92 protein-coding genes and 1 riboswitch (1 of these 93 running past the window's edge) are annotated in these 115,343 nt (G+C 39.2%); of the genes, 69 read left to right on the forward strand and 23 right to left on the reverse strand.

The genetic code is table 11. The features are described 5' to 3' along the window. Positions 1-9 precede the first annotated feature (9 nt). The 14 genes from AKG98_RS17105 to AKG98_RS17170 all read left to right on the forward strand — a co-directional run bounded on the left by AKG98_RS17105 (position 10) and on the right by AKG98_RS17170 (position 11,338). Positions 10-768 carry a phage tail protein gene (locus AKG98_RS17105; protein WP_067048652.1) on the forward strand — a complete coding sequence of 253 codons (759 nt, stop codon included), beginning with the start codon at positions 10-12 and terminating at the stop codon, positions 766-768. A gap of 12 nt (positions 769-780) precedes the next feature. Continuing rightward, positions 781-1,560: a hypothetical protein gene (locus AKG98_RS22740; RefSeq protein ID WP_067048654.1), complete on the forward strand. Its 780-nt coding sequence runs from the start codon at positions 781-783 to the stop codon at positions 1,558-1,560. Positions 1,561-1,586: 26 nt separating this feature from the next. Further along, the gene (locus AKG98_RS17115) at positions 1,587-1,925 is read left to right on the forward strand and encodes a tail fiber assembly protein (protein WP_198155560.1); all 339 of its coding nucleotides are present in this window, start codon (positions 1,587-1,589) and stop codon (positions 1,923-1,925) included. Then, complete coding sequence (locus AKG98_RS17120) at positions 1,918-2,559, forward strand: hypothetical protein (RefSeq protein ID WP_067048657.1); 642 nt, start codon at positions 1,918-1,920, stop codon at positions 2,557-2,559. Before AKG98_RS17115 ends, AKG98_RS17120 begins: the two co-directional genes overlap by 8 nt. Further along, positions 2,556-3,038 (forward strand): hypothetical protein, encoded by a 483-nt coding sequence (locus AKG98_RS17125; RefSeq protein ID WP_067048660.1) that lies wholly within the window; start codon positions 2,556-2,558, stop codon positions 3,036-3,038. Before AKG98_RS17120 ends, AKG98_RS17125 begins: the two co-directional genes overlap by 4 nt. Positions 3,039-3,053: 15 nt before the next feature. Beyond that, entirely contained in the window at positions 3,054-3,779 is a 726-nt protein-coding gene (locus tag AKG98_RS17130; protein ID WP_067048663.1) for a hypothetical protein, read from the forward strand. Further along, positions 3,752-4,606 carry a hypothetical protein gene (locus AKG98_RS17135; protein ID WP_067048666.1) on the forward strand — a complete coding sequence of 285 codons (855 nt, stop codon included), beginning with the start codon at positions 3,752-3,754 and terminating at the stop codon, positions 4,604-4,606. Before AKG98_RS17130 ends, AKG98_RS17135 begins: the two co-directional genes overlap by 28 nt. Position 4,607: 1 nt before the next feature. After that, positions 4,608-4,805 carry a hypothetical protein gene (locus AKG98_RS17140; RefSeq protein WP_067048668.1) on the forward strand — a complete coding sequence of 66 codons (198 nt, stop codon included), beginning with the start codon at positions 4,608-4,610 and terminating at the stop codon, positions 4,803-4,805. A gap of 362 nt (positions 4,806-5,167) precedes the next feature. Continuing rightward, on the forward strand, positions 5,168-5,503 hold the full coding sequence (locus AKG98_RS17145; RefSeq protein WP_067048671.1) for an STAS domain-containing protein: 336 nt from the start codon (positions 5,168-5,170) through the stop codon (positions 5,501-5,503). A gap of 22 nt (positions 5,504-5,525) precedes the next feature. After that, a complete protein-coding gene (locus AKG98_RS17150; protein WP_067048674.1) occupies positions 5,526-6,659 on the forward strand; it encodes a hypothetical protein in 1,134 nt (377 codons plus the stop codon). Next, the gene (locus tag AKG98_RS17155; protein WP_067048677.1) at positions 6,656-8,752 is read left to right on the forward strand and encodes an SLBB domain-containing protein; all 2,097 of its coding nucleotides are present in this window, start codon (positions 6,656-6,658) and stop codon (positions 8,750-8,752) included. Before AKG98_RS17150 ends, AKG98_RS17155 begins: the two co-directional genes overlap by 4 nt. After that, entirely contained in the window at positions 8,749-9,468 is a 720-nt protein-coding gene (locus AKG98_RS17160; RefSeq protein ID WP_067048679.1) for a chromosome partitioning protein, read from the forward strand. The genes AKG98_RS17155 and AKG98_RS17160 overlap by 4 nt, the downstream gene beginning before the upstream one ends. After that, on the forward strand, positions 9,468-10,958 hold the full coding sequence (locus AKG98_RS17165; protein WP_067048682.1) for a SpoIIE family protein phosphatase: 1,491 nt from the start codon (positions 9,468-9,470) through the stop codon (positions 10,956-10,958). Before AKG98_RS17160 ends, AKG98_RS17165 begins: the two co-directional genes overlap by 1 nt. Before the next feature lie 35 nt (positions 10,959-10,993). After that, a complete protein-coding gene (locus AKG98_RS17170; protein WP_067048685.1) occupies positions 10,994-11,338 on the forward strand; it encodes an Hpt domain-containing protein in 345 nt (114 codons plus the stop codon). Here AKG98_RS17170 and yvcK read toward each other — a convergent pair. From yvcK to narQ, 4 genes are all read right to left on the reverse strand, one after another. Beyond that, a complete protein-coding gene (gene yvcK / locus AKG98_RS17175) occupies positions 11,310-12,221 on the reverse strand; it encodes a uridine diphosphate-N-acetylglucosamine-binding protein YvcK (RefSeq protein ID WP_067048688.1) in 912 nt (303 codons plus the stop codon). The two genes, AKG98_RS17170 and yvcK, sit on opposite strands and share 29 nt — an antisense overlap. A gap of 174 nt (positions 12,222-12,395) precedes the next feature. Continuing rightward, entirely contained in the window at positions 12,396-12,971 is a 576-nt protein-coding gene (locus tag AKG98_RS17180) for an LON peptidase substrate-binding domain-containing protein (protein WP_067048691.1), read from the reverse strand. 123 nt (positions 12,972-13,094) lie between these two features. Further along, entirely contained in the window at positions 13,095-13,742 is a 648-nt protein-coding gene (gene narL, locus AKG98_RS17185; protein ID WP_067048694.1) for a two-component system response regulator NarL, read from the reverse strand. Continuing rightward, on the reverse strand, positions 13,735-15,453 hold the full coding sequence (gene narQ, locus AKG98_RS17190) for a nitrate/nitrite two-component system sensor histidine kinase NarQ (RefSeq protein WP_067048697.1): 1,719 nt from the start codon (positions 15,451-15,453) through the stop codon (positions 13,735-13,737). Before narQ ends, narL begins: the two co-directional genes overlap by 8 nt. Before the next feature lie 157 nt (positions 15,454-15,610). Beyond that, a riboswitch (molybdenum cofactor riboswitch) is annotated at positions 15,611-15,757 on the forward strand. Here narQ and moaA point away from each other — a divergent pair. The 12 genes from moaA to moaE all read left to right on the forward strand — a co-directional run bounded on the left by moaA (position 15,745) and on the right by moaE (position 24,102). Next, on the forward strand, positions 15,745-16,722 hold the full coding sequence (moaA, locus tag AKG98_RS17195; RefSeq protein ID WP_067048700.1) for a GTP 3',8-cyclase MoaA: 978 nt from the start codon (positions 15,745-15,747) through the stop codon (positions 16,720-16,722). (Overlaps the previous riboswitch by 13 nt.) Positions 16,723-17,071: 349 nt before the next feature. Continuing rightward, positions 17,072-17,554 carry a ferredoxin-type protein NapF gene (gene napF, locus AKG98_RS17200; RefSeq protein WP_067048703.1) on the forward strand — a complete coding sequence of 161 codons (483 nt, stop codon included), beginning with the start codon at positions 17,072-17,074 and terminating at the stop codon, positions 17,552-17,554. A 45-nt stretch (positions 17,555-17,599) separates the two neighbouring features. After that, positions 17,600-17,872 (forward strand): chaperone NapD, encoded by a 273-nt coding sequence (locus AKG98_RS17205; protein WP_067048706.1) that lies wholly within the window; start codon positions 17,600-17,602, stop codon positions 17,870-17,872. After that, positions 17,869-20,355 carry a periplasmic nitrate reductase subunit alpha gene (gene napA, locus AKG98_RS17210; protein ID WP_067048709.1) on the forward strand — a complete coding sequence of 829 codons (2,487 nt, stop codon included), beginning with the start codon at positions 17,869-17,871 and terminating at the stop codon, positions 20,353-20,355. The genes AKG98_RS17205 and napA overlap by 4 nt, the downstream gene beginning before the upstream one ends. Positions 20,356-20,444: 89 nt before the next feature. Continuing rightward, complete coding sequence (locus AKG98_RS17215; protein ID WP_067048711.1) at positions 20,445-20,912, forward strand: nitrate reductase cytochrome c-type subunit; 468 nt, start codon at positions 20,445-20,447, stop codon at positions 20,910-20,912. A gap of 43 nt (positions 20,913-20,955) precedes the next feature. Next, on the forward strand, positions 20,956-21,528 hold the full coding sequence (locus AKG98_RS17220) for a NapC/NirT family cytochrome c (RefSeq protein ID WP_067048714.1): 573 nt from the start codon (positions 20,956-20,958) through the stop codon (positions 21,526-21,528). Positions 21,529-21,549: 21 nt separating this feature from the next. Beyond that, a complete protein-coding gene (locus tag AKG98_RS21995; protein ID WP_083544003.1) occupies positions 21,550-21,684 on the forward strand; it encodes a TIGR02808 family protein in 135 nt (44 codons plus the stop codon). 147 nt (positions 21,685-21,831) lie between these two features. After that, positions 21,832-22,344 carry an RNA methyltransferase gene (locus tag AKG98_RS17225; RefSeq protein ID WP_067048717.1) on the forward strand — a complete coding sequence of 171 codons (513 nt, stop codon included), beginning with the start codon at positions 21,832-21,834 and terminating at the stop codon, positions 22,342-22,344. 38 nt (positions 22,345-22,382) lie between these two features. Further along, positions 22,383-22,889 (forward strand): molybdenum cofactor biosynthesis protein B, encoded by a 507-nt coding sequence (moaB, locus tag AKG98_RS17230; protein ID WP_067048721.1) that lies wholly within the window; start codon positions 22,383-22,385, stop codon positions 22,887-22,889. 16 nt (positions 22,890-22,905) lie between these two features. Further along, positions 22,906-23,382, forward strand: a complete 477-nt coding sequence (gene moaC / locus AKG98_RS17235; protein ID WP_067048724.1) for a cyclic pyranopterin monophosphate synthase MoaC — start codon at positions 22,906-22,908, stop codon at positions 23,380-23,382. An 18-nt stretch (positions 23,383-23,400) separates the two neighbouring features. Continuing rightward, positions 23,401-23,646 carry a molybdopterin synthase sulfur carrier subunit gene (moaD, locus tag AKG98_RS17240; protein WP_067048727.1) on the forward strand — a complete coding sequence of 82 codons (246 nt, stop codon included), beginning with the start codon at positions 23,401-23,403 and terminating at the stop codon, positions 23,644-23,646. Next, positions 23,647-24,102 (forward strand): molybdopterin synthase catalytic subunit MoaE, encoded by a 456-nt coding sequence (gene moaE / locus AKG98_RS17245; protein ID WP_067048730.1) that lies wholly within the window; start codon positions 23,647-23,649, stop codon positions 24,100-24,102. 137 nt (positions 24,103-24,239) lie between these two features. Here moaE and AKG98_RS17250 read toward each other — a convergent pair whose 3' ends face one another. Further along, entirely contained in the window at positions 24,240-25,580 is a 1,341-nt protein-coding gene (locus tag AKG98_RS17250) for a DEAD/DEAH box helicase (RefSeq protein ID WP_067048733.1), read from the reverse strand. Between the two features lie 208 nt (positions 25,581-25,788). On the opposite strand from AKG98_RS17250, the gene AKG98_RS17255 reads away from it, so the two are divergent. From AKG98_RS17255 to AKG98_RS17265, 3 genes are all read left to right on the forward strand, one after another. Further along, positions 25,789-26,427 carry a deoxynucleoside kinase gene (locus AKG98_RS17255; RefSeq protein ID WP_067048736.1) on the forward strand — a complete coding sequence of 213 codons (639 nt, stop codon included), beginning with the start codon at positions 25,789-25,791 and terminating at the stop codon, positions 26,425-26,427. 135 nt (positions 26,428-26,562) lie between these two features. Continuing rightward, positions 26,563-28,296, forward strand: coding sequence for an autotransporter assembly complex family protein (locus AKG98_RS17260; RefSeq protein ID WP_067048740.1), 1,734 nt, complete (start codon positions 26,563-26,565; stop codon positions 28,294-28,296). Next, the gene (locus AKG98_RS17265) at positions 28,296-32,093 is read left to right on the forward strand and encodes a translocation/assembly module TamB domain-containing protein (protein ID WP_067048743.1); all 3,798 of its coding nucleotides are present in this window, start codon (positions 28,296-28,298) and stop codon (positions 32,091-32,093) included. Before AKG98_RS17260 ends, AKG98_RS17265 begins: the two co-directional genes overlap by 1 nt. Positions 32,094-32,161: 68 nt before the next feature. Here AKG98_RS17265 and cspD read toward each other — a convergent pair whose 3' ends face one another. Further along, positions 32,162-32,383, reverse strand: a complete 222-nt coding sequence (gene cspD, locus AKG98_RS17270; protein ID WP_045110286.1) for a cold shock domain-containing protein CspD — start codon at positions 32,381-32,383, stop codon at positions 32,162-32,164. A 262-nt stretch (positions 32,384-32,645) separates the two neighbouring features. Here cspD and clpS point away from each other — a divergent pair, with 262 nt between their 5' ends. The 3 genes from clpS to AKG98_RS17285 all read left to right on the forward strand — a co-directional run bounded on the left by clpS (position 32,646) and on the right by AKG98_RS17285 (position 35,738). After that, positions 32,646-32,960: an ATP-dependent Clp protease adapter ClpS gene (clpS, locus tag AKG98_RS17275; protein WP_067048746.1), complete on the forward strand. Its 315-nt coding sequence runs from the start codon at positions 32,646-32,648 to the stop codon at positions 32,958-32,960. A gap of 48 nt (positions 32,961-33,008) precedes the next feature. Further along, positions 33,009-35,285 carry an ATP-dependent Clp protease ATP-binding subunit ClpA gene (gene clpA, locus AKG98_RS17280; protein WP_067048749.1) on the forward strand — a complete coding sequence of 759 codons (2,277 nt, stop codon included), beginning with the start codon at positions 33,009-33,011 and terminating at the stop codon, positions 35,283-35,285. 87 nt (positions 35,286-35,372) lie between these two features. Then, complete coding sequence (locus tag AKG98_RS17285; RefSeq protein ID WP_067048752.1) at positions 35,373-35,738, forward strand: hypothetical protein; 366 nt, start codon at positions 35,373-35,375, stop codon at positions 35,736-35,738. 113 nt (positions 35,739-35,851) lie between these two features. Here the strand turns inward: AKG98_RS17285 and AKG98_RS17290 are convergent, their stop codons facing one another. Further along, entirely contained in the window at positions 35,852-36,700 is an 849-nt protein-coding gene (locus AKG98_RS17290; protein WP_067048755.1) for a S1 RNA-binding domain-containing protein, read from the reverse strand. Between the two features lie 261 nt (positions 36,701-36,961). On the opposite strand from AKG98_RS17290, the gene rluF reads away from it, so the two are divergent. Both rluF and AKG98_RS17300 read left to right on the forward strand, forming a co-directional pair. Continuing rightward, a complete protein-coding gene (gene rluF / locus AKG98_RS22745; RefSeq protein ID WP_067048757.1) occupies positions 36,962-38,182 on the forward strand; it encodes a 23S rRNA pseudouridine(2604) synthase RluF in 1,221 nt (406 codons plus the stop codon). Between the two features lie 8 nt (positions 38,183-38,190). Continuing rightward, positions 38,191-38,847: a hypothetical protein gene (locus AKG98_RS17300; RefSeq protein ID WP_067048760.1), complete on the forward strand. Its 657-nt coding sequence runs from the start codon at positions 38,191-38,193 to the stop codon at positions 38,845-38,847. 99 nt (positions 38,848-38,946) lie between these two features. Here AKG98_RS17300 and AKG98_RS17305 read toward each other — a convergent pair whose 3' ends face one another. Further along, entirely contained in the window at positions 38,947-39,999 is a 1,053-nt protein-coding gene (locus AKG98_RS17305; RefSeq protein WP_067048763.1) for a hypothetical protein, read from the reverse strand. Positions 40,000-40,002: 3 nt separating this feature from the next. After that, complete coding sequence (locus AKG98_RS17310; RefSeq protein ID WP_067048766.1) at positions 40,003-40,482, reverse strand: hypothetical protein; 480 nt, start codon at positions 40,480-40,482, stop codon at positions 40,003-40,005. Between the two features lie 95 nt (positions 40,483-40,577). Between AKG98_RS17310 and AKG98_RS17315 the strand changes: the two genes are divergently transcribed. Beyond that, positions 40,578-43,247, forward strand: a complete 2,670-nt coding sequence (locus tag AKG98_RS17315) for an ATP-binding protein (RefSeq protein WP_067048769.1) — start codon at positions 40,578-40,580, stop codon at positions 43,245-43,247. 7 nt (positions 43,248-43,254) lie between these two features. On the opposite strand, the gene AKG98_RS17320 is transcribed toward AKG98_RS17315, so the two are convergent. Further along, on the reverse strand, positions 43,255-44,043 hold the full coding sequence (locus AKG98_RS17320; protein WP_067048772.1) for a potassium channel family protein: 789 nt from the start codon (positions 44,041-44,043) through the stop codon (positions 43,255-43,257). Between the two features lie 125 nt (positions 44,044-44,168). Here AKG98_RS17320 and AKG98_RS17325 point away from each other — a divergent pair, with 125 nt between their 5' ends. After that, entirely contained in the window at positions 44,169-44,492 is a 324-nt protein-coding gene (locus AKG98_RS17325) for an NGG1p interacting factor NIF3 (protein WP_067048775.1), read from the forward strand. An 18-nt stretch (positions 44,493-44,510) separates the two neighbouring features. Here AKG98_RS17325 and AKG98_RS17330 read toward each other — a convergent pair whose 3' ends face one another. The 3 genes from AKG98_RS17330 to AKG98_RS17340 all read right to left on the reverse strand — a co-directional run bounded on the left by AKG98_RS17330 (position 44,511) and on the right by AKG98_RS17340 (position 47,429). Further along, entirely contained in the window at positions 44,511-45,248 is a 738-nt protein-coding gene (locus tag AKG98_RS17330) for a copper homeostasis protein CutC (protein WP_067048778.1), read from the reverse strand. A 120-nt stretch (positions 45,249-45,368) separates the two neighbouring features. Further along, positions 45,369-47,174, reverse strand: a complete 1,806-nt coding sequence (locus AKG98_RS17335) for a long-chain-acyl-CoA synthetase (protein WP_067048781.1) — start codon at positions 47,172-47,174, stop codon at positions 45,369-45,371. A 3-nt stretch (positions 47,175-47,177) separates the two neighbouring features. After that, positions 47,178-47,429, reverse strand: a complete 252-nt coding sequence (locus AKG98_RS17340) for a hypothetical protein (RefSeq protein WP_198155561.1) — start codon at positions 47,427-47,429, stop codon at positions 47,178-47,180. A gap of 249 nt (positions 47,430-47,678) precedes the next feature. Between AKG98_RS17340 and AKG98_RS17345 the strand changes: the two genes are divergently transcribed. Next, positions 47,679-48,683 (forward strand): AraC family transcriptional regulator, encoded by a 1,005-nt coding sequence (locus AKG98_RS17345; RefSeq protein ID WP_067048787.1) that lies wholly within the window; start codon positions 47,679-47,681, stop codon positions 48,681-48,683. A 77-nt stretch (positions 48,684-48,760) separates the two neighbouring features. On the opposite strand, the gene AKG98_RS17350 is transcribed toward AKG98_RS17345, so the two are convergent. Beyond that, positions 48,761-50,176 carry a 3-oxoacyl-ACP reductase gene (locus AKG98_RS17350; protein ID WP_067048790.1) on the reverse strand — a complete coding sequence of 472 codons (1,416 nt, stop codon included), beginning with the start codon at positions 50,174-50,176 and terminating at the stop codon, positions 48,761-48,763. Between the two features lie 359 nt (positions 50,177-50,535). Then, entirely contained in the window at positions 50,536-51,315 is a 780-nt protein-coding gene (locus AKG98_RS17355) for a thioredoxin domain-containing protein (RefSeq protein ID WP_067048795.1), read from the reverse strand. Between the two features lie 411 nt (positions 51,316-51,726). Here AKG98_RS17355 and AKG98_RS17360 point away from each other — a divergent pair, with 411 nt between their 5' ends. The 4 genes from AKG98_RS17360 to AKG98_RS17375 all read left to right on the forward strand — a co-directional run bounded on the left by AKG98_RS17360 (position 51,727) and on the right by AKG98_RS17375 (position 54,985). Continuing rightward, positions 51,727-52,245, forward strand: a complete 519-nt coding sequence (locus tag AKG98_RS17360; protein WP_067048798.1) for a GNAT family N-acetyltransferase — start codon at positions 51,727-51,729, stop codon at positions 52,243-52,245. A gap of 67 nt (positions 52,246-52,312) precedes the next feature. Then, the gene (locus AKG98_RS17365) at positions 52,313-52,840 is read left to right on the forward strand and encodes a GNAT family N-acetyltransferase (protein WP_067048801.1); all 528 of its coding nucleotides are present in this window, start codon (positions 52,313-52,315) and stop codon (positions 52,838-52,840) included. Between the two features lie 81 nt (positions 52,841-52,921). Further along, positions 52,922-53,308 (forward strand): DUF1090 domain-containing protein, encoded by a 387-nt coding sequence (locus AKG98_RS17370; RefSeq protein ID WP_067048804.1) that lies wholly within the window; start codon positions 52,922-52,924, stop codon positions 53,306-53,308. A gap of 396 nt (positions 53,309-53,704) precedes the next feature. Next, positions 53,705-54,985, forward strand: coding sequence for an acetyl-CoA C-acetyltransferase (locus tag AKG98_RS17375; protein ID WP_067048807.1), 1,281 nt, complete (start codon positions 53,705-53,707; stop codon positions 54,983-54,985). A 161-nt stretch (positions 54,986-55,146) separates the two neighbouring features. On the opposite strand, the gene AKG98_RS17380 is transcribed toward AKG98_RS17375, so the two are convergent. From AKG98_RS17380 to asnB, 3 genes are all read right to left on the reverse strand, one after another. Then, positions 55,147-56,448, reverse strand: coding sequence for an anaerobic C4-dicarboxylate transporter (locus AKG98_RS17380; RefSeq protein ID WP_067048810.1), 1,302 nt, complete (start codon positions 56,446-56,448; stop codon positions 55,147-55,149). Positions 56,449-56,786: 338 nt separating this feature from the next. After that, positions 56,787-57,893, reverse strand: coding sequence for a YjgN family protein (locus tag AKG98_RS17385; RefSeq protein ID WP_067048813.1), 1,107 nt, complete (start codon positions 57,891-57,893; stop codon positions 56,787-56,789). A 206-nt stretch (positions 57,894-58,099) separates the two neighbouring features. Continuing rightward, on the reverse strand, positions 58,100-59,767 hold the full coding sequence (asnB, locus tag AKG98_RS17390) for an asparagine synthase B (RefSeq protein WP_067048815.1): 1,668 nt from the start codon (positions 59,765-59,767) through the stop codon (positions 58,100-58,102). Between the two features lie 555 nt (positions 59,768-60,322). On the opposite strand from asnB, the gene lpxM reads away from it, so the two are divergent. The 9 genes from lpxM (at position 60,323) to AKG98_RS17435 (ending at position 84,659) form a co-directional block, all read left to right on the forward strand. Next, a complete protein-coding gene (lpxM, locus tag AKG98_RS17395) occupies positions 60,323-61,264 on the forward strand; it encodes a lauroyl-Kdo(2)-lipid IV(A) myristoyltransferase (RefSeq protein ID WP_067048817.1) in 942 nt (313 codons plus the stop codon). Between the two features lie 389 nt (positions 61,265-61,653). Further along, positions 61,654-63,066 (forward strand): pyruvate kinase PykF, encoded by a 1,413-nt coding sequence (pykF, locus tag AKG98_RS17400; RefSeq protein WP_067048818.1) that lies wholly within the window; start codon positions 61,654-61,656, stop codon positions 63,064-63,066. Between the two features lie 102 nt (positions 63,067-63,168). Continuing rightward, a complete protein-coding gene (locus tag AKG98_RS17405) occupies positions 63,169-64,005 on the forward strand; it encodes a patatin-like phospholipase family protein (RefSeq protein ID WP_067048820.1) in 837 nt (278 codons plus the stop codon). A 65-nt stretch (positions 64,006-64,070) separates the two neighbouring features. Next, positions 64,071-64,289, forward strand: coding sequence for a VF530 family DNA-binding protein (locus AKG98_RS17410; RefSeq protein ID WP_067048823.1), 219 nt, complete (start codon positions 64,071-64,073; stop codon positions 64,287-64,289). Positions 64,290-64,403: 114 nt separating this feature from the next. Next, the gene (locus tag AKG98_RS17415) at positions 64,404-64,805 is read left to right on the forward strand and encodes a thioesterase family protein (RefSeq protein ID WP_067048826.1); all 402 of its coding nucleotides are present in this window, start codon (positions 64,404-64,406) and stop codon (positions 64,803-64,805) included. Between the two features lie 782 nt (positions 64,806-65,587). Next, the gene (locus AKG98_RS17420; RefSeq protein WP_067048829.1) at positions 65,588-74,092 is read left to right on the forward strand and encodes a type I polyketide synthase; all 8,505 of its coding nucleotides are present in this window, start codon (positions 65,588-65,590) and stop codon (positions 74,090-74,092) included. Positions 74,093-74,260: 168 nt separating this feature from the next. Next, positions 74,261-76,870: a PfaB family protein gene (locus AKG98_RS17425; protein WP_067048832.1), complete on the forward strand. Its 2,610-nt coding sequence runs from the start codon at positions 74,261-74,263 to the stop codon at positions 76,868-76,870. Between the two features lie 83 nt (positions 76,871-76,953). Then, positions 76,954-82,833 carry a beta-ketoacyl synthase N-terminal-like domain-containing protein gene (locus tag AKG98_RS17430; RefSeq protein WP_067048835.1) on the forward strand — a complete coding sequence of 1,960 codons (5,880 nt, stop codon included), beginning with the start codon at positions 76,954-76,956 and terminating at the stop codon, positions 82,831-82,833. Between the two features lie 185 nt (positions 82,834-83,018). After that, on the forward strand, positions 83,019-84,659 hold the full coding sequence (locus AKG98_RS17435; RefSeq protein ID WP_067048838.1) for a PfaD family polyunsaturated fatty acid/polyketide biosynthesis protein: 1,641 nt from the start codon (positions 83,019-83,021) through the stop codon (positions 84,657-84,659). A gap of 249 nt (positions 84,660-84,908) precedes the next feature. Here AKG98_RS17435 and AKG98_RS22525 read toward each other — a convergent pair whose 3' ends face one another. Continuing rightward, positions 84,909-85,091, reverse strand: coding sequence for an Arm DNA-binding domain-containing protein (locus AKG98_RS22525; protein ID WP_198155562.1), 183 nt, complete (start codon positions 85,089-85,091; stop codon positions 84,909-84,911). A gap of 369 nt (positions 85,092-85,460) precedes the next feature. Here AKG98_RS22525 and AKG98_RS17440 point away from each other — a divergent pair, with 369 nt between their 5' ends. The 3 genes from AKG98_RS17440 to AKG98_RS17450 all read left to right on the forward strand — a co-directional run bounded on the left by AKG98_RS17440 (position 85,461) and on the right by AKG98_RS17450 (position 90,289). Beyond that, on the forward strand, positions 85,461-87,200 hold the full coding sequence (locus AKG98_RS17440; RefSeq protein ID WP_067048841.1) for a hypothetical protein: 1,740 nt from the start codon (positions 85,461-85,463) through the stop codon (positions 87,198-87,200). A gap of 367 nt (positions 87,201-87,567) precedes the next feature. Further along, a complete protein-coding gene (locus AKG98_RS17445; RefSeq protein WP_067048844.1) occupies positions 87,568-87,876 on the forward strand; it encodes a hypothetical protein in 309 nt (102 codons plus the stop codon). A 343-nt stretch (positions 87,877-88,219) separates the two neighbouring features. Then, the gene (locus AKG98_RS17450) at positions 88,220-90,289 is read left to right on the forward strand and encodes an alpha-amylase (RefSeq protein ID WP_067048847.1); all 2,070 of its coding nucleotides are present in this window, start codon (positions 88,220-88,222) and stop codon (positions 90,287-90,289) included. Here AKG98_RS17450 and AKG98_RS17455 read toward each other — a convergent pair. Both AKG98_RS17455 and AKG98_RS17460 read right to left on the reverse strand, forming a co-directional pair. Continuing rightward, positions 90,286-91,089: a PEP-CTERM sorting domain-containing protein gene (locus AKG98_RS17455; RefSeq protein ID WP_067048850.1), complete on the reverse strand. Its 804-nt coding sequence runs from the start codon at positions 91,087-91,089 to the stop codon at positions 90,286-90,288. The genes AKG98_RS17450 and AKG98_RS17455 overlap by 4 nt on opposite strands. A 1,051-nt stretch (positions 91,090-92,140) precedes the next feature. Further along, positions 92,141-93,118 carry a pyridoxal-phosphate dependent enzyme gene (locus AKG98_RS17460; RefSeq protein ID WP_067048853.1) on the reverse strand — a complete coding sequence of 326 codons (978 nt, stop codon included), beginning with the start codon at positions 93,116-93,118 and terminating at the stop codon, positions 92,141-92,143. A gap of 233 nt (positions 93,119-93,351) precedes the next feature. On the opposite strand from AKG98_RS17460, the gene AKG98_RS17465 reads away from it, so the two are divergent. Then, a complete protein-coding gene (locus AKG98_RS17465; protein ID WP_083544004.1) occupies positions 93,352-93,849 on the forward strand; it encodes a MarR family winged helix-turn-helix transcriptional regulator in 498 nt (165 codons plus the stop codon). 151 nt (positions 93,850-94,000) lie between these two features. Here AKG98_RS17465 and AKG98_RS17470 read toward each other — a convergent pair whose 3' ends face one another. Further along, positions 94,001-94,711 (reverse strand): SDR family oxidoreductase, encoded by a 711-nt coding sequence (locus tag AKG98_RS17470; RefSeq protein ID WP_067048858.1) that lies wholly within the window; start codon positions 94,709-94,711, stop codon positions 94,001-94,003. Positions 94,712-95,182: 471 nt separating this feature from the next. Here AKG98_RS17470 and AKG98_RS17475 point away from each other — a divergent pair, with 471 nt between their 5' ends. Beyond that, positions 95,183-95,698, forward strand: a complete 516-nt coding sequence (locus AKG98_RS17475; RefSeq protein WP_067048861.1) for a hypothetical protein — start codon at positions 95,183-95,185, stop codon at positions 95,696-95,698. A 180-nt stretch (positions 95,699-95,878) separates the two neighbouring features. Here the strand turns inward: AKG98_RS17475 and AKG98_RS17480 are convergent, their stop codons facing one another. Then, complete coding sequence (locus AKG98_RS17480; protein WP_067048864.1) at positions 95,879-97,813, reverse strand: serine/threonine-protein kinase; 1,935 nt, start codon at positions 97,811-97,813, stop codon at positions 95,879-95,881. 619 nt (positions 97,814-98,432) lie between these two features. Here AKG98_RS17480 and tagH point away from each other — a divergent pair. The 14 genes from tagH to tssF all read left to right on the forward strand — a co-directional run. After that, positions 98,433-99,686 (forward strand): type VI secretion system-associated FHA domain protein TagH, encoded by a 1,254-nt coding sequence (gene tagH, locus AKG98_RS17485; protein WP_067048867.1) that lies wholly within the window; start codon positions 98,433-98,435, stop codon positions 99,684-99,686. A gap of 55 nt (positions 99,687-99,741) precedes the next feature. Further along, positions 99,742-100,233 carry a type VI secretion system lipoprotein TssJ gene (gene tssJ, locus AKG98_RS17490; protein ID WP_067048870.1) on the forward strand — a complete coding sequence of 164 codons (492 nt, stop codon included), beginning with the start codon at positions 99,742-99,744 and terminating at the stop codon, positions 100,231-100,233. Between the two features lie 53 nt (positions 100,234-100,286). Next, positions 100,287-101,624: a type VI secretion system baseplate subunit TssK gene (gene tssK / locus AKG98_RS17495; RefSeq protein WP_067048873.1), complete on the forward strand. Its 1,338-nt coding sequence runs from the start codon at positions 100,287-100,289 to the stop codon at positions 101,622-101,624. A gap of 70 nt (positions 101,625-101,694) precedes the next feature. After that, entirely contained in the window at positions 101,695-103,047 is a 1,353-nt protein-coding gene (gene tssL, locus AKG98_RS17500) for a type VI secretion system protein TssL, long form (protein WP_067048875.1), read from the forward strand. A 6-nt stretch (positions 103,048-103,053) separates the two neighbouring features. After that, positions 103,054-106,602, forward strand: a complete 3,549-nt coding sequence (gene tssM / locus AKG98_RS17505) for a type VI secretion system membrane subunit TssM (RefSeq protein ID WP_067048878.1) — start codon at positions 103,054-103,056, stop codon at positions 106,600-106,602. Further along, complete coding sequence (gene tagF, locus AKG98_RS17510) at positions 106,584-107,339, forward strand: type VI secretion system-associated protein TagF (protein ID WP_083544005.1); 756 nt, start codon at positions 106,584-106,586, stop codon at positions 107,337-107,339. Before tssM ends, tagF begins: the two co-directional genes overlap by 19 nt. A 15-nt stretch (positions 107,340-107,354) precedes the next feature. Continuing rightward, on the forward strand, positions 107,355-108,140 hold the full coding sequence (locus AKG98_RS17515; protein WP_067048881.1) for a Stp1/IreP family PP2C-type Ser/Thr phosphatase: 786 nt from the start codon (positions 107,355-107,357) through the stop codon (positions 108,138-108,140). Positions 108,141-108,176: 36 nt separating this feature from the next. Beyond that, entirely contained in the window at positions 108,177-109,367 is a 1,191-nt protein-coding gene (gene tssA, locus AKG98_RS17520; RefSeq protein WP_067048884.1) for a type VI secretion system protein TssA, read from the forward strand. 72 nt (positions 109,368-109,439) lie between these two features. Beyond that, entirely contained in the window at positions 109,440-109,946 is a 507-nt protein-coding gene (tssB, locus tag AKG98_RS17525; RefSeq protein ID WP_067048887.1) for a type VI secretion system contractile sheath small subunit, read from the forward strand. Then, positions 109,946-111,433, forward strand: coding sequence for a type VI secretion system contractile sheath large subunit (tssC, locus tag AKG98_RS17530; protein ID WP_067048890.1), 1,488 nt, complete (start codon positions 109,946-109,948; stop codon positions 111,431-111,433). The genes tssB and tssC (AKG98_RS17530) overlap by 1 nt, the downstream gene beginning before the upstream one ends. Positions 111,434-111,509: 76 nt before the next feature. After that, the gene (gene tssC / locus AKG98_RS17535; protein WP_067048893.1) at positions 111,510-113,150 is read left to right on the forward strand and encodes a type VI secretion system contractile sheath large subunit; all 1,641 of its coding nucleotides are present in this window, start codon (positions 111,510-111,512) and stop codon (positions 113,148-113,150) included. Positions 113,151-113,203: 53 nt separating this feature from the next. After that, the gene (locus AKG98_RS17540; protein ID WP_067048896.1) at positions 113,204-114,052 is read left to right on the forward strand and encodes a type VI secretion system accessory protein TagJ; all 849 of its coding nucleotides are present in this window, start codon (positions 113,204-113,206) and stop codon (positions 114,050-114,052) included. After that, positions 114,052-114,543, forward strand: a complete 492-nt coding sequence (gene tssE, locus AKG98_RS17545; RefSeq protein WP_067048899.1) for a type VI secretion system baseplate subunit TssE — start codon at positions 114,052-114,054, stop codon at positions 114,541-114,543. Before AKG98_RS17540 ends, tssE begins: the two co-directional genes overlap by 1 nt. An 88-nt stretch (positions 114,544-114,631) precedes the next feature. Continuing rightward, on the forward strand, positions 114,632-115,343 hold the start of the coding sequence (tssF, locus tag AKG98_RS17550) for a type VI secretion system baseplate subunit TssF (protein WP_067048902.1). The gene runs 1,124 nt beyond the window's last position; only the first 712 of its 1,836 coding nucleotides appear in the window; the start codon lies at positions 114,632-114,634; the stop codon falls past the right edge of the window.

Raw genomic sequence — 115,343 nt, forward strand, 5'->3', positions numbered from 1 at the left:
TAAGTTTCTATGTCAGAACAACAGGTAACCGGCATTCTTACTAATGCTGGCAAGCAACATATTACAAACTGTGCACTAGCCAACTCGGGGCTAAATGTCTCAACGCTGGTGTTAGCGAATGTACCGAACTTAAGTGATAACGCAGAGCGTGATCCTAATATGACAATCCCAGCACAAGCTCAAATTGCCTATGAAACGGATGAATTACTCGATGGTTTCATTGATGAGCATACCGTGGCTTGGGCATGTGTATTAGACCAGGACGTTGGTGACTTTGATTATAACTGGATTGGCTTAGTGACCAGTAATGGCACCTTGCTAGCGCTTGATTATTTACCTCTGCAGCGTAAGCGTCAGGGCGTGAATAACGTACACAACCGCAGTTTTGTATTGAAGTTCGCTGCAGCCAAAGCCCTTGCACGTATCGATATTAAAGCCAGCAGTTGGATGTTTGATTACAGCCCAAGGCTAGACAGTATGCAACTGGCCATTGTCGCCAATGCTACAGCGCAAATTGACAACATGACGCGTCATTTAGGCTTAAAAGATGTCGTCACCAGCTTACGAAATACTATCGAACTGCAGCAAGTTCACATCGGAACTTTAGAGCAAGAAGGGCAAACACTGAAACAAACACAATCAGCAATGATAAATCAGCGTCAGGAACACGATGGTGAGATACAAACTTCACTTGCCAAAATGGCAACCGCACAGGTCAGTACTATGTACCGACAGGTAAAACATATTACATCGACTAATAACGAATAAAGGGGACAGAGCATGACAATAGAGCAGAACATTGCAGAACTCGTGCAAGCCAGCAATAACCTCACTGGGGTTGTTGATGGAAAAATACAAGAGATTGATCAGAAGGTTAAGCAAACGCAAGATAGCCTTAATGGCTGGAAAGGGTCGGTTCAAGCTAAAGATATTAATGGCCAAGCGCTGTATAAATCTGTGATTGATTTAACCGGACTGAGTTCAGACCGTTATTACCCTGTGTGGTGGCTTTTTCCCAATAATCGTGCGGGCGCCTCGTTCATTAATATTGTACGTAATTTTAGTGAAAATAGAAGTGATGAACCCTTTGGTCCAGGTGTTACGCATCTAGCTGGCTTAGATTTTTGCATGGAAGGGATTGATTATATGTGGGGGGGAGATGCGCAAAGTTTTGTTATTAAACGAATTGGACAAACGTACCGAAAAACAGTTCGTAACGCAGCTTTTGGTATTAGCTGTATTGCTCGGCCTGTATCAGGGAAATTCCCTTTATATTCAGGTGTATCTGATGGTTCAGTCGGACCGTGTCGAAAATTTAGCGGTTGTTATCTACGTGGTGGTTTAACTTACCATGTGATGAGTAGTATGAGTAACGCACCGAAGTATTCAAGAGAAGACAGTGAAGTGTCAATTTATTCAGCTGTCGCATCTACTTGGGAAATAAACTGGAAAGTCAAATCGTACCATAAAGATGATGAATTTCTGGGTCCCGAATATCCAGAGTGTCGCTTGCCATATTCTTACCACTACAACAAATTATTCGCGCCTAAAGATGCATAGTTAAAGACCGTCATTAAGGAATATATATGAACAGAGTAATAGATACGTTAGTTGATAAGTTGGGGCATGAATTAGTTAATGTACCTGCAGAGCTCAACGTATTAGTTGAAATGGGTTTTAGTGAAAACGAAGCTGTTGTACTTATCAACAGCGTAATAAGCGCTGAAAAATGGCTTGAGATAAGAATCAAACGTGACAAGTTAATTCGTGATACTGACTATCTTGTGCAACCTGATTATCCGTTATCCGATAGCCTTAAATCGGAGATAATTGTATATCGTCAAGCATTACGTGATATCCCACAATCAGTGGGCGATCCTGACGATGTCGTTTGGCCACAGAAACCAAATATAGAAAATGCATAGCATTAGCCTTGCTTCTCATCAAACCGCGACCCTTTGCACAACTGCAGAGGGCGGGGCCTTATTAGCCAACGCCATTAAGGATGAAAGCCGCCAGTTCAGACCAGCGGCTTTCAATGCCCTGGTCTTATGGGTTAGCAGTGATAGCCTAACCGATTTAGCTAAGCGCCTCACGCCGGTTAATGAATACTGTCCATTAGCTGGTTTTGTTGAATGCGAACGTTATGCAGCGAGTCTAGCAACATTAGATTCAGATAAACTCACTCGTCCTCAAGGGGCTGAACAATCAATTGAGTGGACGGTATTTAGTGATAAGCGGTCGATACCAGCGCTTAAGCTGCAATATAAGGCTGATTCATTAGCTCAGGTGAATGACCAGGGACAAGGTTTGATCAGTGATATTGATAGCGCATTAGCAGAATGTAAGCAGTTAAAAAATCTACGAGATACGCGTTTAACGGCAACTGAATTCACCCGCATTAACACCGGCTTAAATTGCACTAGCATCAGCGCCAATACAGCCAAAGGTTTAGCCGATAAGCTGCAAGGTCTTGGTGATGATAAAGCGTATTGGGCTTTTTGTGCGTTTGTAGGTAGCAGCCACGAACTTGAACCGATTAAGGAACTGTTTTTATGATAGCGCTCGATGGTTGGCAAGTACCAGGTTATGAAACCAAAATAAAATGCAGTTTCAAATTAGCCGGCGAAGATTTAAGTGGCTACGGCTCGTTTTCTATGTCATCCGATAACGGGGTTAAACCTGCCGTATTATCGGTCACTACCAAGATCCCCTTTAAAGATAAATCAGCGTTAGCCAAGTTAATATCCAAGGCTAAAGAGCTTGATGAACACGGCGCCAGAATCATCCGCACGGTGAATTGTGATGTAGCAGAATCATTCAAAGTACGTAAAACCAAGTTTGATGGTGAAATGAGCGCGACCGAAGATGAAGAAGTGAAGGCTTGGATTGTCAGTTTTAACTTACTTGAAGTTATGAGTAAGTCAGAACGCGAACAACTGCAGCTAGATGGCGAAGCCAGTAACAATACAACACTGCAAAGTACCGATGGCCATAATTCACTGCAGCAACAATTTGAAAATGTAGAGGGTCCCTAACTTAGGGGGAAAGCTATGGATAAAGAGATGGGTAAACCCGATTCGGCTCGATTAACCACCGTATTAACCATTGGTGGTGAACCTGTAGTTAATATTATTACCAACAGTGTCCAGCTTGATTTGTTTAGTCCTGGTCGCGCTAGTTTTGTTGTTACTTGTGAGCATGAACCGAAAGGCATCGTGGAGTTACACCTAGGCTATCGGGTCGATAAACTGCAGCCTTATTTCATGGGAGTCATTGAATCCAAGTATCAATCATCCGGTTGTTGGTATCTGACTTGTCGTGAATTACTCGGCGCGTTGTCACTGCCGGCTAACATGGCCATTCGTTTTGCGACGATGAAAGATGTGCTGGACCAACTCTCGCTGACTGGTCTTCAATTTATTTATCCAGATACAGGTTATCTCAATCAGCCGGTTCCGTGTTTTTATCATCAAGGCGATGGTATATCGGTATTACGTCAGTTGGGGAAAATATACCAGGTACCGGATTATATTTTTCAGCAACGGCCCGATGGCAAAATCTACGTGGGCAGCTGGCATGATTCAGGTTGGGCCAAGTCGGTCATCACTGATTTTTCAGAACACCCAATCAAACCAATCAGCTCGAGTAAAGGTGAGCTAATTGCGATCCCTAAGTTACGTCCAGGACTAAAACTTAATGGCCGTTACCTTACCGAAGTGACATTAACAGGAAATAAGCAGGTTATCAGATGGTCAAAAACGCTATACGCCGCTTAGTATTACGTTACTTTCCCGAATTAGGACAGCGTAAACACTTACCGCAATTGGCTAGAATAGAAAAAATTTATGATATGCCGGTTAATGGCGCCAGTGTAAGCAGTGCATTTCGTGCCTATAAAGCGGCTGATATTCAATTATTAGATGCTGTGACAGGTCAGCCCTTAGCAGTTCCTGTCTTTGAGCAAGTGAGTATTGCGTCAGGGCAGGGACATGAACATGGTTTGTTTGTCGAACCAACACCAGGCATGCAGTGCTTAATTCAATACATTGATGGTCTTGATTCATTGCCGGTGATCACGTCGCTGTTACCCTGGCATACTTTGGTACCCGATCATCGTTCAACCGATGTGAGTCTGCAGCAATCGCATCGCAGTAAATTAGTTGGTCGTAATGGCGATTGGCAGGTGCAGACCGATGGTGAAGTAAAACAGACCAGTCAGAAGTCGATAGTGGAAGCCCAAACCAGCGAGCAGAGTTACCACGAACGCAGTACCAAAGTCGCTACGCATGACATGAATAAAATAGACGGTAACCAGGTCAATGAAATTATGGGGGCGTTAAAAATACTCGTCGGTGAAAAGGCGATTATTACCTCGTTGGATAACCTGCTTTTAGGCAGTAACAAAGAAGTTAAAATACAAAGCGCAGAAGACATGCATTTCGATAGTACAAAATCACTGATCATTAAAGCCAAGAATATAACCGAAGATGCAGACACGATTAAGCTTAATGGCGGAAAAGGGGTGATCACTTGCGCCAGTATTTGCCCATTCACGGGTAAACCACACGTTGATGGCTCCACTACCGTTTTTGCAGGGAAATAATATGGCATCAAGTAAGAATGAACTTAAACAGTTTATAATCGAAGAATTTAAAGCACTAGGTTTTGTTACAGAGGGAGAATTCGCTATGGCTGAAAAATTAGCAACGGCCATTGCAAATGCTACAGTAAGAGAGCGAGTGAAGAATGCGAGCGTAACAATCACGTCGGGAAGTTCTGCTGGTACTTATAAAGTGGATTAAATGACGGCCAACTGGTGAGTATAACACAATGCATGTGGCTATATGCTAATTAGGGATAATTCAATAAATTATCCCTAATTAGCTAAAGAATAGATAAGTATTTGTAAATAAAAAGACCTCAATGAGGTCTTTTTATTAGCTTATTAACGTATATGTGGTCGATATGTGGTCACTTATAAATAATAATTCATTAAATTCAGATGCTTAAGTGTGATACTAAATCACCTTCGGGTGGTTTTTTTTATTTGTGCATTTTCTACTTTCTGAGTCTATATTTTTAGTATGAGGTAGAAAAATTAATGTTTTATGTACGTTAATATTATCCCTCAGGATTAACTTTGTATTCTTTAGGAGTATTAATAATGGAAATGTCACGGCCTCATGATGGAATAATTGTTTTGCAGGTAGTTCACGATCTCGACACCGAGCACGTTGTTAGTATTCAGCCGAAATTAGAAGCCTTAGTTGATGAATATACTGAAAATATTATTTTAGATTTTTCAAGTGTCCACTTTATCGATTCAACCGGTATTGGCGCGATTGTTTTTTTATTCAAAAGATTGACCTCACAACGACGAACTCTTTCTCTACTTAAAGTTTCAGGTCAACCTTACAAGTTGATGACGATGTTACGTGTAGAAAACGCTATCCCCTTTATTGAAAATATAACTGAATGTGACGCAAGTCGCTCGGCATAAGTACAAGGCCGTAAGGTATTAAATGAATAAATTAATGCTATGGATATCTATATGCGTTTCTTTTTCTGCTTGTACAAATTGGCCACGACAAGGCTATTTTGAAAATACGACTATACATACAGAGGAACGAGTCCAATTTAAACAACATTATTCGTATTTAAATTTGCATGTTTCAGTAGCTAACCTACGGGGTGCCAAAAAGTGTACACCAGCTTATGTTAAAGCGGTCGAAAATATTAACAGCCGTGTTGAAAAAGCAATTGCCGTGGAAGACCCGCAAGATATAAAAATTGAAATGGCTATTTTAGAACGTAATATAACGGATTTAATTGTTAATCTTAATCGAGTGAGTGCTAATACTAATTGCGCACAACCGCCACGTTCATTTACCTCAAATTTTGTTCACCCTTTAACTTACCAACTTGATCTCTTATTGTACTGTGCTCCACAATTTGAAGTAGATAGCGCTGTTTTAACTGCGCTATATAAAGTGTGCCTTCGTCAGATCAGCTTTTTACTGCTAGATAACCCCGATGTTGAGATTGAATATACTAAATACAAGTTGTTTGAAAGTAGGGGGAATCCAATAGGTGATGGTTCAAATATCAATTACAATCAAAGTCTCGTTTTTCATGATGTTAGTACAATCGTCGATGTAAATAATGAGTTTAAAGACACGTTAAATGATCGTGACGATGAAGATTATAATGACGACATGCGTAAATATTTGATCTTTGATCAAGTACCAAGTGTGAGTGTTCAACAATTATCTAAATTAGAATTTAACATAGAGCAAGAACATACTCCTGTACTTGTTCATGAAATTCAATCCTCCAATGATGTTAATCATGAGTCAAAATATAATCCCGAAGTTGAATATGCAACAAATTTAGATGATGTTGCATTACTTAATTTACGTACAGATGCGATTCTAAATTATGTCTCAGATCTTACAGCGAATGAACAAAAAAATAATGTTATTTATGAAGAACTCAGGCTTGGTGTCACACCACCAACCGCCCCTGTAATTACAACACTTATGTGGCTATCAGAGAGCAATAAAAAGGTTAACCATAAGGTAAAAGATTGGCGTTTCTTACTGACAGAAGGTGAACTGTTTAGTGATGCGAAATTACCGAAAGGACTCGCTTTATGAAAATGGTATTATTTTGTTTTGCTTTATTATTCACATCTCCTATCGCTTTAAGTGAAAGTGAATTCATTGATTCGGGTGATCAATTGTTTATTTTTATGCCTGGTGAGGAGGACTTTGAAAAACCATTTCAAGTTGACGCAAGTGGTTTTATTCAATTGCCTGAAGTTGGGAAATTACATGTAAAAGGCAAAACCTTGACAGTCGTATTAGAAGAGCTGAAGGCATCGCTTAGTGTCGTATTCCGAGATATATCAAAGTTATATATTGAGTTTCGAGCACGAGAAAAATTAATCACGGTGTTAGGTTATGTGAAGGATCCTCGTGAAGTGGTATTACCAGAACTGGGTAATGTACAGATGGCATTGAATAAAGCCGGGGGGATGCTGGCTGGCGCACAGCTCGATAATATGCAACTGCAACGAGGCGCTGAAGTTATCATATTTAATTTCAAACGTTATTTAGAAACGGGTGATGACAATGAACTTCCTGCATTGAAATCTGGCGATATTATATTTGTCCCATCATCGCCATTGACCGGTAATGTGCAGATGACCTTTGATGCGAGGTCATTAAAACTAGGCGGAGACGCAAGTGACACTCAAAAAGCCGTGACGGTTTTCGGTGAGGTTAATGCACCCGGCACATTTTCCTATGTGCCGGGTATGACAATTATTGAAAGTTTAATGAAAGCGAATGGCGTTACGCGTTATGCCAATGTGGGTAAAATCAGAGTTATGGGGAGTAAGGCTCCACAAACGTTTGATTTGAAATTATATCTTGATACAGGCGATATGTCTAAGTTACCCAAGATAAAACCCGGTACGACTATTTTTGTGCCTATTCAGGTTGAAGACATCAAAGTTGGCTTACAGGTCGTGTACGTGATGGGGCAAGTGAATAAACCGGGTGCTTTTGAAGGCCGTGAGGGGATTACTTTCATGGACATGTTAGCAAATGCCGGCGGGCCGAATCGATATGCTGATACTCAGCAAATTAGAGTACTTAAAGAAAATGGTGAAACATTCCGCTTTGATTTAAAAAAATATTCGGATGATCCTGAAAATAACCCATTTCCTGTTATTGAGGGGGGGGATGTGATTTTCTTACCTGAAAAAGCCGATATGATTGAAAAATCATGGCTCGTTGAATCACACGATGAAGCAATAAAAATTATTGGCGCGGTCAAAAACCCGGGTCGTTATCAATGGGATGATGATATGACATTCCTTGATCTACTTGGCCATGCTGAGGGACCAACCGAGAAGGCTGATTTATCAAAAGTAATGATTGTTGGCAATGATGGTTTAGGTGAACGTCTGTTTTTCGATTTAGACAAATTCATGAAAGTGGGTGGTGATTATTTAACTCTGCCGCAGCTATCTGCGGGTGATACAGTCATGTTTACGGAGTTACCGGATGATCCAACAAATAATAAATCAAAGTGGATAAAACAAGAGTCTGAATCTTCTATATATATTCTTGGTGCCGTCGGTGCGCCTGGCCGGTATGCATTTAACAGTCAATTAGATTTCTTAGATTTATTATCTGCAGCGGATGGTCCGACTAATGATGCAGACATAAAGCATATTAAAGTAACACATCGTAATAAACGCTTTGCAAAATCATCAACGCTGGATCTCGACATGTATTTTGAGACTGGAGATGAAAGTCTTTTACCGCAAGTCTTACCAGGGGATACGATCTATATTCCAGCGAAAAGTGAACAAGGGGAATTAAATAATACCGTTAATATTGTACAGGTATTAGGCGCTGTGCATAACCCAGGCCGTTATAAATATGATTCTTCACTGGATGTTGTTGGTATATTAACAATGGCTGGAGGACCTACCACAGAAGCTTATATTGATCGTATCATCATTTTGACTAAACGTGGAGAAATGAAGCATAGTGCACGTATTTTTAATATGAAGCATTATCTTACTCAACCCGACTATCGAGATATCCCGATTATACATGCTGGTGACACTATATATATTCCTAATGAGAAAGAGTCTAATTGGAGCCAGTTGTTGGATATATTAGGGAGTGCGTTAAGTGTTGTTACACTCTTCATTGTCGGCTCTTCATTATGAATATCTTACCGGAAACGTTTGTCGAAATTGAGCAGATTTATCAGTTAATTGCGAACGAAAATATTAAGTCATTAGCAATAAATTGTTCTCAAGGAAAAGAAGGCGGAACTGAGTTAGTGCTAGCATTAGCTCGGCGTCATAAAGTGGCGGGGAGTAAGGTACTGATAGTGGATCTTAATACATTTAAACCTGCAATTACCAATCAGTATATTAACGGGAAAAAATCATGGTCTCTCGACGATATGAATTCACAAACGGCTTGTATAGCAAAGTTTACTGACATGATTGATATTTTACCTGCGCCAAAAAGTGAGCAAGATCAAAATATTAGCTTCCGAGATGAAAAAAAGATAAAAAATTCTATCGAATACTGGTTGCAGCACTATAACTTTATTATATTTGATACATGTGCAATCACGCGCACTAATTTTTCTAATATACCAGGTGAAGTTATTGCTAGAGGATGTGATGCCAGTTTGCTTGTTGTTGCTCCCGGTATCTCGCTTGAGAGTTCAGTTGTAAAAACAATAAAAATTTTTAAATATAATAATGTTAAATTGCTTGGCACTGTGATTAATGATGTCAAATGTCCACCATTGGATATGCAATTAAGAAATTCAGTGCGCAGACGATTACATGGTTTTCCGATATTCAAACAATGGTTGCTCAATCGAATTTCAAACGTGGAATTATTAAAAGGTAAATTTGGCCGCTGATGAAAACACAACTGTTTGCAAAGCAATATCCATTAAAACTGGATTCAATTAGTGAGGTTCGGCGTCTCTTAACGACATTATGCCAACAGCTCGCTCTTGAACAAGCTGAAATTGATCGTGTAACGTTAGTGTTAGCTGAATACCTTTCTAATCTCTATTTTCATAACCAAGGTACTGTTAACTGGTTCAGTATTGAGCTCGCCGGAGTTAAAAGTAATTGGTATTTTGAAGTATCAGATACTGGTGAGAGTTTTGACCCTTATAAAGCCAATGTTAACGATATTTTTAATGGTGAGTTATTAACGAGTGGTATGGGGTTAGCTTTAATTCAGAAAAATAACCACAATGGTCATTACGAGAGTGAAAATGGCATTAATAAATTCACTTGCCCCTTAAAGAAACAGAAAAAAAAGCTAAACGTCGTTATTGTTGATGATGATCAAACCCTATTGTGGGCATATAAAGGCTATTTGCAAAATGATTTTGTCGTGCATATTTTTTCAGCGGCAGTATTAGCACTTAAATATATTCAACATGAAGGCTGCGATCTTATTATTGCCGATATTCACATGCCGGAAATGTCAGGGTTTGAGTTTAGACTGAAAGTTGAGTCCTTCGAGAAGGGTGCATTGACACCGTTTGTATTCTTAACGGGTGACGATAATCTATCAGTGCAAGAACAAGCCGCGGAAGTTTCTATTGATGATTATTTAATTAAACCGATCACTAAAACACCGTTACTTGCAGTTTGTAACCGTGTAATACGTCGTACTAATCAACTGGCATTGCATTATCAGCAACGTATTGTGGAGTCACTCAGTCGACCGTTTAAACCGTCACTACCACCGAAGTCTGGTGACTGGAATTTCTCACTTGCTCATACGCCAGCAAGTGAAGGTGGCGGTGATTTTGTTTTTTTTCATGATTATGGTGAAAGCAAATTACTCATTTTAGGTGATATTATGGGACATGGGCCTGTCGCTAAATTTCATAGCTTTGCGATAATGGGCTATTTAGAGGGGTTAATCACATCTATACCCACCTGTCCAGGTGTTCTATTAGCAGGCTTGTCTAGCAGGTTATACTTAAATCAGTTACTAGAGTCCAGTATGTTAACGTGTATTGTTATAAAGTTGACAGGAAATAAATGTGAAATCGCCACCGCAGGGCATCCACAGCCTTATCTATTGAATGACGTTGGATACAAAGCAATTGATTGTAAAGGTACTGTATTGGGACTCTTACCCGATGAGGGGTATTCCGCCGTCACAGTACAGCTAAAAGCAGGAGAAAAACTTTTTTTCTATTCAGATGGCATTTTTGAGAATATAGATAGGAATTGTGATTGTATTGGCAATATACTAGATGGTATTAAAGGAACAACAGCTCAATATGTATTAGATCAACTATGGTTACGTTTTGAATCACTTTTACCCGGACAATTACAGGATGATGCCACTGCAATTGTCATTGATCTAAACAATAAATGAGTAATAAGTTCAAATTGAAGACATGAGGTAATGAAATGGAAAACACAGTTATAAATGAAACGGTATTCTCTCAATTGTTGGTTGATGTAGGTGAAGACATGTTACCTGCGTTGGTCGCTGTTTTTAATGAAGAAACCACGGAGCGTATTAATGACTTACAAGCATTAATGCTGGATGTTGATAATAATAAAGTGGCACAAAGTTGTCATAGTATAAAAAGTAGTGCTGGTACATATGGGGCGTTATTAGTGCAGCAACATGCTGAAGAGTTAGAGATTATGGCAAAATCGAATCATACCGAAGAAGTACAAGCGAAATTACCATTACTAATACATAGTCTCGAAGATGCAATTAATGCGCTGGCGTTAAGATGTGATTAACAACCGATTCAATTGCTTCTTTTAATTTTACACGATCGTGATAGTGCTTATTAATGTCTTCACGTAAGTCATGGGTATAGGTAGGATAGGTCAGTTCTGACTGTTTATCTATATCCTGTATAACGGCACTAATGATTGGAAAACCAAGTTTTTTTTCACACCACTGTAAGCGTTCTTGCAGGGGGATTTTTGATGCTGGACCTACCTCTTGCTGTAAATTACCTAAGTAAATCACTTTTGCATTGCTCCTACGTAACGCTTTTTGTATATCTTTAAGCAACAGCGGAGGCATAATACTGGTTAGAAACGACCCCGGGCCTAATAATATTAAATCAGCTTTCTCAATTGCCTGTACGGCTTCGAATGTTGCTGCAACATTTGGGTGTACGGTTAATTGATTTGGAAACTCACGCATTTTATCGACAGACACTTCACCATGCACATCATTACCACAAGGTGTGACTGCGATTAAATCACTTGGCTGCTCTGACATTGGGATTAGTTGACATTCGATATGTAGCATATTACGAATAAGATTTACAGCGTCTAGTGGACGCACACAGAGGTTATCTAAAGCAACCAGCATTAGGTTGCCTAAGTTATGATTTTTTAGTTCACCTTCGTTCTTAAAGCGATATTCAAACAGCAAAGAACCTATATCAGGCTGAGTTACTAGCTGATTAATACAGTTACGAACATCTCCCCAAGCGATACAGTTTTCAGAACTTCTAAGTCGTCCTGTTGAACCACCATTATCTGTTGTGGTTACTATGCCCGTTAATCTTGACCCTAAAAAAGAAAGGGAAGATAGCACACGTCCTAGTCCATGACCGCCGCCGATAGCGACAACTTTATCGAGATCTGAAAGTGATTTTTGCAACATATTACAATACTAAACTTGAGAGAATGACAGAATCTCATCATATCTTGAAATAAAATGTTTTAACAATTAACTTTACCCATTTGTTGCATTAATAAACAGTAATAAATAAGAATATAGTAATTTATAGATATGGCTCACAATCGAGTATGAGTATGAGTATGAGTATGAGTATGACTATATTGGCATAAGTTCTTTTAAGACTTGTAATGTATGGGTGCAGTTAGCTTGTTGTAATAAAATTTGCTTTCGCTCAACTGGTATCGGTAAGAGTTCTAACCAGCGTTGTGATATCCAACTTGCATTATTCATTTCTTTTGAGCAGTACAACTCATCCAGATCTGGATGTTGATTGAATATATCCGTTAGTTTGTCGGTTAAGTAGCGATCTTGTTCAGTGATGTTTTGATCTGGCCAATTAGAAATGTGATGGATTTCGGCTATTTTTAATCCATCATCTTCGACGGTTATATCATCGATGATGAAACGATCAACACCTTCAACAACAATGCCAAGGAAGCCATCATCGAGAGGGTAAAAATCAACAATTTTAACGTGTGTGCCGATCGGTGATATACGTCCAAATGGACCAGTCTGTTTAGAATCAATCATGACGATACCAAACCCTGTCATTGTTTTAGCGCTGTCTTTGATCATGCGTATATAGCGTTCTTCAATGATACGTAAAGGAAGTCGACCATTAGGGAGTATATGAGAGGGTAACGGGAATAATGCGAGTTGAGTTGATTGCAAGAGTGGGCTCATTAGTTATTGGATATATAACTAATAATAGTGTTGTTTAAAAAGTTTGCATTTTTGATTGAGAAATAGAAGTAAAAACATAATAAGGCTTATATTTTTACTTCTATTATTTGATTACGCGCTAGTTTTATTAAATTCAAGATACATAACAGCAGCTTCAACACGTGAACTTGCTTCTAGTTTCTTCAATAAACTTTTAACGTGAACTTTTACAGTCCCTTCTGAAATATGCAGGTTACTTGCAACATGTTTGTTGCTGTAGCCTTTTGAGATTTCAAGTAAGATTTGGTTTTCGCGTTTAGTTAGCTTAGCTAGCTTTTCTTCAAAGTTATTATCTTCATGTAGACAGTCTAAATAGCCCAGTAAGCTTTCAGAAAGAGCCTGTTGGCCAGATAATACATCTTGTAATTGCTCTAGTAGCAGATCCGGTTCTGAATCTTTTAATAAGTAGCCATCTGCACCCGCATTGATTAATTTAATCACGTCTTGTTTGTTATCAGAAACCGTTAAAATTACAACGCGAGAGCTTAACTCTTCAGCGCGGAGTGCTTTTAATGTATCTAAGCCTGACATGCCTTTCATATTCAAATCAAGTAGAACAAGATCGGGTTCATGTAGTTTGGCAAGCGTGATAGCTTCTACGCCATCACTGGCTTCACCAATAACATTAAATTTGTCTTCTAATGTAAGAAGTTGAACAATCCCTTTTCGCATTAGCGGATGATCATCAACAACTAAAATTGTGTAACTATTGTCAAGCATGTTTGTTTTCCCTGTCGAAGGTAAGTAATACCAAGGTGCCTTTTGTTATATTATTTTTAATTTCTAGTTTAGCACCTAGTTTTGAAGCGCGTTCACCCATTATGTTTATCCCATAATGGTTGGATTTCGTTGGGTTAGCTGTAATGCCATCACCATTATCCGAAATAGATACTTTGATAGTACCATTTTTATTCGTGCCACAGTCAATCATTATTTCGTTTGAGTTCGCATGTTTGATTGAATTTAATACAGCTTCTCTAATTATTTGCAATATATGTATGTGTTGGTTGGGTTTAAATAAATGTTCTTCTAATTCGTAGCTTAGATGAATTTTGGATTTTGTGCGCTGACGCAGTTGTGCGAGCATGATCGAAATGGCTTCAGAAAGGTTCGCATCATCAAGCGTCAAACGAAAAGTATTTAATAATTCTCTTAGCTGCGTATAAGATAATTTTAGGTTAGTGTCGATTTCATCCACAATATCATTGGTAGCCGATGTGATTTCTTGATTTTTTAAATGACGTTTCAATAACGCGACTTGTATTTTTAAATAGGAGAGTGCTTGTGCAAGTGAATCATGTAATTCCCGCGCAATAACGGCGCGCTCTTCCATTAATAAGGAGCGTTGTGCTTCTAAGTTACTTTGAGAACGGTGCTGAGCACGAGAAATAATTCGACAGTAACTGCGTAAGTGCTCTTGATCATTTGCTTCACGTTTGAGAACAGTCAAGGTACCAAATGACTGCTCTTCGAGTTCTAATTTTAGGTCAATAGTTTGCTCACCATTATCAAAGCCTGAATTAAGGTAAATAGTTTCAACTTCCGATCCCGTTAATACAAGTTTGTAGAAATTAAGGCCATTGAGTTCGGATACACTTTGTAGTGTTTGTTCAAGCATATCGGCGTTAAGGTGTGTGACGTGTAATTTTTGTGATGTGGTATAAAGAAAGTTAATTTTATCTTTCGCTTCTTTTAACTGCTTGGTTTTGGCATCTACCTGTTGTTCTAACGTACTGTATAATTTATTTAAATCTTGCGCCATGTGTGAAATGTTACTCGCTAACGAGCCTATTTCATTTTCATAGAAAAAATCAAACGAGACATCGAACTCACCTTTTCTAATTTGATTTGATGCGGCAAATATTTGCTGTAGTGGTTTTAATACCTGTACTTGCATTAAACGGATAGTGATAATACATACCGCAAAAATGAGGCCGATCCCGAGCCCTTTGATTAGCGTAATAATTTTAACTTTATACTCAGAATGATTTTGTAAATGTTGTACAAAACTATCAATTTCTAATACAAAATTGTCGACATTATCTAAGAATTTTTTGGGATTATTACTGTGTAATATATCTAATTGCGTTTGCCATCGATCATTCACATCCATAAATTCGGTTTTTAATTTTAATGTGATATCCCAGTTATCGACAATATTATTTTTAATGTGCGCCAGTGATTGATTGAAAGTATCAATATGGTGCTGACGTAATATTTCAGATTCGTCCCGGGATAAATTGTAAGCGATTTGGTAGCTTTGCATTCGCAGAGCCCCCGCTTTGTTAATTGATGAAGCATCAGAAAGACTGAGCGGTAATGCAACTAAGGAGATAAACGTTAGCATTGAGGCTAGCGCTAGTATACTGAACATCCCACGGCCGATTAAAATGATAATAGACTGGTGGGAAGGGATTATATTTTTTATCATGTGAACTTTACTGTTGATGAATTGAGCTGTTAATAGCTAATAATTTACATGGCAATTTAATTTCGATCAATGATTTATCATATTCCACTATAATTACGTACATCATTCCTTTAAATTAATTTAAAAATAGTTTAAGTTTAACGACTATAAAAATTTAATATAAATCAAACTCCGATCCTTAACGATCTAAATTTATTGTTATAGATATGATCTTAAGGACTCATAGCATGAAAAATTGCTATAAGGGTTTAATCAGAAATGGTTAGGCCTCCCGTATTTGGAAAGGTGTTTATGCAACTTCAAGATCAGTTTTCGCGTAAATTTTATTATTTACGCTTATCAATTACAGACGTCTGTAATTTCAAATGTAACTATTGTCTACCAGATGGCTACAAAGCCGAAGGCAAGCCTGAGTTTTTAGAGCGTAATGAATTACGACGTATCGTGTCAGGTTTTGCTGAAATGGGCACTGAAAAAGTCCGTATTACAGGTGGTGAACCTTCATTAAGAAAAGACTTTACTGATATCATTTCAGATATCGCTTCGATCCCCAAAATTAATAAAGTGGCCACGACAACCAATGGTTTTAACCTCGAAAAATATGCTCAACAATGGCGTGATGCGGGGTTAGACGCATTAAATGTGAGTATTGATAGTTTAGATGCACGCATGTTCCGTCAAATTACCGGTAAAAATATGTTCCATAAAGTAATGGCGGGTCTTGATGCTGCTTTTACTGCCGGGTTTGAAACCGTAAAAGTCAATACGGTGCTAATGCGTAATTTAAATGATATTGAGCTTGGTGATTTTTTAAATTGGATTAAAACTAGACCAATTCAATTACGCTTCATTGAATTGATGCAGACTGGCGATAATCAAGCTTTGTTTGATAAGCACCATGTTTCAGGTGTGAGTATTCGTGACAAGTTAAGATTACAAGGGTGGGTCAGTAAAGTGAGAGGTAAAGCTGACGGCCCCGCACAAGTTTTCGTTCATCCTGATTATATCGGTGAAATTGGCTTGATTATGCCGTATGAAAAGGATTTTTGTTCAACGTGCAATCGTTTACGTGTCTCGACCAAAGGACGTTTGCACTTATGCCTGTTTGGTGAAGAAGGTGTTGAATTACGCGATTTGCTACAAAATGATAACCAACAAGCAGAATTAATTGCGCGTGTTGTTGATCACATGTCCGATAAAAAATCGACTCATTTTCTTCAGCAAGGCATCACTGCCAATACACCACACTTAGCTTCTATTGGCGGCTAATTCAGAGTCATACAAGCTTAAATACTTTAATCCCGCCTCCAAAAATATAACGTAGTGAATTGCTACGTTATATTTAATCTCGCTTTAAATATGCGCATATTATTGCTGTTGTCTATAATGTTAGAAATATTTGTCTATTGATTCAATAGGTAGATTCAATCTAGTACAAACACAAAATGTGACATCCCTCACCTTTATTTATTGATCTAAAATAAGTTTTGTTTAGCTTACCCATTAGTGAGTATTTTAGGCGTGTATTATATGCATCATTATGAATCGAATATCTTTATAGAGTGGTGTGCGCCTTAATTTTTCACATTAAAAAAGTCATTTTCATAAGGTGGTTTTGATGAGTATTAATCTAGCGCGACGCTCGTTATTTCGTCGTAAACAACAAGACAACGTTGTACGTCTACCTTGGTTAAAAGCAGATTTAGACTTTACAGAGCAGTGTACACGTTGTGGTGATTGCACCGCCGCTTGCCCAGAACAAATAATAATAGTCGGCGATGGCGGGTTTCCTGAAATTGATTTTAGCGTATCAGAATGCAATTTTTGTAAAGAATGTGTAAATCACTGTAAAGAAGATTTATTCGATTTAAATCAATCACAAGCATGGGCTAGCAAAGCTGTTGTGTCAGATAGGTGCTTGAATATTGAATCTGTATATTGCCGAAGTTGTGCTGAATCATGTGAGTCAGAAGCTTTAGCATTTAATTTTATTCATACAACGTTCGTGAGTCCGGATGTTGTATTCGATGATTGTAACGGTTGTGGTGCGTGTGTATCTATTTGCCCTGTAAGTGCTATTACAGTGAGCCCTCACCGTTAGGGTTAGTTATTAAGAATACGTTTATAATAATTATAAGGTCATAAAATGGCAGAACAAGAAGTTCATATATCGAGTCTAATTATTCACGTAAAACCAGAATTTTTGGTAGGCGTGAAGCATAAAATATCAGCGCTCCCAGATGCTGAAATTTACGGTGATAGTGAAGAGGGTAAAATTATCGTCGTATTAGAAACGACCAATCAGAAATTTGTTACCGATATTATTGATAAAATTAATAACTTCGAACATGTCTTAAGTACTTCTCTTGTTTTTCACCAAATTGAAACTATCGATCCATCATGTGAGGATGATCTATGAAATTAACCAGACGTGCGTTTGTTAAAGCAAATGCTGCAGTCTCTGCGGCTGCAATTGCTGGCGTTACTCTTCCTGCGAGTGCAACAAATCTCATTGCAAGTAGTGATGAGACTAAAATTAAGTGGGATAAAGCCCCATGCCGTTTCTGTGGTACAGGTTGCTCTGTATTAGTCGGTACACAAGGTGGACGAGTTGTTGCGACTCAGGGTGACCCTGAAGCGCCTGTAAATAAAGGCCTTAACTGTGTTAAAGGTTACTTTCTATCTAAAATCATGTATGGCAAGGATCGTTTAACGACGCCTTTACTGCGTATGCGTGATGGTAAGTTTGCGAAAGATGGTGAATTTGCACCAATTTCATGGGATCAAGCGTTTGATATCATGGCTGAGAAATGGAAAGCATCACTAAAAGCAAACGGTCCAACATCAGTGGGTATGTTTGGTTCTGGTCAGTGGACCGTAATGGAAGGGTATGCTGCAGTTAAACTGATGAAAGCAGGCTTCCGTTCAAATAACATTGATCCAAATGCGCGTCACTGTATGGCTTCTGCTGTTGGTGGTTTCATGCGTACCTTTGGTATTGATGAGCCAATGGGTTGTTATGATGATTTCGAAAATGCAGATTCGTTTGTACTCTGGGGTTCAAACATGGCGGAAATGCATCCTATTTTATGGACGCGTATTACTGATCACCGCTTAAGTAATCAGCATGTCAAAGTTAATGTATTATCTACTTATAAACATCGTTCTTTTGAACTTGCTGATATGGGGATTGTTTTCAACCCTCAATCTGATTTAGCAATGGCTAACTTTATTGCTAACTACATTATCCAAAATGATGCAGTAAACTGGGATTTTGTTAACAAACACACTCACTTTAAACGTACTGCAACGGATATCGGTTACGGCTTACGTGACGAACATCCAATGCAAGCGAAAGCTAAAAACCCTAACTCGGGCAAAATGACAGCAATGACATTTGAAGAGTATAAGGTGTCTGTTGCTGAATATACGGTAGAAAAAGCATCTGAAATTTCAGGTGTACCTGCTGAAAAACTGATTGCGCTAGCGAAGCAATATGCAGATCCAAACATCAAAGTAATGTCGCTATGGACAATGGGTATGAATCAACATACTCGCGGTGTATGGATGAACAGCCTTGTTTATAACATTCACTTACTTGTTGGTAAAATCTCACAACCGGGTAATGGTCCATTCTCGCTAACGGGTCAACCATCTGCGTGTGGTACAGCACGTGAGGTGGGTGTATTCTCACACCGTTTACCTGCTGATATGGTTGTTGCAAACCCGAAACATCGCGCAACTGCTGAAAAGATTTGGAAATTACCAGAAGGTACAATTCCTGCAAAACCTGGTTTACATGCCGTAGCACAAGGCCGTGCACTTAAGGATGGTACGTTAAATGCGTATTGGACTATGTGTAATAACAACATGCAAGCTGCACCTAATATGATGGAAGAAGGTTTACCGGGTTACCGTAATCCAGCTAACTTCATTGTTTGTTCGGACCCGTACCCAACAGTAACGGCGCAAGCATCTGATCTTATTTTACCAACTGCAATGTGGGTAGAAAAAGAAGGTGCTTATGGTAATGCAGAACGTCGTACGCAAGCTTGGTATCAACAAGTTAAGTCTATTGAAGGCGCAAAGTCGGATCTATGGCAGTTAATGGAATTCTCTAAACGCTTCAAAATCGAAGAAGTTTGGGGTGAAGACCTATTAGCTAAAATGCCAGAGCATCGCGGTAAGACGATGTACGATGTACTTTATCGTAACGGTAATGTTGATGCTTTCCCATTAAGTGAAGCACAAGAGTTAAATGATGATGCACATGATCAAGGCTTCTATGTGCAAAAAGGTCTGTTTGAAGAATATGCAACATTTGGTCGTGGTCATGGCCATGATTTAGCCCCTTATGATGTTTACCATACTGTACGTGGTTTACGTTGGCCTGTGGTTAACGGTGTTGAAACCAAATGGCGTTTTGCTGAAGGCAGTGATCCGTATGTAGGTAAAGGTAAAGGTTTTGAGTTCTATGGTAAGCCAGATGGTAAAGCAAACATCATCTTTGCACCATATGAAGCGCCACCTGAAATGCCGAATGAAGAATATGATATGTGGTTATGCACTGGTCGTGTTCTAGAGCATTGGCATTCAGGTTCAATGACAGCGCGTGTTCCAGAGCTTTACCGTGCAATGCCTGATGCGCTTTGTTACATCCATCCCGATGATGCGAAGAAACGTAATGTACGTCGCGGTGATGAAGTTCTTATTGAATCCCTTCGTGGTGAAGTGCGCTGTCGTGTAGAAACACGTGGCCGTAACCGCCCTCCAGTAGGCTTAGTATTTGTACCTTGGTTTGATGCGCGAGTATTAATTAACAAAGTATGTCTAGATGCTACGGATCCGTTATCAAAACAAACGGATTATAAAAAATGTGCAATTAAAATTACCAAAGTGTAATTAAAAACTGCATATCTTACTGAATGAGTTTGCCAGTAAACGATACTGGCAAATAACGGATTTATTTGCCAATAGGCGGAGAACATAATATGAGAAAATTATTGGCTGTGCTGCTAGCTGCAGGAACTTTATTCTCTGTATCAGCACAAAGCACCGAAACAACGAAAATTGAAAATGTAAACAATGGTGGTGTTGCATCATTGCGTGGTATTACGGAGTTAGATACCACACGTAAAGCGGATGAGCTGAAACGTGTGATAAAAGATCGTAGCCCAATCGATCGTGATTACGTATATCAACCACCACTTATTCCGCATCAAACACGTCATTACGAAGTGTCTTTAAATGCGAATAAATGTTTGTCATGTCACAGCTGGAAATACGCGGGTGAAATGGGCGCGACTAAGATCAGTGTAACGCATTATCAATCACGTGAAGGCGAAGTACTATCAGATGTGTCACCACGTCGTTATTTCTGCTTGCAGTGTCATGTGACACAAGCTGACGCATCACCGTTAATCGAAAATGATTTTAAACGTGTAGATTCATTGCGTTGATTTATCTAAATGAAAGTAGCCTAAACGAAAAAGAGGCGATAAAATGAAACTGATTTTAAATTTTTGGCGTAAATTAACGACACCAAGTAAAGCAGCTGTTGGTACTGTTCTAGCGATGGGCTTTATCGGTGGTATTATTTTCTGGGGTGCTTTTAACATGGGTATGGAAGCGACAAATACAGAAGAATTTTGTTCTGCTTGTCACGCGCCAATCGTTAAAGAACTAAGGGAAACTATCCACTACTCAAACCGTTCTGGTGTGCGCGCAATCTGTTCTGATTGTCATGTACCACATAACTGGACAGACAAAATTGTACGTAAAGTACAAGCGAGTAATGAAATTGTGGCATTCTTAATGGGTAAAATTTCTACTCAAGAAAAATTTGAAGCACGTCGTAAGCACTTAGCTGTTCGCGAATGGCAACGAATGAAAGAAAATGATTCACAAGAATGTCGTAATTGTCATAACTTTGAGTACATGGACTTCTCTGAGCAAGGCCCGCGTAGTAGGAAGCAACATTCTACAGCATTAGCGAGTGGCGAAAAAACATGTGTAGATTGCCATAAAGGTATTGCCCATCAACTACCAGATATGTCTGACGTACCTGGTTGGTAGATAGAAAAAGGAAACACGATTATGAGTACGTTAGAATACGTTATTTGGCATATCCTAGGCTACACGGCAATACCGGTTATTTTACTCGCTGGTTTTCTTGGCGTAGCAGGGTTTTCAGTATGGGCATTGGCGCTTACTGCGGATAAAAGTAAATAATAGCTACGTAAATTAAATAAGTAATGTTAAGGCCGCATTTATATAACGCGGCCTTTTTTGTTCTCCAGTGTAGCCTTGAGCTGGGTCTCATATCCCTGTATTATAGCCCCACAAAATCCCGTTTATTATTGATAAAATAAGCATTGAATGAAAAATAAAAATGTATCAATTGGTTTAACCAATCCTAAAAGTCCTACTAATGTTGGCGCTGTCATGCGCGCTGCTGGCTGTTATCAAGCTGATGCAGTTTATTATACCGGTGTAAGATATGACCGAGCCTCAGCCTTTCAAACCGACACCCAGAATATCGCGGCTAAAACACCATTAACGGGTGTTGATAATTGGCTTGATAGTATTCCAGAATCAACCAATATTGTTTGTGTTGAATTAGCTGAAGGCGCAATCCCGCTACCCGCGTTTAAGCATCCTGATAATGTTATCTATATCTTTGGACCTGAAGACGGCACCATAGATCAAAAAGTAATTGATCGTGCATCAGCGGTTGTTTATGTGCCTACCGTTGGTTGTATGAACCTTGCTGCTACGGTGAACGTTCTACTGTATGACCGTCTGGCTAAATCAACCGAAACCATTGCTAATGATGCGTTGATTCGTGAAAGTCGCGATAATAACAACAAAGTTAAAGTGACTAGCAAATAATTATTTAATAAACATGACCGAATTGAAAAGGAAAAATAATGAGCCATGCTGAATCAGGGTTTAAGGCCGCAAAACTTGCCGTATTAACCGTATCCGATACCCGTAATGAAGAAACAGATACTTCAGGGCGCTTTCTTGCAGAAGCTCTTGTTGCTGACGGTCATATTTTAATGGATAAAAAGATCGTCATTGATGATAAATATAAGATCCGAGCTATTGTATCTCAATGGATTGCTGATGAAGATATTCAAGGTGTGCTAATTACCGGTGGCACAGGTTTTACTGCTCGCGATACAACGCCTGAAGCGGTTCAACCATTATTTGATAAAGCGATCGAAGGCTTTGGTGAATTATTCCGTGCAGTTTCATACGATGAGATCGGAACATCGACAATTCAGAGCCGTGCAGTGGGTGGTTTTGCAAATAAAACTGTTATTTTCTGTATGCCAGGATCAACGGGTGCATGTAAAACGGGCTGGAATAAGATCTTACGTGAGCAGTTAAATAACTCTCATCGTCCATGCAATTTCATGCCACACATTTAAGAAATAGGAATTATTAATGTCTCAAGAATTTACTCATGTAAATGCTTCTGGTGAAGCAAATATGGTTGATGTTACAGATAAAACCGTCACTCAACGTGAAGCAAGAGCGGAAGCTATTGTGCGTATGTCTGCGGATACACTTGCGCTAATTATGTCGGGTGACCACCATAAAGGTGACGTATTTGCGACTGCTCGTATTGCAGGTATCCAAGCCGCGAAAAAAACGTCTGATATTATTCCGCTTTGTCATCCGCTTATGCTGACTAAAGTGACGGTTGAATTAACGCCTGAGCCAGAAAACAACCTTGTACGCATCGAAACGTGTTGCAAGCTTTCGGGTAAAACCGGCGTTGAAATGGAAGCGTTAACAGCCGCATCCGTTGCTGCACTAACGATTTATGATATGTGTAAAGCGGTTCAAAAAGATATCATTATTGATGGTGTTAAGCTGCTCGAGAAGAAAGGTGGCAAGTCAGGTCATTTTAAAGTTTAGATTGCGCAGGGTATTATGATGATTAAAGTATTATTTTTTGCACAAATTAGAGAATTGGTTGAATGCGCGGAGTTAGACGTGACTGGCCAGTTTGAGTCTGTGAATGCATTACGTGCAGAACTCGCTGCTAAAGGCGATAAGTGGGCGCTGGCGCTTGATTCTGATAAATTGCTGGTGGCTATTGACCAAGAAATTTGTAGTTTGGACTCGCCACTTAATGACGGCGTTGAGGTTGCATTTTTCCCACCCGTTACTGGAGGCTAAATGAATACAGATATGATTCAGATCCAAACTGAAGATTTTGACCTAGCAGCAGAATATGCGGCATTAGGTAAAAGTCACAGTACTGGTGCTGTTGTTACTTTTATCGGTAAGGTACGCGATTTTAACCAAGGAGATAGCGTATCCGGTTTAACACTTGAGCATTATCCTGGCATGACTGAAAAGTCACTGGCTAAGATATTGGTTGAAGCTGAAACTCGCTGGTCTATCCAAGGCGTTAAAGTTATTCACCGTGTTGGCGAATTAGCATTAGGTGATCAAATTGTTTTTGTTGGTGTGGCAAGTATGCACCGTGGTGATGCGTTTCAAGCATGTGAGTTCATTATGGACTATTTAAAAACCCAAGCGCCATTCTGGAAAAAAGAAGCAACGGAAGCGGGGTCTCATTGGGTAGATGCTCGGGAAACTGATACTACAGCAGCAGACCGTTGGAAGTAATTGCAGATCATCAACAATGATTCTGTAAATAATATATTGTAGATACTGTTTCGTAAATACAACAAAGGCCCTATTAAACAAACTAAGTTGGTTATTTAATAGGGCCTTACCATTTTAACGAATAGCTAAGCTAATTGTTATTTTTGTTTTGGCGCTGCTACATTACCTTTACGGTGTAACTTAGCACTTGTTTTACGGTGCTTACCTTTACTTGCTTTTTTCGATGGCGCAGTTGTTTTTGGTTTATGCTCAACTTTTTCTTCACCAACCGCTTTGTTACGACGAGGCTGACGACGCTCATGCGAAGCACGACCACTAATGTCTGCAATTAGACGATCACGGTTACTTACTTCATAGCCTTTAACAACTTGGCGTTCAATCTTATACCCGATCATCGCTTCGATATCAGCCAAGCCATGCTCTTCTTCACGACATACAAATGATACAGCATTACCTGTTTCGCCTGCACGGCCTGTACGACCGATACGGTGAACATAATCTTCTGCTAGGAATGGTAAATCAAAGTTAACTACATGCTTAAGACCTTGAACATCAAGACCACGTGCAGCAACATCTGTTGCAACTAGCGCGCGGATTTTACCTTCTTTAAACTCACCTAATGCACGACGACGTGCGCCTTGGCCTTTATCACCGTGACAAACGTCAGCTTTAATACCGTCAAGTTTTAATTCCTTAACGATGTTATTAGCCGCTTCTTTAGTGTTAACAAAAACTAATACTTGTTTCCAGTTTTTAGTACCGATTAACTCAGAAAGTAATTCTTGTTTACGGCGCTGCTCAACAGGGTGAATAACGTGTTTAATTGTTGACGCTGTCGAGTTTTCTTTTGAAGCAGAAACAATCACTGGGCTAGACAGTAATTCATTTGCTAGGTGCTTCATTTGTTGAGATAACGTTGCAGAGAAAAGCATTGTTTGGAAATCATTCGATATAGATTCTAAGATCTTACGAATATCGGTGATAAAGCCCATATCTAGCATACGATCAGCTTCGTCTAGTACTAAGTGTTCAACGTTAGCAAGGTTGGTGTTGTTAAGTTGTAGGTGTTCTAATAAACGACCTGGCGTTGCAACTAAAACATCAACACCTTGTTTAAGCTGTTTAGTTTGCGTTTCCATTTTAACGCCGCCGTATACACTCACAACGTTAAGTTCCATGAATTGGCTGTATGCTTGAATGTTCTCTGTTACTTGCGCTGCAAGCTCACGTGTTGGTACTAAGATTAGTGCGCGCACGCTTCCTGAGTGGATGTCTTTTGGTGTATCTGCGATTTGTTGCAAGATAGGTAAAGCAAACGCGGCTGTTTTACCAGTACCTGTTTGTGCATTTGCTAGAATATCTTTACCGCGACCAGCTGCTGGAATAGCTTGCTGTTGTACAGGCGTCATTTGGTCATAATTACAAGCATCTAGCGCGCGTAAAATTTCGGGAGTAAAACTATATGATGAAAATTTCATTGGATATCCTAGCAGTTCGGCAATATGCCTCATTAAGGCGGCATATTATACAGTAATAAATAACCTAGGTGAATGTATGATTTACGTTAACAGATAAAAAAATCAGACTTAATTTATTAAACGGCTTATATTTTAAACATTGTTGAGCTTGGATAGCACGGTCAATATGCTATAATCGACCGCTTATATTGGTATCATAGGTTTTATAATGAGTAATGATCAAACGTTTAAACTAGTCGCGATTGAAGGTAATATTGGTGTTGGTAAGTCAACATTATTACCCTTACTTGCTGCGAAATTAACCGAACATGATAATGCTGACTGGCAATTAATCTTAGAAGATGTTGATTCAGACCCTGAGTTTAAACGCTTGTTACAAGCGTTTACGGTAGACTCGACACGCCGCATTGAATTTCAGCGCTATATTACCAATAAAAGAGCGGATATCTGTAAAGATTTAGATCCTAAATTCAATTACATTATTGAACGTTCGTTGTTCTCTGATCTTGTTTTCTGTCAAGCCAACTTAGCAGAAGCATGCCGCCCAGATGGTAAAGATCTTGATTACTATTATGATATTCAAACTAAATTAAAAGATTACCCGCGTGTGTCTGCCGTTGTTTATCTACGCTCTGACGCGGAAACTGCGTATACGCGTATGCTTTCACGTGCACGTGATGCAGAACAAGGTACATCATGTGATTATCTACAATTAATATCTGATTGCCATGATACATTTTTACCGCATATTTGCCGTAAATATGACACCGTATTGTTAACTGAAGATTGGACACACTTTGGTTGCCCAACGACATTAGCTAAACGTATCATTAGCGAAGGTATTTAGTTGCTATTCAATGGCGTGGTAGATACTGCGCCATTGAATTTAGATTGTAATTAGACTAATCTGTTATTCATCAGTTCCTTTTTACATGGAAAGTACGATTCTATATTTGAACTGTGCTAAGTAAGGTCTCAGTCAGTGAAACTACCCGTTTTATTTGCATTTATTCTATTTTTATATTCTTCAATTTTCTCTCCTTCCGCGTTTGCTGTTTCAAGTATTGATTTCGAAATTAAAGGTGTCTCAGGTGATATCGAGGACAACGTCAGTGCTTATTTATCGACGATTTCTCCCCCTAAAGGTAAGAATTACAGTTACTTCGAATCTAAGGTTCGTAAAAATCTTATCGAATCAATTCAAGTTTTTGGTTTTTATCGCCCCGAAATCACGGTCCACCTGACGGTTGATGATGATGAACTTATCGTATTTATTGATATTAAATTAGGGGAAAGGGTGACGTTATCCGTTGTTAATGTGGAAATTAATGGTGGTGCAAAAAATGATACGGCTTTTATTCATTTATTGAATGAAATACCATTGCACAGAGGTGACAATTTATCACATGCGGACTACGACAAATTTAAAGGGGATATCAGTAAACTTGCGTTAGCACGGGGTTACTTTGATGGTAAGTGGCTAAAAAGTGAAGTGCGCGTTAGTGTTAAAAAAAGTAGCGCAGAAATCGATCTTACCTTTGATAGTAAACAACGCTATGTATTTGGCGAGTCTGTTTTATCCAACCAAACCAAATCTGCATTGATAGTCTCTGAGCTAGCAACGTTTGAAGAAGGGCAAGCGTATGAGTCCCATTTGGTAGCTGAATACAGTTTAGCATTATTTAATAGTCGATATTTCCAGTCTGCATCTGTTGTGCCTAATATTAATGGCAGAGCCGATGGTAAAATACCGATGGTAATCACTGTTATAAATCATCCTAGCAATACGTATGAAGTCGGCATTGGTTATCTCAGTGATGTTGGTGTTAGAGGCACATTAGGTTGGAAAAAACCTTGGATTAACAATCGTGGTGATAGTGTTTCTGCAGGATTTAAATATTCAACAGTACAACAAGAGTTTACCTTTGACTATGACATCCCGATTGAAGACCCAATTACGAATGTTGCCAAAATCCAATTTGGTTTTCAGCGTAAAGAGAATAAAGATACGAAGAGTCGGCGGTTTACTTTGCAGTTTCAGCGTCAGTTCGAGCTTGAATCTAAATGGTTACGAACTTGGTTTGCTAAAGTCGAGCAAGAGGATTTTGTACAGGGTAGTCAAGTCGATAGTAGTTTCATGATATTGCCAGGGGTTAGCTTTGCAAGAACAAAGCAACGTGGGGGGGTTGATCCTTATTGGGGGAATCAGCAGCTATTTAGTTTTGAGGCTGCGAGTCGTTTTTGGGGGGCTGACATTAATATGGCTAAAATACAGAGTCGGACAAAGTATTTACGCTCTATCGATAGAACTCATTTTTTCACAACTCGTTTTGATTTAGGCGCTATTTATGTTAATAAAATCGAGAGTGTGCCAGCATCAATGCGTTTTTTTGCTGGTGGTAGTCAAAGTATTCGTGGTTATCAATATGAAACTGTTACGTCTGTTGATGAAAATAAAAAGTATATAGGAGGTCGCTATTTAACGGTTGGTTCGTTTGAGTACGGTTATCAATTTGCTGAAAAATGGCGTGTTGGACTATTTGCTGACGCGGGTACATCAACCAATGATTTTTCTGAACCTATTAGTGTGGGCATTGGGACTGGTATCCGTTGGATGACTCCTATTGGCCCCGTCAAAGTTGACTTTGCTGTACCTGTTAAGTCAGATTCTGATACTAAGTATACTATCCATTTGTACATTGGACCTGAATTATAATGCGCCTTATTCAATTATTTTTTGTAGGTTTAATTCTGCTTGTAAGCAGCTTAACAGCCTTACTCGGCAGTCATGCCGGAAACCAGTTCATCATTAATAAATTAAATAGCATAGAATTACCGCTACACCTGGTTCTGGAAGAAGGCACTGTTTTTAATCAAGCACATTGGAAAATAATTGACTGGCAAGGGGAGCTATTTCAGCTTTCAATTTCAGACTTAGCATATGACATTGATTTAAGTTGTTTATTTAGTGCAGAAGTCTGCATTAATAAACTGGATTCTAGCGCAGTAACTTTCATTATGCCTCTGACGGAAGAACCTAGTACACTTCTCGGTATTGATTTGAATGACACGCTGTCACGTATCGCTAAGCTCGATGATAAAATTGAAAATGATACTTGGCAATTAAACATCCCTATTTTAATCAGCGCTTCAAATATAGATATTCGAGATATTAATGTTATTGTTGCTAATACCAGTGTGACAGCTGATCGTCTTGAGGCTGTAGTTAATTTATCAGGGCGAGATATTGCTGTTACCAAATTGATAACACATAACGTAGATGTTCAAGTATCAACTGAATCACCAGGAAAAAAAATAACAAGTGGCGCTATAAGCTCTAAACCTACCACCTTGGTTGAAGAAACAAATAAACAATTCGATATCGTTACTGATCTATTAAATGAGTTCGAACTTTATCAGGTTTCAATTCCACTACGTGTAGATGTGCATGATGCAAAGCTTATTCAGTCTAAACTTCAAGTAAATGATTTATCCCTATATTTCAACTCGATAGACTTAGTCGGTTATATTGATTCTGGAGAAGTGGGGATCGAAAAGCTTATCGTTAATATGCCACAGGCTGATACCAGTATTAAAGGACAAATTGTATTACAAAAAGATTACCCCTTGTATGCGACGGTTAACACAACATTAAAACAACCAGCATTGTTAAAGCAACTTGCTGTCGATGTCAACGCGACAGGTAGCCTTGATAGTATGAGTTTAGCTATTAATACATCAGGGCCGATTAATACCCATATTGATGCATTACTCGCGCCGTTACGTCCAGCCTTACCCTTTACTATCAATGCTAATTGGCAACAATTAAGCTGGCCATTACTGACGCCGGCATATATCAACTCAGCGGATGGAAAGTTGTCAATGCAAGGTAATCTTGATGACTACACTATAGCCGTTTCAGGACTGTTAGATATTGATAATGCACCGTTGTTGGATCTGGATGCAAAAGGTAAAGGGAATCTACAAGGTTTATCATTCTCTCGGATTAACGCTAAAACGCTGAGTGGACATGTTTCAGCATCTGGGCAACTAAAATGGACCGATGGTATTAGGGTAAAAAGTAAAGTCACAGCAGAAGGCATACGTTTAGATAAATTTTGGCCAGACGTTCAATTACAACCAAATGGAAACGCTGCGGTTGATTTTAGCCTTAAACCTGAAGCGGATAATGATTGGCAACTTGCCATTTACGATATTGACGTAGGCGCAGATTTTAAAGGTTATCCACTTACTTTACAGGGTAAGCTAACGCTAGATCAGGATCTGTATTGGAGTCTAGATAGTTTTTCACTTTCTCGTGGAAGCGACTCAGTCAAACTTGACGGTATTATTAACGAACAGTTTAAGATCGCGGGCGAAATTGATATTAAAGCCCTTACGCCTTATCTTGCTGAGAGTAAGGGGAGCGCGTTTGGTTATTTCACTATCATAGGCCAGAAAACGAAACCTTGGTTTAACTTTGATTTATTCACTGATAATGTTTTATTTAAAGACAATAAATTGCAACGTGCAGACCTTACAGGGAGAATTAGCTTATCTGAGCGTCCAGAGGGCACTATATCGCTCACAGGTGAAGAGTTAATGATTGGTGAGCTGGTCATTAATAAAGTTGCTCTGGATTATACTGCGGGCCTAAATGGCAATAGTATTAGTTTAAATATTGAAAATGAAAAAAATAATGCAGTATTAGAAATAAACGGCTTTTTGCAAGACGATATTTGGCAGGGGAAGGTAACTAAAGGGCGCGTTAATTCTGAATATGGTAATTGGAGAATTGACCCTAATGTGAATTTTACGTTTTCTAATCAAGATTATTATCTCTCTATTGCGCAGCACTGCTGGAATGAAAAAGTGGCCACGCTGTGCTTAGGTTTTGACGGTAACCTTGAGAAAGCGGACAATTTCGAATTTAAACTACAAGATTATAACCTAAATAAGTTAGGTCTAGAAAAGGAAAAAAACCTTGAAATTGAAGGTTTGCTTAATATTATCAGTAAAGTAACGTGGCGTAAGGGTGCACCATTACAGCTAACATCGAAGGTCGAAATAACCGATGCATCATTACTTATTTATAATGATGAAGAAAGTAGTATTGCTAATTTTGATACGTTAAGAATGGATATAGGGATAGATGAATCGAGACTAACTGCGAAGGTTAATATCAACTCACATGAATTGGGTGGAATGACATCTGATATTAGTGTGGATGATATCTTTGGTAAGCGTGAATTGAGTGGTGATATTAATATCATCGATATGGATCTCGCCTTTATTGAGCCGCTTATTTATCAGGTCGATGTACTTAATGGTGTTGTATCCGGTGCTGGTATTGTGGATGGGACTTTAGACAAGCCTGAATTCATCGGGCAGTTCAATGTCAACAATGGTTATTTAGCTGGAGATGAATTGCCTGTTACGCTAGAAAATTTTCAATTTAGTATAGAATCTAGTGGTCAAAAAGCGAGTATTACTGGTAGCGCTAATTCCGGTAAAGGGCTAGCTAAAATCGTCGGTAATATTACTTGGGGTAATGAATTTAACTATCAAATGCTTCTACACGGTGACAACTTTGAGTTTGACGATAGTAAGGGGGTTCATCTACATTTTAGTCCTAACATAAGCATTAAAGGAAACACTCTAGGGGCTAAAATTAGCGGGGATATTGTAATACCGTATGCACGAATTAAAGTAGAAAAATTACCGCAAACCGCGATCCCGGTTTCTAATGATGTGGTTATTGTTGACGCTGATGACGTCAATGAAAAACAGAACTATCCACTCGATGTTGAAGTGAATATTAAATTATTAGACAATGTAAAAATAGATTCATTTGGCCTTAAATCTAATATTACTGGTGATGTAAATGTTATTATCGATGGCGATGGTAATTTATTTTCTGATGGGATGCTTCAGTTTGAAAATGGTCGTTACCGTTCGTTCGGTCAAGATCTCTCTATTCGAAAAGGACAGATTGTATTTTCTGGCCCCATCGAAAACCCTTATCTAAATGTAGAAGCTATTCGTAATACAGAGGTGACAGAAGACAACGTTATTGTCGGTGTCCGATTAATAGGACCTGTTAAAAAACCACTGTTTACGATATTTTCAGAGCCTGAAATGCCGCAAACCCGTATGATTTCCTATTTATTACGTGGGCGTGATATAGACTCGGAAGATGAAACGAGTCAAGACGATGTAATAACGGTAATGCTTGTTGGCTCTAGTCTTGGCCAAGGTAAAGACGTCATTAGTTTCTTAGGTGATACACTCGGAGTTAAAGATTTTGCCATCGATACAAGAGGACAGGGCAATGATACTCTAGTTGAAGTGAGTGGGTATGTATTACCAGGTGTTCAAATTCGCTATGGTATTGGTTTATTCACTGATCTAAGTGAGGTTATCGTACGATATGAGATTATCCCTAAGCTCTATATAGAATTAGTGTCGGGTGTAGGCAAGGCGGTTGATATATATTATAAATTTAATCGTTAAGAATCTTTAATTAATCGTCATAAAAATAAAAGCAGCCAAGCTGCTTTTTATCAAAATAGGCCGACAAGCTATTTTATTTCACTTGTTTCATGGGCTGAAATAGAAACAGCATGAGATCCTTTTGGGCCTTCGTCTATTTCATAGTCAACGACTTGTCCTGCCTTTAATGTACGATATCCATCCATTTGTATAATTGAAAAATGAGCGAACACATCATCACCACCAGATTCAGGACAAATGAAGCCGAATCCTTTCGCGTTATTGAACCACTTAACCGTACCGGTTGCCATACCTCTGCATCCTTTCTGTAATTGCAAATTGTTTGATTACTGAACTTACATCACCCATTTAACTCGTGGGTTATAAGATGGTTGTAATAATACATATCAGGTAACTGAAATGTTAATCATTTTAACGCATCCTGTTAATAAACTTAGTTTATTCGCTACTATAGTCAAGTTAATATTCCTAAAAATGATTAAAATGAGGTAAACTTAGACGAAAGGTTGAAAGTTATTAGCCCAAATCTGTGATAGGTACTAAGATAGAATTATGAGTAAGTTAGATGAACTGATTGATTTCAAAACAAGTATAGAAAGTAAGCAAGAACTTAAACCGCCTTCGTTTTACAAAGTGTTTTTGAATAATGATGACTATACTCCAATGGATTTCGTTGTAGATGTACTACAAAGGTTTTTTTCTATGGATATAGATAAGGCTAACCAAATCATGTTAACTGTTCATTATCGGGGCAGAGGTGTTTGTGGCGTATTTACGGCTGATATAGCCGAGACAAAAGTATCACAGGTAATGCAATATGCAAAAGACAACGAACAGTCCTTATTATGTACCATGGAACAAGCATAAACGTAATGCTGACAATATTACGCAACACGTAGTTATAGGGAGATGCCTATGTTAAGCAAAGATCTTGAAGTAACGCTCAATGAAGCGTTTAAAACTGCACGTGAAAATCGTCATGAGTTTATGACGGTCGAACACTTATTGGTTTCACTACTGAATAATAAATCTGCTTGCGAAGCGATTAAAGGCTGCTCTGGTGATATTGATGCTATTCGCGATGAACTATTGCTTTTTTTAGAACAAACGACACCTATTTTACCTGAATCGGATGAAGAGAAAGAAACACAGCCTACGCTTGGCTTTCAACGTGTGTTACAGCGTGCTGTGTTCCATGTGCAATCTTCAGGTAATAACGAAGTGACAGGTGCGAATGTACTTGTTGCAATCTTCAGTGAGCAAGAATCACAAGCTGCTTATATATTGAAAAAATCAGGTATGAGCCGATTAGATGTGATTAATTTCATTTCGCACGGGATTCGTAAAAATGATGAAGAACCGGGTATTGAAGATAGTCATGACGCTTCGGAACAAGTCATTAATGATAGTGAAGATCAATCTACTCACCTTGAGAACTTTTCTACTAATCTCAATAAATCTGTTGTTGAAGGGCGGATTGACCCATTAATTGGACGTAATGAAGAACTAAATCGTACTATTCAAATATTATGTCGTCGCCGTAAAAATAACCCATTATTGGTTGGTGAAGCCGGTGTGGGAAAAACGGCGATTGCAGAAGGTCTCGCATACCGAATCGTCAATAAAGAAGTCCCTGATGTGATGAAAAATACGCAGGTATTTTCACTCGATTTAGGCGCTCTACTTGCTGGTACTAAGTACCGTGGTGATTTTGAAAAACGTTTTAAATCATTATTGAAACAGTTACAAAAACACGATGATGCTATTTTATTTATCGATGAAATTCACACGATTGTTGGGGCCGGTGCCGCGTCGGGTGGTCAACTTGATGCCGCAAATTTAATTAAGCCACTATTAAGTAATGGTACGTTACGTTGTCTTGGTTCGACTACATACTCTGAGTACAGTCAAATCTTTGAGAAAGACAGTGCGTTAGCTCGCCGTTTCCAAAAAGTGGATATTGTTGAACCCTCTATTGATGATACGGTTAAAATTCTGCAAGGTTTGAAGTCTCGCTACGAAGAGCATCATGATGTACGTTATACGGCTAAAGCGTTACGTGCGGCAACAGAGTTATCTGCTAAGTACATTAATGAACGTCAATTACCTGATAAGGCGATTGATGTGATGGATGAAGCGGGTGCTAAACAACGCTTGTTACCGATAAATAAACGTAAGAAAACGATTGGTATTAGTGAAATTGAATCTATTATTGCAAAAATGGCTCGTATACCAGAAAAATCAGTTTCTTCTAATGATCGTGACGTACTGCGAAACTTAGAACGAAATCTGAAGATGGTTGTGTTTGGGCAAGATCCTGCGATTGAAGTACTGACCGATGCAATTCGTTTATCGCGTTCTGGTTTAGGCGCTGAAACAAAACCAATTGGCTCTTTCTTGTTTGCTGGCCCTACTGGTGTTGGTAAAACAGAAGTGACTCAGCGTTTAGCTAAGATTATGGGTGTTGATCTGATCCGTTTTGATATGTCGGAATACATGGAGCGTCATACCGTATCTCGTTTGATTGGTGCGCCTCCTGGTTATGTTGGTTATGATCAAGGTGGTCTGTTGACGGATGCGGTTATCAAACAACCACATGCTGTTGTGCTATTGGATGAAATTGAAAAAGCACATCCAGATGTATTTAACTTGTTATTACAAGTGATGGATAACGGTACATTAACGGACAACAATGGTCGTAAAGCTGATTTCCGTAATATTATTTTAGTGATGACAACTAACGCTGGTGCAACGGAAACTGTTCGTCAATCCATTGGTTTTAAAGAGCAAGATAATAATAGTGATGCGCTTGGCGAAGTGAATAAATTGTTTGCACCTGAGTTCCGAAATCGTCTTGATAACATTATCTGGTTTAATCATCTTGATATGAGTGTTATCCATATGGTCGTTGATAAATTCTTGGTTGAATTAGAAGCCCAGTTAGATGACAAACAAGTTACCCTACATGTATCAAACGATGCACGTAAATGGTTAGCTGATAAAGGTTACGATAAAACGATGGGCGCAAGACCAATGGCCCGTGTTATTCAAGATAAAATTAAACGTAACCTTGCTAATGAGATCTTGTTCGGTAAATTGATAAATGGTGGCGCAGTTGACATTCAATTGAAGGGTGATGAGCTCGCATTTACGTTTACTGATGTGAAAGTGACAGCTACAGCGACAGAATAAGTTAATTTTTGAATAGTGCTAGAAGGTTGTTTTTTTTCGTATTAGTGTTACTTTGTATCTATGCTTGACTTAAAGAGGGAATGCAAAATGGATATTTCCGCATTAACTAGGGTCGAAATTAGTATCCCTGATGGGATTAGTTTTGATTCATTAGGACTTGAACTTGATGATGATGGCAGTATTTCCTTTGATATTGAAACATTGGAAGCAGTGGCATTAGAAAGTGGTATTGATGTAGCTTTATTAGATGAAGACTATGTATTACAAGTATTACTTATCAGTTTTTATCAGTGGCACAGAGTACAGAATGGTGACGTCAACGCAGTCATGGAAGATATTATTGAACAAGCTAACGATTTATCTGCTTATTCTGACGATGAGTTAATTATGATGTTGGGCTCTGCTGAGATGGATAAACAAGCTAACGTTACTATTTCGCAAATTGTTCATTAATCTAAAATGACTAAGCATAAAAAATGGAAGCCAATTGGCTTCCATTTTTATTACTATTAGTTTGATTACTCTCTATATCTTATTTTTCGTAATCAACGACTGACTAGTATGCATTATTCACTGTCTTTAACTTGTAAGCCAACGTTACCAGTCTTAACGATATCAATGATACCTTTCTTGAATAGTTGGCCTACAGCGCTTTTGAACGTCTTTTTACTCACACCAAATAAACGAGATATTGTTTCAGGGTCTGTTTTATCTGTAACCGCCATGAAACCACCATTTTTATTCAGTTCTGATAATAGCACTTGGCTAAAGTCAGATACTTTTCCATGACCAGGTTCATTAAGTAAGATATCAATTTTACCGTCTTCACGCACTTTTTGAATGTATGCTTTTTGTTTTTCACCACGGTTTAATTTCTTAAACATTTCATTTTTGTAAATAACGCCCCAATGGCTGTTATTTACAATTACTTTATACCCAAGGTCAGTTGGATCAACAGGGGTGATCTCAACTTCTTCGTGTATTTTGTAACGCGCAGGGGTGTTGTCAACGTGACGATCTAGCTTTGTTGTTGCTGTAATACGACCGTGAATACGATCTAAGTAAATAGCGACAAGGTATTCACGACCCACTTGTAATGGGATGCGCTGTTCACTGTATGGAACTAAAAGATCTTTGTCTAAGCCCCAATCAAGGAATGCACCCACATTGTTTACTTGTTTTACTTTTAGCATGACGAATTCGCCAACAGCACCAAGTACTTTTTGTGTTGTTGCAATGATACGGTCTTCTGAATCAAGGTAGATAAATACCTCAAGCTCATCACCGATATCTATATCTAATGGTGAGTTTGTAAAAGGTAACAGTATTTCACCTAATACACCGCCGTCCAGGTAGAAACCCGATCCAGTTTCTTTGATAATTTCTAAGGTATTTAACTTACCTAATTCTGCCATAGTTCTTTGCTCTGTCTTGAAATAATGAGGGTTATTATAGATCACCCAATAATGCGGGCAATGTACCACGAAGCGTGAAAAAACCCAATATTTGCGGATGAATTAGTATTAATTACTTGAACGGTTAAATATATACACTAATATTGCTTGATAATAATGCCTTCTGTTATACTCCGCCCACATAATTGCGGTCTTTCTGAAGTATAAGTTCTCAAAACCTTTTCGCAATTCCTAATTTCCTTAATATTAGTATAAATTATCATGACGCAACAAGACATCAAACTAACACGACTTAATAAATATATCAGTGACACGGGTTATTGCTCTCGCCGAGAGGCAGACCGCTTAATTGAACAAGGTCGCGTAACCATTAATGGTAAAATTCCAGAGATGGGAACGAAAGTGTCAGATGGCGATATGGTTTCTGTAAATGGAAAACCCGTTAAAGAAAAACAAAAACGTATCTATATTGCCCTAAACAAGCCGGAAGGTATTACCTGTACGACAGAACGTCACATTCAAGGTAACGTGATTGATTTGATTGACTACAGTACGCGTATATTCCCAATCGGTCGTCTTGATAAACCATCAGAAGGTCTTATCTTTCTAACGAATGATGGTGACATTGTTAATAAAATTCTACGTGCAGGTAATGCGCACGAAAAAGAATACATAGTTAAAGTTGATAGTACCGTTACTGACCGATTTTTAAAGGATATGGCGCGCGGTGTGCCAATTTTAGACACGGTCACTAAACCCTGTAAAGTGACGCGCGAAGGTCGTTTTGAATTCAAAATAATTTTAACGCAAGGTCTTAACCAACAGATTCGACGTATGTGTGAATATTTTGGTTTCCAAGTGAAATCACTAACGCGTACACGTATTATGAATATTGATATGAAAGGTTTAGCAACGGGTCAATGGCGTTTACTGACTGATAAAGAAATGGCTGAAATCAATAGCATGGTTGAAGGCTCAAGCAGTACAGAAGAAGCGTCTGACTATGGTCAAGAAAAGCCAAAAACAAAAGGTGTACATTCAAAACGTGGTGTTAACAGTGCTGCACGTCAGAAGCGTTTCGGCTACGGTGACTATGCAGCAACACCTGGTCAAGTTTTGAATGATGAAGCGACTTCAGATTTTTGGAATAAAAATGAAACAACCTCAGATCTAGATAAGCAAGATGAACCGACGTCTAATTTCTGGACGCAAAATGCAAAATCGTCTGATTCTGATGTTTCATCTAATGTGTCTACTGATATGTCTTCAGATATAGCTCAGCAAGATAAACCTGCGTCTTTTTCTGATGAACAAATTGCATCAAGAGCTCGTTTTGACTCTGCTGAAAAGAGAAAAGAACGAAAAAAACCTGTGACTCGTTTCAGTATTATTGCGGAACGTGAAAAAGCGAAACTGGCTAATGTAAAGACTACATCCGCCGCGCCTCGTGTTAAAGGCACCTTATCGTTGAAAAAGAAGTAATTCGATAAATGTCAGCTGATAATTATCCTCAAATTGACATACCATTTGATGTTCGCTACACATGTTTGTTTTGTGGTGAACCATCAGATGCTACGATCAATATACCGTTCTCTGTGGATGATATAAATAAAGCGCCCCATGAGCCTTTATCTGTACCAGCATGCGCAGAATGTCTGTCTTTTGTAAAAAAAGCCCGCAGCCAGTCTATCTATCAATATCGTAATGCCGTAAAAGCAGCGTTAACACGGAAATATCAAAAAGCATTAAGCATTGGTTCAAATTGGACCGAGCAAGAGTTGCAAGAATCTGAATTTGAAGGTGCTGCGTTTGAAGGTTTTAAGCGTAGTGCGTGGATGATGTATACCATTGCAAAGGACAGAATTAACTATTCTGGTTGGCCATTATGTCTTGAGGGCGTCCCACTTGCTGTCGATGATGAGGCGGGTGGATTTACGTTTGATGGGACGGACTTTGTCAGTGTTGAACACGCGATTGAACACTACATCAAAACTTTTCATCTTGACGATGTCCTATTACCTGAACTCGTTAAACGATTAGGTACAGATAAGTTTGGTTATGCAATTCGCGTTAGTCGTCTTTATTTAAATATATCGGCAGCAGAGCGCGCGCAGATAATTGCGGATATAGTAGAAAGTCAGTCCTAAGTTTCTTAGGTGAATAATTATAATAACTCAAAGACGTGTTTGATTCTCTTTCATAACGACTTTGAGTTATTCAATTATGTATCTAAATTAAACCGTTTATCAGAAGATAAAATTAAGCATTAAAGTATACAGTTGAGCATTCGTATCGCCATCGATAGGGGTTGTTATTAATTCACCATTACTCCCACCTTTTGCATTCGTGTATTTCCACTCTGTATTAAGTGATACCGTTGTCGTTAAATCATAACGTAGTCCGATTAACAGAGAATTATTGTTTTGGCTGTGGTGTGATTCAGCATAGGTTACGTAAGGGGTAAATTTATCAATATTATAAGCTAAGCTTGAATACCAATTGAAATGCATTGTATCGATAAGTACTTCAGCCGTCAGTAGCCATTGGTCAAGAGAGTATTCAGTGCCTACTGTGTAAATACTAATGTTGTCTGCAGGGAGTTGCATACTTCCTTGCGGTGTTGTTACATCGACGACATATTCGAAATACGCATAATTAAACATAATTCGATAATCAAATCCGCTTAATTCACTGTGTATACCAACCGTTTTCTCTATATTAAAACCATATTGATTGTCACCTATGTCAACCTCACGATTACTTTCTATACCAATATAGGGCGTTACCGCTAAATAACTCTCATCATTTATTTCGATATCCCAAGTCCCAGAAAGTCCATCATAAGACGTGAGCCCTAAGGTCGAGTTATATACTTCTTGAGGAGGTCTCGCTGACGTATACGCTTGTCCAACATAGTAGTATTCAGAGCTTAGAAACAGGGGTAACCGTAATCGCCCAACTTTTAAGTTAAAATCTGATACGCTATAACCGATGTAGGCCCATTCTAACCTCGGCGATGACCAGCTATCTTGAGGGCGTTTTACGATCTGAATCGAAGTATTGAAGTTATCATTAAAGCGGATATCACCTTGTAATCCTAACGTCGTATCACAATCGTAACAAGTGTTATCTGTGATCTCCCGGTTAACATAGAGTGGTGTTGCATTGTTAGACTGGGTTATGGAAGTCGAGCCAAAACCACTTAACGAAATGTTATCGGTAATATTTAGTTTTGCATTTACTGCGAATGTACTTATTGATAGTGTTGTTGCTATAAAGCAAATCTTTGATATATGCATGCTTTATTCCTCCGGATCTAAAACGAATAAAACATTAACATTTTCTGGTAATGACTTTATGGTGGCGTAAGCAATACCGTTTGGGTTTTCTTCCAACCAATCGAGTATGGATGCAATATCATTATTTGATATGGTGACGGGTAGGTTCCCTTTTCCCGAAAATGCTAAACTTGCTCTATAACCATTCATCTGAGAGAGCGATTTACCAAGTAGTTTTTTATAAAAACAGGCTTTGTCATCATTATCTTCTGTTAAATCAACAAGTTCAATATTTTCATTATTAATACGTTTTACCTTTCCTTTATATATCATTCTTACCTTGCTTTTACTTAACTTAGGAAAAGCACTATTCAATGAAAATACGGCAAAACGTCGTCCTTCATCTTTTCCGATTTCTTCTTTAGCTGAGATATAAAATGGGGGCGAGAGTGAAAAAATGAGTAGTCCAACGCAAAAATTACGTAAGTTTAATCCTTTAAACATGTTTACCTGCTAATTTTAGTTCTGTTACCTATCATTTAAGTTAGTAAGAAAAAGAGTAAATAACAAATTAATTTTTACATGGAAGTCAAAAACTTATGCTTAATACGTTATCGATCAAAAAACGACTAATAATTTTATTATTATCTCCATTATTGTTACTCACGTTGTTGATTGGCGATCGAGTCAGTGAGTCTGTGTTTACATTAAACCAGCTAAATAAGCTTCAATATAGAATTGAACTACTCACTGAGTCGTTACACTTAAATACATTACTGCATAGTATAAGAATCAACAAACTTTCGAATGATATAGTAGCGAATGAAGATGAACTTACTTCATTCACGAACGCTGTCAATGAATTAAAAAGATTAGCACCTTTAGCCTTACAACAAAGTAACAACGCGATTGATTTATTATCGGATTTAGACGGTGCTGCTGAAGAGCTTACGAGCCTTAGCGCCGAAGATGTTAATGATTGGTCTAGCTGGATTTCGGATTCTTCGAGTCAGTTACTCCTTATATTAGAAAAAAATAACCTCGATTTTAACGATAAAGAAATAGAAAATAATATTGAGGTATTGTATCAATTACAGTGGCTTTATTTTTGGGCTAATGAAGAAAACTGGTACATAAACCTTATTGTTTCAGGTGCTAGTGTTAATGTTAAATCCTTATTACCTGCCATTGTTGAAAGGCAACAGCTGTTTATTGAACGATTTATTGCGATTAGTGCCGATAACAGCCAAATCTCTCTTTTGCAAAGTACATTTTCTGATAAGGCATTTATAGACAGTTATGCATTACGTAATTTGATTCAAAGTAAGCACTTCAAAATGAACGCAAGTAATTACGACATATCAGTGTTAGACAAACGTTTAGCATTAATTAGTCAAGTTGTGTCAAATGTAGGTGCGAACTTATCAATCAAGATTAAAACAAAGGTCGCTGAAGCTAAAATGCATGTGATGGCATCGAGCATTTTCATTACTGCATTATTACTCTGTGCATCTTACTTAGGTTGGATGCTGATTCAACGTATTCTTGGCAACTTGAAAGAAATTATCGCCACGTTAACGCGTATTGAAGATACCCATGACTATTCACTAAAAGTGAAAATCGATGGTAATGATGAATTTAGTGCGTTCGCTAAAATGTTAAATAAGCTAATTGAAGAGCGCTACACGAACGAAAGTCAGATAATTCAGGCTAAGGAGTTAGCTGAACAGGCAAACGTTGCTAAAAGTTCATTTTTAGCGAATATGTCACATGAAATTAGAACCCCGTTGAATGGTGTCATTGGCATGTCCGATATATTAGCTAGCACTAAGTTAACACCGTCACAGCAGGAGCATCTTGCGATTATTGAAAACTCCTCGCAAACATTACTTATATTAATTAATGATATTCTGGATTTTTCTAAAATTGAATCTGGTCACCTTACCATTTCTAATCATAGCTGTAATTTACGAGAGGTTATTTACGATACTGTGGCAATTGTTATCCCCACTGCAGCATCCAAGAGCTTAGATATTATCGTCAATATTACCCCTGAACTACCGACAGACTTATTATTAGATGAGCATAGATTACGTCAGGTCTTGATGAACTTATTATCCAATGCTGTTAAATTCACCAATCGTGGTCAAGTTAGTTTATCACTCAGTTGTAAATTACTCTCAAATAAGCGATGCGAGTTGTCGTTCTCTGTTGCTGATACTGGTACTGGCATTGAAGGCGATAAGCAACAGAAAATTTTTGAACCTTTCACTCAAGAAGATGGTTCAATTACACGTGAGTTCGGTGGGACTGGATTAGGGTTAGCGATTAGTAGCCAGTTAGTTGAATTAATGGGTGGGAAAATCGATATTGATTCCGTAAAAGGTGAGGGGAGTAATTTCTATTTTACGATTTACGTAGACTCAGTTGCCGGTATTCGCGCTCAGCAGATGGTACCAACAAATACGAAGGTAACGGTTATTACTAATGAAATGTATTTTAGTAATGGTATTTGTGCTGAACTATCACGTAATAATTTTTCTGATATAACAACTGTAGTCTATACGCAAGATTTACCGAACAACGAGATGGATAAAGATATTAATCCGTTGATTATTTATTGCCAAAATAGTGTTCAGCTAACGTTAAAGGACATAGATTTTTTAAGTAAACTAGCGCTTAACCATACTTTTATTTTAGTGCAGTCACATACCGATGAAAAGTATGATTTTGATAATAGAATTGATGGCTTAGCTACTATGCCATTACTTGGTAACCGATTACTTAAAACCATGAAATCAGCGCTGATGAACAAGGCTGAATCAGAGAAAAGTAGAGCGCCAAGTTTATCTAATGAGATAATGACTGAAGATATTGCAGCAGATAATATGCTTATCCTTATTGTGGAAGACAATTTGATTAATCAAAAAGTTGCCAGCTTACTATTAAAGCAGTGTGGTTATGAAAGCCATATTGCTAATAACGGTGAAGAAGCTGTCGCGATGGTATCTTCTGGTGAACATAAGTATAAGGCTATATTAATGGATTGTATGATGCCAGTCATGGATGGGTTTACAGCGACAGAGCATATCCGGAAATGGGAAAAATCATTTTCGATACCACAAACACCCATTATTGCATTAACCGCAAGTGTACTGGATGCTGATATCCAACGTTGTTTTGATGTGGGTATGAATGATTATGTACCTAAGCCATTTAAAAAAGATCTACTTATCGAGAAAATTGAGCGGCTAGCAAGCGCCGCTTAAGCTGATATTATCGATCTTGTTTAGGCTCTGAAGTAGGGAGTTGCTGACGTAATAACATTTTCAGTTCAGCAATATCCTGCTTTAACGCCATGACTTCCGTATGTAAGGTCTCTACATTTGAGGTTTGTTCTATTTTAGACTCTTTTCCACCATCAACAAACCACGAGGAAATAAATCCAGTAAATGTGCCGAATAAACCAACACCGGCTGTCATGAGTAGTGCCGCGATGATACGCCCACCTGTTGTTACAGGATAATAATCACCATAACCAACCGTTGTTATGGTGACAAATGACCACCAAAGCGCATCCACCCCATTATTGATGTTACTGCCTATTTGCGCTTGTTCTAACAGTAAAATACCGACAGCACCAAAGGTTACAAGCACAAATGATATTGCAGACACTAAGGAGAACGTGGCTTTAAAGCGATGTTCAAAGATCATTTTAAGGACGAGCTTAGATGATCGAATATGCTGAATAGCCCGGAGGATTCGTGCAATACGAATGATACGTATAAATTGAAGTTGCTCTACCATAGGAATACTCGATAATAAATCGATCCAGCCCCATTTCATAAATTGTAGCTTATTCTCTGCTTGATAAAAGCGAATGACAAAGTCGGTAAAAAAGAATACACAAATGATATTGTCCACACTTGTCAATATTTCGCTCACGTTACTAGACAGTGGGAATATGAGCTGAATCAATGATGAAACAACAACATGTAGTGATAAGATCAGCATGAAAATTTGAAATGGATTCACATCATTATTAGTTCTAAGTTTTGTTTGCACAGGTTAGCAGCCTTGATTCATTGATTTCATTAATATAAACGTTACTGCGTAGCAAAACAAAATATTTTTATAATCACTTAGTGGATCAGTGTGGTTATAGTGTAACGTGGAGTCGAGGTATAGTTATGTTTGTTATTATTTTTTATGTGCCGCAAGAAAATGTGGACGATGTTAAGCAAGCGCTGTTTAAAGTAGGCGCGGGTACTATCGGTGATTATGCACGTTGTGCCTGGCAATGTTTAGGGTCAGGTCAATTTAAACCCTTATTTGGTAGCCAACCACATATCGGTACATTAAATGAAATAGAATTTGTCGATGAGTTTAGAGTCGAAATGGTTTGCAGTGCAGATAATGTAAGGGCTGCAATTAATGCATTGATTTCTGCCCACCCTTATGAAGAACCTGCTTATCATATTCTACAAGCACTCAATGTTGATGATTTACCCTAGCGTAAAATAGAACCTATCTTAGTGATTGGTTGCACTGACCATGTCGGAAATTGTTTTTGCACAAGTTACAGTGATTAAACTGTCTGCATCTTGCTCTGTTCCCATTCTAACTGTTGAATGGGGTTTCATTGCGCTTTTTCTTGTTGTCTTTCCCGATAAGTGTAGCTCTTTTGCTTGCGTGATAGCGATGATCTTTTCAGCATTTTTGGGGTTAACGCCTGCACCAGGCATAATACTAATTCTGCCATCAGCTTGAATGATTAATTCTTTGATAAGCTCGCAACCTTGTTCAGCGTTGGCTTGTTGGCCAGATGTTAAAACGCGTTCACAGCCTGCATTAATTAAGATTTCTAACGCTTGTTTAGGATCATGACATAAATCAAAGGCTCGATGGAAGGTTACGCCGATATCGCGAGAGGCCGCCATTAAACGTTTTAATGCGACTTCATCAATATTCCCCTCTGGTGTTAATGCACCGATGACCACACCTTGGATACCCAATAGTTTCATGAATTTAATATCAGAAACCATGATATCTACTTCTTGTTCGCTATATATAAAATCACCCGCGCGAGGGCGGATTATTGCATAAAGGGGGATAGTTGCTAGATCGAGAGACTTTTGGACAAACCCTGCATTGGCGGTTAGTCCCCCTAACGCTAAAGCCGAGCACAATTCGATACGATCTGCACCAGCCTGCTGAGCCGTTTGAAGTGACTCGATATTATCGACACATACCTCTATTGTAATTGTCATAAGCTTCTCTTTAATAAAAATAATAAAGCCAGCATAGGCAGTTTTACATAATATGAAAGTATAAAAGGCGACTAAGGCCGCCTAGATCAATCATTATGGTAAAAAACTACGATATTGTTGCTAGAAAGACAATTGCTTTTCATCAATTGCAGTTATCGCACTGTTTTCTAACGGTGTATAGCTCTTTTGTTCAGGGTGCTTGATCAGAATGATTTCTTCCGAAGCATTTGGGTAGTATGATTCCTTTTTCAAATCTGTTTTTTTATATTTGAACGTACCTGTAATTTCTTGTTGTGCACGTAGACGAACAAATATAGGTTGTGCATAGCTTGGCAGTACAGATGTGACATGTTGATAGAAATCAGCAGCTGAGAATTCATTTATCGGACAATTCAAAGTAAGTGCAACCATGCCTGCTCGACCATCATGATGTGGCAGTTCGACACCGTAAGCCACGGTCTGGTCGATTTGATTAAACTCATTAAGCTGACCTTCTACTTGCGTCGTCGCAACATTTTCACCTTTCCAACGGAATGTGTCACCTAATCTATCGACGAAAGAAATATGTCTGAATCCTTGATATTTAACGAGATCACCCGTATTGAAATAACAGTCGCCATCTTTGAGTACCGATTTGAATAGTTTTTTATTACTTTCTTTATCATCGGTATAACCATCAAAGGGGGAACGCTTGGTTATTTTTGTTAATAGTAAACCCACACCCCCCGTTTTTACTTTGATCATTTTCCCTTTTTCATTGTACAGGGGTTCGTCATTATCATACTCTACAACAGTAAAGGCAAGTGGCGTCACGCCCGCGGTGTGAGGTAAATTTAATGCATTAGTAAACACAAGGTTACATTCACTTGCCCCATAGAATTCGTTAATATGTTCGATCCCAAAGCGCTGTTGGAACTCGTCCCAAATCTCTGGGCGTAAACCATTACCAATAATTTTTTTAATACCGTGTTGTTTATCGTTATCTTTTGCAGGTACATTCAGGAGGTAGCGGCATAGCTCACCGATATAGGTAAATGCGGTTGCATTGTGGGCCCGTATTTCATCCCAAAATCGACTGGAGCTGAATTTTTCAGAAAGAGCAAGTGTAGCTGCATTACCAAACACGGCACTTAATGAAACGGTTAAGGCGTTGTTATGGTACAGGGGGAGCGATAGGTATAACACATCATCAGAAGTAAGGCGCAACGATGCCATACCCATACCTGACATTGATTTAAACCAGCGATGGTGACTCATTTTTGCTGCTTTAGGTAATCCTGTTGTCCCCGATGTGAAGATATAAAATGCAGAATTTTTAAGTTGAATTTTAGGCGTTGTATCCGGGTTTAATACCGAATAATTTGCGACCAGTTTTGATATATTTCTAAACTTAATAGGGTGCTCTGGTGCTTTCAATGCAGGGATATAAAAGATGTTTTTTTGTAACGCTGGCGATAAGTGTTCTTTAATGTCATTAATGGTCGAATGATAAATTTCATCTGCGATAATCAATGTTGTATCGACAACTGCTAGGCTATGTTCGAGGATCGCATTTTTCTGTGTTGTATTTATCATACAAGCAATTGCACCGAGCTTAACAACTGCAAGCGCGATGATAATTGTTTCAGGCCTATTATCGAGCATGATTGCTACTTTATCACTCTGGCTAATCCCATATTCATGTAAAAAGTTTGCATATTGATTTGCTTGATTGTTCAGCTCTTCGTAACTATAACGTTGGTCTTTGAACTGGATAGCGATCAAACTGGAATTCTTAATAGCCTGCTCTTCAAGTAGTAAACCAATAGACATATAGCGTTCTGGTTTTGCTTTTTGTAAGTGCCATAGACCTTTTAAAATAGGCTTAGGTGTTTTTAGTATATTGATCGTGCTTTTGAATAATTGCTTACCGGTTATAACAGTCATAAGTTAATTCATTCTATTGAGTATAGGGAGTATGACGCCTGATAAATGGGTCACGCGTTGTTCTGAATTCATTAAATTAAAGGTAGTTTTTTGCTGTGATAATTTGACGTTAAAACACACTTGAGTAGGTAAATAGATAGCATTTTTAAATTGAACATTAATACTAATGCGTTGAATATCAATGAGCGCTTCTAATTGTGCGAGGACACGCGCTTTTGCCAGCATGCCGTTCATGATAGTTGACTTAAATCCCATTTATTTTTCTGGAATAGGGTGTAGGTTGTTTTTTAAAGTGTGTAATCGGCCTTGTCGTCATGATAAATAAATCGCGCAATTGTGTGTTGCATTTATGTTAACCTCTTTGTTTGCTTGTTAAGTTGGCGGGTATGTAATCGGTTATGGCAGCTCGGTCAAATACTTGACCTAAATTGTGTTACTCAAACCATTGATAGTGGTAGAGTTAGCGGTTCAAATAAAGATTTAAAGTTAATAAGTGGAATAATTATGCAAGATGCGGGCGTATTATTACGTATTGCTTATGCGGCAATGAAAGAGTTAGATATCGATGTACTCGAAGTGCTCTCTCGTTGCAACATTAGTGAAGATGTGCTGAATGATAAGGATTTACGTACCCCTAATCATGCGCAAACACATTTTTGGCAGGTCCTTGAGGAGATAACGAAAGATCCCAATATTGGTATTTCTCTTGGCGAACGAATGCCTGTATTTACTGGCCAAGTTTTAGAGTATCTTTTTTTGAGTAGCCCTACGTTTGGTACTGGTTGGGATCGCGCAGCAAAATACTTCCGGTTGATTAGTGACGCGGCAAGTGTTGCGATTCATGTTGATGGTGATGTCGCGAGGTTATCTGTTAATTTAGACGGAATGAGAGAAGATGCTAATCGCCACTTGAATGACTGTTTAGTGATAGGTGCATTTAAATTCTGCCAGCATGTTACAGACGGTGACTTTAAAGCCAATAAAATTGCCTTTGCTCATCAACAGCCTAGCGATTTAACTGCCTATGCTAACGTTTTTCCTTGTCCACTTGAGTTTTCAGCGGCAGATAATTTTATTTATTTTGATGCTGATTTTCTCGATCGACCTTCAACACATGCTGAACCTGAATTGTTTGCACTGCACGAGCAGTTAGCAAGCCGAAAAATTGCAAAATTAGAACTTCAAGACATTATAAATAAGGTGCGTGGCATTATTGCCCAACAACTTGAGTCGGGCGTTGTGACATTAGAGAGTATTGCAACCGAGCTTGATATGAAGCCACGTATGTTACGGGCTAAGTTGGCTGAGATTGATTATAATTTCAATCAAATTCTAGCGGATTTCCGTTGTGAGCTGTCTAAAAAACTGTTGGCGAATACGGATGAATCAATTGATCAGATTGTATATCTAACTGGGTTTTCAGAGCCAAGTACTTTTTATCGTGCATTTAAACGTTGGGTACAAATGACACCCATTGAATATCGCCGAAGTAAGCGGGTTAACGATTAATAAATCTAGAAGCGTTTAACCTAGAAAGAAGTAGCTGCGATCCATCAAGGTCGCAGCTACTTCAGCGTTACGTATCTCTAAGCACCAATTAATGATTGGCCGCAAATTCGAATTGTATTACCTGTCACTCCTGCTGCTTGTGGTTGCGCAAAAAATGCAATAGCCTCGGCTACGTCAATTGGTTTACCTCCCTGTTTTAACGAATTCATTCGGCGACCCGCTTCACGCACGGTAAAGGGGATCGCAGCGGTCATTTTTGTTTCGATAAAACCAGGTGCTACGGCATTAATGGTTATATTCTTTTCAGCAAGCGGTTTTTGCATCGCATCGACATAACCAATAACGGCAGCCTTAGACGTCGCGTAATTTGTTTGACCAAAGTTTCCTGCAATACCACTCATCGAAGATACGCAAATAATTCGACCATATTGACTCAATAAGTTTTCACTTAGTAGTCGCTCATTAATTCTTTCCATGGCTGACAGATTAATATCCATAAGCACGTCCCAGTGATTATTCGTCATACGTGCGAGGGTTTTATCTTTTGTAACCCCTGCATTATGTACAATGATATCAAGTGATGTTTCACGTACAAATTCGGCAATGACAGTTGGCGCGTCATCAGACGTAATGTCGGCTACGATAGTACTGCCTTTTAAGCGATGCGCAATTTTTTCAAGATCCGGTTTCAGTGCTGGTATATCTAAACAAATAACATGAGCGCCATCGCGAGCGAGTGTTTCAGCAATAGCGGCTCCAATACCACGAGATGCGCCAGTAACAAGCGCGGTTTTTCCTTGTAAAGGTTTAGTTAGGTTAACAGTACCGTGTATTGTTCCTGGTTTCACATTAATCACTTGTGCTGATATATAGGCAGACTTAGTAGACGTAAGGAAGCGGAGTGGGGCGTTAAGCAATGATTCACTGCCTGCTTGCACATACATAAGTTGGCATGTGCTGCCATTTTTACCGATTTCTTTGGCCAGACTACGACAGAAACCTTCTAAAGATCGTTGTACTGTAGCGTAACTCACATCCTTAAGGTGCTCACTCGGACGACCTAAAACGATGACTCTGCTACATTTTGATAGTTGTTTTATTGCAGGCTGGAAAAATCGGTGTAATGCGCTTAATTGCTGGCTTGTTTTAATGCCAGATGCATCAAAGACGATGCCGTTGAATTGATCTGATTTGTTCATCGCATTTAAGCTAATTGGGGTAGCACTGAGTGGGGTATTATTAAATTGATCATTAAGGTTGGCTAACTCTGGTGTGCTATTCGGATAAGAAATAGCAAGTTCTGCATCGTGAAATGTTTCAAGGATGGGTTTTATCAGATCACTATTCGTGGCGGCCCCGATAAGTAAACGACCAGAAATAAGATCTGGACCGTGAGAAAAGCGCGTTAATGTAACTGGTTGTGGAAGATTAAGTTTTTTGAATAAAGCTGAGGTCCACTTACCATTGGCGATCTTTGCATACGTATCCGTCATTATTTAATCCTTGTTATTGTGAGCAGTATTAATCTAGCAATTGAGCATGTGTTAAAAGTTACTGTATGACTATGACTTATTTGCCAAATATTGGTAATAAATAGTCCAGTTCATTGCAGTATAAATGGGTATAGTATAACTAAATAATATGCAAAACATCGACTTCATGACGTTCTTTTACGTTGTTGGGAAGAGTCGGTAGGCAAAGCGGCGAAAAAGGAAGTGTTCAATGAGATGCTAGCGCATTTCATTGTAAATAGTGACCTTCGGCACGACAACCCAATCATTGGTTTCCAACAATTGGGGGTCACTTTATTATTAGGCTTTAGCGTTATCTATAATAGAATTATCGTCGACAATTATTGTGTTATAGATGCTTTTACTTTTCTGATTGCATTTTTGATGCCTTCAGGGTCATAACCCGGTAGCATAACTACGTTATCTTGATTTGCTCCTTTGCTTGGCATTATAACTACAGCTGGTGTACCACGTAATCCGAGTTTAGAAAATAACTTAAAGTTAGCTGCGTAACGCGCATTAGGTTTGAATTCATTAACGTTTACACCCGCTTTTTTAGCTGATTTTTTAACGTCTTCTTTGGTTAACTTACCTTCGTCATGACCTGTTGCGAAGATTGCGTTATGGTAAGTTAAGTAAGCTTTACTGCCTTTTTCAGAAAAAATCCATTGTCCCATGTCAGCTGCGTAACCTGATACTTCCCAGCGCTCAGAAAAAATAGGTGTTTCTTTAAAAATGAATTTAGCATCAGGATTTTCTTTTATTATGCTATCAAATTCAGGGCTCAATTTGGCACAGTATGCACATTGATAATCAAAGAATTCGATAATACTTACATCTGCATCACTAGGGCCGATGAAAGGACTTTTTTTGTCTTTAAGTAGTGCATCTTGATTGTCTACGATTGCTTTAGCGCTTGCGGCTTGTTGTAATTTCATTTGTTTTAATTGCAGGTTTTTTGAAGCTTGTATCAAAATTTCTGGATGGTTTACTATGTATTCAGCAGCAATTTTCCCTATTTCATCTTCTTGTTCTTTATTAAATGTTGAATTCGAAGCCATGCAATTAAGGCTGATAAGTGTACCCAAAGCAGCTGCAATAGAAAGAGATGATTTTTTCATTTTTAAACTCATTTAATGTAAGTAGTGTGGTATGTGTAAGCATAATGAAAGAAAAGTTCCTTAAAATTAAAATTCGAACCATGAATTTTAAGCTTGTAGTCCTACTCAAATCTCTCATTCACATTTTCAGGGCCATAACAACGGCCAAATTGATATATAGCTTGAGTAATCGAAATATCATCATACGATTATGGTAAGGCGTTCCAATATTCCTTACCATAAAGGGAATCTGGCACTATACAAATATAATTCTTGTTTACGTTTTGATTTTATTTGATAGATTCTGAATGTTTTCCTATATCCATTTGTAATACATAAAAATTTTGATATTGTTGAAGACACTTTAATTAAAGTAGGATTCACATATACGTTCCAAGCTTAGCTTGGCGTTATCAAGATTAAGGAATAATCGTGCAATTATCAGGTCAAAGAATAAAACTATCACCATTCGATGAAACGGATAAGCGTCTTTTTATTGAAATATCAATGTGTCCCAAAATGATGGAACATGTTTATGAAGCCTTTACATATGAAGACGCTGCAGCGGCGTTCGCAGCTAAATCACAGCCTTGGACTATTGAAAGTGACGGATGGCTGTCATTAGGCATATCTGAAACCGAAACCGGTGAAAAACTAGGGAATATAGGACTTAAAATTGTTAACCATGAAGCCAAAATTGCTGTGGTTGGCTATATGATTAAGCAGGGTGCTCAAGGAAAAGGGTTTGCAAGTGAGGCATTGAACCTGCTTAAAGACTATGCGCTCAATGGATTGGAACTTAATAAGCTAACAGCTACATGTTCAGTTCATAATATGGGTTCATTTAAACTACTCGAAAAACTTGGCTTTGTTCGTGAGGGCCGTTTACAGCAAAACTCTTTAATTAGTAACAAGTATGTAGATGATTATATCTATGGTTTGTGCAAGTAGTTTTATAACAAATCGCTGAATTAAGATTCACTAAGGCTGTCATGCCGCCGTTCAATTTAGAGGCTATATGCAATTAAAAGTATCTTCAAGTATCGTCCTTACGCCATTAAGTACATCCCATGCCCTTGAGCTATTTGAAGCCGTAGAATTGAGTCGGAATAACCTTTCTCAATACATGCCATGGGAAAAGAGCGTAATAGATCGGGAAAGTGCCGAAGATTATATTGATAAACGTTTAAATAGCGGTGAGGAAGGTGCGGAATGGTTCGCGATTAATTTTAAAAATAAATTCGGTGGTGTTTTTGCAATAAAATCAATCAATAGAAATTTCAGCACTTGTGAGCTTGGGTACTGGCTTTCTGACAATGCTAGAGGTAATCGCGTTATCGGTCAAGTGTTGGAGAATGCAGTGCCTTATCTAGCGAATAAACAAAATATTAGCGTTATTGAATTTCATTGCTTAGAAAGCAATGCTGCCAGTATTCGTATAGTGGAACGAGTAGGGGCTAAATTTCAAAGTAAAATAGCTAATATATTAGATGTTCCTCATAAAGAGCCGTCACTGTGTATTTATGCGTTGGAAGTTCAGGCTTAATCAAATTATTCTATTTATGTAAATTCGTGATACTTAAAAAATTCAACATTTTTCAATTTTCAATTTTCAAAAGGATATATAATGATAAATAAAATGATATCTGTTGCTACTGTTTCATTTTTATTAGCCATATCATCAACTACCTATGCAGGGCAGTTGACAGGCTGCGCTGCAAAAAAGAATGAGTTAGAAACGCAAATAACGTATGCAAAAAAATATGATAATACCTATCGTATTCAGGGCTTAGAAAAAGCACTCAAGGAAATAAATGAAAACTGTACTGATGAATCATTGAAAACTAAACGAATGAAGAAAATAACAGAGAAAGAACAAAAAGTTGCAGAAAGAAAACACGATCTCAAAGAAGCAAAAGAAACTGGTAACCCAGATAAAATAAAAAAGAAAGAGCGGAAGTTAGAGGCTGCTGTTAACGAACTATCTGAGGCTAAAAACGAGCTTTTACGTTAATTGTAGTCGCACAGCTTAATCTAACAACAAGTTAAATAACATAACCATTATGGTTAATGGGGAGGGGGTATATTAGTTAGGCTCTCTCATAATATGTTCATATTAGTTTGCCATATATTTTTAAATAATGGATAAGTAAAAAGTAAGATCTTCCCTCCGTTGGCTTGAGTCAAATACAGCCCTGATTTTTCAGCAAATGCTGTCCAACGTTGGGTTAATTAAATCCTCATTGCATAAATATGAAACTACTTCAAATAGAGAGAGTTAAAATAGCGGTGAACAAACAAGCAGCTTAGAGTTTTTATTTTAAACTTGTTTCAACAATGTTACATTAATGTATCTAAAGCCTAATGTGCTGCGGGCATATATAAGTCATCTTAATTAAAGGAATAAACCATGACAGGTCAAACAATAAGAAGAGTTGCAATTATCGGCGGTAACCGTATCCCGTTTGCACGTTCAAACACAGCATATTCGAAACTAAGTAACCAAGACATGCTTACGGAAACGATCCGTGGTTTAGTGGTTAAATACGGTCTACGTGGTGAACAACTTGGTGAAGTTGTTGCGGGTGCGGTAATTAAACACTCTCGCGATTTTAACTTAACGCGTGAAGCAGTATTAAGTGCAGGCCTAGCACCTGAAACACCTTGTTATGATATTCAACAAGCATGTGGTACTGGTCTAGCTGCTGCAATTCAAGTAGCAAACAAGATTGCACTGGGTCAAATTGAAGCGGGTATTGCTGGTGGTTCTGATACAACATCTGACGCACCGATTGCAGTGAGTGAAGGTATGCGCAGTGTTTTACTTGAGTTGAACCGCGCTAAAACGGGTAAACAACGCTTGAGTGCACTTTCTCGTTTACGTCCTAAACATTTCGTGCCACTAACGCCTGCGAATAAAGAACCGCGTACAAAAATGGCGATGGGCGATCATTGTCAAGTGACAGCGAAAGAGTGGAATATCTCACGTGAAGCACAAGATGAATTAGCATGTGCAAGTCACCAAAAATTAGCGGCTGCATATGAAGAAGGTTTCTTCGATACATTAGTATCGCCTATGGCTGGTCTAACTAAAGATAACGTATTACGTGCAGACACGACAGTTGAAAAACTAGCTAAATTAAAGCCTTGTTTTGATAAAGTAAATGGCACTATGACGGCTGGTAACAGTACGAACCTTACGGACGGTGCATCCGCTGTATTACTGGCAAGTGAAGAGTGGGCTGCTGAACGCAACTTACCCGTTCAAGCTTATCTAACATTTGGCGAAACAGCGGCTGTTGACTTTGTTGATAAAAAAGAAGGTCTGTTAATGGCTCCCGCATATGCAGTGCCAAAAATGCTTAAGCGTGCAGGTCTAACATTACAAGATTTCGATTTCTATGAAATTCATGAAGCATTTGCAGCACAAGTACTATCAACGCTAGCTGCGTGGGAAGATGAGAAATTCTGTAAAGAGAAACTCGGTCTTGATGCACCGCTTGGTTCAATCGATTTAACTAAGTTAAACGTGAAAGGGAGTAGTTTAGCAACGGGTCATCCATTCGCCGCTACAGGTGGTCGTGTTATCGCAACACTAGCACAACTGCTTGATCAGAAAGGTTCAGGTCGTGGTTTAATCTCGATTTGTGCGGCTGGTGGTCAAGGTATCACGGCTATTTTAGAAAAATAAACACTGCGTTTATTCTCTATTGATAAAAGACTTCGTATTAAATATCGACGTTCTTTATCAATAAAACGTAAATAAAAATGCCAATACTGCAGAGTATTGGCATTTTTATTTAAGTCACTAAGTGCGCTAATATGATGTCATCATTTTAATCTCTAATTGGATTAGAGCACGGCGCCCCCAATAAGAAACCCAAGTGCTACCGATGTCGAGATAGTGACAACGCCAGGAATGAAGAAAGGGTGGTTAAATACTAAATTACCAATGCGAGTTGAACCTGTGTCATCCATTTCTACTGCTGCGAGTAACGTTGGGTAAGTCGGCAATACAAACAGCGCACTCACTGCAGCAAATGAAGCGATGGCCGTTATAGGGGCAACCCCAATGGCTAAGGCCGCTGGCATTAAGGCTGTCGTGGTGGCACCTTGTGAGTAGAGTAGTGTTGAGGCGAAGAATAGAGTTACTGCAAGCATCCAAGGGTATTGATTAAGGATGTCCGCTGAAAAAGTTTTGATCTCTTCAATATGACTTGATACGAAAGTATCACCGAGCCAAGCTACACCAAGTACACAGATACAGGCGCTCATGCCTGCTTTGAATGTTGCTGCATTCGCTATCTCTGATGCATCAATCTTAGTGAAGGTTACAATAGCGGTAGCGGCTGAGAGCATAAACACCATAATGGCATCATTACGGTTTAAGGTTGGGTTTTCAATAATATTAACCGCGTCTGAAATCAGGGTCGCATAGATGATCACCCCTATGATTGCGGTTACAAAGATACCTGTTGCTAACTTAGCACTAGGCAATATCTCTCTTTGTGTCTGACCTTTAAATTTGACTAATCCTTTAGCCAACTTTTCCTGATAGATGGGATCATCTTTTAGCTCGCAGCCTAAAAAGTTAGCAACGAATGCGCCGACCATACAAGCGATGAATGTTGACGGGATACAAATAGCTAACAGTGTTAAATAACCGACGCCTAGTGGCTCTAAAATGCCAGAAAAGAAGACAACAGCTGCAGATATTGGCGATGCTGTGATCGCTATTTGTGAGGCGATAACCGAAATACTTAGTGGTCTTGATGGACGTATTCCTTGCTCTTTAGCTACTTCAGCAATAACCGGTAATGTTGAAAATGCAGTGTGACCAGTCCCTGCAAGCAACGTCATAAAGTAGGTGACCATTGGGGCGTAAAAAGTGATTCTTTTTGGGTTTTTACGCAGAAAACGTTCAGATAATTCGACTAGCCAGTCTAATCCTCCAGCCACTTGCATCGAAGCAATTGCAGCAATCACGGACATGATGATTAAAATGACATCGATGGGAATATTTCCGGTGTCAACACCCATAAACAGGGTCAGTACCAATACTCCCGCGCCACCGGCAAGGCCAATACCAATACCACCGATACGAGCGCCAAGATAGATAAAAGCAAGTACAACAAAAAACTCTACAGCAATCATAAATGACCTTAATTTGAATAGTTAATGGTGAGAAAATCTACTTGCAGCGCCTTAGGTGGAATAAAAAGGCAGTGTAAGATACCTAATACGGAGTAATTGTAACGCTGCTGTCGCTTGGGTAGAAGAAGTGATTACACTATTTTACTAAAGCTGTGAGGTCGTTCACATGTGTTTGATATCTATCCTGAATAGATAATAAGAACAGAGATAAAGACCAAAATTAAGGAAGAGGTGTGAGTGTGGGGAATTAATTATAAAAAAACAGCACCGAAGTGCCGTTTATAAGCTACACGATTTTAAAAGTGGCGCTTTCTGCTTTTGGGAAGATAGTTACGACATTAAGCTGTTTCAAACGCGATACCTACAGCGGTAGAAACTTCGTCAGCGATGGCACCTGTTTCACTGTTAACTTGCTCCGTTGCCTTTAATGTAGCTAAATCACCATCGACATGTGAAATTGATGCAATATATTTTGCCGTACGAATCCGTATAAACGGGAATGCAAACCCTAAAGAGACTATTAATAGTAGAATATTAGTGATAATTAATATTACACAAGGGTTTATCGTCATTGATGACTTGAACTGAATCTCGTCATTGAGTGTTGTTTTAGAGAAAATATAGTTACGTAGTTCAGCCTGAAGGTGAACTTGAATATAGATAATCATAACGACTAGGCCGATATAAGGTAAAAACTTAAGAAGAGTTCCTGCACTGCTACCCATGCCCATTGATATACCTCCTACAACCCCGAATAATGCGACAGTAATGATCAACATTAATAAGAATTTTAAAAACATCGGAAAAATGTCTTTCGTCGAGAGTTCGCTTGAAAATGTAAGGTCTCCGTAGCGAGTGTTATTTAACGTATATTGATGAATGCCTTTAATTACCCAAGCAAATAGAAATGGTGCTAACGCTAGCGCAATAACAACTCCAACAATCACGGTTAGCACCATCGAAATAGGCTTAAGAACCATTGCTGTTATTGCAATCGCAGCGCCGACCATAATATAAGCTACGAGCGGTTTGAGTAATACGGCAATATAAGCCTGACCATAACGACCATTAAAGTTGAAACGAATATTACGATATTGTGTCATCTTCAATTCAAAGCCAATACTACGTACATATAATACGGGGAAGAAAGCTAGCATGATTAGCATCATTGCGCCACCTGCCACTGGGTTTGAGATATTTAAAAGAACCCAAACGCCTAAACCAATCGCGGCAATAATTCGACCGATTAAAATACTTACTGGTTTTGCGAGATATGAAAAACGATCGCCATCAAGACAGGTATTATCATAGAAATACTGATTTGTTCTCACTGTCGCCCAGGCTGAATAAATGCCAAAAGTGACAATTGTTAACAGTATATTTACTATCCAAATAGCAAAGTACTCTTTTGTTTTTCCTGTAAATTCAAAGTTATGTGTTTGCATATGTAATCCGTTACATAGAGGTTGTTGGTACACTACACAATAAAGGTTATTGGGCTAAACTCAATGCTCAAAATTAAGAATGGTAACTAAGTATGGAAATTATAATGAAAGGCTAGGTGAGAGGTTTGAGTAAATGATGAAACAAAAAAAACAGCACCGAAGTGCTGTTTTGATTGAAGCTAGTTTAACTAAAAATAAAAGCTAGATTAGTCTTCGTATGCTTCGTTATGTACGCCCGCTGCACGACCCGATGGATCTGCATTGTTTTGGAAACTTTCATCCCAAGCTAGCGCTTCTACTGTTGAGCACGCTACAGATTTACCAAATGGTACGCATTTAGCCGCAGAGTCACCAGGGAAGTGGCCTTCAAAGATCGCTCGATAGTAGTAACCTTCTTTAGTATCTGGTGTATTAATTGGGAATTTATATGCCGCGCTTGCTAGCATTTGATCCGTTACCGCTTCTGCAACGTGTACTTTAAGTTGATCAATCCAAGAATAACCAACACCATCAGAGAATTGTTCTTTTTGACGCCATACAATTTCTTCTGGTAATAAATCTTCAAACGCTTCACGGATGATGTTTTTCTCGATGCGATCACCTGTGATCATTTTTAATTCAGGGTTTAGGCGCATTGCAGTATCCACAAATTCTTTATCTAAGAAGGGTACACGTGCTTCGATTCCCCAAGCTGCCATTGATTTATTCGCGCGTAAGCAATCGAACATATGCAGTTTAGATACTTTACGTACTGTCTCTTCATGGAACTCTTTTGCATTTGGTGCTTTATGGAAATACAAATAACCACCAAACAACTCATCAGCACCTTCACCAGAAAGCACCATTTTAATGCCCATGGCTTTAATCTTACGCGCCATTAAATACATCGGTGTTGATGCTCGAATAGTCGTTACATCGTATGTTTCAATGTGGTAAATAACATCGCGTAATGCATCGATACCTTCTTGTACGGTAAATTCAATCGAGTGATGAATAGTGCCTAAGTGATCAGCTACTTTCTGCGCTGCAGCTAAATCTGGCGAACCGTTTAGACCCACAGAGAAAGAGTGCAGTTGTGGCCACCATGCTTCTGTTTTGCCACCGTCTTCGATACGACGTTTTGAATACAGCTGAGTAACCGCTGAAATGACAGATGAATCTAAGCCACCAGATAATAATACACCGTAAGGAACATCACACATTAGTTGACGTTTAATCGCTTCTTCTAAGCCTTGCTTAACGACTTCTTTATCACCGCCATTTTGTGCTACAGCATCAAATTCTGTCCAATCACGTTGGTAATAAGGTGTTACTTTACCATCTTTACTCCACAAGTAATGACCAGCTGGGAATTCTTCGATTTGTGTACAAACAGGTACTAATGCTTTCATTTCAGATGCAACATAAAAGTTACCGTGCTCATCATAGCCCGTATATAGCGGAATAATACCGATATGATCTCGACCGATAAGGTAAGCATCTTCTTCTTCATCATATAAAGCGAAAGCAAAAATACCATTCAGATCGTCTAAAAATTGTGTTCCTTTCTCTTTATATAGTGCAAGGATAATTTCACAATCAGACTCTGTTTGAAATTCAAAATCTACATTTAATGTTTTCTGTAAATCTTTGTGGTTATAAATTTCACCATTAACAGCGAGTACGTGAGTCTTTTCTTCATTGTATAAAGGTTGTGCACCATTATTAACATCAACAATTGCAAGGCGTTCATGAACTAAAATAGCATTATCATTAGTATAGATACCTGACCAATCAGGGCCTCGGTGACGCAGTAACTTTGATAACTCTAATGCTTGTGCACGAAGAGGTTTAATGTCTGATTTGATGTCTAGAATTCCGAATATTGAGCACATAACTAATTCCTTCTTATGCTGCGTATGCAGCTAACTTTCTAAATAGTGTGTCTAATTTGCCACATTGTAGATTTAATGCAAATAAAAATGATAAAACATTTACAAAAAACACATTTAAATGTGGAATCGATAATTTAATGGTGTTAAAAATAACAATTCAACAATATTGATGGCGAGGAAATAGACTAATATGGATCTTAATGAATAAGTAAGCATGATTGAATCCATTCAACGCAACGTGGTACTAAGTAAATAATTTAAATACAATAATAATCCACTTGGGTTAAATTTATCATGATAATTAACTATAGCTCAATGGCAATTTGGCATAACTGTAAAATATATTTAAAATTAATGGGTTAATAGAGTATTTAAATTTTAAATTGGCACTTTCTGGCGTTATTTGTTTATTGATATTGAGCCATAGCGCGTTAGGACGATTAAAATAGTGCAGTAAATATAAAAAATAGTTGGTTTTGTTGACATAACTGAATAAACTAATTGACTTGTTATCTCGTAATATTTTTGTAATTTAAACAGGTTCGATAAAATTATATGTCTGATAAATATAAACCGTATGACCTTTCTTTCAAAAAAACATTTTTGCTACCTAAGTTTTGGCCAGTGTGGTTTGGCGTCTTTGTATTATACTTATTAGCTTTTGTGCCAGTGAAACCGCGTGATAAGTTTGCGCGTTTCATCGCGACTAAATTATTTAATTTAAAAATGATGAAAAAACGCAAGAAGGTTGCAAAAATTAACTTATCTATGTGTTTTCCTGAGATGGATGAGACAGAACAAGAGCGAATCATCGAGGGTAACTTAGTTACTTTTTGCCAAACGATCTTAAGTTATGCAGAACCAAGTGCGCGAAGCTTAGCTTACAATCGAAATCGTATGATTGTTCATGGTGGTGAGAATTTGTTCCCATCATTGGAACAGGGAAAGCCATGTATTTTATTAGTGCCACATAGTTTTGCTGTTGATTTTTCAGGTTTGCATATTGCGTCTTACGGTGCACCATTTTGTACCATGTTTAATGATTCTGGAAACGAACTTTTTGATTGGTTGATGACACGCCAGCGAGCAAAATTTGGCAATACAATTTATCATCGAAAAGCAGGATTAGGTGCACTTGTACATTCTCTTAATAAAGGTGAGAGTTGTTACTATTTACCTGATGAAGATCATGGTCCTAAACGTAGTGTATTTGCGCCGTTATTTTCGACACAAAAAGCAACCTTACCTGTATTAGGAAAATTAGCACAAAAAACAGGTGTAGCAGTTGTACCTATCTATGCTGCATATAACGAAGAACTAGGTAAATTCGAAACATTTATCCGACCTGCGATGCAAAATTTTCCGTCAGAAAGTCCTGAACAAGATGCAGTTATGATGAATAAAGAGATCGAAGCGTTGATTGAATGTGGTGTTGATCAATATATGTGGACGTTAAGATTATTAAGAACACGTCCAGATGGTAAAAAAATCTACTAATAATCAATTAAGCACTATATCTGTATCAAGATATAGTGCTTCTATTGTAATTATCCTGTCTAACAAGCTTCATATACTTACCCTGAAATTAAAATCTATGACAGATTTAGTCTGTACTTGCTTTGTTTTTAGCCGAATGCGTTATACAAATTTGATCTAGGTATCTATTCTGTCTTTCTTTATGCTTCTTACTCTATGTTTTTCGATCTTTACTTGTTACACTTAGTTTCATATGAAAGCGATATCGTTTCAATAAAAGCTATGTCGTTTCAATAAAAATTTTGGTTTATAGTCGCATTCAGCGTAAATCGAACAACGTTCTCATCTAGACTATAAATAAGAAAACAAGATTTAAAAGAATATAAAATATCCCATACGGAGCTATAAGAATGAAAAAGACTAAAATTGTTTGTACAATTGGTCCAAAAACTGAATCAGTAGAGAAACTAACAGAGCTTGTTAATGCAGGCATGAACGTTATGCGTTTAAACTTCTCTCATGGTAACTTTGCTGAGCATTCAGGTCGAATTCAAAATATCCGTCAAGTAAGTGAAAACCTGAATAAAAAAATTGCAGTATTATTGGATACGAAAGGTCCAGAAATCCGTACGATTAAATTAGAAAATGGTGAAGATGTAACATTAACGATAGGTCAGTCATTCACTTTTACAACAGATATTAACGTTGTCGGTAATAAAGATTGTGTTGCTGTCACGTATGCAGGGTTTGCTAAAGACTTAAACCCTGGTGCAATCATCCTTGTTGATGATGGCTTGATTGAAATGGAAGTGACTGAAACCACAGAAACTGAAGTTAAGTGTAAAGTATTAAACACCGGTGCACTTGGTGAAAACAAGGGCGTTAACTTACCGAACATCAGCGTAGGTTTACCTGCATTGTCAGAAAAAGATAAAGCTGACCTTGCGTTTGGTTGTGAGCAAGAAGTTGATTTTGTTGCTGCATCATTTATTCGTAAAGCGGATGACGTAAGAGAGATTCGCGAAATCTTGTTTAATAATGGTGGCGAAAATATTCAGATTATCTCGAAAATTGAAAATCAAGAAGGTGTTGATAATTTTGATGAGATTCTAGCTGAATCAGACGGCATTATGGTAGCTCGTGGTGATCTTGGTGTTGAGATCCCTGTTGAAGAAGTGATCATGGCACAGAAGATGATGATCAAGAAGTGTAATAAAGCAGGTAAAGTTGTCATTACAGCAACACAAATGCTTGATTCAATGATCAATAATCCCCGTCCAACACGCGCAGAAGCAGGCGACGTTGCCAATGCTGTTCTTGATGGTACAGATGCGGTTATGTTATCTGGCGAAACAGCGAAGGGTAAATACCCTGTTGAAGCAGTTACTATCATGGCAAACATCTGTGAGCGTACTGATAACTCAATGTCTTCGGACCTGGGTGCGAACATTGTTGCTAAGAGCATGCGTATTACCGAAGCTGTATGTAAAGGTGCGGTAGAAACAACGGAAAAATTATGCGCACCACTGATTGTTGTTGCTACGCGTGGCGGTAAATCAGCGAAGTCTGTACGTAAGTATTTCCCGAAAGCGAACATTCTTGCGATTACAACGAATGAGAAAACAGCACAACAATTATGCCTAACGAAAGGTGTCAGTACTTGTATCGTTGAGCAAATTGATAGTACGGATGAATTTTACCGCAAAGGTAAAGAGCTTGCGCTAGCAACAGGTTTAGCGAAAGAAGGTGATATTGTTGTTATGGTTTCAGGTGCGCTTGTACCATCAGGCACAACAAACACTGCATCAGTTCACCAACTTTAAGTTGTTAAATTGATATTGTAGAAAAGAGAGCGTATGCTCTCTTTTTTTATACCTGCATTTAATATAGAGTTAATAAAAAGTTAATTGGGATTAATCAAAGAGATGGGTAGCACTAAACACAATATTGGCTTAGTACTTTCTGGTGGTGGGGCGAAGGGTATTGCTCACCTAGGCGTATTAAAATACCTGTTAGAGCAGGGTGTAAGACCGAGTTTAATTGCGGGAACAAGTGCTGGCTCTATGGTTGGTGCCCTTTACTGTTCTGGATTAGAGGTTGATGAAATACTGCAATTTTTTATAGATGTGAAACCATTTTCTTGGAAATTTACTCGAGCCGCTGCGGGTTTTATTGATCCTGCTAAATTGTATCCTGAATTTTTAAAGTATATTCCGGAAGATAGCTTTACACATCTTAAGCCTGAATTACGTATCGTTGCTACTAATATGCTTCTTGGAAAAGAACATATTTTTAAAGATGGCTCCGTCATTAACGCCTTGTTGGCATCGGCAAGTTATCCTTTAGTATTCTCACCTATGATCATTGATGAACAGGTCTATTCTGACGGTAGCATCGTTAATCATTTTCCGGTGAGTGTTATAGAAGACGATTGTGACAAAATAATCGGCGTGTATGTGTCGCCAATACGTCAAGTTGAACCTGAAGAATTGTCGAGTATCAAAGACGTTGTATTACGCGCATTTACGTTGCAGGGAAGTGGCGCTGAATTAGAGAAACTATCTCAATGTGATGTGCAAATTTATCCCGAAGCATTAGTCAATTACAATACATTTACAACCGACGAAAAATCATTACGAGAAATCTTTCAGATTGGCTACGAAGCAGCAAAAGAGCAATGTGATAGTATTGTTGAATTAAAGGAAAGTTTAGCCAGCAGTAACTCGAAAAAAAATCCCTTTACAAGGTGGTTCGGTCATTAATACTGTTAGTAATTCTTGTGTTATACTCATCAATAATTAATCTTAAATAATTTATCACGGTAAACATGACTCAAATAAATAACCCGCTTCACGGGATTACACTCGAAAAAGTAATTAACAGCCTTGTTGATAAATATGGTTGGGATGGCCTTGGTTACTACGTTAACATTCGCTGTTTTACCCATGATCCAAGTGTTAAGTCTAGTCTTAAATTTTTACGAAAAACCCCTTGGGCGCGTGATAAAGTTGAAGCGTTATACGTAAAAATGGTCACTGAAGGCTAAATTTGGTTACAACCTTTGGTACGTAACACGTTGTCTTATATCGCGCTGTCATTTCTCAAATTTATCTATATGCTATATATTTTAAATACGTGACCAAATAGGTTAATTTCAGTAATGACGAAGATATACCATCATCCAGTACAAATTTATTATGAAGATACAGACCATTCAGGTGTTGTTTACCATCCTAACTTTTTGAAGTATTTTGAACGTGCACGTGAGCATGTTATCAATAGTGATTTATTGGCGACATTGTGGAACGAACGCGGGTTAGGTTTTGCGATTTATAAAGCCAATTTAACGTTTCAGGATGGCGTCGAGTTTGCTGAAGTTTGTGATATCCGTACCTCTTTTACGCTCGATGGTAAATATAAAACGGTCTGGCGTCAGGAAGTGTGGCGTCCCAATGCGAGTAAGGCTGCCGTCATCGGTGATATTGAAATGGTGTGTTTAGATAAAGAAAAACGCTTACAGCCCTTTCCTGATGATGTATTAACCGCAATGGTAAATTCATAATATCTGGCGTTAGCCAATTTGAGTACGAAAAAATTACAATGAAATAATGAGGCATCAAATGCCTCTCTTTACGTTTATATGACTTCCCGTCACGATTCGACCATCGCTAATAGCGACGTTTTCACATGTTCTTACTCGTTATATCAGGATTAAATATGGCCATTAGTACATTAAAAATGCTGAGCATTTAGTCTATTAATCATTATTTATGATTGAATTCTGACAGCGTCGCAGCTGTTATGTAATTTAATGTAAGCTTCTGCTCATTTATTACGGCGTTTATGCTAACAAATACATGCTAAAAATGAGAGGTTACGCAGATTTAAGATTAATTATTTGCCACCGGGGTATTTTAGAAAAATAGGTTTTTAGCTGAAAATAGATGTTTATGACTGAAAATCTAGTTAAAACCGGGCTAATGTGAATAAATATGCATTATTTTATAATGCTAAATCTGTTATTTTCAGTTATCCCCTGATCTGATGAGTCTGCCTTAAGTGAAATCGAGTATATTTGAGTTGGTTTTTAATCCTGTGTATATTATTGCAGATGTAAATAATACTATGCTGGCGTTGGACGATTAAGTTCAATGCTGACGATTGGGATAAAATTTAAAACAATTAACTCTACCGAATTTATTTTATGTGAAATGAAATGACGGTAGATTTTTTTCGCACTTTAAGAGTACACTTGTACGCTCAAGTGGTTGGCTTGGTGTCCAAATGGACGTTTAATGAGCATTGTTTTTAGTGCAGGAAGATCCTTACAGGAGCAATAACACAATGGCTAAAAAGAACACCACATCGGTTAAGCACGGCAAGGATGTGTTAAGTAGTGACGAGCAACAGTTAAATTCACGTTTGCAAGAATGCCCAATTGCAATCATCGGTATGGCATCGGTTTTTGCTGACGCTAAAAACCTGGATCAATTCTGGGATAATATCGTTGATTCCGTTGATGCTATTATTGATGTGCCTAGCGATCGCTGGAATATTGACGACCATTATTCGGCAGATAAAAAAGCTGCAGATAAGACTTACTGCAAACGTGGTGGTTTCATTCCTGAACTTGATTTTGATCCGATGGAGTTTGGTCTGCCGCCAAATATCTTAGAGCTAACTGATATCGCTCAACTGCTGTCGTTAATTGTTGCACGCGATGTATTAAGTGATGCTGGCATTGGCAGTGATTATGACCATGATAAAATTGGTATCACTTTAGGTGTTGGTGGTGGTCAGAAACAAATTTCACCGTTAACCGCTCGCCTGCAAGGCCCAGTGTTAGAAAAAGTATTAAAAGCCTCAGGTATTGATAAAGATGATCGCGAAATGATCATCGAAAAATTCAAAAAAGCTTACATCGGTTGGGAAGAGAATTCATTCCCTGGTATGTTAGGTAACGTTATTGCTGGTCGAATTGCTAATCGCTTCGACTTTGGCGGTACTAACTGTGTGGTAGATGCGGCGTGCGCTGGCTCCCTTGCCGCAATTAAAATGGCGATCTCAGACTTACTGGAATACCGTTCAGAAGTGATGATCTCGGGTGGTGTATGTTGTGATAACTCACCATTCATGTATATGTCATTCTCAAAAACCCCTGCGTTTACCACCAATGATGATATTCGTCCGTTTGATGACGATTCGAAAGGTATGCTGCTGGGTGAAGGTATTGGCATGCTGGCGTTTAAACGTCTGGAAGATGCTGAACGTGATGGCGATAGAATCTATTCTGTATTGAAAGGTATCGGTACGTCTTCCGATGGCCGTTTCAAATCTATTTACGCACCGCGTCCAGATGGTCAAGCTAAAGCGCTTAAACGTGCTTATGAAGATGCGGGTTTTGCACCTGAAACATGTGGTCTTATTGAAGGTCACGGTACGGGGACGAAAGCTGGCGATGTGGCCGAGTTTGGTGGTCTAACTAAACACTTTGGTGCAGCGAGTGATAAGAAACAGCACATTGCATTAGGTTCGGTTAAATCGCAAATTGGCCATACTAAATCTGCGGCTGGCTCTGCAGGTATGATCAAAGCAGCATTAGCACTGCATCATAAAATTTTACCCCCGACTATTCATATCGATAAACCAAGTGAAGCCTTGGATATCAAAAATAGCCCGATGTATTTAAACAGTGAGACGCGTCCTTGGATGCCACGTGAAGATGGTATTCCACGCCGTGCGGGTATTAGCTCATTCGGTTTTGGTGGTACTAACTTCCACATTATTTTAGAAGAGTATCGTCCGAGCCATGATAGCGCTTATCGCTTAAACTCAGTCTCGCAAACAGTACTTATCTCTGCGACTAACCAGCAAGGTATTATCGCAGAATTAAATAACTGGCGTACTAAACTGGCGGTAGAGGCTGACCTTCAAGCATTTGCGTTTAACGATTTAGTGACTACCTGGCCGTTGAATTCGCCATCAGCAGACCAAGCGCGTTTAGGTTTTGTTGCACGTAACGCCAACGAAGCCATTGTTATGATTGATGCGGCGTTGAAACAATTCAGCGTGAATGCAGGTAAAGTAACATGGTCAGTACCAACGGGGATCTATTATCGCCAAGCGGGTATTGATGCTAGCGGTAAAGTTGTCGCGTTATTCTCTGGACAGGGTTCGCAATATGTGAACATGGGCCGTGAGTTAACGTGTAACTTCCCAAGCATGATGCACAGTGCAACAGCAATGGATAAAGAATTCAGTACTGCTGGTTTAGGTCAATTGTCTGCAATCACTTATCCGATTCCAGTGTACACTGACGCTGACCGTAAGTTACAAGAAGAGCAATTGCGTTTAACTCAACATGCACAACCCGCGATTGGTTGTTTGAGCGTTGGTCTGTTTAAAACGTTCCAACAAGCAGGTTTTAAAGCTGATTTTACCGCTGGTCATAGTTTCGGTGAATTAACAGCATTATGGGCTGCTGACGTATTGAGCGACAGTGATTACATGATGTTGGCACGTAGTCGTGGTCAAGCAATGGCGGCGCCAGAGCAACAAGATTTTGATGCTGGCAAGATGGCGGCTGTCGTGGGTGACCCACTGCAAGTTGCGGTGATCATCGACGCGATTGATGATGTGTCTATTGCTAACTACAACTCTAATAATCAAGTGGTTATTGCTGGGTCGAGTGAGCAGGTTGCTGTTGCTATTAAAGCGCTGGGTAATGCTGGTTTCAAAGTTGTTCCACTGCCTGTATCAGCTGCGTTTCATACTCCATTAGTGAGTCACGCTCAAAAGCCATTTGCCAAAGCGGTTGATAGCGCTAAGTTTAAAGCGCCGACAATTCCGGTATTTGCTAACGGCACAGGTTTAGTTCATTCAAGTAAACCGAACGAAATTAAAAAAAGCCTGAAAAAACATATGTTGGAACCTGTCCATTTCAATCAAGAAATTGACAATATATATGCAGACGGTGGTCGTATATTTATCGAGTTTGGTCCTAAGAATGTATTAACCAAATTGGTTGAGAATATTCTTAATGATAAATCTGATGCTGTCGCTATCGCTGTAAATGCGAATCCAAAACAACCTGCCGATGTGCAAATGCGTCAGGCTGCCCTGCAGATGGCCGTTCTTGGTGTTACGTTAGAAAATCTTGACCCGTACGATGCGGTTAAGCGTCCATCAACTGCGCCGAAAGTGTCACCTATGTTGATGAAACTGTCTGGTGCATCGTATGTGAGTCCGAAAACTAAAAAAGCATTTGCGGATGCGTTAACCGACGGTTGGACGGTGAAACAAGCAAAGGCTACTCCTGTTGCTGTTCCACAGCCTCACGTGATTGAAAAGATCGTTGAAGTCGAGAAAATAGTAGAAAGAATCGTTGAAGTAGAGAAGATTGTCTACGTTAATGCTGATGGTTCACTTGCATCGAAAAATAATAGCAATGACGTTAATAGCGCTGTTGTTCACAATGTCATTAATAATAGTGATGCCGATCTTGTTGCTTCTATCGAGCGCAGTGTTGGTCAGTTTGTTGAACACCAGCAGCAATTATTAAATGTGCATGAGCAGTTTATGCAGGGTCCACAGGACTATGCTAAAACAGTTCAAGCGGTACTTGCAGCGCAAACCAGCAACGAATTACCGGAAAGTTTAGACCGTACACTGGCGATGTATAATGAGTTCCAATCTGAAACTCTGCGTGTGCATGCAACTTATCTGAACAATCAGACGAGCCATATGAATACCATGCTCACAGGTTCTGAATCTAACGTCATTGCAACGTCTGTTACTCCTGCATTGAATACGCCACAACAGCCAGTACAAACTGCATCGCTAATAACTCCGGTTGTTAATGACAACGTGGCAAGTCCTGTTGTTGTAAATACCGTGACTAATGTTGTATCTAATGTTGCAAATAGTGCGGCCGTTGCAGTACAAACTATAGCATTAGCGCCTACACCTGTGAGTTATCCAGCGGTTGCTGCTACATCGTCACCTGCATTGGTTGCTGTCGTGGCTGAACAAAAAGTTAGCCCCGCAACTGCGACTGAATCAGTTGTTGTACCTGAGGTTGCCGTTCAAGCGAGTATTGATGTAGCAACGATTAACAAGGTGATGTTAGACGTTGTTGCTGATAAAACCGGTTATCCGACAGATATGCTTGAACTGAGCATGGATATGGAAGCGGACTTAGGTATCGACTCTATCAAACGTGTTGAAATATTAGGTGCAGTACAGGAACTGATCCCAGATCTTCCTGAGCTTAACCCTGAAGACCTTGCTGAATTGCGCACGCTTGGTGAAATTGTTGATTATATGCAAAGTAAAGTCATGAACTCCAAAGCTCAAGCTGCAGCGCCTGTAACAAGTGCATCTATTACGGCTGTACCTGTAGTTGCCGGTATTGATTTAGCCCATATCCAAAATGTAATGCTGGAAGTTGTTGCTGATAAAACGGGTTATCCGACAGACATGCTTGAACTAAGCATGGATATGGAAGCTGACTTAGGTATTGATTCAATCAAACGTGTAGAAATCTTAGGTGCAGTACAGGAGATCATTATAGATTTACCTGAGCTAAACCCTGAAGACTTAGCTGAATTACGCACCTTAGGTGAAATCGTTAGCTACATGCAGAGTAAAGCTCCTGCTGCAACGACAGTTTCTACAGATGCTATAGCAGCAAGTTCAACACCTAGTATCGATTTAAACCACATCCAAACAGTAATGCTGGAAGTTGTTGCTGATAAAACGGGTTATCCAACAGACATGCTTGAACTAAGCATGGATATGGAAGCGGACTTAGGTATTGATTCAATCAAACGCGTTGAAATCTTAGGTGCAGTACAGGAGATCATTACAGATTTACCTGAGCTAAACCCTGAAGACTTAGCTGAATTACGCACCTTAGGTGAAATCGTTAGCTACATGCAGAGTAAAGCTCCTGCTGCAACGACAGTTTCTACAGATGCTATAGCAGCAAGTTCAACACCTAGTATCGATTTAAACCACATCCAAACAGTAATGCTGGATGTGGTGGCTGATAAAACGGGTTATCCAACAGACATGCTTGAACTGAGCATGGATATGGAAGCTGACTTAGGTATTGATTCAATCAAACGCGTTGAAATCTTAGGTGCAGTACAGGAGATCATTACAGATTTACCTGAGCTAAACCCTGAAGACTTAGCTGAATTACGCACCTTAGGTGAAATAGTTAGCTACATGCAGAGTAAATCTCCTGCGGCAACGACAGTTTCTACAGACGCTGTAGTGACAAGTTCAGCACCCGCTATCGATTTAAACAACATCCAAACGGTAATGATGGAAGTGGTTGCAGACAAGACGGGTTATCCGGTAGACATGCTTGAATTAGGCATGGACATGGAAGCTGACCTTGGCATTGACTCAATCAAACGTGTTGAAATCTTAGGTGCAGTACAGGAGATTATTACAGATTTACCTGAGCTAAACCCTGAAGACTTAGCTGAATTACGTACCTTAGGTGAAATCGTTAGCTACATGCAGAGCAAGGCTCCTGCTGTAGCTGTTGTGGTTGAAAGTGTACTTGCGACTGTATTGACAGAAGTTGTCGTGACAAGTGCTACACCTACTATCGACTTAAATCATATCCAAACGGTAATGATGGAAGTGGTTGCAGACAAGACTGGTTATCCGGTAGACATGCTTGAATTAGGCATGGACATGGAAGCGGATCTTGGTATTGATTCAATCAAACGTGTTGAAATTTTAGGTGCAGTACAGGAGATCATTACTGATTTACCTGAGCTAAACCCAGAAGACTTAGCTGAATTGCGCACCTTAGGTGAAATCGTTACCTACATGCAGAGTAAAGTTGAGTCTCCGGTTGTAGCTGACGTTGCTAATACAACGGCTAATACTGTAGTGACTGCCGCGATTGATTTAGACCGCATTCAAAACGTGATGATGGACGTTGTTGCGGATAAGACGGGTTACCCTGCCAACATGCTAGAACTAGCAATGGACATGGAAGCGGACCTCGGTATTGATTCAATCAAACGAGTTGAAATTTTAGGTGCTGTGCAGGAGATCATTACTGATTTACCTGAGCTAAACCCAGAAGATTTAGCTGAGCTGCGTACACTAGAAGAAATTGTACTTTATATGCAGAGTAAAGCCATGCAAAGCAAGGCGACTGGCAGTGTAGATTCTAAAAACGCTGTTTCGGATGCATTCATGCATGACAGTGTTGCAACCATCACTGCAGCGTCAGAGCCTAAAGTAGATTTTCAACCAGCACCGAGTGCGACGGTTGCGATTACGCGACTAAGCTCAGTTACTAAAATCAACCATGATGCTAAAGGTGCTAATGCCTTAATCGTCGCTGACGGTAGTGATAGTGCAATGCAATTAGCGGATAAATTAATTCAATCTGGCTGGAATGTAACTGCATTGCAACCGAGTTGGGTCACCGTGAATAGCACTCAAACGTTTGCTAAATCCGTTAATGTGGTTGCGTTAAACGCCGTTGATGAAACTGAAATTAACAATATCATTACTGCTAATGCACAGCTTGATGCGGTTATCTACCTGCATGCAAGCACTGAGATAAACCATATCGAATATCCGCAAGCATCTAAGCAAGGCTTAATGTTAGCGTTCTTATTAGCTAAATTGAGTAAAGTCACTCAAGCAGCTAAAGTACGTGGCGCCTTTATGGTGGTGACTCAACAGGGTGGCTCATTAGGATTTAGTGACGCTAGTACTGTTAAACACGATGACCTAGTTAAGAGTGACTTAGTACAAAGTGGCTTAAACGGCTTAGTTAAAACACTATCACACGAATGGGATAACGTATTCTGTCGTGCAGTAGATATGCCATCGTCATTAACTGCCGAGCAAGTGGCAAACATTGTTAGTGATGAACTGCTTGATGCTGACACCACTTTAATTGAAGTTGGTTATCAGCCAGCAGAGAAAAATGGTGTTGAACGTGTCACTTTAACAGACGAAGTTACTGATAGTTACGCATTAACCGCAGGTAATAACATTGATGCTAACTCGGTATTTTTAGTTAGTGGTGGTGCTAAAGGTGTGACGGCACATTGTGTTGTTCGTATTGCTAAAGAGTATCAAGCTAAGTTCATCTTATTGGGACGTTCAAAGTTCTCGACAAATGAGCCGAATTGGGCACATGGCATTAGTGACGAAGCTGCGTTAAAGAAAGCAGCGATGCAGTCTTTGATTGCTGCTGGAGATAAACCAACACCGGTAAAGATCGTCCAGTTAATCAAACCTATCCAAGCTAATCGTGAAATTGCACAAACCTTAACAGCAATTACTGCGGCTGGTGGCCAAGCTGAGTATGTTTCTGCTGATGTAACCAATGCAGTAAATGTACAGGCAGCTGTGAAACCCGTTATCGCTACATTTGGTGATATCACAGGTATCATTCATGGCGCTGGCGTTTTAGCTGACCAATTCATTGAGCAAAAAACACTGAGCGATTTTGAGTCTGTTTACAGTACCAAAATTGATGGTTTGTTATCGCTGCTATCTGTGACTGAGGCAAGCAACATCAAGCAATTGGTATTGTTCTCGTCAGCCGCTGCTTTCTACGGTAACCCTGGGCAGTCTGATTACTCAATTGCGAATGAGATCTTAAATAAAACTGCCTATCGTTTTAAATCATTGCACCCACAAGCACAGGTTCTGAGCTTTAACTGGGGTCCTTGGGATGGCGGCATGGTGACGCCAGAGGTGAAACGTATGTTTGATCGACGTGGTGTATATATTATTCCACTTGATGCGGGCGCGCAGTTGTTACTGAGTGAGTTAGCAGCGAATGATAATCGTTGTCCACAAATTCTAGTTGGTAATGATTTATCAAAAGATGTCGAGAATGATGTAAAGAGTAATGCTGTAAAAAAGCCACAAGTTAGTTGTTTATCAGATGCTTTAGTTATTAAAAGCATCAAAGCGACTAACAGTAATTTTCAGGTGAACGAGAACTACTTTTTAGCTGACCACATGATCAAAGGCAATCAGGTATTACCTACGGTATGCGCGATTTCCTGGATGAGTGATGCGGCAAAAGCGACTTATAGTAAACGAGACTGTACATTAAAATATGTCGGTTTCGAAGACTATAAATTGTTTAAAGGGGTGGTTTTTGATGGTAATGAGGCGGCGGATTACCAAATCCAATTGTCGCCTGTGACTACTGGTTCCGAGCTGGAAGGTGTAGTCCGTATTGCGGCAAAAATCTTTAGCCTGAAAAGCGATGGTAAACCTGTGTTTCACTATGCTGCGACGATATTATTAGCCTCTCAACTGCTAGACGCTGTGAAGGTTAATCTGCCGTCATTAGCGACGGACGTTGATAACAACGCTGTTAACAACAAATCGGTTGATGAAGCACAAGCATTATATAGCAATGGCACTTTGTTCCATGGTGATAGTCTGCAGGGTATTAAGCAGATATTACGTTGTGATGAGCAAGGACTATTACTGGCGTGTCAGGTAACGGACGTTGCAGCCGCTAAGCAGGGTGCATTCCCCTTAGCAGCTAACAACATTTTTGCTAATGACTTGGTTTATCAGGCTATGTTGGTATGGGTGCGTAAGCAATTTAATTTAGGTAGCTTACCTTCTGTAACAGCAGCTTGGACTGTATATCGTGAAGTGGCGGTTGATGAGCTGTTTTATTTGCAACTTAAGGTTGTCGAGCATGATCTGTTGACATCACGAGGCAGTAAAGCCTGTTGTGATATTCAACTAATCAGTGCCGATATGCAATTACTTGCAGAAGTTAAATCTGCGCAAGTCAGTGTGAGTGACATTTTGAATGATATGTCTTGAGCCTGTAAATAAATAAGTAATTATAACTGTAGGCGTCATGGTCATCATGGCGTCTACTTTTATTAATTAGTTTCATTATGAAATATTAATAGCTAAAAGCGGTTGGCTTAAATTCCAGTGATCAGCGTTTTTAGCTATTACTATTCGAAATAGGGTATTACAAAGAATATGACGGAATTAGCTGTTATTGGTATGGATGCTAAATTTAGCGGACAAGACAATATTGACCGTGTTGAACGTGCTTTCTATTTAGGCGCTAGTATCGGCAGTAACGCCAGTATTAGCGATGCTGATGAGCAAAATAGCACTTCGGCGACAGTGTTAACGTCTGTGGCGTTATTAGCAGAAACTAATCGGTTGCACATGACTACTATAGCGGTATTGCTTATTGCTGATACCAACAGTGGTGTTCACGACCTGATTGTTGAACAAGTCGCGCAGCAGTGCGCGAGCTGTGTTGTTATTACCGATCTAGGCCAAGCACTGAAGCAAGCAACTGATTTAGTCAATAACCAAGACTGCGCAGTCGCTGTGATCGGTATTAACAATGCAACGGCTGTTGGTCATGACTGTGTCAGAATTGATACTGCAGAAGCACCCGTGGCGACAATCAGCTTTGATGAAACATTTAGTGGTTATGCCAGTGTTGCAGGGTTCGCCAGTTTACTTATCTCCTCAACAGATTTCGCTCGTGTTAATCAATGTTATGTTTATGCCAGCATTAAAGGCTTCGCTCAGTTGGCTGTAAACAGTGAACTAAATGTTGCAAACATTGCTAATACCGCAAGCCTCGCATTACAGCAAGCTAAAATCACAGCAGAACAGGTTGGTTTATTAGAAGTCACGGCAGACTCTAGATCTGAATTGGCGTTATCTGAAAGCCAGGGTTTAATGTCTGCTTATAATCATACGCAAACTTTACATACAGCATTAAGCTGCGCGCGCAGTGTGACTGGTGAAGACGGGCATTTCTCGCAGGTCGCGGGTTTATTAAAAGCTGTTATTAGCTTACATCAGCGTTATATACCAGCTATTAAAGACTGGCAACAACCTATCCAAACACAAATGTCACAGTGGCAGCGTTCGCCATTCTATATGCCTGTTGATGCCAGACCTTGGTTTCCACATGCAGATGGTAGTGCGCATATTGCCGCTTATAGTTGCGTTATTCACTCTTTATCAGAACAGGGCTATTGCCACGTAATCTTACAAGAGAATAAGGTTAAGATTGTAGGCCAAGTTCATCCGGTTAGTGATGTACGCAGTAATGGTTATTTTGCATCGAGCGATTTAGCACTAGTTATTGTTCAAGGTAATGACGAAGCACAATTACGCAGTGAATTAGAGATTATTGCTGGGCAACTGGTTAATACCGATATTAAACAGATCGCAGCGAATTGTTATGCTCGTACTGATAGCAATAAAGTTTATAGCACAGTGCTCATTGCTGAGACAGCCGAAGAGTTAAGTAAAGAGATCACGCTTGCGTTCGCTGGCATCAGCAGTGTATTTAATGATGCGAATGTCAGTGAATGGAAAACCCCTAAGGGTAGTTATTTTACTGGGCAGCCAGCTCGAGCTGCTGATAACGGCAGTGCTGCTATTCTCGGAGCAGACAACAATACACAAGGTGGTGTGGCATTTTTATACCCGGGTATTGGCGCTACTTATGTTGGTTTAGGACGTGATCTGTTTCATTTATTCCCACAAATTTTCCAGCCTGTTGCGGCTTTAGCTGATGACATTGGTGCCAGCCTGAAAGATACCTTACTTAATCCGCGCAGCATTACTCGTCATAGTTTTAAGCAATTAAAACAGTTGGATCTGGACCTACGTGGCAACTTAGCCGATATAGCCGAAGCGGGTGTTGGTTTTGCTTGTGTGTTTACCAAGGTTTTTGAAGAAGTTTTTGCGGTTAAAGCAGACTTTGCCACGGGTTATAGCATGGGTGAAGTCAGTATGTATGCAGCACTAGGCTGCTGGCAACAACCGGGGCTGATGAGTGCACGTTTGGCACAATCAAATACCTTTAATCATCAGCTTTGTGGTGAATTAAGAACCCTACGCCAGCATTGGGGCATGGAGGATGTTGTTAACGGTACTTTTGAGCAGATCTGGGAAACGTATACCATCAAGGCGACTATCGAACAGGTAGCGATTGCAGCTGTAGATGAAGATCGTGTGTACTGCACCATCATCAATACGCCAGATAGTTTATTACTGGCAGGTTATCCAGAAGCTTGCCAGCGGGTGATCAAAAAATTAGGCAAGCGGGCGATGGCATTAAATATGGCCAACGCGATCCATAGCGCCCCAGCTTATGCCGAATATGATCATATGGTTGAGTTATATCATATGGATGTCACTGAACGTATTAAAACCAAAATGTATTCAAGCTCATGTTATTTACCTATCCCACAACGCAGCAAAGCGATTTCGCATAGTATTGCTAAATGCTTGTGTGATTTGGTGGATTTTCCGCGCTTAGTGAATACTTTACATGATAAAGGTGCACGGGTATTTATTGAGATGGGCCCTGGACGCTCGTTATGCAGCTGGGTAGATAAGATCCTATTGTCTGAAAAGAATAAAAATGATGAGCAACAAGATAGTCGCCATGTATCCGTGCCAGTGAATGCTAAGGGCACCAGTGATGAACTTACTTATATTCGCGCGATTGCTAAATTAGTTAGCCATGGCGTAAATTTGAATTTAGATAGCTTGTTTAACGGGTCAATCCTTGTTAAAGCAGGCTGCCCTGCGAATGCAGGCAGATAATTAAACAAGATCAATAAAACAAGATAGACAGTCCAGACGGGGCGTTCTCCGTCAGTTGAAATATGGATTTAAAGAGAGTAATTATGGAAAATATTGCAGTAGTAGGTATTGCTAATTTGTTTCCGGGCTCAAAAGCTCCGGATCAATTTTGGCAGCAATTGCTTGAACAACAAGATTGCCGCAGTAAAGCGACAGCCGTTCAGATGGGCGTTGATCCTGCTAAATACACCGCTAACAAAGGTGATACGGATAAGTTCTACTGTGTTCACGGTGGTTACATCAGTGATTTTAATTTTGATGCATCTGGTTATCAACTCGACAGTCGCTATTTAACGGGATTAGATGATCTAAATCAGTGGGGGCTTTATGTTACTAAACAAGCGCTTGCAGATGCAGGTTACTGGGGTAGTGATGCGTTGGCAAATTGCGGGGTTATTTTAGGCAATCTGTCATTCCCAACCAAGTCATCGAATCAGCTGTTCATGCCGTTATATCACCAAGTTGTTGATAATGCGTTAAAGTCAGTATTACATCCAGATTTTCAATTAACCCATTATACGGCACCGAAACAAACACATGCTGATAATGCCTTAGTCGCGGGTTATCCAGCGGCTTTGATCGCCCAAGCTGCGGGTTTAGGTGGTTCACACTTTGCACTGGATGCGGCTTGTGCGTCATCTTGTTATAGCGTTAAATTAGCCTGTGATTACTTGCATACCGGTAAAGCTGACATGATGTTAGCCGGTGCGGTATCTGCAGCAGATCCTATGTTTGTGAATATGGGATTCTCGATTTTCCAAGCTTATCCAGGCAATAACGTTCACGCCCCGTTTGATAAAAATTCACAAGGTTTATTTGCCGGTGAAGGCGCGGGCATGATGGTATTAAAACGCCACAGTGATGCAGTACGCGATGGTGATAATATTTACGCTATTATTAAAGGCGGCGCATTATCGAATGATGGTAAAGGTGAATTTGTATTAAGCCCAAACACTAAGGGCCAGGTATTAGTTTATGAACGCGCTTATGCGGATGCTGGTGTGGATCCTGCGACTGTTGATTATATCGAGTGCCACGCTACCGGTACCCCGAAAGGTGATAATGTTGAATTACGCTCGATGGAAACCTTCTTTAGTCGGGTAAACAACAAACCGCTGTTAGGCTCGGTTAAATCTAACCTTGGCCATTTGTTAACGGCTGCTGGTATGCCGGGCATGACCAAAGCTATGTTAGCACTGGGTAAAGGTCTTATTCCAGCCACGATTAATCTGAAAGAACCACTGCAGTCTAAAAATGGCTACTTTACTGGCGAACAGATGCCTACGAGTACTGTGCCTTGGCCTACTTCTCACGGGTCAAAGACGGCTAGCCCACGTACCGCAGGTGTCAGTGTATTCGGTTTTGGTGGCAGTAACGCGCATTTGGTCTTACAACAACCAACGCAAGTGCTTGAATCTAACTTTAGTGTTGCTAAACCGCGTGAGCCACTGGCTATTATTGGGATGGACAGCCATTTTGGTAGTGCGAGTAACTTAGCGCAGTTCAAAACCTTATTAGATAATAACCAAAATACCTTCCGAGAGTTACCTGAGCAACGCTGGAAAGGCATGGAAAGTAACGTTAATGTTATGCAATCGCTACAGTTAAGCAAAGCGCCTAAAGGTGGCTATGTTGAACAGTTAGATATTGATTTCTTGCGCTTCAAAGTGCCACCAAATGAAAAAGACTGCTTGATCCCACAACAATTAATGATGATGAAAGTTGCCGACAATGCGGCGAAAGATGCTGGACTCGTTGAAGGCAGTAATGTTGCCGTGTTAGTTGCTATGGGCATGGAACTGGAATTACACCAGTATCGTGGTCGCGTTAATTTAACCACTCAAATCGAAGACAGTTTATTACAACAAGGCATTAACTTAACGGTTGAGCAACGTGAAGAATTGACTAATATCGCCAAAGATGGTCTCGCCTCTGCTGCGCAGTTAAATCAGTACACCAGTTTTATTGGTAATATCATGGCGTCACGTATTTCGGCGTTATGGGATTTCTCTGGCCCTGCTATTACTGTATCGGCTGAAGAAAACTCGGTTTATCGTTGCGTTGAATTAGCTGAAAACCTATTCCAAACCAGTGATGTTGACGCGGTTATTATTGCCGCTGTTGATTTGGCCGGATCAATTGAAAACATTACTTTACGTCAGCACTATGGACCTGTAAGTGAAAGTGGACGTAATAGCAAAGACGTAACCAGCAACAACATACTTGATGAGCAGCAATGGCTGGTGGGTGAGGGTGCTGCTGCTATTGTAGTGAAACCTGTATCTCAAGTTGCATCACAACAAGTTTATGCCAGTATTGATGCGGTTAGTTTTGCATCAGGCAGCGATGCTCAAGCCATTGCTCGTGCAGCGGATAAAGCTTTAACGTTAGCAGGTATCAGTGCTGCCGATGTGGCTAGTGTAGAAGCGCACGCCAGTGGTTTTAGTGCCGAAAACAGTGCCGAGAAAACCGCGTTTGCTCAATTATATCCAAATGTTAATATTAGCTCGGTAAAATTCAATATTGGACATACGTTTAATGCATCCGGTATTGCCAGTATTATTAAAAGTGCTTTACTGTTAGACCAACAAAATAGTCAAGATCAAACAAGTACTAAACAACAGCAAGCGGTACAACATATTGCTATTAACGGTCTTGGTCGTGATAACAGTTGTGCACATCTTATTTTGTCGACTTCGGAACACGTTCATCAAGCTGCGCCAGCGCCAATCGGTAAACGACGCCCGCAACTGGTTAAAACTATCAAGCTTGGTGGTCAGTTAATTGCCGAAGCAATAGTGAATAGTGCCAGTTCATCGTTGAATGTGATCAAGGCGCAGTTTGCAGGCAAAATCTTAACGAAGGTTAACCAGCCTGTAATTATGGATAATGTGATACCACAAGGTATTCGTCCTAATTCAATCAGATCCTCAATCCTTTCCCAACATCAACATACAGCGCAGCCAGTAACGGCTCAGAGCGTTGTTGGAGTGACAGTGAAAAGTAAAGCCAGTACAGAGATTTATCAGCAAGCTTCTACGCATCAGGCATTCTTACAAAGCCGCTTAGCTGCACAGAAAAACCTTTCACAACTTATCGAACTGCAAGCGAAAATATCGACTGGTTCGCCAGTGCAAGGTCGAGCTGAAGTGGTTACGCCATTAACGGTAGTATCGACTGTTGTTTCAGAGAAGCCAGTCGTCGCTGCTAACCTCACCAGTGTCGAAGCTCAGGCTCAAGCTGCCGCAACTCAGGCTGGTTTCCAGATCAAAGGACCCGTTGGTTATAACTACCCATCATTGCAGTTGATTGAGCGTTATAACCTACCAGAAAATGTTATTTATGATCAAGCCGATCTAGTTGAGTTCGCTGAAGGTGACATTGGTAAAGTATTCGGTGCTGAGTACAACATCATTGATGGTTATTCACGTCGTGTACGTTTGCCAACCTCGGATTATTTGTTAGTAACGCGGGTTACCGAGCTTGATGCTAAAATTAACGAATACAAAAAATCATACATGTGTACGGAATATGATATCCCGGTCGATGCACCGTTCCTTATTGATGGTCAGATCCCTTGGTCAGTAGCGGTGGAATCAGGTCAGTGTGACTTGATGCTGATTTCCTACATAGGCATCGATTTCCAAGCTAAAGGTGAGCGTGTATACCGCTTACTTGATTGTGAACTCACTTTCCTTGAAGAGATGGCTTTCGGTGGTGAGACACTACGTTATGAGATCCATATCGATTCTTATGCACGTAATGGCGAACAGTTATTATTCTTCTTCCACTATGATTGCTATGTTGGAGATAAGAAAGTACTTATCATGCGTAATGGTTGTGCAGGATTCTTTACTGATGAAGAGCTTTCTGATGGTAAAGGTGTGATCCATAACGACAAAGATAAAGCTGAATTTACTAATGCCGTGAAATCATCATTTACCCCGCTATTACAGCATCACCGTAGTCAATACGATCATAGCGACATGATGAAGCTGGTTAACGGTGACGTGGCGGGTTGTTTCGGTCCACAATATGATCTCGGTGGGCGTAATCCGTCGTTGAAATTTTCATCAGAAAAATTCTTGATGATTGAGCGTATTACCAAGATAGATCCAACCGGTGGTCATTGGGGTTTAGGGCTATTAGAAGGCCAAAAAGACTTAGATCCTGAGCATTGGTATTTCCCTTGTCACTTTAAAGGTGATCAAGTGATGGCGGGCTCTTTGATGTCGGAAGGCTGTGGCCAGATGGCAATGTTCTTTATGTTGTCATTGGGCATGCATACCAACGTTAATAATGCACGATTCCAACCTCTGCCTGGTGAATCGCAAACTGTACGTTGTCGTGGTCAGGTATTACCGCAGCACAACACGCTGACTTATCGTATGGAAGTGACTGCGATGGGTATGGAACCGTACCCGTTCATGAAGGCGAACATTGATATCCTACTTGATGGTAAAGTGGTTGTTGATTTCAAAAATCTTTGCGTGATGATCACTGAACAAGATGATAATTCACCTTATCCGGTGACATTACCTGAGAATGTGACGCTTAAAGCGTTAACGGCTCCTGCTTCTACGTCTCTTGTAACACCTGCATCGCCAGTGGCTGCAAATGTTAACACAGCGGATATAGATGAACGTGGTATTGAACCATTTAAGTTCCCTGAACGTCCTCTAATGCGTGTGCAATCAGATTTGTCGGCACCGAAAAGCAAAGGTGTAACACCTGTCCAGCATTTCGAAGCGCCTATGGTAGCAGGGCAGAATAGGGTGCCGAATCAAGCACCATTTACGCCTTGGCATATGTTTGAGTTCGCAACGGGTAACATTTCTAATTGTTTTGGTCCTGATTTTGATGTCTATGAAGGCCGTATTCCACCGCGTACGCCTTGTGGTGATCTACAAGTTGTTACACAGGTTGTCGAAGTTCAAGGTGAACGTCTTGATCTGAAAAATCCGTCAAGTTGTGTGGCTGAATACTATGTACCGGAAGACGCTTGGTACTTCACTAAAAACAGCCATGAAAACTGGATGCCATATTCATTGATTATGGAAATTGCACTGCAACCGAATGGCTTTATTTCCGGTTACATGGGCACGACCTTGAAATACCCAGAAAAAGACCTGTTTTTCCGTAATCTTGATGGCAGTGGAACATTACTGAAACAGATAGATTTACGCGGTAAAACTATCGTTAACAAATCGGTATTGGTCAGCACGGCAATTGCTGGTGGCGCGATCATTCAAAGTTTCACCTTTGATATGTCAGTTGATGGTGAGCTGTTTTATACTGGTAAAGCGGTATTTGGTTACTTTAGTGGCGAGTCTCTGACTAACCAACTGGGTATTGATAATGGTAAAACCACCAATGCTTGGTTTGTTGATAACAATACCCCGACAGACAATATTGATGTGTTTGATTTAACTAATCAGTCATTGGCTCTGTATAAAGCACCTGCGGATAAACCCCATTATAAATTGGCGGGCGGTCAGATGAACTTTATCGATACCGTGTCAGTAGTTGAAGGCGGTGGTAAGGCCGGTGTTGCTTATGTTTATGGTGAACGTACTATTGATGCTGATGATTGGTTCTTCCGTTATCACTTCCACCAAGATCCGGTTATGCCTGGTTCATTAGGTGTTGAAGCTATCATCGAGTTAATGCAAACTTATGCGTTGAAAAATGATTTAGGCGCACAGTTCAGTAATCCACGTTTCATTGCACCAATGACGAAAGTTGATTGGAAATACCGTGGTCAAATTACGCCGCTGAATAAGAAAATGTCTTTGGATGTACATATTACCGAGATCATTACTGAAGCAGGTGAAATACGTATCGTCGGTGATGCTAACTTATCTAAAGATGGTCTGCGTATTTATGAAGTGAAGAATATTGTATTAAGTATTGTTGAGGCGTAGCGTCTGCTCAATGTCGCATTGGTTAAAGACGCTCAGTAGACTTACTTTAATCAATACGACCGAGGTGATCCAATTAGGATCTCTGTGAACTTATTAGATAATAAACGGAATAGTTCGGCTGTTGAATTCACTATTATTTTAAATGTGAATAAAGTGTTCAGCAGCTGCAAAAATAGGAATGAAGTATGTCGAGTTTAGGTTTTAACAATAGCAACGCGATCAATTGGGCTTGGAAAGTCGATCCGGCGTCAGTGCATACGCAAGATGTAGACATTAAGGCTGCCTTGATGGATTTGGCTAAGCCGCTTTACGTGGCGAATAGTGTTGCAAATAGTGTCGCTAATAATTCGGGTGTTATGGGTATTACTAACCATACTTCAGTATCTGGTGCTATCAGCAACAATGTTGACGTTGATGTACTGGCATTTGCACAAAAACTAACCCCAGAAGATCTGGGCGATGCTGCTTATAAAAAGCAACACGGGGTTAAATATGCCTACCATGGCGGCGCGATGGCTAACGGTATTGCGTCGGTTGAGCTTGTTGTCGCGTTAGGTAAAGCGGGACTGTTATGTTCTTTCGGTGCCGCAGGTTTAGTTCCTGATGCAGTTGAAGATGCAATTCGTCGTATTCAAGCTGAATTGCCAAATGGCCCATACGCGGTTAACTTGATCCACGCACCAGCAGAAGAAGCACTAGAGCGTGGCGCGGTTGAACGTTTTCTTAAGCTGGGTGTTAAAACAGTAGAGGCTTCAGCTTACTTAGGGTTAACTGAGCATATTGTTTGGTATCGTGTTGCAGGCTTATCTAAAAATAGTGATGGCACTGTTAATATCGGTAACAAGGTTATTGCTAAAGTATCGCGTACCGAAGTCGGTCGCCGCTTTATGGAACCTGCACCGCAAAAGTTACTGGATAAATTATTAGCACAAGGCAAGATCACACCACAGCAAGCGGCATTAGCATTGTTAGTGCCAATGGCTGATGATATTACTGCTGAAGCGGATTCTGGTGGTCATACTGACAACAGACCATTTTTAACGTTATTACCGACTATTATTGGCTTGCGTGACGAAGTGCAAGCTAAGTATCACTTTTCTCCTGCATTACGTGTGGGTGCTGGTGGTGGTATCGGAACACCAGAAGCGGCACTCGCTGCATTTAACATGGGCGCAGCTTACATAGTGTTGGGCTCTGTTAATCAGGCTTGTGTCGAAGCTGGTGCATCTGAATATACCCGCAAACTGTTATCTACCGTTGAAATGGCCGATGTGACTATGGCACCTGCGGCAGATATGTTTGAAATGGGCGTTAAACTACAGGTATTAAAACGTGGTTCTATGTTCGCTATGCGTGCGAAGAAACTGTATGACTTGTATGTCGCTTATGACTCGATTGAAGATATTCCTGTAGCGGAACGTGAGAAGATTGAAAAACAGATTTTCCGTTCAAACCTTGACGAGATCTGGGCTGGTACGATCGCGTTCTTTGCTGAGCGAGATCCAGAAATGCTAGCACGTGCGAAAAGTAGCCCTAAGCGTAAAATGGCACTCATCTTCCGTTGGTATCTGGGTCTGTCTTCACGCTGGTCAAATACCGGTGAAAAGGGCCGTGAAATGGATTATCAGATCTGGGCAGGTCCAAGTCTGGGTGCATTTAACAGCTGGGTGAAAGGATCTTACCTTGAAGATTATACCCGTCGAGGTGCTGTTGACGTAGCCTTGCACATGTTGAAAGGTGCTGCGTATTTACAACGTGTAAACCAGTTGAAATTGCAAGGTGTGAGCTTAAGCACTGAATTGGCGAGCTACCGCACTAGCGATTAATATCGGTTACTGAAATTAAAATATAAAAAGCCCCCCTTTCTTTAGGATTAATAGAACCTCGTAATAACAGGATTAGCCCTGTTATTAGGGGGGGCGTGCGTTTAATGAGCCGCAGTAAATGGCACAACTGAGTACTAATTGGAGCAGCTCTAGGGGGCCTAAATTTTCGTCAATCATGATTTAGTTTCTATGTTCTGCGGCACCAGTTTCATCTGTTGGCCATGGTAATCATAGCAAGGGGATATTAACTCAACTTGGGGTGTATATCGGCAGACTTTTCAACCAGTATTTTTGATTCTGAGTCGACAGCAGCCAGCGTTCGTACTTCTGCGCTTCGCCTTTGGTCTTAAACTTCTTTCTGTAGCGTTTACCGTTTCGACCTTGTGGGCAGTAATCCACTTCGTAGCCATTAATAATAGATTTAATGGGCATGAAGTTACGTGATAGGACTTAAATTAGATGTGTTCAATGTTTTTGTCGTTGTTCGATACACGGTTAAAAAAATGTATCGATTTGAAGTATATTTGCCCCTTAACAGGGGGGAAGTCTCTGAAGTAAAGGGAAAGAAAGTAGATGAGATTAGAAATAAATCATAATGTAAAGACTGATTAGTTCTTATTTCATTTAGTACGCATGTGCTAAATGCAGTATTTCTGTGGTTAAGTGAAACAAAATATCAGATGTTTGGTACATATTTTTCAATGGTTGTATTAAATAAAAACGATTAATTATCAATGAATTGTAAGGACATTACTTTAGGTTATTGGTATAGTGTATCAATTAATTTTCAAAGGATTGAAAATGTATAAATCAGCATGTTTGATAATTGTGTCCCTTTTTATTTTATTTGGTTGTGGTGGCGGTGACGATTCAAGTGAAAGTCATACAAATGTGATAAATAAGAAACTGTATATTAATATGCTTTCTCATGATTTTTTCACAGTGGATTTTAATCATAGTTTAACCTCTACAAATGTTTATTATAAAGTTACTGGAGACGGGATTGATTTAATTAAATCTGTAGATTTAAACGCTTATAATGATGGCTCAGGGGAGTTGTTTTTAAATTTTGAAGATTATGTTCCATTACCTCCTGGACTTTACTCTAGAAGCCTTGAATTAGAATTATGTAACGATCAGGCATGTGAGTCTTTATCTAATAGAATACCGATTGATATAAGTTACGAAATTCCATTTTTGAAGATAACTCCCAAACAGACTGAAATTATTCTCAACAGTGATGAACTTGATGATAATTATGTAGCTCTAGATCTAGAGTTGGTTAACGATTTTGAAAGTAAATATCCTGATACTTATCTTTACCGAAAATTTTCGGCTGAAGGGAATTCATTATATCAACATGATAATTATATAGAGGCAATAGCGGGGAGTGACGTTGGGATTGGTGAGCATAAAAGTCAAGTTAGTTTAAGTTTTTGTTTTGATTTTGACTGTCTAAAACCAGTTATTCAGCCGCCAATTGCTTTCTCAATTACTCATATGGTTTCAGAAATCCCCGAGGTTCACATTGAGCCTGTCACATTTTTTGAACAAGATATGATTAATCCTGTTTTTATTTCTTCAATTAATTCGATTGGATTTGCTTCTAATTATCCAGTTCGTAATGAAGGTATGGATAGCTCAATTTTTTTGTATGACATAGATACAGGGAATAAGCATAGTCTCAGTTTTGTTAACGAAAGTGTATTTCCCTTAGATGATCCAGGCTGGAATAAATATTACAGTCTCAACTTTTCTGTTTCACTAGATCACCGAAAAGCTCTAGTTAATTTCCGCCGAGGGTTTGGAATAATTGAAATTGAACATGGTCAATTTTTAACAAATAATGCCTATAGAATACCAATAGGCATGCCTGAATATGGTAGAGGTAATCTTCCTCCTAAAATAATAAATAACAATATTTATTATTCCGGTGTTGAAGAATATGGTGATGAAAGATCTATTAAAAATGTTTTAAAAAAAGTAGCCTTATTAGGTAATACTCCAGAGAGGAGCGTTCTAGAGTTAGGGCTGCAGGATGTAGTATTTGGAGAACGCTCACCCCATATGTATATTGGGGGTGAAAGTGCCATTAGCTTGTATGATATTTCAACTGATACAGTAAACTTAATTACTAGAAAAGAACTTGATATGGATTGTAGACCTTTTGATGTACTTGAGGAGCAATTAATTCTTTCTACGTGCAACGATATTTGGGCATTTAAAAAAGGGTTTAAAAACAGGTCACTTGGTTTAGGTTATTATATTTATGATAAAGCGTCTGCATTGTTTGATAGCGACAAAATAGTTGTTACTTTTAATCGAAAAATTTTAGCTACAGATACAGAAATGAAAATATTTTCTAAAAGTAATCATGATTTCTATAAACATTATAAAATTCCTAGATTAAATGATGAAAAACTCGTTCCTGTATTATTATTTGAAGATAATAGTCAAAACTTGATGATGTTAGCTAGTATCGGTGATTCAACTTACACTAAAAATCGTTATGTCTTAGCAAGGGTAATATTAAATTTATAAAATATTACTATTGACTGAAATTAAAAATATGTTTTTTTCAGTCAGTATATGGAGCAGGGTAACCGCATGAATCTATGTAGTTCACGTTCTTTAGTTTCATCATTGATAAAAATATTAACTCATGCGCAGCCCTAGGTGTATTGTAATTTACCGCCACTCATTACATCGTCGTTATCCTATTCTTGGAGATAATGACACATGTATATAAATAATTCATCTTTGCATAGCATAAGGTTAATCCTTGTAGATGTAATCGATAATAATATTGTATTTTATTGCACACATGGTTATTTAATTAATATTTATTAGTCAATACATAAATAAGTATTGCGTAGCCGAAAATTGATACATTCTATGAGGAGTAACATTGGAATATTCGATATCAAAAGCACAAGAAGAAATAGGTAAAAGAGTTATTGTTTCAATACGAATTAAAGAAACTGATCAAGAAGAATATTTTAAAGGCTTTTGGGGCACAATACATTCAGCCTATGAAGATGGATTATTAGTATTAGTCGAAGGTGGGTCGGATGATAAATATGAGATGCTTCCGCCGGATTTTGATTTTTTAGTTCCTGCAAAACATGAGCACTATGAGTTTATGGATGGCTCTATAGCAGAAAATATTGATTATGAACTGTATTGGACCGAGAGTTCTGAGGCAAAAAACCTCTAGTAAGCAATGCCAAGGGAATCTAACTCTTCTATTCTAAAACTCGAATTCATTGGCACTGAAATCCCAATATGCAGTGCCGATGATAATTAAGATCTCTTCCCCTTATTTCTCCAAAACGCCCGAAATAAACGCATCAACCTCAGTGTCGAAGTTGCAATCTGTTCGAAATAAAGCTAAATAATGAACTAATCCAACTCATGATTTATCTTTCTCAGATACTACTCCCTGTTTAACTAAAACTGTGAGTTGATTAACTATTTGGGGCGTAGTTTAGCAGGATGATGTCTGACCAATGGTTCCGTTTTATTATTATATTAATTAATGGAATAACTTAGGTTTGAAGATGAAATTAAATAAAATAAGTCTTGTACTCATGCTTGTCAGCCCAAGCTTGCTTGCTTCACCCAATCTAACCATCTCAACCAGCACCACTAGTCGAGACTTCTTACTCACTAGTAAATCTCCGCTGGTGGTTCCACTTACTAAAGCAAGCTATACCTTAAATGTTACTGGAATTGAAGGAAGCTGCATTAAGCCAAAAGAACAGAAGGTAAGGTTTAGTCAACCACTGGCTTTGAATTGCGATTCACCGACTGAGCTGCCTATTAAAATCAGGTTTAATGGTGATTATGCATTCATATTTGATGCCGAGAATAAAACACTATTGATAAAACGTCAGCCCAAAAAATCCACTGACAAAGCATTCAAACGTCCTATACCACAAGTGCAATGTGACATATATAAAGGTGGAGAGGTTACTATTAATCTTGCAGATACCTATAAAGATGGCACTCAATTAAAAGATAAACTAAGTGGGCAAGTTGTCACTGTTATTCAACAGCAAGTCACCATTACGCCAGCAATTAATAGTGGGGGATTAATATTATTAGAGCCACTAAAAGGTCAACTCAAAGAAGCTAAATTTAACTGGCGCAACGCAAATATTTATTTTGTTATGATTGATCGTTTTAATAATCAAGATACAAGTAATGATAATAGTTATGGTCGCCGTAAAGACGGCAAAGATGAGATTGGAACCTTTCATGGTGGCGATTTAAAAGGGGTCATTGAGAAACTTGATTATATTAAAAGCTTAGGAACAAGTGCCATTTGGCTTTCACCTATTGTAGAACAAGTACGAGGATTTGTCGGCGGTGGTAACGCTGGTTCGTTTCCGTTTTATAGTTATCATGGCTACTGGGCTCGTGATTTCACTAAAATAGATGCGAATTTTGGCAATGAAAATGATCTCAAGCGTTTAGTTGAAGAAGCGCATAAGCGGGGCATGAAAGTTTTACTCGATGTCGTCATAAACCACCCCGGATATGCCACCTTAACAGATTTACAGCGTGATCAAATTCCTGTCGTAAATCCTTCTCTAGACTGGCCTGTACAATGGCGTGATTGGCAACCAAATGAGGGGCGAAATTGGCATAGTTTCAATGACAATATTGATTATGATAATTTTGCATGGAGTCAGTGGTGGGGAGGTGATTGGGTCCGTGCCAGTTTACCAAATTATCCAAAACCAGGCTCCAATGATCTAACACTTTCACTTGCAGGCTTGCCTGACTTTATCACTGAATCGAGCAAATCAGTTACACCTCCACAGTGGCTATTAAATAACCCCGGAACGCGAGTTATTAGCCGTGAAAACTATACTGTAGCGGATTACTTGATCGAGTGGCAAACAGACTGGGTGAAGCGTTTTGGTATTGATGGTTATCGTATCGATACAGTAAAACATGTGTCTGGTGATGTATGGATGCGCTTAAAACAAGCTGCGACAAAAAGCTTAAATGACTGGCGTGAAGAGAATGATGAAACAGGACAACCATTTTGGATGATGGGGGAAGTATGGGGACATAGCGCTTATCGTAGTCCTTATTATGATGACGGTTTTGATGCACTGCTCAATTTTGATATGCAGAAAAAGATGGACGAAGGGGCCCTCTGTTTTAGCAAGATGGCCGATACTTACCAAAATTATGCAGATACACTCAAAGAAAAGCCCGATTTTAATCCTGTGAGTTATATGTCATCTCATGATACAGAGCTTTTCTTTGGGCGATTTAAATCATTTGAAATGCAGCGTAATGCAGCCAGTGCGCTATTGCTAAGTCCTGGTGCTGTTCAAGTTTACTACGGTGATGAAGTAGCAAGAAATATAGGCGCTTATGCAGATGATTTCCATCAAGGAACCCGTTCTGATATGAATTGGTCATTGGATGCTAACCGCCATAAATTACTCAAACACTGGCAAACACTCGGGCAATTTAGACAAGCTCATCCAGCTATTGGTGCTGGGTTCCATAAGGAGATTAAGCAGCAAAATGGCTATGCATTTTCTCGTACGTTAGGTGATGATAAGGTTGTTATCGTATTTGTAGGTAAATCAATTGAGCATTATTAATTTCTATACTGTTTGTTATATCTTCGTGAGAATAACCCCATTATAGCTAATGCGAAGATGACAAGTGTTGATGGTTCTGGGACTTGTTCCACAGAGAAATTTGGATTAATAACATAGCCTAAATCTGCGAACGAATTTATCGTCGTTAAACTAATAGTGGTATTAGGATCTAACCAACCAGTCATTAATTCACTGAGCCCGCCTCCATAAGGTTCATTCCAATGGTAGCCAGCAGTTCCTTGGCCACCATCTTGTTCTACAGGGACAAATATCGCTTCTGGATTACTAAGTTGATATGCTTCTAATCCATATTGGCCTATATAATTACCAGCGCTATCTAATAAATCATTTAATGTCGGTATCCATAAAATCCCAAAACCAATGACATGTGCCATTTCATGCATGATAATATCAAATAGGCTTCCAGCCGTTTCCATAGAAAGCAGATCTGCACTATCAATTCGCATAGTCCCCTCTGTGGCATAAACATAGCTAGGTAAAAATAAACCATAAGCAATTCCTGCTTGTCCAAGAGTGCCACCAACACCGTCTATATTTTGGCCTGAAGCACTAATATCTAAACCTGGGCCTGCAAACTCATCTCTGTATCCTACAATGAAGAACTCCCAAAGGTTTTCAGCATCAGAAAAAATACTTTGTTGTGAGTTAGTTAGACCTCCGTAAAAATTAACTTTTATATCAAAATCATAAATAACGCCTGCATTAGCTACATTATTAATCAAGTAGCTAGCAGACAAAACAGCACCGATTAGAGCAGCATATATAGACTTTAAATTCATTTATACTCCTTTGTAACCCCAATGAGAAATGAGGCTGTGATTATAAAAAGTTGCAGTTATCAATATTTCATCTAATGCTAGAATCCCCCAAACGTGTACTTGTAGCTTCTCATATCGGGTAGCTATCGTAGCTATCGTAGCTTGTATCAGTAATGAAAAATTCGATTTTGGTATTAATTAAAGATATGCAACAAACGGCGACAAATCAATTTTTCACTTACCACGTTGAAGTGCTTGGCTTAACTAGCTCTGGGTGTATAGCCCTCAGATACAGTTTCCCGCTAAAGAATAAAACGGACCCAAAATAGTACTGGATTTGTGAATGCGTTAGGCAGTAAAGGCCATAATCCGAAATACTTACCGAAAAAAGGAGAGAGATTTCCATTAGAGTTGAATTTTAAATATGCAGGAGCAATCACCGTTGACGTCGCGATTGAAATGCAAGGCCATGTGCATAACCACCACTAGTTATTAATATAATTAATTAAAATTAAGAAAATAAAGCTCAGTCAGGGGAGGATTACCTCCTCTGACTCCTAGCTAGTCTGCTCTATCCATAAATCACATCTTCTGCCCAGTACAAACCATACGCTCAACAGCGCTGGTTCTTCACCGTGAAATGCGACTGTGTGAGTTTTCAATAACCAAACGCAGAATTATCAGACTTAATCCGAATAATGCTACCCATAAGCCTGAAGTAGAATTTCTAAACGGCAAAATATACCTCTCTTAAAAAAATAGGGAGGGTCATTAGTTCAATCATATTTTCACTTTAGTAGTGGGGGGATGCACTAAAGTTAGCCCTAGATTTATCATTGGCAAAAGTATTGAACACTTTGGTTTTAAGTTGTGAGTTAGTTTACTCTAACTCACATTTGCGTGTGATATTTGTCTTTATTTTGAAGATAACACCTAAAAATAGGCGTTTAGATACATTATATGTGAACTCAATATTACACATACTCAGGAATGTTATTTGTCATGGACCTTAAGTAAACTTCGTTCCCTATATGTGGAAAAATGAACATGGTAATGTAGTGGTAAGTGATTGTTAACTACCATGTTCACTAATTTGTAGGTTCGTAAATGGCAAACTGCTTAAATCAACATTGCCACCAGAAATGATAATGCCTATGTTTTTATTTTGATAAGTATCTTTTTCTTTGACCAGAGCCGCAAGCGCTACCGCAGAAGATGGTTCAGCTATAATTTTAAGCCGTTCCCAAATCAATCGCATGGCATCAACAATTTCTTTTTCTTCTACACGTATTATTTTTTCAACATACTGTTGAATGATAGGGAAGTTTTGATCACCTAATTGTGTTTTTAGACCATCTGCAATTGTATTTGTAGATGTGTTTGATTCAATCACGCCACTTTGCAATGATCGGTATGCATCATCTGCTTCAAATGGTTCTCCGCCAATAACCTTACAGTTATCAGCAAAGTAATGCGCAGACAATGCTGTTCCGCCTATTAAACCGCCGCCGCCAACGGGTGTAAAGATAACGTCTAAATCAGGTTTTTCATCTAATAACTCAATGCAAGCAGTCCCTTGACCGAGAATAACGTTAATATCATTTGATGGGTGTATAAAAGTGGCACCCTCTTTTTGTTCAACAGCTTTGGCGGTGTTTTCTCGCGCCTCAAGTGTAGGTTCACACTCAATAATTGTGCCCCCATAACCAATCACAGCATTCTTTTTTACTTGGGGAGCTGTTGTTGGCATCACTATAAATGACTTAACCCCTAAACTTTGTGCGGCAAGCGCAAGCGCTTGGGCAAAATTACCAGAAGAATGTGTGACAACACCTTTTTGTTTTTGAGCTTCAGATAATTGCATAATGGCGTTGGTTGCACCTCGCATTTTAAAAGCACCCATTTTTTGAAAGTTTTCACATTTAAAAAAAATGTTGGCCCCAATAATTTCATTGATCAGCTTAGAACTCAGTACGGGTGTATTGTGAATGAAAGGTTTTATTCTTTTATGAGTGTCTAAAAGGTCTACTTTTTCGGGTATTTCAATCATGATATTATCGCCTTCACTTCGATTTCAATAAGACATCCAAGATGTAATTCGCGTGTCGGAATAATACATCTTAAAGGTTTGTGATCTTCAAAAAATGCGCTGTAACGCTCATTTACTTTATCCCATAACCCCAACTTATCTTTATGTGAAGATAAGTTGAAGTTAACTATAAAATATATCTTCATATAAAGCTATTGTTCTGTAATATTACTTAATAGATTTATTTGGAGGTTATGATGAAAGAAGAATTTGATACTGTTGACAGGCTTGTCACTGAATGGAAACTAGAAAGGCCAGACCTGGATGTTGATGCAATGCAAGTTGTTGGTCGAATCATTAAGTTGGGAAAGGTGCTTGAAAAAAGAGCAAGTTCAGTATTAAAAGATAGTGATATCCATTATACAGATTTGGACGTATTAGCAACGATAAGACGCTCAGGAAAACCATATCAATTAGCACCAAAGCAAATAATGGATTCAGTTTTATTAACGTCTGGTGCGATGACTGCATTGCTGGACAGACTGACAAAACTCGAATTGATCTATCGAGCCGCAGATAATAAAGATGGTCGTGTAAAATTGGCTGGCCTAACAGAAAAAGGGATGCAAGTTATCGATAAGGCTATAAAAATAAGGTTTAAAGAGGCTGATTTATCTGTAAATGTTTTAAGTGAAAATGAACGTTTAGCACTTTCAGATTTACTTAGAAAATTGTTGATTTCGATAGGATAAGATTACCAATGTTGTAGTGTTAACATTTGGGGCGAAATCGTTCAATACGGATGTGGCGACTGAGAACAGCTTGCTCGGTTCTACATTTTAGCAAACTATTACTCGCCGCTTAAATGGGCGTTGGTATAATTCCCCACCTGATTCTAAGTAATTACTTCTCTAAATCAATGGTTTTACAACGTATAGATAATGTCGACATACTGGCGCTAGGAGATAAACTGCGTATAAAATCGATAGCTTTGGTTAAATCTTGAGTTTCAATTTTTAGGTTATTCATAATGCGCCCATCATTAGTCATGTCAGTATCGACAACGCTTGGGCATAAGCAGCAGACCTTAATGCCAAAAGGAAGAAGTTCCTGATAAAGAGATTGACTATAACTAACGATAGCGGCTTTTGTTGCAGAATAAGCGGCTATTTTTGGAACGGGCTCTAAGCCAGCAGTTGAGCCGATATTATAAATTTCACCGTAACCTTGTCGCTTCATTTTCTCGACAACCAAATTACATGCTGTAATAGTCGAAAGTAGGTTTACGTTTATTAATTCAGAAAGTTGATTCAGCGTTAGATCTACGTGTCCAGCCATGAGGATACCGGCGCTATTAACCATAACATCGATAGAATTGTGGTTAGCAATAATTGATTTTATTGTGGATTCAACGTCTGCTGGTTTATTAAAATCTACTGTGATTGTTTCGATATTACTCGACGGATATTGTGATTCTATTTCTAACTTAGCTAGATCTAGATTTTCCTTATTTAAAGAAACTAAAATAAGCGAGTATCCTTGCTGGGCAAAGTAATGAGAAATAGTCTTTCCTATACCACGGCTCGCTCCAGTAATTAGCGCAAATTTAGTCATGACGAGTTTCCTTGTTGATTAGTTTTTGGCACCATAGCACCTTTCAGTACTTTCTAAAAGTGCCAATATTGTTAGGGTTTTCATGGATCTGTTCTGGTTTGATTAGGATTTTAAAACTACCAACTGATTGGCTATTGAGGAGCTGAGCGATGGTTTGTTAAAGAGTATGCTGTAATTGAGATGGTAAGTTGATTAGCTATAACTTTCATAAAATACTTTGTGATCCACATCAAACTTATGGCGCTAATGTTTAGCGATTGTCTTGTATGTTAAATTTGTATCCTATTGTAATTATGATGGTATATCAGTATATAGGCTCGAAGTAGGGTAGCGATAAATACTATGTAGTGAAATATTATGTAGTGAGTTGTTATTTAACAACAATCTAGAATTTAATCATTTAACACTCGTTGTTTTTACGTATTATACGGAATACTTAAAAATCACTTGTTAACTCATTAGGTATATTAAATGAAGTTTTTATTAAGTCTTATGGTTATAACGCTCTCTTTTGCTTCTTTGGCAAAGAAAATTAGCGTTTCTAACACTGATATTTCATTCGTTTCACCTTATGAGTTTAGGCCATTATCTCAAGACATTATAGATACGAAGTGGCCACAAAAGAGGGCACCTAAATGGGTTCTTGGCAATGCTTCGGCTTCGACTACTATTACATATGATCTTAAGCCAAATGATATTTCGGCAGCTCACTTGCCAGTTATAATGGATTCCTTTAAGGAAATTTTTGATCGTATGATCCCCGGTGTTGAATGGAAAAAGAAAGAAATTATAGAGCTTTCGGGTAAAAAATGGGTGTATCTTGAGATGTTCTCAAACGCGATTGATACAGAGATACACAACATCATGCTTATTACTAGCTATGGTAAAGAAATGCTTATTTTCAACTTCAATTCAGCTAAAGGAGAATTTCCAAAGTATGAAGATAAACTTCGAGCAAGCATTCAATCCATACAGCTTTCTAAGTGAGCTAAAAAAAAATCAGACGATAACTTCAAACTAACCATAACGAACAGTGCCTTTTGAAACCTAAGCTTTAGCCCACTTCGTATTGATTGATAATGCCAGTCTGCTCTTTGTTGTAGACTGTCTGACAGGAGAGCGAGTTACTGCCCTCATGTCTCAACACCGCGTTTTTAATTTTAATATTTAAATCAAATTTTCTTGTCCCTTATCTGCTTTTGTTAATAGACTCTCGGCTTTTTGAATTACTTTTGATCCAGATTTAATTTTACCCGTCACAATTAGTTTCAAGTAACGATTGGCTAAGTCTCGGCGTAACTTGATTAACGGTTTAAAATTGACGGGTAGTGATTTGTTATACGTGTCTTGTTGATTATAAATTTGGTCTAATGTTCGTTGACTTGTTGCCATTTTGACAGCCGCAATCCATGTATCAAATCTATCTCGATAAAACAGCTCAGCAGCATCAAAAGGAAATGCTTGTGATTTATCTGAAGCTTGATAATCAGTGAGCGTTTTAATCGCAGTGATGAGTACTGGTTGGTCTAATAATGTTTGTAGTTCCGAAGCTGAATCTTTAAATAATAATTCGCCGGGTGCCAGTAGTGTGTTAATGACGTTATAATTGTAATCATTGACCGCAGTACGGAGTTGTTTACGATATAAGTTTACCGCTTGCTCTGAAGGGATTATTTTGTAATCCGTATCAACTTGTTTCATATCCTGACGTAGTGTGAATATATCGGTTCCATCGCTGTCAGGTAGATAGTTTGCACGTAGTAAGCGTTGTTCAATACTCGCGAGCAGTATTGCTCTTGCTGACTCTCTTTGGTCTTCAACATACAGTTCTATATCGGTAAGTTTAATCGAGTCTGGATATAAGGTTATCGTTTCTTTAATTAATGCTGCCATCTGGTCGAAATCAGGATAGCGTGATTTTGGATCCTGCATAATGCGGTTTATTTTTGCAATATGGAAGTTGATCACTTCCTCACGTTTCAGTCGCAAGATACCGGCTTTAATCGTCGCTGTTTCACCATCTAGCTCAGATAATGAATTCATGAATACTTCAACGCTTGAGTTAGCTAAGTTATCAACATTGGATGTATGAACCTGCTCAGTCAATTGCTGTGTAGTGATTACATTTTCCATATAATAAAAATAACCGACAGAACCTAAGATAGTAAGTAAAGGTAATATGGTTGAAAAAACAGGAAGCGGTTTACGGGTTAGTTTAGATTGCCACGCTTGAATGCTTTGTGGTCGATCTGCATTCGATAATTGCAATGCTGAGTAAATAACTTTCCATTTATTATTACTGAGTTTAGTTAATTTTTTTACAGTGATCTTATCCGTAATTGCTTGATCTGCCGGTTTACGTAAATAAGGATGTTTACTTGATAGTAATTCGTAAAAAATACAACCTAATGAAAAGAGGTCATCGCTTTCTGATGGTTGCTGACCTTGCAACAACTCCGCACTCGCATAAGCAGGAGTGTAACCACTCAGTGAGTTATTCTGTTCAATATTATCGTTGGCAAATTCATCTGCCTTATTCTGGATTAATCTGGCAACACCAAAGTCGAAAATCTTAATATCACCATTACGTGTGAGCATGATATTAGAGGGTTTTAAATCTGTATGTACAATGCCATTTTTATGGGCGAATTTGAGTGCATCAGCCACCTGTGAAATAACTTTCTCAGCACCTTTATATGTTAATCCCTTAGGCTTAGATCGTGAAATAACTTGATCAAGTGTTTCGCCATTCAGCCATTCCATAATGATAAAGCAAAGATTATCTTCCTTATCTACATCATAAACACGGATAATATTTGGATGAGAAAGAGACATCGTTTTATGTGCTTCCCGAAACAACAGCTGCTGTGCTTCTTTATTTCGAGTGTATTGTGGTTGCAAAACTTTTATCGCCACGTAAGGTTCTTCGACACCGGCTTTATCCAATAACAAATCTTTTGCTTTATATATATCACTCATGCCGCCAGAGCCAATGTGCGCTTCTAATTCATATCTATTTTTTAATACCTGTCCTGTAAGTGTCGCTGTATCAATGTCATTTTTTGATTTTTTATTACCTAATAGCATTTTATCTTTTCCCACACTAGACTCCTTGTGCTTTTTGAAAGCTTAATGTATTAAAAGTACTAGTTCCATCTAGTTCTTTTGTATTGATTTATGCTTTTTATTAAAATTAATACTTTAGTTAACTTTAATATGAGCAAATGAAAATAAGTTGTAATTACGATTTTTATTATGTTTTTTGTCAATAGTGAATAAAGTGTTCCATCATTTACCTGTTCATTTATTATCATCTTTAAAACTGAGTGTTAACGTAATAACTTGTTGTTTTTTATGTGATTAAGTGGGCGATCGTCGTTCTGTTAACTTACGGGTCTAAATACGGTTAAAATGATCCTTCGTAATAGATTGAAAATGTATTTTTTTACCGAATAATAAATTCTTGTATTTCATTAACGACAATCAGCATACACATTTATTTACCGGAAATAGTATTAAATGTAGTATTAGATATCTGTTTAAATTGTAAATGTAGCGGATCAGCTTGTTTGACTTGGTTGTACTTATTTGGTTTTATGATTATATCAATACGTATTAAATACAAAACTTCATGAACTTAGAAGTTAATAACATTGATAAATGTATAGGGCCAGCTGGATATTTATTTAGCGTTAACAATAGATAAGTCAAGGAATGACAAATGGGACTGCTTTTATCTGTAATAAGTTATCAACAATTATCACCTAATTTACAAGCAACCTTTAAATTAGAAGGTGCATCTGCGGTAATTGGTCGTTCTGATTCAAATGATTGGGTACTACCTGATAGCGATAAAATTTTATCCAGTCGACATGCTGAATTAACGTTAGTGATGGGTAAATATTATATTACAGATGTATCGACAAATGGTGTATTCGTTAATCAGTCTACCAAGTCTCTTGGTAAAGGAAATCGCCATACATTGGCATCTGGCGAGCAAATTATTCTTGGCGAATACGTAATTGAAGTGACCATTGAGGCCGAATTATCAGATGATCATTTACTGCCTTCAAACTCAAAGTCACCTCTTTTTTCTTCTTATGATTCTTCTGTATATATAGAAGAAGATAGAGTCAATCATGATAACTCGGTTAATCTGACGAGTGTAAGCGACCCCTATTTAATCGGCAGTGAATTGCAGGATAGTTTAGTACTAGACAGCAACATTATTCCTGACGATTGGAATTGGGCGAATGATGGGCAAAATGCCTGCGCACCTAAAATCGCACCAAAACCAGTTGTCGATATACAGGAAGCACCATCGACAAAAAAAGATGAGGAAGTCGCGTTAGTAAGCAAAAAAGTCGTTAACGATTCTCCGCAATCTAAAGCGAAAAACACAGATAAAATGGCCGCGTTTCTTAAAGGTCTAGGCATTGAATCGTCACCTGTTATTGATGATGAGGAATGGTGGTTTGACCTTGGATCATCAATCCGAACTATAAATGATGAACTCATGGCTTCACTACGAGACCGAGCTTCATTTAAAAATCAGTTCCGCGTTAATCACACCATGTTTCAAATTAAAGAAAATAACCCATTCAAATTTTCAGCTTCTGTTGATGACTTATTTCGTAATTTATATTTGCGCACCAATGGTAGTTTTATGTCGACAAACAAAGCGATTACAGAAGCATTTGGTGATTTACGTCAGCATGAACAGAGCATGCGGGCAGGTCTAGAGGGAGCGGTTGTCGGTGTTTTAGAGCAGCTATCGCCAGATAATATGGTCCCGGATCAAGACGAAAAAGGATTTTTTGGTAAGTTTAAACGTAGTAGTAAAGAGCAGAAAATGTGGCGTAATTTTATTGAAATGCATGAAGATATCCGCAACGAAATCACTGTTAACCGTGAAAGCATCCTTTCTGACGCGTTTGTTCGAGCTTATGAAGAAAGGCAGAAGCAGGGTAAATGATATTTTGTAATAAACCGACTTTATTTAAAACCATAATATTAACACAGGCAGATACATGAAATTATTAAACTTAAAAAGTAATCGCTTTAATCGCATCGTTCTTATGTGCATGGCAATGCTAGCGGTAAGTAGTCTGGCAGGGTGTTCGATGATGAACTTTGTAATAACGCCATCGACAACATTAAATTTTGTTGCATCTAGGAGTTTAAATCCTGACATTGAAACGCGCCCATCACCAGTCGTTGTTAAAATATTTCAGCTAGCAAGTCGTGGGCCGATTGAAACAGCCGACTTCTTCAGCTTGTATTCAGACTACGAAGAGATACTTGGACCAGAACTGCTTGAAAAGGAAGAGTTAGTATTCAACCCTGGCCAACAGCTAAAATATGAACGTGAATTAAACAAAAATACACGATTTATAGCCGTACTCGTTGCTTATCAAGATATTGAAAACTCACGCTGGAGAGATGTAATAGCCGTTGACCCTAAAGCGTACGACGATTTCAATGTGTATTTAGAAAAACTAAGTGTGTTTATTCGTGATTAATAAGCAATTTAATGACGCGGTGATGATAGATACCAGTATGGGGGATTACAGTGATGAGTGACTTCAGTAAAGTTGCATGGAGTGAAGGAATGTTTCTTCGCCCCCAGCATTTTCAGCAGCAAGACCGACATCATGGTTATGTACAAAGACGCTTATTGCAAGCTTCAGGTTCTCACAAATGGGGGGTTATTGAACTTTGTACTGATGATGATTTATTAAGTCTAGGGCGTTTTTCGTTAACCGATTTTGAAGGTGTTTTTAATGATGGAACACACATTAAGATGCCATCACAGGCAAGATTACCACAGCCGTTGCTTATACCTCCAGGGACGACTGATTGCAATATCGTTTTGGCATTACCTATAGATAAAAGCACCGGTCTTAATATCACAAACAGTGAACATGATGACGTTATAGTCCGCTATTTAAATGTCTATAAAGATGTAATTGATACATCACTCGAGAGTTTACCCGTTGAATCAATTGCGATGGCTAAACTAAGTGCTGAATTTAAACTCGCAACTCAAGATCTCACGGGTTATGTAACGATTCCGATTGCGCGCGTGATTAATGTCAGCGATACAGGTGATATAAGACTTGATAAAAAATTTATCGCACCTTGTATGAGTATTAAATCAGTTGCCCATCTCGTTGACTATATCAATGAAGTTACCGGTATGGTCGTGCAGCGCGCTGAAGCCATTGCCGCGCGTTTAACAAAAGGCCAGGGGCAGGGGCAAGCATCTACAGTTGCAGACTATATGATGCTGCAACTTTTAAATCGAATAGAACCATTATTGATGCACAATTTACAGCAGCGTACATTGCATCCTGAGCGATTATTTGAACTGTTTATTTCGATTTCGGGTGAGTTATCGACCTTTTACGGTGAAACAAAAAGAGCAGCGAAAATGCCTTTATATCAGCATGATAACTTAGCTGAAACCTTCGGTAGTTGTATGTCGTTATTGACTCAAACCTTGAGTGTTGTGGTTGATCATACTGCGGTAGGATTAGCGCTCATTGAAAAGCAATTTGGAATTTATGTAGCACAACTTGCAGACAAGAGTGTGCTGGAAAATAGTATTTTAGTCTTGGCTGTAAAAGCAAATATGCCGGTACAAGAGGTAACAAAAAACCTACCGGGTCAAATAAAAATTGGCCCGGTTGAACTGATTCGAGATCTGGTTAATGTACAGCTTCCAGGCATTAGCGTTACATCCTTACCTGTTGCCCCAAGGCAAATTCCTTACCATGCGGGGAGTGTTTATTTCCAATTAGATAGTAGTAGTGAATATTGGCATAAATTAAAAAGTAGTGGTGGTGTTGCTATCCATTTATCTGGACAGTTTCCAGGGCTCGCAATGGAGTTGTGGTCAATAAAGCAATAAGTATATCAGCAGGACATTTTACATTGAACGTTAACATGGACCGTTTAGCAGCAAGCAGGGATAGACTAGTATGAGTGAAAAAACAATATTTAAACCTAGGCCTGGAGGTCGGAGTCAACCCGTACCAACACCGTCTAGTATTGTCGCCAACGCTGTACCCAAGCCAGGTCTTGTAGCAGATGACAATAATACCTTATTTGTACAGCCACAGCATAAAGCGTTTAATCAGACAATTTTAACCATTGGCGCGAATCCTTTGATTGAACACGCAGGGATGATCCTATCCTTGATTAACCAGCTTAGGGTTAATAATGAATACGAAAAAGTGGATGTATTACATGGCCAGTGCATCGATATAGTGGATAAATATGAGCGTCAATTACATGCATTAAAATATGAAAATAAGTTAAGTGGAAAAACAGAAACAACGGATAATAAACTCATTGATGCCGCTAAATTTTGTGTTTGTGCATTTATTGATGAAACTGTAATGACAATGCCTTGGGGGCGTAACAGTGCATGGGCGCAAAACTCACTGCAAAGTCATTTTTATCATGAAACGTTTGGTGGCGAGCATTTCTATCAGTTATTGGACGAATCAGTCGCGAATATGGTCGAAATGGTATTTGTCGTCGAATTACAATATTTATGTTTGTCACTTGGTTATCAAGGTAAATACCGAGTAACTAAAAACGCAGAACAATTAATTGAATCGTTACGCGATAACTTAGGACTTGCTTTAAAAAACCATCATGGACGCAGAGAAAAGCGTTTATCTGACAACTTACAAGTAGTTCAAGTGAGTAGTGTCAAAGCCAAGTTCGAATTACCTATCTGGGTTACAGCATCAATTGCAGCTGCATTACTTGCTGCGAGCTTTATAGGCTTACGTTTGAATGTTAATGAAAATGCCGATTTAGTTTACCAACAAGTATTGAACCTTGTTGACCGTAAGCCGGAAGCCACCTCAGCGGTCAGAGCCAGTTCATTAGCATTAAAGTTAGAACAATTATTACAAACAGAAATTGGCCGGAACATTGTTGTTGTTCAAGAACTGTCTGATCGTATAAGCATCCGCTTAATTAGCGCTGATTTATTTGCCAGTGGTAGTGATCAAATTAGTCCTGCATACCAACCTATCATCCGTAAAATTGCGCGTGCACTCGAATCAACGCAAGGGCAAATCTTAATTACTGGGCATACGGATAAACAACAAATTATCTCGAGCCGATACCCTTCAAACTGGCATTTATCACTTGCTCGTGCGACAAGCATTGCAGATGTATTAGCCAAAGACACTCGTTTAAGTGGCAGGTTATTACCTGAAGGTCGCGGGTCATCAGAGCCATTAGTTGCTGGTTCTACGATTAGTCATGAGCAGCACGCGTTAAATCGTCGTGTCGAAATCGATATTTTGAGGTAATAAAAGATGTCATTTAAACAACGTATATCGAAATTATTCGCGTTATTAACGTTAAAAACCCTTTTTATTGTTATAGGTATCATTGCCATTGTCGTCTGTGTTTGGTTGGCTGGACCTCTCATTGCTATTGATGGCGTAACACCACTAGCAAGTGTGATAAATCGGTTGTTTTTTTTAGCGTTATTATTTTTATGTTGGGTCGCAAGCTTACTCGTCAAAAAGGTTTTAGTAAAACGCCAAAATAATAAGTTAGCTCGCGAGATGATCAAAGGGCAAGACAATGAAATAGATGATATTGCAGCAGAGCAAGATATTTCAGCGATTGAAGACAAACTTAAACAAGCGATTAATATTTTGCGCACCGCTAAATTGAGCAAAGGTAAAAGTATTTATCAGCTGCCTTGGTATGTGCTTATCGGTCCTCCTGGTTCAGGTAAAACGACAGCACTGCAGCAATCTGGACTGCAGTTTCCTTTGCAGAAAGAAATGGGTGTAAACGCATTGGCCGGCATTGCTGGTACTCGTCATTGTGATTGGTGGTTTACTGATAAAGCTGTATTAATTGATACCGCAGGACGTTATACGACTCAAGACAGTCGGAGTGCGACTGATTCAAGAGCATGGTTTGGATTTTTAGGGCTGTTAAGACGTTATCGTGCAGAGCAACCTATCAATGGTGTGCTCATTTCGATGAGCTTGTCAGATTTATTAACCTGTACGCAAACAGAACGTAATCTCCATGCGCGTGCCATTAAGCAACGAATTCAAGAATTACAAAATCAATTGAGTATGACTTTTCCGATATATGTCATTTTCACCAAAGCAGATCTCGTTGCTGGTTTTAATGAATATTTTGCAGAGTTGAGTGAGGAAGAGCGTGAACAAGCGTGGGGATTTACTTTTCCGATGGAAAGCAGTGAAGATGCACAAGGTGTCGTTTCACTCTTTAATAAAGAATTTTATCAACTTATCGTTAAAGTTAATGAAGGCATGTTACAGCGCTTAAATGGTGAGCGAGACCCGAAAGTCCGTGCGCTAATTTATGAATTTCCAAAACAGTTACGCATGTTGCAAGGGGCCGCAGATGATTTCTTAAAAGAGATATTTGCACCCAATGCATTTGAAAAATTACCGCTATTACGTGGTGCTTTCATCGCGAGTGGCCATCAAGCCGGTAATCCGATCGATCGCGTGAGTAGTCAAATGGCGAGTGGTTTTGGTTTGAAACCAAGCGCCCCTCTGTCTGTTAATCATAATGAACCGAAAGGTTTTTTCCTTAAGTCTGTACTTAACGATGTCATTTTTGCAGAGCAAAATATTGCAACTGTGAATACTGAACACGCGCGTCAGAATCGTTGGTTACGCCGTACTGCAATTACATCGATTTGTGTTTCTTCGGCTGTATTGGGAGCAAGCTGGTGGGCAAGTGCAAACTGGAATCAAGCCTTATCAGCACAGGTTAGCGACGGTGTTGAGGTATTTAAACAGAATGCAAATGGCGGTTTAACTGAGTCAAGTGATCTCATTACGTTAGCGAACGGATTAACTATTTTGCGTAATCTTCCAACGGGGTATGAAGGTAATTTGCCTGACGGTTGGCCTAATCATTTAGGCTTGTATCAAGGTGACCGATTAGCGCAGGCAACGAACGAAGTGTATCAACGGGCACTGCAGCAATATTTATTGTCATATGTATCTAAATCGTTAGTCAGCGATATGGCGAACAATAAAACACATATTGATTATTTATATGAAACCTTAAAGACTTACTTAATGTTGTTTGAGCGTGAATACTATAACGCAGAACAAATTAAATCATGGTTTTCATTCCACTTAGAAAATAACATTCCTGGTGATGTTAACAAAGTAATGCGTTTAGCGCTTAATGAACATTTAGAAGTGTTATTAAGCAGTAGCGCGATAGAACCTGCATACAACGCATTGGCGGTAAGTGAAGCCAGAGAAATTCTACTCTCAGTGCCTTTAGCTGAACGCGCGTTTGCTCGAATTCAACAAAAGTCAAAGCAACATCAGCTCGGTGAATTTAAGCTCACTAACGTCTTACCAAATGAAAGCATAGGGCTGTTTTATCGCCACAGTGGTGAGTCGATGAGTAAACCGATACCTGCGCTTTTTACTTACGAGGGTTTTTATAAAGTATTCCTCGCGGAACACAAAAAAATCATTCAAGTATTAACAAAAGATAGTTGGGTTTATGGTGATGAAGTTAAAGGTATGGGGGATGATGTTGAAGAGCAAATCATTAAGCAGGTCAAAGAACGTTACTTTAAAGAGTACAGTTATTATTGGCGTGATTTAATTGATGATGTTGCACTTAAACCATTTGACACCGCATCACAAGGTGCTTACATCACTAAGGTGTTGACGGGGCCTGATCAACCAATACAAAAACTATTAACAGCGATTCAAGATAATATTGAGCTAACAAAGCTACCAGCATCAGAAGCAGCGGGCAAAGCGGGTAAGTTAGCAGGAGCGATAGCCGCGCACAAAATGCCAAGTGCGACCAACCGCTTCAAGCAGTATATGCCACAAGATGTCAGCATTAATATCGCATTACCTGGTGAATCGGTTGAAAACGTATTTCCAGGGATATTGGGGCTGGAAGATACCGATGTATTACAAGTTCAAACACAGATGAAGAAGGTGCATGCACTTTTAGCGAAACTGAGTCGAGGTCAAACGAGTGGAGACAAAATAATTCGACAGCATGTAAACCTAAGGCAAGCCGGAGAACCTATTGCTGAGTTGGATAAGCTTGTTGAAGATCTACCATCGCCTTTTGCTGCAATGGTTAAAGGTGTTGTCGAAAGTACAACACAAATATCATTACAAAGCTCACGTTATCATCTGAATGATGTATGGCAAGGTACGGTATATAACGAATATAAAAAACGTATACGTGGGCGTTATCCGTTTAAGCGTAGTGCGCAGGATGAAGTTAGGATCAGAGATTTCTCTCGCTTCTTTAGTCCCGAAGGCACCATGTCTAAGTATTTTGAGACTTACATTAAACCTCATGTACGAATGGGTGCTAGACGTTGGACCTTTAAGAATAATATTGGTTTAAGTAATAAGTCTTTAGCCGTGTTCCGAAAGTGGTACAAGATCAAAAATGAATTTTTTGAATCTGGTAGTACACCAGAGATTCAATTTGCATTGAAAGCAAACTACTTAGATCGCGATATGCAGCAAATTAAACTGCAAATTGATGACCAAAATTTTGTTTATCGTCATGACCCAATAAGAGTGACTGAATATCATTGGCCAAGTTCGGCAAACTTCGCACAAACCCGAGTGATATTTACACCTGCAAACTACATGCGTACGGTCGAAAAGTCATACGAAGGTGATTGGGCTTGGTTCCGGTTCTTAGATGACATCGTGGCTAAGCGACCAAAAACCCTAAAAGATAACATGTTAGAAATTGAAGTTCAGGGTCATGTAGCGAAGATTCAGTTGATCGCGGGTAGCGCTTCGACCCCATTTAAAACACGTGAATTGGAGGCGTTTTCATGTCCGGCCAAGCTGTAATAGACGAACAATTAATGAATAGTGCCAATATGAATACTAAAACGGTCGATATCATCACGGGATATTGCGGAAAAATTCCGAGTTTAGGGGATTTTGTTAGCCTAGGTCTTGATCCAAGCTTAGAACAATCTTGGAACGAATGGGTGCAAGCAGCGCTTGCAGTCAGCCGAGAAAAATTGCAAGGCAAGTGGCTAGATAATTATTTAACGTCACCTATTTGGCATTTTGCAGTGAGTGGCGGCGTGTGTGCAGATCGCAGTTTCGCTGGCACCTTGATCCCAAGCGTGGATAACGTCGGGCGATATTATCCGTTTACCTTGTTCTATCAAGCGGATCTAGACCCATTACAGTTCTGGCAGAAACAGGCATTTTTTCAGCAAAACGAGCAGCAATTGTTAACGATATTAGATGACAACTGTGTCTTGCTGAATTGGTATAAAAAACTAGCACCGCTAAGCCTTGATGTCACACCCATGACGCCGTATAAGCAAACTTTGCTATCTCCGAATAGCCACCAGCAAAATTGGTTGCTAACGGCGGTCGGAGAGCAAACGGGAGATGTTGGGAGTGACCAACTTGGTTTATTACAACAGACATTAAATCAGCAGTTTAATCGTTATAGCATATGGTGGACAGCGGGTTCAGATAAGATCGATCCTTGTACACTAGTTTTCTCTGGGATGCCGAGTGCAGCTACTTATGCTGGCATGCTAGATGGTAATTGGACTCGGTCTTAAGAAGGGTAAATCGAGATGTTAACAGAAATAGTTTTACAATCTTTTGGTCAAACTCATGTTGGCGCTGTGAGAAAAATAAATGAAGACAGTTTATTAGAATACCCAGAGCAAAATATTTGGGTTGTTGCTGATGGCATGGGAGGACATGAGGCAGGAGATGTGGCGAGCCAAATCCTTGTCGAAACAATCAATACTTATATAAATGAACACGCTTATCGTGGCATTACCGTTAACGTATTAAAGCAAGCAATACTGACAGCAAACGAAAAAATCATTGCTTATAGTCATAGCCAACTTGCGGGTAAAACGGCAGGTACAACGATTGTTCTATTGTGGATTGATGGTAATACGGCGCATTGGCTGTGGGCTGGAGACAGTCGAGGTTATTGTTTTTACCATCAAGATTTAAAGCAAATCACACGAGATCATTCCCATGTGAACGAACTAATCGATCAGGGAGTGTTGAGCGCCGATGAGGCAGAAAAACACCCGATGGGTAATGTCATCACTCGTGCAATAGGTGTAGTTGAAGATATCGAGATTGATCATGTGACACATCCGGTTATCGAAGGTGAAATGCTATTACTCTGCAGTGACGGCCTAACAGGTGAGTTATCCGATGCAAGTATTGCGCAGCAGTTACAGCAGCATAGCGTAATAAACGCCGGTTCATCGCTCATGCACGCTGCACTGGGTAAAGGTGCAAAGGATAATGTCACCTTAATCTTAGTGTCGGTATCGCGACAGAGTCAGCTTAACAGTGCTGAAGATGATGATCTTACCGTACCGCTATTTAGTTAAAAGTTTGTCTTTATCGACCTTACATGGATGTAGTAGATGTCAGTATTAAATCAACAAATTATCGAAGATGTAGCAAAGCCCATTAATGGCGAATTGTTGTGTGGTATTGATCCTCGCACTGACACGTCACCTTTGTCTCAATACTATCGTTTGAAAGACATTCGTACACGCACTCGTGCAAATGAACGAAATGCATTAATTGGTATAGATGGTGACGAAACGACGGCTGACTTTGTACGAGAGTGGAATCCGATTAAAGATGACATACCACAAATACTCGTCAATGAAACGAAAGATCTTGAGTATTGTGCTTGGTTAATTGAAGCGCTATGCCGTACCGATGGCTTTGCCGGATTAGCGGTCGGTTTCAAGTTGGCACACCAACTGATCAGTCACTTCTGGGATGGATTGTATCCAAGCCCCGACGAAGATGGATTAGAAACTCGCATTGCCCCGTTGCTTGGACTTAATGGTTTTGAAGGGGAAGGGGTATTGTTAATGCCAATCTTATCCATCCCTTTAGTTGAAACCTTATCTGGTGAACGGTATGCAACATGGCAGATTGAACAAGCAAGCCAACTAAACAGCTTAAGTGCAGATAAACAAAAAAACAAAATTGAAAACGGCGCTATTTCATTGAAGCAGATCAAGGAAGCGTTAACCGAAATCGGCGATGAAGAATTAATTAAACTAAAGCACGATATTGAAGACGCCATTTCGGCCTTTAGTGAATTGTCAGACAAAATGGATGAAGTGATGTCAGGTAATGCTCAACCGACGTCAAAAATATCTGGAAAATTACAAAATTGTCAGAATATTTTTACCTTTATTATGACAGAACGTTTTAACGTGATTAATGCGCAGTCTCAAATCGAGATTGATAAATCTGAGTCAATTAATGATTTAAATAGTGATGACACGGCTGATGTAGCAGACTTATATAACGAGTCTGAACCCACAGCGCGTGTTAATCCGACGAATGGTTATGACTTTGTGCAAATGGAACAGTCGTTGAATAATAGGCAAGAAGCGATTAAAGCATTACATAAAATTGAACAATATTTTCGTACAACAGAGCCTCACTCACCAATTTCATACGCGATAGCACAAGCGATACGTTGGAGTGAACTTAGTTTGCCTGAGTTACTCGCAGAATTAGTCAGTGACCCCAGTGCGAGAACGGATTATTTCAAACTTACTGGCATAGCCCAGAGTGAAGAGACATAAAAGATTAAACTCAGCAGTAAATACCAATACATAAGTAATGATAATCATTACCTCTTAATTTAAGGAACAGCTATGGAAAGCGTACAGTCAAAATTATCACGAGTTCGTACCCCTCGGGTGCATATTACCTATGATGTTGAAACCGGTGGTGCAATTGCCAAAAAGGAATTACCTTTTGTGGTTGGCATTATGGGTGACTTTGCGGGTGAAAACAAAAGCTCGTTAAAACCATTAAAAGATCGTCGTTTTGTTCAGATCGATAGAGATAACTTTGACGACGTATTAAAGCGAATGAATCCGAAGTTAGAATTTAAAGTAGACAACACCTTGCTTGATGAAGATGGCGAAGAAATGAGTGTTAGTCTTGAGTTTAATTCATTATCTGATTTCGAACCCGCTGCAGTTGTTAACCAAGTTGAACCATTACGTAAATTAATGGAAACACGTAATAAGTTACGAGATTTAATGACAAAAGTGGATCGTTCTGAAGAGTTAGAAAATATTTTAGAAAAAGTATTAAGCAACAGTGCTGATTTAGACAAATTAGCAAATGAGTTAGACCTTGGGGAGAAAGCATAATGTCAGATTTTGCAGCAGCACAAGAACTCGAGTCAACAGAAGAGCAGGTTTCAATACTTGACCAAGTAATCGGAGCAACAAAGCAAACCGAAATATCGCGTTCGGAAGAGTTGATCAAAACCTTAACGGAAGAAGCATTGAAGGGTACGGTGAGTTGGAATAAAAACTTAACGGTTACATTCAATGAATCGATAGCAGCACTGGATGAGAAAATTTCAAAGCAATTAGCGAAGATTATGCACCATGATAAATTTCAAAAGTTGGAAGGATCATGGCGCGGAGTGCATAATTTGGTTTCAAGTACAGATACAGGCGGTACGTTGAAACTGCGTTTAATCACGATAACTAAAAAAGAGCTGCACAAAGATTTGAGTAAAGCGGTTGAGTTTGATCAAAGTCAGATCTTCAAAAAGGTTTATGAAGGGGAATTTGGTATCGCTGGTGGTGAACCATTTGGTGCTATTGTCGGTGACTATGAATTTAGTAATCACCCAGAAGATATTGAATGCCTTTCACTTATGTCTAATGTCTCTGCGTCTGGTTTCTGCCCGTTTTTGTCCGCATCTGCGCCTGAATTATTTGGTTTTGATTCATGGAATGAAATGGATAAACCTCGTGATTTAAGTAAAGTATTTGAGTCATTGGAATACACCAAATGGAATTCATTCCGTGACAGTGCAGATTCGCGTTTTGTTACGCTTACTATGCCGCGTGTTTTAGCGCGTTTACCCTATGGTGAGGCAACGTCACCCGTTGAGGAATTCCGTTACGAAGAATTTGCGCTGTCAGAAGATGGTAATATGTCTCAATCTGCTGATAATGATAACTATTGCTGGTCAAATGCAGCCTATGCGTTAGCCTCTCGTCTTACCGAAGCATTTTCAAAATATGGATTTTGTACTGCGATCCGTGGTGCAGAAGGCGGTGGTAAAGTGACTGGTTTACCGACACATACTTACATGAGTAACGATGGTGATCCAACGCTAAAATGCCCAACCGAAATTGGCATTACCGACCGTCGTGAAGCTGAATTGAGTAAACTTGGCTTCTTGCCAATCTGCCATTATAAAGACAAAGATTACGCGGTATTTTTTGGCGCTCAATCTTGTCAAAAAGCCGCCCAATTTTCTGATCCGAATGCGCAAGCAAATGCGTCAATTTCCACTCGTTTACCTTATATTATGGCAACCTCTCGCTTTGCGCATTACCTTAAAGTGATGGGGCGAGATAAAGTCGGTAGTTTTGCAGAAGCGAAGGATCTTGAGAATTGGTTGAATCGTTGGATCTTAGGTTTTGTTAATGCCTCTGAAGGTGGTGGTCAAGAAATTCGAGCGAAATACCCACTGGCGGATGCGAAAGTTAGAGTCACAGAAGTTCCGGGTAAACCTGGTAGCTATAACGCTATCGCATGGATGCGACCTTGGCTACAGATGGAAGAGTTAAGCTCGTCATTACGTCTCGTGGCTAAAATTCCAGAAGGTCATTAAAGTAATAATAACAAACAGTAAGCAGGTGTGTTTAACCTGCTTACTTTCATTCGATGCATATTGTTAAAGGAGTAACATGATGCAACAAGCCGTTATAAAAAAAGCCGTTATCAAACAACCCGAAACAATAGCTATTCAAACATCGAAGACTGGAAATCAAAATGCTAAGGATCAAACGAATAGTGATTTTGTATTGAATCCTGCTGATTTGTTACAGCAAGATTTTTTACAACAAATGGATGTTGAAGACGATATCATTATTGAAGAATTATTGGTTTGGCTCGTAGACAATGGCTTAAAAACAAATGGAAATATCAGGCTAGAACTTAACGCAACGCTAACTCAATTATTAACAGATTTAGATAAAACGATGAACATGATGATGAACAATATTATTCATCATCATAAATTCCAACGACTTGAGGCGAGTTGGCGAGGCGTTCATTATCTTGTTCAGCAAGAGCAAGCCATTGATCGGGAAGAGATAATTCAAGTCAGTATGCTCAGTATTTCATGGAAGGAAATATCACGAGACTTTAGCCGTGCCATCGAATTTGATCAGAGTAACCTTTATCGCCTTATTTACAGTAACGAATTTGGACAAGCGGGTGGTCAGCCGTTTGGATTACTTCTTGGCGATTATCAAATTACTAATCGAATTCAACCGGGTAATTCGTTATCAGATATCGATATTCTACGTAATATGACGCAAGTAGCAGCCGCGGCATTTGCACCTTTTGTGGCTTCTGCAAGCCCACAACTGTTCGGCGTTAATAGCTTCTCAGAATTAGGATTGGGTATTGATATCAACGCTCATTTTGAACAAGTTGAGTATATACAATGGCGACGGTTACGTGAAACAGAAGATGCTCGATACCTCGGGCTAACAGTCCCTTATATGTTAATGCGGCGGCCTTATTTGGATGACGGTCGTTTTCATCATCAATTTCGTTTTCGTGAGCGGATTAAGGATGCTGAAAAAGATAACTTATGGGGCAATATAGGTTACGCGTTTGCCGTTATATTAATGCGGTCTTTTGCAAGTTCAAAATGGTTTGCTCAGATCAGAGGGGTAAATCAAGGTGAAATAAACCGTGGGGTGGTTGATCAATTTCCTCATCATTATCTTGGCGCAGAATCATCACTCAATATGAATAATGATGTGTATAAACGCCGTAATGAAATTCCATTGAATATGTTTGTGAGTGAGAGATTAGAAAAGCAATTTTCAGAAGCTGGCTTCATTCCGTTGTCAATTTTACAACACACAGATAAGCTCGCTTTTTTCAGTAACTCATCAGTACAGAAAGCGGTAAATTATATCCACAATGGCATGCAAGTGACGGCAGACACGAAAATCGCACAAGTGAACGCTAGACTAGCGACTATGTTGCAATACATTCTCTGCGTATCACGATTTGCACATGCAATTAAGGTGATAGGTCGTGAAAAAGTGGGCAGTTATTTGACTGCGCAGCAGATACAGAATGATATTCAAAAGTGGCTGCAGGGATATACTGCAGCAGCAGGAAGCGCTTCAGATGAAGTCAGGGCTAAACGGCCTTTGTGCGAAGCGCGGGTAGAAGTACATGAAGTGAAAGGGAAAACAGGGCACTTTTATTCTGTCATTCACTTAAAACCACATTTTCAATTAGATCAAATGGTGTCATCTATCCGTTTAATTACGGAACTGGCAGCAAGTGACGTTACGGTTTAGCCGTTACGTTAAGCTAAAATTTGAAAAGATTAGACATGCATAAGGATATGAACATGCAAGAAATAAAACAGTTAGTTGCAACAGGTAAGTTACAAGACGCAATCGCTTATTGTCAGGTCAGATTAAAAAAACAACCACTTGATACTGATATTCGCAGTGCTTATATCGAGCTGCTATGTATTAATGGCGAGCTAGATAAAGCCGATAAACAAATTAACGTGTTAACTAATCAAGCACCCGAAACCGCGATTGGTGGTAAAAATGTCCAACAACTTATTCGAGCGCAGCAATCTCGCGTTGACTTTTCGCAAGGTGGGGCAACGGCCGAAGTATTTAGTGATGCTGACGCAGAGTTGAACGCGATTGTGGCATTGCAAGTTGCAATTAAAGACAACCATCCCGCTGACATTATGAGTCAATGTACCGCTTTAGAAGCCGCGCGTTATCTTCATAGTCCGACTCAACCACGGGATCTTGATGACAGTTTGGCTGGCTATTTAGAAGTGCTTGGAACAAATGGAAAATTTTACTTAGTTAAATTCTCACAAATCACTATGTTGGAATGGCAACCTGCAAGTTCAATTCTAGAGCAAGTATGGCGTCGTGTTCACATTGATATCGAAAACGGACCAAGCGGTGATGCATTCATACCTCTCACTTACCTAAGTAGTCAATCAGATGCTGAAAAACTTGGACGTGAGACGGATTGGCAACCAATCAATCAAGCTGAAGACGGCGGTTTAATTATGTACCAAGGTGTTGGTCATAAAATGCTATTAATTGGTGAATCAGCTGTTCAGCTGACGGATTTTTACTATGACCAAGAGAATAAAGAGAACCATGATAACCAAGATAACCAAGACATAAATATAGGTATGTCATCACAAGCAGAGCTAGCTTAATGGCCATTCATAATAAGCAGCTTATCGAAGCGTCGTTATTAGATAAGCTTATCGATCTAGAACCGAATATCAGTAATGCTCAAGAGAAACGCACAGGCATAACAGTACGCGCATTACGTCGTTCAATGAAGCGTGACCTCGAAAATTTACTTAATTCGAAAATAAAATGGATGAATTGGCCACATTATTATCGTGAACTCGACGATTCATTATTTAATTATGGTTTACCCGATTTTTCGGGCCTTCCTGTAGGAACCCTTGATGGAAGGCTTGCATTATGCGCTCAAGTTAAACAAACCATTATGCGTTTTGAACCTCGTATTATCGAAGTGAATGTAGAACCTGTCGACATTAATGATGACATTGACCGATCATTAAAGCTAAGAATTGAAGCTTTAATGCACGCAGAACCGCATCCGGAACTAATCAGTTTAGAGTCTGAAGTTGAACCCGTTTATCTGGGTATTTCGGTAACAGATAATCTGTACTAATTATCCAATTTATAATCGCAACTGCAGCAAATAAGTAATTATTTTCTGCTGTTGATATCGCTATAAAAAATAACCATAGGCTGTACGTATGAGTGATGATTTATTAAGTTATTATAATCGTGAATTAAGTTACCTGCGACGAATGGGCGCTGATTATGCTAAAAAATACCCTAAAATAGCAGGTCGATTAAAGCTTGATGATGATTCAGTCGAAGACCCTCACGTGTCTCGATTACTTGAAGGCGTGTCGTTATTAACCGCACAGATTAGACAAAAACTTGATGACAGTTTTCCTGAATTAACTGATGCGTTATTAGGGCAGCTTGCACCTGATTATCAAGTTACGATCCCGTCGCTTGGTATTTGCCAACTGAATGTGAACGACATTGTCAGTAATGGTAGCTTATTTGAGCAAGGTAGCCGTGTTGTTACCCATGTTGCTGGCTACAAGGCTTGTGAGTTTACAACGTGTTATAACACGGATGTTAAACCATTAAAAATCGAAGATATTCAGTTTAAGAATGCACCTTTCAATGCGCCTGACTCACCTTGGAACACCAAACCTAAATCCGTCTTGCAATTCACGCTAAAGCATTTTGTTGCAGGTGATAATTTATCGCTGGTTAACCCAGACAAATTACGCTTTTATCTTGGTGGTCAACTGCAGCATGCATTTTTACTGTATACACATTTATTTCAGCATCTTATTGGTATTGGTATCAGTACCAAAGACGGTTTAAGTCACTGTAAAACACTCGAATCAAGGCACCTTTCAGCGGTCGGCTTTGGGCATGACGAAT

It is taken from the genome of Moritella sp. JT01 (genome assembly GCF_001574435.1).
Taxonomy (GTDB): Bacteria; Pseudomonadota; Gammaproteobacteria; order Enterobacterales; family Moritellaceae; genus Moritella.

What these genes read in the sequence shown, in the direction of transcription:
- AKG98_RS17255 (WP_067048736.1), top strand. Translation starts at nt 25,789, where the DNA reads ATGAGTAATGATCAAACGTTTAAACTAGTCGCGATTGAAGGTAATATT.
- clpS (WP_067048746.1), top strand. Translation starts at nt 32,646, where the DNA reads ATGAGTAAGTTAGATGAACTGATTGATTTCAAAACAAGTATAGAAAGT.
- AKG98_RS17450 (WP_067048847.1), top strand. Translation starts at nt 88,220, where the DNA reads ATGAAATTAAATAAAATAAGTCTTGTACTCATGCTTGTCAGCCCAAGC.
- AKG98_RS21995 (WP_083544003.1), top strand. Translation starts at nt 21,550, where the DNA reads ATGAGTACGTTAGAATACGTTATTTGGCATATCCTAGGCTACACGGCA.
- pykF (WP_067048818.1), top strand. Translation starts at nt 61,654, where the DNA reads ATGAAAAAGACTAAAATTGTTTGTACAATTGGTCCAAAAACTGAATCA.
- AKG98_RS17150 (WP_067048674.1), top strand. Translation starts at nt 5,526, where the DNA reads ATGAATAAATTAATGCTATGGATATCTATATGCGTTTCTTTTTCTGCT.
- AKG98_RS17345 (WP_067048787.1), top strand. Translation starts at nt 47,679, where the DNA reads ATGCAAGATGCGGGCGTATTATTACGTATTGCTTATGCGGCAATGAAA.
- napA (WP_067048709.1), top strand. Translation starts at nt 17,869, where the DNA reads ATGAAATTAACCAGACGTGCGTTTGTTAAAGCAAATGCTGCAGTCTCT.
- AKG98_RS17130 (WP_067048663.1), top strand. Translation starts at nt 3,054, where the DNA reads ATGGATAAAGAGATGGGTAAACCCGATTCGGCTCGATTAACCACCGTA.
- AKG98_RS17385 (WP_067048813.1), bottom strand. Translation starts at nt 57,893, where the DNA reads ATGCAAACACATAACTTTGAATTTACAGGAAAAACAAAAGAGTACTTT.
- AKG98_RS17310 (WP_067048766.1), bottom strand. Translation starts at nt 40,482, where the DNA reads ATGTTTAAAGGATTAAACTTACGTAATTTTTGCGTTGGACTACTCATT.
- moaB (WP_067048721.1), top strand. Translation starts at nt 22,383, where the DNA reads ATGAGCCATGCTGAATCAGGGTTTAAGGCCGCAAAACTTGCCGTATTA.
- AKG98_RS17465 (WP_083544004.1), top strand. Translation starts at nt 93,352, where the DNA reads ATGATGAAAGAAGAATTTGATACTGTTGACAGGCTTGTCACTGAATGG.
- narQ (WP_067048697.1), bottom strand. Translation starts at nt 15,453, where the DNA reads ATGATAAAAAATATAATCCCTTCCCACCAGTCTATTATCATTTTAATC.
- tagF (WP_083544005.1), top strand. Translation starts at nt 106,584, where the DNA reads ATGTCCGGCCAAGCTGTAATAGACGAACAATTAATGAATAGTGCCAAT.
- rluF (WP_067048757.1), top strand. Translation starts at nt 36,962, where the DNA reads ATGACGCAACAAGACATCAAACTAACACGACTTAATAAATATATCAGT.
- AKG98_RS17300 (WP_067048760.1), top strand. Translation starts at nt 38,191, where the DNA reads ATGTCAGCTGATAATTATCCTCAAATTGACATACCATTTGATGTTCGC.
- moaD (WP_067048727.1), top strand. Translation starts at nt 23,401, where the DNA reads ATGATTAAAGTATTATTTTTTGCACAAATTAGAGAATTGGTTGAATGC.
- AKG98_RS17435 (WP_067048838.1), top strand. Translation starts at nt 83,019, where the DNA reads ATGTCGAGTTTAGGTTTTAACAATAGCAACGCGATCAATTGGGCTTGG.
- AKG98_RS17515 (WP_067048881.1), top strand. Translation starts at nt 107,355, where the DNA reads ATGTTAACAGAAATAGTTTTACAATCTTTTGGTCAAACTCATGTTGGC.
- tssB (WP_067048887.1), top strand. Translation starts at nt 109,440, where the DNA reads ATGGAAAGCGTACAGTCAAAATTATCACGAGTTCGTACCCCTCGGGTG.
- AKG98_RS17405 (WP_067048820.1), top strand. Translation starts at nt 63,169, where the DNA reads ATGGGTAGCACTAAACACAATATTGGCTTAGTACTTTCTGGTGGTGGG.
- moaA (WP_067048700.1), top strand. Translation starts at nt 15,745, where the DNA reads ATGCAACTTCAAGATCAGTTTTCGCGTAAATTTTATTATTTACGCTTA.
- tssM (WP_067048878.1), top strand. Translation starts at nt 103,054, where the DNA reads ATGTCATTTAAACAACGTATATCGAAATTATTCGCGTTATTAACGTTA.
- AKG98_RS17355 (WP_067048795.1), bottom strand. Translation starts at nt 51,315, where the DNA reads ATGAAAAAATCATCTCTTTCTATTGCAGCTGCTTTGGGTACACTTATC.
- AKG98_RS17430 (WP_067048835.1), top strand. Translation starts at nt 76,954, where the DNA reads ATGGAAAATATTGCAGTAGTAGGTATTGCTAATTTGTTTCCGGGCTCA.
- AKG98_RS17410 (WP_067048823.1), top strand. Translation starts at nt 64,071, where the DNA reads ATGACTCAAATAAATAACCCGCTTCACGGGATTACACTCGAAAAAGTA.
- AKG98_RS17285 (WP_067048752.1), top strand. Translation starts at nt 35,373, where the DNA reads ATGGATATTTCCGCATTAACTAGGGTCGAAATTAGTATCCCTGATGGG.
- AKG98_RS17215 (WP_067048711.1), top strand. Translation starts at nt 20,445, where the DNA reads ATGAGAAAATTATTGGCTGTGCTGCTAGCTGCAGGAACTTTATTCTCT.
- AKG98_RS17145 (WP_067048671.1), top strand. Translation starts at nt 5,168, where the DNA reads ATGGAAATGTCACGGCCTCATGATGGAATAATTGTTTTGCAGGTAGTT.
- AKG98_RS17440 (WP_067048841.1), top strand. Translation starts at nt 85,461, where the DNA reads ATGTATAAATCAGCATGTTTGATAATTGTGTCCCTTTTTATTTTATTT.
- AKG98_RS17350 (WP_067048790.1), bottom strand. Translation starts at nt 50,176, where the DNA reads ATGACGGATACGTATGCAAAGATCGCCAATGGTAAGTGGACCTCAGCT.
- napF (WP_067048703.1), top strand. Translation starts at nt 17,072, where the DNA reads ATGAGTATTAATCTAGCGCGACGCTCGTTATTTCGTCGTAAACAACAA.
- AKG98_RS17250 (WP_067048733.1), bottom strand. Translation starts at nt 25,580, where the DNA reads ATGAAATTTTCATCATATAGTTTTACTCCCGAAATTTTACGCGCGCTA.
- AKG98_RS17415 (WP_067048826.1), top strand. Translation starts at nt 64,404, where the DNA reads ATGACGAAGATATACCATCATCCAGTACAAATTTATTATGAAGATACA.
- AKG98_RS17220 (WP_067048714.1), top strand. Translation starts at nt 20,956, where the DNA reads ATGAAACTGATTTTAAATTTTTGGCGTAAATTAACGACACCAAGTAAA.
- AKG98_RS17325 (WP_067048775.1), top strand. Translation starts at nt 44,169, where the DNA reads ATGTTTGTTATTATTTTTTATGTGCCGCAAGAAAATGTGGACGATGTT.
- AKG98_RS17455 (WP_067048850.1), bottom strand. Translation starts at nt 91,089, where the DNA reads ATGAATTTAAAGTCTATATATGCTGCTCTAATCGGTGCTGTTTTGTCT.
- AKG98_RS17470 (WP_067048858.1), bottom strand. Translation starts at nt 94,711, where the DNA reads ATGACTAAATTTGCGCTAATTACTGGAGCGAGCCGTGGTATAGGAAAG.
- AKG98_RS22525 (WP_198155562.1), bottom strand. Translation starts at nt 85,091, where the DNA reads ATGCCCATTAAATCTATTATTAATGGCTACGAAGTGGATTACTGCCCA.
- AKG98_RS17375 (WP_067048807.1), top strand. Translation starts at nt 53,705, where the DNA reads ATGACAGGTCAAACAATAAGAAGAGTTGCAATTATCGGCGGTAACCGT.
- moaE (WP_067048730.1), top strand. Translation starts at nt 23,647, where the DNA reads ATGAATACAGATATGATTCAGATCCAAACTGAAGATTTTGACCTAGCA.
- AKG98_RS17335 (WP_067048781.1), bottom strand. Translation starts at nt 47,174, where the DNA reads ATGACTGTTATAACCGGTAAGCAATTATTCAAAAGCACGATCAATATA.
- clpA (WP_067048749.1), top strand. Translation starts at nt 33,009, where the DNA reads ATGTTAAGCAAAGATCTTGAAGTAACGCTCAATGAAGCGTTTAAAACT.
- AKG98_RS17170 (WP_067048685.1), top strand. Translation starts at nt 10,994, where the DNA reads ATGGAAAACACAGTTATAAATGAAACGGTATTCTCTCAATTGTTGGTT.
- AKG98_RS17115 (WP_198155560.1), top strand. Translation starts at nt 1,587, where the DNA reads ATGAACAGAGTAATAGATACGTTAGTTGATAAGTTGGGGCATGAATTA.
- AKG98_RS17475 (WP_067048861.1), top strand. Translation starts at nt 95,183, where the DNA reads ATGAAGTTTTTATTAAGTCTTATGGTTATAACGCTCTCTTTTGCTTCT.
- tssJ (WP_067048870.1), top strand. Translation starts at nt 99,742, where the DNA reads ATGAAATTATTAAACTTAAAAAGTAATCGCTTTAATCGCATCGTTCTT.
- AKG98_RS17125 (WP_067048660.1), top strand. Translation starts at nt 2,556, where the DNA reads ATGATAGCGCTCGATGGTTGGCAAGTACCAGGTTATGAAACCAAAATA.
- AKG98_RS17370 (WP_067048804.1), top strand. Translation starts at nt 52,922, where the DNA reads ATGATAAATAAAATGATATCTGTTGCTACTGTTTCATTTTTATTAGCC.
- cspD (WP_045110286.1), bottom strand. Translation starts at nt 32,383, where the DNA reads ATGGCAACCGGTACGGTTAAGTGGTTCAATAACGCGAAAGGATTCGGC.
- AKG98_RS17120 (WP_067048657.1), top strand. Translation starts at nt 1,918, where the DNA reads ATGCATAGCATTAGCCTTGCTTCTCATCAAACCGCGACCCTTTGCACA.
- narL (WP_067048694.1), bottom strand. Translation starts at nt 13,742, where the DNA reads ATGCTTGACAATAGTTACACAATTTTAGTTGTTGATGATCATCCGCTA.
- tssA (WP_067048884.1), top strand. Translation starts at nt 108,177, where the DNA reads ATGTCAGTATTAAATCAACAAATTATCGAAGATGTAGCAAAGCCCATT.
- AKG98_RS17290 (WP_067048755.1), bottom strand. Translation starts at nt 36,700, where the DNA reads ATGGCAGAATTAGGTAAGTTAAATACCTTAGAAATTATCAAAGAAACT.
- tssE (WP_067048899.1), top strand. Translation starts at nt 114,052, where the DNA reads ATGGCCATTCATAATAAGCAGCTTATCGAAGCGTCGTTATTAGATAAG.
- AKG98_RS17365 (WP_067048801.1), top strand. Translation starts at nt 52,313, where the DNA reads ATGCAATTAAAAGTATCTTCAAGTATCGTCCTTACGCCATTAAGTACA.
- AKG98_RS17340 (WP_198155561.1), bottom strand. Translation starts at nt 47,429, where the DNA reads ATGGGATTTAAGTCAACTATCATGAACGGCATGCTGGCAAAAGCGCGT.
- tssC (WP_067048890.1), top strand. Translation starts at nt 109,946, where the DNA reads ATGTCAGATTTTGCAGCAGCACAAGAACTCGAGTCAACAGAAGAGCAG.
- AKG98_RS17140 (WP_067048668.1), top strand. Translation starts at nt 4,608, where the DNA reads ATGGCATCAAGTAAGAATGAACTTAAACAGTTTATAATCGAAGAATTT.
- AKG98_RS17160 (WP_067048679.1), top strand. Translation starts at nt 8,749, where the DNA reads ATGAATATCTTACCGGAAACGTTTGTCGAAATTGAGCAGATTTATCAG.
- AKG98_RS17135 (WP_067048666.1), top strand. Translation starts at nt 3,752, where the DNA reads ATGGTCAAAAACGCTATACGCCGCTTAGTATTACGTTACTTTCCCGAA.
- tssC (WP_067048893.1), top strand. Translation starts at nt 111,510, where the DNA reads ATGATGCAACAAGCCGTTATAAAAAAAGCCGTTATCAAACAACCCGAA.
- moaC (WP_067048724.1), top strand. Translation starts at nt 22,906, where the DNA reads ATGTCTCAAGAATTTACTCATGTAAATGCTTCTGGTGAAGCAAATATG.
- AKG98_RS17305 (WP_067048763.1), bottom strand. Translation starts at nt 39,999, where the DNA reads ATGCATATATCAAAGATTTGCTTTATAGCAACAACACTATCAATAAGT.
- AKG98_RS17540 (WP_067048896.1), top strand. Translation starts at nt 113,204, where the DNA reads ATGCAAGAAATAAAACAGTTAGTTGCAACAGGTAAGTTACAAGACGCA.
- tssK (WP_067048873.1), top strand. Translation starts at nt 100,287, where the DNA reads ATGAGTGACTTCAGTAAAGTTGCATGGAGTGAAGGAATGTTTCTTCGC.
- AKG98_RS17205 (WP_067048706.1), top strand. Translation starts at nt 17,600, where the DNA reads ATGGCAGAACAAGAAGTTCATATATCGAGTCTAATTATTCACGTAAAA.
- AKG98_RS17225 (WP_067048717.1), top strand. Translation starts at nt 21,832, where the DNA reads ATGAAAAATAAAAATGTATCAATTGGTTTAACCAATCCTAAAAGTCCT.
- AKG98_RS17315 (WP_067048769.1), top strand. Translation starts at nt 40,578, where the DNA reads ATGCTTAATACGTTATCGATCAAAAAACGACTAATAATTTTATTATTA.
- tagH (WP_067048867.1), top strand. Translation starts at nt 98,433, where the DNA reads ATGGGACTGCTTTTATCTGTAATAAGTTATCAACAATTATCACCTAAT.
- yvcK (WP_067048688.1), bottom strand. Translation starts at nt 12,221, where the DNA reads ATGTTGCAAAAATCACTTTCAGATCTCGATAAAGTTGTCGCTATCGGC.
- AKG98_RS22740 (WP_067048654.1), top strand. Translation starts at nt 781, where the DNA reads ATGACAATAGAGCAGAACATTGCAGAACTCGTGCAAGCCAGCAATAAC.
- asnB (WP_067048815.1), bottom strand. Translation starts at nt 59,767, where the DNA reads ATGTGCTCAATATTCGGAATTCTAGACATCAAATCAGACATTAAACCT.
- AKG98_RS17380 (WP_067048810.1), bottom strand. Translation starts at nt 56,448, where the DNA reads ATGATTGCTGTAGAGTTTTTTGTTGTACTTGCTTTTATCTATCTTGGC.
- AKG98_RS17105 (WP_067048652.1), top strand. Translation starts at nt 10, where the DNA reads ATGTCAGAACAACAGGTAACCGGCATTCTTACTAATGCTGGCAAGCAA.
- tssL (WP_067048875.1), top strand. Translation starts at nt 101,695, where the DNA reads ATGAGTGAAAAAACAATATTTAAACCTAGGCCTGGAGGTCGGAGTCAA.
- AKG98_RS17265 (WP_067048743.1), top strand. Translation starts at nt 28,296, where the DNA reads ATGCGCCTTATTCAATTATTTTTTGTAGGTTTAATTCTGCTTGTAAGC.
- AKG98_RS17165 (WP_067048682.1), top strand. Translation starts at nt 9,468, where the DNA reads ATGAAAACACAACTGTTTGCAAAGCAATATCCATTAAAACTGGATTCA.
- AKG98_RS17460 (WP_067048853.1), bottom strand. Translation starts at nt 93,118, where the DNA reads ATGATTGAAATACCCGAAAAAGTAGACCTTTTAGACACTCATAAAAGA.
- AKG98_RS17420 (WP_067048829.1), top strand. Translation starts at nt 65,588, where the DNA reads ATGGCTAAAAAGAACACCACATCGGTTAAGCACGGCAAGGATGTGTTA.
- AKG98_RS17425 (WP_067048832.1), top strand. Translation starts at nt 74,261, where the DNA reads ATGACGGAATTAGCTGTTATTGGTATGGATGCTAAATTTAGCGGACAA.
- AKG98_RS17330 (WP_067048778.1), bottom strand. Translation starts at nt 45,248, where the DNA reads ATGACAATTACAATAGAGGTATGTGTCGATAATATCGAGTCACTTCAA.
- AKG98_RS17155 (WP_067048677.1), top strand. Translation starts at nt 6,656, where the DNA reads ATGAAAATGGTATTATTTTGTTTTGCTTTATTATTCACATCTCCTATC.
- lpxM (WP_067048817.1), top strand. Translation starts at nt 60,323, where the DNA reads ATGTCTGATAAATATAAACCGTATGACCTTTCTTTCAAAAAAACATTT.